General features: G+C 44.7%; 104 protein-coding genes, 1 pseudogene and 1 riboswitch (1 of these 106 running past the window's edge). Of the genes and pseudogenes, 12 read left to right on the plus strand and 93 right to left on the minus strand.

Translation table 11 applies throughout. The features are described 5' to 3' along the window. The 6 genes from murA to Dia5BBH33_RS05265 all read right to left on the minus strand — a co-directional run. A protein-coding gene (gene murA / locus Dia5BBH33_RS05240; RefSeq protein ID WP_143332525.1) for a UDP-N-acetylglucosamine 1-carboxyvinyltransferase crosses the window boundary here: on the minus strand, nucleotides 1–782 show its 5' portion. Its footprint begins 478 nt before the window's first position; only the first 782 of its 1,260 coding nucleotides appear in the window; it begins with the start codon at nucleotides 780–782; the stop codon falls past the left edge of the window. A gap of 199 nt (nucleotides 783–981) precedes the next feature. After that, nucleotides 982–1,644 (minus strand): potassium channel family protein, encoded by a 663-nt coding sequence (locus tag Dia5BBH33_RS05245; RefSeq protein ID WP_108849685.1) that lies wholly within the window; start codon nucleotides 1,642–1,644, stop codon nucleotides 982–984. Nucleotides 1,645–1,654: 10 nt separating this feature from the next. Further along, nucleotides 1,655–3,001, minus strand: a complete 1,347-nt coding sequence (locus tag Dia5BBH33_RS05250; RefSeq protein ID WP_108849684.1) for a TrkH family potassium uptake protein — start codon at nucleotides 2,999–3,001, stop codon at nucleotides 1,655–1,657. Nucleotides 3,002–3,161: 160 nt separating this feature from the next. Continuing rightward, on the minus strand, nucleotides 3,162–3,752 hold the full coding sequence (locus Dia5BBH33_RS05255) for a CBS domain-containing protein (RefSeq protein ID WP_143332526.1): 591 nt from the start codon (nucleotides 3,750–3,752) through the stop codon (nucleotides 3,162–3,164). Between the two features lie 114 nt (nucleotides 3,753–3,866). Then, nucleotides 3,867–4,346: a 23S rRNA (pseudouridine(1915)-N(3))-methyltransferase RlmH gene (gene rlmH / locus Dia5BBH33_RS05260; RefSeq protein WP_108849682.1), complete on the minus strand. Its 480-nt coding sequence runs from the start codon at nucleotides 4,344–4,346 to the stop codon at nucleotides 3,867–3,869. Beyond that, on the minus strand, nucleotides 4,343–5,530 hold the full coding sequence (locus Dia5BBH33_RS05265; RefSeq protein WP_143332527.1) for a S1C family serine protease: 1,188 nt from the start codon (nucleotides 5,528–5,530) through the stop codon (nucleotides 4,343–4,345). Before Dia5BBH33_RS05265 ends, rlmH begins: the two co-directional genes overlap by 4 nt. A gap of 223 nt (nucleotides 5,531–5,753) precedes the next feature. On the opposite strand from Dia5BBH33_RS05265, the pseudogene Dia5BBH33_RS05270 reads away from it, so the two are divergent. Continuing rightward, nucleotides 5,754–6,811: pseudogene (locus Dia5BBH33_RS05270) on the plus strand (IS30 family transposase). Between the two features lie 130 nt (nucleotides 6,812–6,941). Here Dia5BBH33_RS05270 and rny read toward each other — a convergent pair. The 3 genes from rny to Dia5BBH33_RS05285 form a co-directional block, all read right to left on the minus strand. Then, nucleotides 6,942–8,516: a ribonuclease Y gene (gene rny / locus Dia5BBH33_RS05275; RefSeq protein ID WP_143332528.1), complete on the minus strand. Its 1,575-nt coding sequence runs from the start codon at nucleotides 8,514–8,516 to the stop codon at nucleotides 6,942–6,944. Between the two features lie 337 nt (nucleotides 8,517–8,853). Further along, on the minus strand, nucleotides 8,854–9,156 hold the full coding sequence (locus Dia5BBH33_RS05280) for a hypothetical protein (RefSeq protein WP_022382982.1): 303 nt from the start codon (nucleotides 9,154–9,156) through the stop codon (nucleotides 8,854–8,856). A 2-nt stretch (nucleotides 9,157–9,158) separates the two neighbouring features. Further along, nucleotides 9,159–9,854, minus strand: a complete 696-nt coding sequence (locus Dia5BBH33_RS05285; RefSeq protein ID WP_143332529.1) for an MBL fold metallo-hydrolase — start codon at nucleotides 9,852–9,854, stop codon at nucleotides 9,159–9,161. A 214-nt stretch (nucleotides 9,855–10,068) separates the two neighbouring features. Here Dia5BBH33_RS05285 and Dia5BBH33_RS05290 point away from each other — a divergent pair, with 214 nt between their 5' ends. After that, a complete protein-coding gene (locus Dia5BBH33_RS05290) occupies nucleotides 10,069–10,329 on the plus strand; it encodes a GNAT family N-acetyltransferase (protein ID WP_022382980.1) in 261 nt (86 codons plus the stop codon). A gap of 166 nt (nucleotides 10,330–10,495) precedes the next feature. Here the strand turns inward: Dia5BBH33_RS05290 and Dia5BBH33_RS05295 are convergent, their stop codons facing one another. The 15 genes from Dia5BBH33_RS05295 to rpsB form a co-directional block, all read right to left on the minus strand. Then, complete coding sequence (locus Dia5BBH33_RS05295) at nucleotides 10,496–11,929, minus strand: glycosyl hydrolase family 18 protein (protein WP_143332530.1); 1,434 nt, start codon at nucleotides 11,927–11,929, stop codon at nucleotides 10,496–10,498. 11 nt (nucleotides 11,930–11,940) lie between these two features. Further along, the gene (locus Dia5BBH33_RS05300; RefSeq protein ID WP_143332531.1) at nucleotides 11,941–13,122 is read right to left on the minus strand and encodes an SAM-dependent methyltransferase; all 1,182 of its coding nucleotides are present in this window, start codon (nucleotides 13,120–13,122) and stop codon (nucleotides 11,941–11,943) included. 39 nt (nucleotides 13,123–13,161) lie between these two features. After that, nucleotides 13,162–13,815: a ComF family protein gene (locus Dia5BBH33_RS05305; RefSeq protein WP_108849675.1), complete on the minus strand. Its 654-nt coding sequence runs from the start codon at nucleotides 13,813–13,815 to the stop codon at nucleotides 13,162–13,164. Then, nucleotides 13,808–15,940 (minus strand): SF1B family DNA helicase RecD2, encoded by a 2,133-nt coding sequence (gene recD2 / locus Dia5BBH33_RS05310; RefSeq protein ID WP_108849674.1) that lies wholly within the window; start codon nucleotides 15,938–15,940, stop codon nucleotides 13,808–13,810. The genes Dia5BBH33_RS05305 and recD2 overlap by 8 nt, the downstream gene beginning before the upstream one ends. After that, complete coding sequence (locus Dia5BBH33_RS05315) at nucleotides 15,933–16,229, minus strand: chorismate mutase (protein ID WP_022382975.1); 297 nt, start codon at nucleotides 16,227–16,229, stop codon at nucleotides 15,933–15,935. Before Dia5BBH33_RS05315 ends, recD2 begins: the two co-directional genes overlap by 8 nt. Nucleotides 16,230–16,262: 33 nt before the next feature. Then, on the minus strand, nucleotides 16,263–17,987 hold the full coding sequence (locus Dia5BBH33_RS05320) for a proline--tRNA ligase (protein WP_143332532.1): 1,725 nt from the start codon (nucleotides 17,985–17,987) through the stop codon (nucleotides 16,263–16,265). Further along, on the minus strand, nucleotides 17,988–19,058 hold the full coding sequence (ispG, locus tag Dia5BBH33_RS05325; protein WP_108849672.1) for a flavodoxin-dependent (E)-4-hydroxy-3-methylbut-2-enyl-diphosphate synthase: 1,071 nt from the start codon (nucleotides 19,056–19,058) through the stop codon (nucleotides 17,988–17,990). A 17-nt stretch (nucleotides 19,059–19,075) separates the two neighbouring features. Next, the gene (locus Dia5BBH33_RS05330; RefSeq protein ID WP_108849671.1) at nucleotides 19,076–20,098 is read right to left on the minus strand and encodes a M50 family metallopeptidase; all 1,023 of its coding nucleotides are present in this window, start codon (nucleotides 20,096–20,098) and stop codon (nucleotides 19,076–19,078) included. Beyond that, nucleotides 20,092–21,252 (minus strand): 1-deoxy-D-xylulose-5-phosphate reductoisomerase, encoded by a 1,161-nt coding sequence (locus Dia5BBH33_RS05335; protein ID WP_108849670.1) that lies wholly within the window; start codon nucleotides 21,250–21,252, stop codon nucleotides 20,092–20,094. The genes Dia5BBH33_RS05330 and Dia5BBH33_RS05335 overlap by 7 nt, the downstream gene beginning before the upstream one ends. A gap of 27 nt (nucleotides 21,253–21,279) precedes the next feature. Beyond that, nucleotides 21,280–22,092 (minus strand): phosphatidate cytidylyltransferase, encoded by an 813-nt coding sequence (locus Dia5BBH33_RS05340; protein ID WP_143332533.1) that lies wholly within the window; start codon nucleotides 22,090–22,092, stop codon nucleotides 21,280–21,282. Then, nucleotides 22,092–22,814, minus strand: coding sequence for an isoprenyl transferase (locus tag Dia5BBH33_RS05345; protein WP_022382969.1), 723 nt, complete (start codon nucleotides 22,812–22,814; stop codon nucleotides 22,092–22,094). Before Dia5BBH33_RS05345 ends, Dia5BBH33_RS05340 begins: the two co-directional genes overlap by 1 nt. Before the next feature lie 189 nt (nucleotides 22,815–23,003). After that, a complete protein-coding gene (gene frr / locus Dia5BBH33_RS05350; RefSeq protein ID WP_022382968.1) occupies nucleotides 23,004–23,561 on the minus strand; it encodes a ribosome recycling factor in 558 nt (185 codons plus the stop codon). Nucleotides 23,562–23,566: 5 nt separating this feature from the next. After that, complete coding sequence (pyrH, locus tag Dia5BBH33_RS05355; protein ID WP_231939302.1) at nucleotides 23,567–24,262, minus strand: UMP kinase; 696 nt, start codon at nucleotides 24,260–24,262, stop codon at nucleotides 23,567–23,569. Nucleotides 24,263–24,424: 162 nt separating this feature from the next. Beyond that, a complete protein-coding gene (gene tsf / locus Dia5BBH33_RS05360; RefSeq protein WP_108849667.1) occupies nucleotides 24,425–25,303 on the minus strand; it encodes a translation elongation factor Ts in 879 nt (292 codons plus the stop codon). A 96-nt stretch (nucleotides 25,304–25,399) separates the two neighbouring features. After that, entirely contained in the window at nucleotides 25,400–26,149 is a 750-nt protein-coding gene (rpsB, locus tag Dia5BBH33_RS05365; protein ID WP_022382965.1) for a 30S ribosomal protein S2, read from the minus strand. Nucleotides 26,150–26,629: 480 nt separating this feature from the next. On the opposite strand from rpsB, the gene Dia5BBH33_RS05370 reads away from it, so the two are divergent. After that, entirely contained in the window at nucleotides 26,630–27,646 is a 1,017-nt protein-coding gene (locus Dia5BBH33_RS05370) for an acyltransferase (RefSeq protein ID WP_231939301.1), read from the plus strand. A 42-nt stretch (nucleotides 27,647–27,688) separates the two neighbouring features. On the opposite strand, the gene Dia5BBH33_RS05375 is transcribed toward Dia5BBH33_RS05370, so the two are convergent. The 18 genes from Dia5BBH33_RS05375 to Dia5BBH33_RS05460 all read right to left on the minus strand — a co-directional run bounded on the left by Dia5BBH33_RS05375 (nucleotide 27,689) and on the right by Dia5BBH33_RS05460 (nucleotide 46,340). Then, nucleotides 27,689–30,688 (minus strand): ATP-binding protein, encoded by a 3,000-nt coding sequence (locus tag Dia5BBH33_RS05375; RefSeq protein ID WP_108849666.1) that lies wholly within the window; start codon nucleotides 30,686–30,688, stop codon nucleotides 27,689–27,691. After that, complete coding sequence (locus Dia5BBH33_RS05380) at nucleotides 30,675–31,919, minus strand: metallophosphoesterase family protein (protein WP_232518102.1); 1,245 nt, start codon at nucleotides 31,917–31,919, stop codon at nucleotides 30,675–30,677. Before Dia5BBH33_RS05380 ends, Dia5BBH33_RS05375 begins: the two co-directional genes overlap by 14 nt. 311 nt (nucleotides 31,920–32,230) lie before the next feature. Then, nucleotides 32,231–32,494, minus strand: a complete 264-nt coding sequence (locus Dia5BBH33_RS05385; RefSeq protein ID WP_022382961.1) for a DUF1292 domain-containing protein — start codon at nucleotides 32,492–32,494, stop codon at nucleotides 32,231–32,233. Between the two features lie 10 nt (nucleotides 32,495–32,504). Then, entirely contained in the window at nucleotides 32,505–32,936 is a 432-nt protein-coding gene (gene ruvX, locus Dia5BBH33_RS05390) for a Holliday junction resolvase RuvX (protein ID WP_022382960.1), read from the minus strand. 1 nt (nucleotide 32,937) lies between these two features. Beyond that, on the minus strand, nucleotides 32,938–33,204 hold the full coding sequence (locus Dia5BBH33_RS05395) for an IreB family regulatory phosphoprotein (protein ID WP_022382959.1): 267 nt from the start codon (nucleotides 33,202–33,204) through the stop codon (nucleotides 32,938–32,940). 12 nt (nucleotides 33,205–33,216) lie between these two features. Continuing rightward, on the minus strand, nucleotides 33,217–35,826 hold the full coding sequence (gene alaS, locus Dia5BBH33_RS05400) for an alanine--tRNA ligase (protein WP_143332534.1): 2,610 nt from the start codon (nucleotides 35,824–35,826) through the stop codon (nucleotides 33,217–33,219). 125 nt (nucleotides 35,827–35,951) lie between these two features. Further along, complete coding sequence (locus Dia5BBH33_RS05405; protein ID WP_232518103.1) at nucleotides 35,952–36,686, minus strand: nitrilase-related carbon-nitrogen hydrolase; 735 nt, start codon at nucleotides 36,684–36,686, stop codon at nucleotides 35,952–35,954. Nucleotides 36,687–36,872: 186 nt separating this feature from the next. After that, nucleotides 36,873–37,634, minus strand: a complete 762-nt coding sequence (locus Dia5BBH33_RS05410; RefSeq protein ID WP_108849662.1) for a C40 family peptidase — start codon at nucleotides 37,632–37,634, stop codon at nucleotides 36,873–36,875. A 208-nt stretch (nucleotides 37,635–37,842) separates the two neighbouring features. Next, nucleotides 37,843–39,000, minus strand: a complete 1,158-nt coding sequence (locus Dia5BBH33_RS05415; protein ID WP_108849661.1) for a cation diffusion facilitator family transporter — start codon at nucleotides 38,998–39,000, stop codon at nucleotides 37,843–37,845. 116 nt (nucleotides 39,001–39,116) lie between these two features. Next, nucleotides 39,117–39,350, minus strand: coding sequence for a YdbC family protein (locus tag Dia5BBH33_RS05420; protein WP_022382954.1), 234 nt, complete (start codon nucleotides 39,348–39,350; stop codon nucleotides 39,117–39,119). A gap of 97 nt (nucleotides 39,351–39,447) precedes the next feature. Beyond that, complete coding sequence (locus tag Dia5BBH33_RS05425) at nucleotides 39,448–39,942, minus strand: hypothetical protein (RefSeq protein ID WP_022382953.1); 495 nt, start codon at nucleotides 39,940–39,942, stop codon at nucleotides 39,448–39,450. A 37-nt stretch (nucleotides 39,943–39,979) separates the two neighbouring features. Next, the gene (locus Dia5BBH33_RS05430; protein ID WP_143332535.1) at nucleotides 39,980–40,609 is read right to left on the minus strand and encodes a hypothetical protein; all 630 of its coding nucleotides are present in this window, start codon (nucleotides 40,607–40,609) and stop codon (nucleotides 39,980–39,982) included. A gap of 116 nt (nucleotides 40,610–40,725) precedes the next feature. Beyond that, nucleotides 40,726–41,700, minus strand: coding sequence for a flotillin-like protein FloA (floA, locus tag Dia5BBH33_RS05435; protein ID WP_022382212.1), 975 nt, complete (start codon nucleotides 41,698–41,700; stop codon nucleotides 40,726–40,728). A gap of 38 nt (nucleotides 41,701–41,738) precedes the next feature. Beyond that, nucleotides 41,739–42,458 carry an NfeD family protein gene (locus Dia5BBH33_RS05440; protein WP_108849659.1) on the minus strand — a complete coding sequence of 240 codons (720 nt, stop codon included), beginning with the start codon at nucleotides 42,456–42,458 and terminating at the stop codon, nucleotides 41,739–41,741. A 169-nt stretch (nucleotides 42,459–42,627) separates the two neighbouring features. Continuing rightward, nucleotides 42,628–43,920: a serine--tRNA ligase gene (gene serS / locus Dia5BBH33_RS05445; protein ID WP_022382214.1), complete on the minus strand. Its 1,293-nt coding sequence runs from the start codon at nucleotides 43,918–43,920 to the stop codon at nucleotides 42,628–42,630. A 338-nt stretch (nucleotides 43,921–44,258) separates the two neighbouring features. Next, complete coding sequence (rsmA, locus tag Dia5BBH33_RS05450) at nucleotides 44,259–45,116, minus strand: 16S rRNA (adenine(1518)-N(6)/adenine(1519)-N(6))-dimethyltransferase RsmA (protein ID WP_108849658.1); 858 nt, start codon at nucleotides 45,114–45,116, stop codon at nucleotides 44,259–44,261. Continuing rightward, complete coding sequence (rnmV, locus tag Dia5BBH33_RS05455; protein ID WP_108849657.1) at nucleotides 45,110–45,658, minus strand: ribonuclease M5; 549 nt, start codon at nucleotides 45,656–45,658, stop codon at nucleotides 45,110–45,112. The genes rsmA and rnmV overlap by 7 nt, the downstream gene beginning before the upstream one ends. Nucleotide 45,659: 1 nt before the next feature. Next, nucleotides 45,660–46,340, minus strand: a complete 681-nt coding sequence (locus Dia5BBH33_RS05460) for a response regulator transcription factor (protein ID WP_108849656.1) — start codon at nucleotides 46,338–46,340, stop codon at nucleotides 45,660–45,662. A gap of 438 nt (nucleotides 46,341–46,778) precedes the next feature. Here Dia5BBH33_RS05460 and lgt point away from each other — a divergent pair, with 438 nt between their 5' ends. Then, nucleotides 46,779–47,570, plus strand: coding sequence for a prolipoprotein diacylglyceryl transferase (gene lgt, locus Dia5BBH33_RS05465; protein ID WP_022382410.1), 792 nt, complete (start codon nucleotides 46,779–46,781; stop codon nucleotides 47,568–47,570). A gap of 62 nt (nucleotides 47,571–47,632) precedes the next feature. Here lgt and ychF read toward each other — a convergent pair whose 3' ends face one another. The 3 genes from ychF to lepB form a co-directional block, all read right to left on the minus strand. Continuing rightward, nucleotides 47,633–48,739: a redox-regulated ATPase YchF gene (gene ychF, locus Dia5BBH33_RS05470; RefSeq protein WP_108849655.1), complete on the minus strand. Its 1,107-nt coding sequence runs from the start codon at nucleotides 48,737–48,739 to the stop codon at nucleotides 47,633–47,635. A gap of 60 nt (nucleotides 48,740–48,799) precedes the next feature. Then, nucleotides 48,800–50,035, minus strand: coding sequence for an LL-diaminopimelate aminotransferase (locus Dia5BBH33_RS05475; protein WP_143332536.1), 1,236 nt, complete (start codon nucleotides 50,033–50,035; stop codon nucleotides 48,800–48,802). A 137-nt stretch (nucleotides 50,036–50,172) separates the two neighbouring features. Then, complete coding sequence (lepB, locus tag Dia5BBH33_RS05480; protein WP_022382413.1) at nucleotides 50,173–50,727, minus strand: signal peptidase I; 555 nt, start codon at nucleotides 50,725–50,727, stop codon at nucleotides 50,173–50,175. 225 nt (nucleotides 50,728–50,952) lie between these two features. On the opposite strand from lepB, the gene Dia5BBH33_RS05485 reads away from it, so the two are divergent. Next, complete coding sequence (locus Dia5BBH33_RS05485) at nucleotides 50,953–52,005, plus strand: IS30 family transposase (RefSeq protein ID WP_143332537.1); 1,053 nt, start codon at nucleotides 50,953–50,955, stop codon at nucleotides 52,003–52,005. 172 nt (nucleotides 52,006–52,177) lie between these two features. Here the strand turns inward: Dia5BBH33_RS05485 and glpX are convergent, their stop codons facing one another. The 15 genes from glpX to Dia5BBH33_RS05560 form a co-directional block, all read right to left on the minus strand. Continuing rightward, nucleotides 52,178–53,143: a class II fructose-bisphosphatase gene (gene glpX / locus Dia5BBH33_RS05490; protein WP_108849653.1), complete on the minus strand. Its 966-nt coding sequence runs from the start codon at nucleotides 53,141–53,143 to the stop codon at nucleotides 52,178–52,180. Between the two features lie 189 nt (nucleotides 53,144–53,332). Further along, a complete protein-coding gene (locus tag Dia5BBH33_RS05495; protein WP_108849652.1) occupies nucleotides 53,333–54,958 on the minus strand; it encodes an FAD-dependent oxidoreductase in 1,626 nt (541 codons plus the stop codon). 15 nt (nucleotides 54,959–54,973) lie between these two features. Beyond that, complete coding sequence (ahpC, locus tag Dia5BBH33_RS05500; RefSeq protein WP_022382416.1) at nucleotides 54,974–55,537, minus strand: alkyl hydroperoxide reductase subunit C; 564 nt, start codon at nucleotides 55,535–55,537, stop codon at nucleotides 54,974–54,976. A gap of 205 nt (nucleotides 55,538–55,742) precedes the next feature. Further along, the gene (locus Dia5BBH33_RS05505) at nucleotides 55,743–56,006 is read right to left on the minus strand and encodes a hypothetical protein (protein ID WP_143332538.1); all 264 of its coding nucleotides are present in this window, start codon (nucleotides 56,004–56,006) and stop codon (nucleotides 55,743–55,745) included. 53 nt (nucleotides 56,007–56,059) lie between these two features. Then, nucleotides 56,060–57,505, minus strand: coding sequence for an Asp-tRNA(Asn)/Glu-tRNA(Gln) amidotransferase subunit GatB (gene gatB, locus Dia5BBH33_RS05510; protein WP_022382418.1), 1,446 nt, complete (start codon nucleotides 57,503–57,505; stop codon nucleotides 56,060–56,062). Beyond that, nucleotides 57,502–58,959: an Asp-tRNA(Asn)/Glu-tRNA(Gln) amidotransferase subunit GatA gene (gatA, locus tag Dia5BBH33_RS05515; RefSeq protein ID WP_108849651.1), complete on the minus strand. Its 1,458-nt coding sequence runs from the start codon at nucleotides 58,957–58,959 to the stop codon at nucleotides 57,502–57,504. Before gatA ends, gatB begins: the two co-directional genes overlap by 4 nt. A 15-nt stretch (nucleotides 58,960–58,974) precedes the next feature. Next, the gene (gatC, locus tag Dia5BBH33_RS05520; RefSeq protein ID WP_022382420.1) at nucleotides 58,975–59,259 is read right to left on the minus strand and encodes an Asp-tRNA(Asn)/Glu-tRNA(Gln) amidotransferase subunit GatC; all 285 of its coding nucleotides are present in this window, start codon (nucleotides 59,257–59,259) and stop codon (nucleotides 58,975–58,977) included. A gap of 155 nt (nucleotides 59,260–59,414) precedes the next feature. Continuing rightward, the gene (gene ligA / locus Dia5BBH33_RS05525) at nucleotides 59,415–61,415 is read right to left on the minus strand and encodes an NAD-dependent DNA ligase LigA (RefSeq protein ID WP_143332539.1); all 2,001 of its coding nucleotides are present in this window, start codon (nucleotides 61,413–61,415) and stop codon (nucleotides 59,415–59,417) included. Nucleotides 61,416–61,417: 2 nt separating this feature from the next. Continuing rightward, on the minus strand, nucleotides 61,418–63,628 hold the full coding sequence (gene pcrA, locus Dia5BBH33_RS05530; RefSeq protein WP_143332540.1) for a DNA helicase PcrA: 2,211 nt from the start codon (nucleotides 63,626–63,628) through the stop codon (nucleotides 61,418–61,420). Between the two features lie 87 nt (nucleotides 63,629–63,715). After that, nucleotides 63,716–64,660: a manganese-dependent inorganic pyrophosphatase gene (locus tag Dia5BBH33_RS05535; protein WP_022382424.1), complete on the minus strand. Its 945-nt coding sequence runs from the start codon at nucleotides 64,658–64,660 to the stop codon at nucleotides 63,716–63,718. A 167-nt stretch (nucleotides 64,661–64,827) separates the two neighbouring features. Beyond that, nucleotides 64,828–66,126, minus strand: a complete 1,299-nt coding sequence (gene eno / locus Dia5BBH33_RS05540; RefSeq protein ID WP_143332541.1) for a phosphopyruvate hydratase — start codon at nucleotides 66,124–66,126, stop codon at nucleotides 64,828–64,830. A gap of 52 nt (nucleotides 66,127–66,178) precedes the next feature. After that, complete coding sequence (gene tpiA / locus Dia5BBH33_RS05545; RefSeq protein WP_143332542.1) at nucleotides 66,179–66,925, minus strand: triose-phosphate isomerase; 747 nt, start codon at nucleotides 66,923–66,925, stop codon at nucleotides 66,179–66,181. 4 nt (nucleotides 66,926–66,929) lie between these two features. Beyond that, the gene (locus tag Dia5BBH33_RS05550) at nucleotides 66,930–68,117 is read right to left on the minus strand and encodes a phosphoglycerate kinase (protein WP_144269409.1); all 1,188 of its coding nucleotides are present in this window, start codon (nucleotides 68,115–68,117) and stop codon (nucleotides 66,930–66,932) included. 2 nt (nucleotides 68,118–68,119) lie between these two features. Then, nucleotides 68,120–69,130: a type I glyceraldehyde-3-phosphate dehydrogenase gene (gap, locus tag Dia5BBH33_RS05555; RefSeq protein WP_162849343.1), complete on the minus strand. Its 1,011-nt coding sequence runs from the start codon at nucleotides 69,128–69,130 to the stop codon at nucleotides 68,120–68,122. Next, nucleotides 69,120–70,160, minus strand: coding sequence for a sugar-binding transcriptional regulator (locus Dia5BBH33_RS05560; RefSeq protein WP_022382429.1), 1,041 nt, complete (start codon nucleotides 70,158–70,160; stop codon nucleotides 69,120–69,122). The genes gap and Dia5BBH33_RS05560 overlap by 11 nt, the downstream gene beginning before the upstream one ends. A gap of 551 nt (nucleotides 70,161–70,711) precedes the next feature. Between Dia5BBH33_RS05560 and Dia5BBH33_RS05565 the strand changes: the two genes are divergently transcribed. Then, the gene (locus Dia5BBH33_RS05565; RefSeq protein WP_022382430.1) at nucleotides 70,712–71,665 is read left to right on the plus strand and encodes a nitronate monooxygenase; all 954 of its coding nucleotides are present in this window, start codon (nucleotides 70,712–70,714) and stop codon (nucleotides 71,663–71,665) included. Nucleotides 71,666–71,774: 109 nt separating this feature from the next. Further along, complete coding sequence (locus tag Dia5BBH33_RS05570) at nucleotides 71,775–73,352, plus strand: IS1182 family transposase (protein WP_143332102.1); 1,578 nt, start codon at nucleotides 71,775–71,777, stop codon at nucleotides 73,350–73,352. A gap of 175 nt (nucleotides 73,353–73,527) precedes the next feature. Here Dia5BBH33_RS05570 and Dia5BBH33_RS05575 read toward each other — a convergent pair whose 3' ends face one another. From Dia5BBH33_RS05575 to Dia5BBH33_RS05655, 17 genes are all read right to left on the minus strand, one after another. After that, nucleotides 73,528–75,129, minus strand: a complete 1,602-nt coding sequence (locus Dia5BBH33_RS05575; RefSeq protein ID WP_108849644.1) for a putative polysaccharide biosynthesis protein — start codon at nucleotides 75,127–75,129, stop codon at nucleotides 73,528–73,530. A gap of 123 nt (nucleotides 75,130–75,252) precedes the next feature. Next, nucleotides 75,253–78,606, minus strand: a complete 3,354-nt coding sequence (gene mfd, locus Dia5BBH33_RS05580; protein WP_232518104.1) for a transcription-repair coupling factor — start codon at nucleotides 78,604–78,606, stop codon at nucleotides 75,253–75,255. A gap of 15 nt (nucleotides 78,607–78,621) precedes the next feature. Continuing rightward, nucleotides 78,622–79,077 (minus strand): 2-amino-4-hydroxy-6-hydroxymethyldihydropteridine diphosphokinase, encoded by a 456-nt coding sequence (folK, locus tag Dia5BBH33_RS05585; protein WP_231939210.1) that lies wholly within the window; start codon nucleotides 79,075–79,077, stop codon nucleotides 78,622–78,624. Nucleotides 79,078–79,145: 68 nt separating this feature from the next. Then, nucleotides 79,146–79,508 (minus strand): dihydroneopterin aldolase, encoded by a 363-nt coding sequence (gene folB, locus Dia5BBH33_RS05590; RefSeq protein WP_231939209.1) that lies wholly within the window; start codon nucleotides 79,506–79,508, stop codon nucleotides 79,146–79,148. A gap of 16 nt (nucleotides 79,509–79,524) precedes the next feature. Beyond that, entirely contained in the window at nucleotides 79,525–80,376 is an 852-nt protein-coding gene (gene folP / locus Dia5BBH33_RS05595) for a dihydropteroate synthase (protein WP_232518119.1), read from the minus strand. 353 nt (nucleotides 80,377–80,729) lie between these two features. Beyond that, complete coding sequence (locus Dia5BBH33_RS05600) at nucleotides 80,730–81,341, minus strand: hypothetical protein (RefSeq protein WP_143332545.1); 612 nt, start codon at nucleotides 81,339–81,341, stop codon at nucleotides 80,730–80,732. A gap of 111 nt (nucleotides 81,342–81,452) precedes the next feature. Continuing rightward, the gene (locus Dia5BBH33_RS05605; RefSeq protein WP_174182945.1) at nucleotides 81,453–82,118 is read right to left on the minus strand and encodes a metal-dependent hydrolase; all 666 of its coding nucleotides are present in this window, start codon (nucleotides 82,116–82,118) and stop codon (nucleotides 81,453–81,455) included. Between the two features lie 30 nt (nucleotides 82,119–82,148). Next, nucleotides 82,149–82,739, minus strand: a complete 591-nt coding sequence (locus tag Dia5BBH33_RS05610) for an ANTAR domain-containing response regulator (RefSeq protein WP_108849640.1) — start codon at nucleotides 82,737–82,739, stop codon at nucleotides 82,149–82,151. Nucleotides 82,740–82,743: 4 nt separating this feature from the next. Beyond that, on the minus strand, nucleotides 82,744–84,165 hold the full coding sequence (locus tag Dia5BBH33_RS05615) for a histidine kinase N-terminal domain-containing protein (protein ID WP_231939208.1): 1,422 nt from the start codon (nucleotides 84,163–84,165) through the stop codon (nucleotides 82,744–82,746). Nucleotides 84,166–84,200: 35 nt separating this feature from the next. Next, on the minus strand, nucleotides 84,201–85,223 hold the full coding sequence (tsaD, locus tag Dia5BBH33_RS05620; RefSeq protein WP_143332546.1) for a tRNA (adenosine(37)-N6)-threonylcarbamoyltransferase complex transferase subunit TsaD: 1,023 nt from the start codon (nucleotides 85,221–85,223) through the stop codon (nucleotides 84,201–84,203). Between the two features lie 9 nt (nucleotides 85,224–85,232). Beyond that, a complete protein-coding gene (rimI, locus tag Dia5BBH33_RS05625) occupies nucleotides 85,233–85,688 on the minus strand; it encodes a ribosomal protein S18-alanine N-acetyltransferase (RefSeq protein WP_143332547.1) in 456 nt (151 codons plus the stop codon). After that, nucleotides 85,661–86,353, minus strand: coding sequence for a tRNA (adenosine(37)-N6)-threonylcarbamoyltransferase complex dimerization subunit type 1 TsaB (gene tsaB / locus Dia5BBH33_RS05630; RefSeq protein WP_143332548.1), 693 nt, complete (start codon nucleotides 86,351–86,353; stop codon nucleotides 85,661–85,663). Before tsaB ends, rimI begins: the two co-directional genes overlap by 28 nt. Further along, nucleotides 86,337–86,816 (minus strand): tRNA (adenosine(37)-N6)-threonylcarbamoyltransferase complex ATPase subunit type 1 TsaE, encoded by a 480-nt coding sequence (gene tsaE, locus Dia5BBH33_RS05635; protein WP_232518105.1) that lies wholly within the window; start codon nucleotides 86,814–86,816, stop codon nucleotides 86,337–86,339. The genes tsaB and tsaE overlap by 17 nt, the downstream gene beginning before the upstream one ends. Continuing rightward, nucleotides 86,806–87,711, minus strand: coding sequence for a patatin-like phospholipase family protein (locus Dia5BBH33_RS05640; protein ID WP_022382444.1), 906 nt, complete (start codon nucleotides 87,709–87,711; stop codon nucleotides 86,806–86,808). The genes tsaE and Dia5BBH33_RS05640 overlap by 11 nt, the downstream gene beginning before the upstream one ends. A gap of 64 nt (nucleotides 87,712–87,775) precedes the next feature. Beyond that, on the minus strand, nucleotides 87,776–88,525 hold the full coding sequence (gene gpmA, locus Dia5BBH33_RS05645; RefSeq protein WP_022382445.1) for a 2,3-diphosphoglycerate-dependent phosphoglycerate mutase: 750 nt from the start codon (nucleotides 88,523–88,525) through the stop codon (nucleotides 87,776–87,778). 19 nt (nucleotides 88,526–88,544) lie between these two features. Next, the gene (gene thiL / locus Dia5BBH33_RS05650; RefSeq protein WP_022382446.1) at nucleotides 88,545–89,531 is read right to left on the minus strand and encodes a thiamine-phosphate kinase; all 987 of its coding nucleotides are present in this window, start codon (nucleotides 89,529–89,531) and stop codon (nucleotides 88,545–88,547) included. 42 nt (nucleotides 89,532–89,573) lie between these two features. Continuing rightward, on the minus strand, nucleotides 89,574–90,119 hold the full coding sequence (locus tag Dia5BBH33_RS05655) for an isochorismatase family protein (protein ID WP_022382447.1): 546 nt from the start codon (nucleotides 90,117–90,119) through the stop codon (nucleotides 89,574–89,576). A 301-nt stretch (nucleotides 90,120–90,420) separates the two neighbouring features. Here Dia5BBH33_RS05655 and Dia5BBH33_RS05660 point away from each other — a divergent pair, with 301 nt between their 5' ends. Continuing rightward, nucleotides 90,421–91,395 (plus strand): hypothetical protein, encoded by a 975-nt coding sequence (locus Dia5BBH33_RS05660; RefSeq protein ID WP_231939207.1) that lies wholly within the window; start codon nucleotides 90,421–90,423, stop codon nucleotides 91,393–91,395. Nucleotides 91,396–91,466: 71 nt separating this feature from the next. On the opposite strand, the gene nth is transcribed toward Dia5BBH33_RS05660, so the two are convergent. The 12 genes from nth to Dia5BBH33_RS05720 all read right to left on the minus strand — a co-directional run bounded on the left by nth (nucleotide 91,467) and on the right by Dia5BBH33_RS05720 (nucleotide 105,960). Further along, a complete protein-coding gene (nth, locus tag Dia5BBH33_RS05665; RefSeq protein WP_108849633.1) occupies nucleotides 91,467–92,120 on the minus strand; it encodes an endonuclease III in 654 nt (217 codons plus the stop codon). Further along, nucleotides 92,117–93,037 carry an NAD(P)/FAD-dependent oxidoreductase gene (locus tag Dia5BBH33_RS05670; protein WP_108849632.1) on the minus strand — a complete coding sequence of 307 codons (921 nt, stop codon included), beginning with the start codon at nucleotides 93,035–93,037 and terminating at the stop codon, nucleotides 92,117–92,119. Before Dia5BBH33_RS05670 ends, nth begins: the two co-directional genes overlap by 4 nt. Nucleotides 93,038–93,126: 89 nt before the next feature. Continuing rightward, nucleotides 93,127–94,776 (minus strand): nucleoside kinase, encoded by a 1,650-nt coding sequence (locus tag Dia5BBH33_RS05675; RefSeq protein ID WP_108849631.1) that lies wholly within the window; start codon nucleotides 94,774–94,776, stop codon nucleotides 93,127–93,129. A gap of 126 nt (nucleotides 94,777–94,902) precedes the next feature. After that, nucleotides 94,903–97,371, minus strand: coding sequence for a leucine--tRNA ligase (gene leuS / locus Dia5BBH33_RS05680; RefSeq protein ID WP_143332549.1), 2,469 nt, complete (start codon nucleotides 97,369–97,371; stop codon nucleotides 94,903–94,905). Nucleotides 97,372–97,580: 209 nt separating this feature from the next. After that, a complete protein-coding gene (locus tag Dia5BBH33_RS05685) occupies nucleotides 97,581–98,138 on the minus strand; it encodes a gamma carbonic anhydrase family protein (protein ID WP_108849629.1) in 558 nt (185 codons plus the stop codon). A gap of 137 nt (nucleotides 98,139–98,275) precedes the next feature. Further along, nucleotides 98,276–99,550 carry a diaminopimelate decarboxylase gene (locus Dia5BBH33_RS05690; RefSeq protein WP_108849628.1) on the minus strand — a complete coding sequence of 425 codons (1,275 nt, stop codon included), beginning with the start codon at nucleotides 99,548–99,550 and terminating at the stop codon, nucleotides 98,276–98,278. 203 nt (nucleotides 99,551–99,753) lie between these two features. Beyond that, nucleotides 99,754–100,611 carry a transporter substrate-binding domain-containing protein gene (locus Dia5BBH33_RS05695; protein ID WP_022382016.1) on the minus strand — a complete coding sequence of 286 codons (858 nt, stop codon included), beginning with the start codon at nucleotides 100,609–100,611 and terminating at the stop codon, nucleotides 99,754–99,756. Nucleotides 100,612–100,834: 223 nt separating this feature from the next. Then, nucleotides 100,835–101,674, minus strand: a complete 840-nt coding sequence (locus Dia5BBH33_RS05700) for a transporter substrate-binding domain-containing protein (RefSeq protein ID WP_022382015.1) — start codon at nucleotides 101,672–101,674, stop codon at nucleotides 100,835–100,837. A 139-nt stretch (nucleotides 101,675–101,813) separates the two neighbouring features. After that, the gene (locus tag Dia5BBH33_RS05705; RefSeq protein ID WP_022382014.1) at nucleotides 101,814–102,659 is read right to left on the minus strand and encodes a transporter substrate-binding domain-containing protein; all 846 of its coding nucleotides are present in this window, start codon (nucleotides 102,657–102,659) and stop codon (nucleotides 101,814–101,816) included. A 194-nt stretch (nucleotides 102,660–102,853) separates the two neighbouring features. Then, nucleotides 102,854–104,221 carry a phosphohexomutase domain-containing protein gene (locus tag Dia5BBH33_RS05710; protein ID WP_022382013.1) on the minus strand — a complete coding sequence of 456 codons (1,368 nt, stop codon included), beginning with the start codon at nucleotides 104,219–104,221 and terminating at the stop codon, nucleotides 102,854–102,856. After that, complete coding sequence (locus Dia5BBH33_RS05715) at nucleotides 104,221–104,532, minus strand: YerC/YecD family TrpR-related protein (protein ID WP_108849627.1); 312 nt, start codon at nucleotides 104,530–104,532, stop codon at nucleotides 104,221–104,223. The genes Dia5BBH33_RS05710 and Dia5BBH33_RS05715 overlap by 1 nt, the downstream gene beginning before the upstream one ends. 180 nt (nucleotides 104,533–104,712) lie before the next feature. Next, on the minus strand, nucleotides 104,713–105,960 hold the full coding sequence (locus tag Dia5BBH33_RS05720) for an IS256 family transposase (RefSeq protein ID WP_143332550.1): 1,248 nt from the start codon (nucleotides 105,958–105,960) through the stop codon (nucleotides 104,713–104,715). A 228-nt stretch (nucleotides 105,961–106,188) separates the two neighbouring features. Continuing rightward, nucleotides 106,189–106,290, plus strand: a riboswitch (SAM riboswitch). A gap of 53 nt (nucleotides 106,291–106,343) precedes the next feature. Here Dia5BBH33_RS05720 and Dia5BBH33_RS05725 point away from each other — a divergent pair. The 4 genes from Dia5BBH33_RS05725 to Dia5BBH33_RS05740 all read left to right on the plus strand — a co-directional run bounded on the left by Dia5BBH33_RS05725 (nucleotide 106,344) and on the right by Dia5BBH33_RS05740 (nucleotide 110,264). Further along, nucleotides 106,344–107,384 carry a methionine ABC transporter ATP-binding protein gene (locus tag Dia5BBH33_RS05725; protein ID WP_022382516.1) on the plus strand — a complete coding sequence of 347 codons (1,041 nt, stop codon included), beginning with the start codon at nucleotides 106,344–106,346 and terminating at the stop codon, nucleotides 107,382–107,384. Beyond that, entirely contained in the window at nucleotides 107,365–108,018 is a 654-nt protein-coding gene (locus tag Dia5BBH33_RS05730; protein ID WP_022382515.1) for a methionine ABC transporter permease, read from the plus strand. Before Dia5BBH33_RS05725 ends, Dia5BBH33_RS05730 begins: the two co-directional genes overlap by 20 nt. 77 nt (nucleotides 108,019–108,095) lie before the next feature. Continuing rightward, nucleotides 108,096–108,938 carry a MetQ/NlpA family ABC transporter substrate-binding protein gene (locus tag Dia5BBH33_RS05735; protein WP_022382514.1) on the plus strand — a complete coding sequence of 281 codons (843 nt, stop codon included), beginning with the start codon at nucleotides 108,096–108,098 and terminating at the stop codon, nucleotides 108,936–108,938. 123 nt (nucleotides 108,939–109,061) lie between these two features. Continuing rightward, the gene (locus Dia5BBH33_RS05740) at nucleotides 109,062–110,264 is read left to right on the plus strand and encodes an MFS transporter (protein WP_108849625.1); all 1,203 of its coding nucleotides are present in this window, start codon (nucleotides 109,062–109,064) and stop codon (nucleotides 110,262–110,264) included. 262 nt (nucleotides 110,265–110,526) lie between these two features. Here Dia5BBH33_RS05740 and Dia5BBH33_RS05745 read toward each other — a convergent pair whose 3' ends face one another. From Dia5BBH33_RS05745 to Dia5BBH33_RS05760, 4 genes are read right to left on the minus strand one after another with little or no spacing between them, the layout of a single operon-like run. Further along, nucleotides 110,527–111,600: a glycosyltransferase family 9 protein gene (locus Dia5BBH33_RS05745; RefSeq protein WP_022381738.1), complete on the minus strand. Its 1,074-nt coding sequence runs from the start codon at nucleotides 111,598–111,600 to the stop codon at nucleotides 110,527–110,529. Beyond that, nucleotides 111,597–113,057: a D-glycero-beta-D-manno-heptose 1-phosphate adenylyltransferase gene (rfaE2, locus tag Dia5BBH33_RS05750; protein WP_022381737.1), complete on the minus strand. Its 1,461-nt coding sequence runs from the start codon at nucleotides 113,055–113,057 to the stop codon at nucleotides 111,597–111,599. Before rfaE2 ends, Dia5BBH33_RS05745 begins: the two co-directional genes overlap by 4 nt. A gap of 46 nt (nucleotides 113,058–113,103) precedes the next feature. After that, nucleotides 113,104–114,282 carry a glycosyltransferase gene (locus Dia5BBH33_RS05755; RefSeq protein WP_162501765.1) on the minus strand — a complete coding sequence of 393 codons (1,179 nt, stop codon included), beginning with the start codon at nucleotides 114,280–114,282 and terminating at the stop codon, nucleotides 113,104–113,106. A gap of 24 nt (nucleotides 114,283–114,306) precedes the next feature. Beyond that, nucleotides 114,307–115,290 (minus strand): SDR family NAD(P)-dependent oxidoreductase, encoded by a 984-nt coding sequence (locus Dia5BBH33_RS05760; RefSeq protein WP_022381735.1) that lies wholly within the window; start codon nucleotides 115,288–115,290, stop codon nucleotides 114,307–114,309. Between the last annotated feature and the right edge of the window lie 53 nt (nucleotides 115,291–115,343).

Consider the following 115,343-nt stretch of genomic DNA (forward strand, 5'->3'; position numbering starts at 1 on the left):
TTCAAATGTTCCGTCAGGACATTTTCTATGACAACATCGCCGCCTGCCATAGCAGCAGCGATCATGAATGTACCGGCCTCGATGCGGTCAGGAATCACTGTATGGGAAACGCCCTCCAGTTTCTTGACGCCTTCAATACGGATGATATTAGTCCCCGCACCTTTGATGTTGGCACCCATGGAATTGAGGAATGTAACAAGATCGACGATTTCCGGTTCTTCTGCTGCATTTTCAATGACAGTCCGCCCCTCAGCTGTTGCTGCGGCCATCAGGATATTTTCAGTAGCACCAACGCTTGGGAAATCCAGGTAAATCGTAGTCCCCTTCAGACCATGCGGTGCATAGCTTTCTACAAAGCCGTTTCCAATATTGATTTCAGCACCCATAGCTTCAAACGCTTTAAGATGCAGGTCAATCGGCCGGCTTCCAATCATGCATCCGCCAGGAAGAGCGATTTTTGCATGTCCCATCTTTGCTAAAAGTGGTCCCATGATCAGGAAGGACGCTCTCATTTTGCTCATCAGTTCATAGGAAGCTTCTGTCTTATTTAATAAGGAGGAATCAAATGTCAGGACATTGTCTTCTTTTTTGACTTTTACTCCCAGCGATTCCAAAACGCTGCAAATGGTAAAAACATCATCCAAATTGGGCGCATCTACGATCGATGCAGGTGTTTCCGGCAGAAGCGTTGCAACAATAATAGGTAAAACTGCGTTTTTAGCACTCGAAACGCGTACATTCCCATGAAGGGTCTTTCCCCCATGAATCACTAATTTTTCCAAGCGGAATCACTCCTGTACTTTAAATACGAACTTATTAACCATAATTTCAATCAGTTTTAGACAAATCTGCCTTTTATACCACCCGCAAAACATTCTCCTTTAAAAACAGGTGCGTATTGCCAGTGGAGCAGAGTTCATATATGTTTTTAGATTACACGTATCATAGCATAGCAAATATTATATGTGATTTCAAGAAAATCTATTGCCCCAATGTTGCTGTTACGCGTTTAACACTCTCGGAATCACCTAAAATGACAAGCATATCCACTACATCCATTTTCATATCCGGATGAGGATTGACGAACATTTCCCCTTTCCTCTTGATTGCAACAACTGTTATATTATATTTCTTTCTTACATCTATATCTATTAAACTCTTTCCAATCCAGTCCTGAGGGACATGAATGGAAAGAATCGTGATATTGTCTTCCATTTCAATATAATCGACGATGCCTGGCGAAATCAGATTGTGTGCTACCCTGACACCCATTTCTTTTTCAGAATATATGACTTTGTCTGCACCGATCTTCTGGAGCATCTTGCCATGCAATGGGTCCAACGCTTTTACAACGATTTTCTTGACACCCATATCCTTCAGAAGAAGCGTCGTCATAAGGCTTGCAGATAGTTCCCCTACTGCTACAACTGCTACATCTGCATTCCCTGCTCCTATAGCAGTCAGGTTTTTCTCGTCTGAGCAGTCGGCACAAACTACATAACCCAATGTGTCAGATAAATCCTGCACTACATCTTCTGCAATATCCATGGCCATTACATCATAGCCCATTTTTTCCAGTGTTACAGCGACACTCTCTCCAAAGCGGCCAAGTCCTGCAACAAAAAACTGTAATTTGCGTCCCATATCTTAATCCTCATCCCACAATTATATTTTCTTTAGGATATTTAAGCTGGCGGCTGTGATGGCTGGCAAATGTAATTGCCAGTGTCATGACGCCAATTCTGCCTATATACATGGCTATCATCAGTACAATCTTGCACGGTGTGTTCCACTCGCCAGTAAGCCCCATGCTGAAACCCACAGTACTGAAAGCCGAGACAGCTTCAAACATGACATCTTCAAAGTCAAAGCTCATCGGCTCAAAAACAAATACGAGAAAAGCAGTAATAAACGTGATCACCACTGCAAGAGTAAAGACATTCGATGCTTTGACGAGACAGTCCGGATCTACATGCTTATGAAAAATAACAACATCTTTTTTGCCTCTTATCCAGGCATAAAGTGATAAGAAAAGCAGTCCGATCGTTGTCGTACGTATGCCGCCTCCCGTCGATACGGGAGCTGCCCCGATAAACATGAACATCATAACCAGAAGGACGGTTTGATCAAGCATGGAATGTATATCAAAAACAGCAAATCCGCCCAATCTGGATGAAACTGACATTAATACTGCGCTCTGCCATTTCTCCATGGTAGAAAGTCCGCCAAGGGTCTCCGGATTATTTCCTTCCAGATTATAAAATATAATCGTTCCAAGCGGAATCAGGATTGCTTCCATCAGGAAAATAAGCTTGCTGTTCAAGGACAGCCCGGACCAGCTCCTGTGTCTAAGGAAGTCATCCGCCGCCATGAATCCGACGCCTCCAAGGAACATCGTTACGACAATAACTGTACTGACAAAGGGATCCGCAGCCATTTTGGCAAATCCTGCATTGGCTCCCATAATATCCAGCCCGCAGTTGGTAAATGCAGATACGGCATGCCAGTATCCAAGATAGATACCCATGGGCCCAAATTTGAAATAAAAATAGACTGCCAGAAGTGTCCCCGAGATAAACTCAACCAGGAGTGTCATGAATATGATTTTACGCACGAGCATAACCATCCCTGACGGTGTTTGCAGGTTGAACGAATCTCTGATGAGCAAACGTTCCTGAAGGCGGATCTTGCGTCCCGTCGATATCCCTACCATCGCCATGATAGTCATGATGCCAAGGCCGCCGACCTGCATAAGGAATAATATCACAAGTTGTCCGAATATAGTGAAATCTGTCCGTACATCAAACATGGACATTCCCGTAACGCTGACAACGCTTACAGACATGAACAGCGCATCAACAAAGCTGACCTCAGCATTTCCCGTTGTAGAAAAGGGGAGCATCAGCAAAAGCGCGCCGAAAACCATGAACAAGGCAAAGCCGCCGCAGATCAGTACGCCCCTGTGCAATTGGCTCAAAGCCGAAACAATGTATCTGAACATTATAGAATTCCCCTTTATCCCCCATATGTTCTTTCCCAAGCAATTTATTTTATCATATAAACGCTTCTTTTATTATACTATTTATTAGGAAACTCGGAAATCCTCAATAAAGAAATAAAGACCGCAGATCATAAATCTGCAGCCTTCATTTCATTGCTTGTTATTTTTCCTTATCATTGGCATTGCTGCCGTTATCTGATTTCTCAGCGCCCTTGTCTTTGCCTATTTCCTTCAGGGCTTCTTCTGCCTCAATAGCGGCTATAGCGCCAAGTATATCATGTCTGGTTATAATGCCGACCAGTCTAACCGGCACTTTGGCTCCTTTGACCTTGATATCTTTCTTAGGTTTTTCCACAACCGGCACAGTCTTCAACTGTTCATCGACCATGAGCGTCGTAATGGTATCCATGTCGGTGTCAGGTGTTACACAACGCACATCTCTTGTCATGATTTCAGATGCAGTCGTTGCGAGCAGTTTCCTGAAGGATTTTTCATACCGCCCGAAACCATAGTAATAAAGATTTCCGCCCAGTACATCTACATACTGAGGAATCTGTGGACGAACCTTCTTGTAAAGAAGATCTCCTTCTGAAACGATTCCCAACAATTCATTATCTTCCCCAACTACTGGAATCGCACTGACCGGATGTGTAATAAAAAGCCCGACCAGTTCGTGTACAGTTATGTCAGGAGAGACGGTAAATACATAATTGGTCATAAAATCCTTTGCTTTTAGTGACCTGGCCATCATAACCCCTTCCTTTCAAAATAAAGTCTAAATCTATTATTACTTCCCTTCTATATTATTTTATCCAATTTTAAATAAAGCCGCAATTAATTTTATCTTTTGTTTTCAGATTATCGATTACAAATGATAATGCTGGTTGTGAATAATTTTCATGGCTCTGTAAATCTGCTCGGAGAGTATCAGTCTTGCCATCTGATGCGTCAATGTCATTTTGCCAAATGATATGCGCAGATTTGCACGCTTCCGTATATTTTCTCCATTCCCGCAGGGACCGCCGATCATAAAATAGAAGTGATTGGTCCCCGTGAGCATCTTATCATTCAGGCAGCCCGCAAATTCCTCGGAAGTCATTTCTTTTCCTTTTAAATCAAGAAGGATCAGGTAATCTTCATCACGAATGTGTTTAAGAAGGCTTTCTCCTTCTTCCATCAATATTTTTTCTTTCATGACGGGAGAGCAGTTATCAGGCATCTTCACTTCATTCTGCTCTAATTCCTCCCATTTTGAAAATGGTGTCAGGCGCTTCACATATTCCTGAATGCCTGCCCGCATCCATTTCTCCTTGATTTTTCCTACAGCAAGTATCGTTATTTTCATGAGTTGTTCCCCGGAGCAGAGGAAAGAAGCACGTCTGTATTCGTCTCCCTTCCATTATGTGAATACGTAAGGCTGATGCGGTCCCCGGGCTGATGTCCGTCAAGAATATCCCTCATTTCCTTTACTGAACTGATCTTCTTGCCATCGATTGCCAGGATGTAATCTCCCGGTTTTACGTTCGTAAGGCTCAATGGGCTGTTTTCGGCAACTTTCATAACAAGGACGCCGTTTTCATTGTTCCATGTATATCCATACCTCATAGCTATGTCTTTATCAGCAGCATAAACGCCAAGATAAGCACGAATAACCTTCCCGTGTTCAATCAGCTGCTGCACGATGCCCTTTACCTGGTTAATCGGAATGGCAAATCCCATTCCCTCGATTCCCTCCTTGGAAATCTTCGCACTATTGATTCCCACTACCTTGCCGTCTGCCGTCACTAAAGCGCCTCCGGAATTGCCCGGATTGATTGCGGCATCCGTCTGAATCAATTTAAATCTCTGGTCAACATCATCAAGGCTCCTGTTCAGGGCACTGATTACGCCAACGGTTACCGTCCCCTGGAATTCAAGTCCTAAAGGATTGCCTATGGCAATAGCGGTTTCACCAACCTGCAGATTATCTGAATCGCCAAAACTTGCAACGGGAAGATCATCGCTGCCATCAATCTTCACGACGGCAAGATCCGTGGCCGGATCGGTGCCTATAACAGTTCCTGATACCGTCTTGCCATTAGAAAGCGATACGTTTACATCCTTGCTTCCCGAAACGACATGGTTGTTGGTAACAATATATCCCTTTTTATCAAAAATAACTCCGGAACCGACACTTGTTCCTACCTCGACGCGGCGGTTGAATATATCCCTGTCATACACTTTTGTCGTAATCCCGACAACTGCCGGGCCAACTTCTTTGACAGCCTGAACAATTGCAGTATTCCTGACCGCCGGCAGTTCCTTGTTCTTATCAGGAGTTTGCTGGAACATCTGGCTGGAGGATGCCGCAGTACTTCCCTTGGGCACAATGCTGAAATTCCCCATGAAGTAACCACCGGCTCCGCCTATGATCAATAAAGCTGCCGCCAGGGCAAACAGTTTCTTTCTTCCTGAACCTTTGTCATCTTTATTCAACTGAATTTTTCTGCCGTTCTGTTCGAGCTGCTTATCAAGTTCTTCTCTATCCATATGAATCCCTCATATCTGTCCATAGACGACTAATTAATACAAGCAAAACAAACTAAAGTTCAATCTTCAGGCTATATCGATTGTTTTATGTATTATAACATGGTAAAAATATAAACGTAAATTGTAGAATGAAATTGAACACTAAAACTAAATAAAAAGATCCATAGGATTGCATCAATGGTAAAATTAAGTTACGACACAAAATTAACCGGAGGCAATCACTATGGACTACCTAAATAATACCATTAATACCCTACCTCGCGAAAGAGGACAACACTTAAGATTTGAAGATCGATGCGAAATCAAAGCGCTCCATAAGCAAGGTTACTCTTATCGCCAGATTGCAAAAGCACTTAATTGCTCACCTAGTACTGTGGGCTACGAATTAAAACGTGGCACTGCAACTAAGACGACACATCGAGGCAGACCAACAGAGTATGTACCTAGTCGATGTCAAGCCGTTTACTATGAAAACAGAAAACGTTCTGGTCGTAAACAGCGCATTACGTCTGAAAGTCCATTTGATATTTGGGTTGCAGCGCAAGTTAAAAAAGCTAACTGGTCATTAGACGTATGTGCTGGCTATGCTAAGAAGCATAATCTGTTTACTGAAGAGGAACTTGTATGTGCTAAAACGCTGTATAACGCCCTTAATCAATCACGCCTACCATTATCCCTATTCGATGTACCAGAACTGCTTAGTCGTAAAAAGTCAAAGCCTAAACAAGCAAAGAACGTACGCATCTTTGGCCGAAGTATTGATGAACGACCAGATATCGTTAAGCTACATCTTGAGATTGGTCATTGGGAAATAGATACTATCGTTGGTAAGCGTAAAGGTAAAGAGGCTGTGGTACTAACTTTAGTAGAGAAAGTAACGCATAAATTCATTGCTATTAAGATTCGACGTAAAGATGTAGCATCTGTAAAAGCTGCTTTACGTAGTCTCAAAATATATTATGGATCACAATTTGCTACTGTATTTAAAACAATTACAGCAGACAACGGAACTGAGTTTGCGGAATTATCTCAGTTAGAACGATATGGTATAATGGTATATCTTGCTCATCCATATAGCTCTTATGAGAGAGCTATATGGATGAGCGTCACAATCGCATTTTCAGAAAGTACGTACCTAAAGGAAAGTCTATCGAAAACTACTCTGCTGAGCAGATTCTCTGGTTTGCAGAGGATATGAATTCATTACCTAGAAAGTCCCTTGGGTATGATACGCCTGATGATTTATTTGAAGCTTATTTAGATACCGTCTATGCAGCTTAAATTATTTGGTTAAAGGTGTTCAATTTGAACTTGCAATTTTAGGTAAAAATATAAATCTTTATTCCTGAAATTAAACAAATTATAAAAAGACAGCAGGTTTATGCTCCTGCTGTCTCTTATATAGCTTAAATTACTTGGCGAAGTCTGTAGCTCTTGTTTCACGAATCACTACGACTTTGACCTGACCAGGATATTGCAGTTCCTTTTCGACACGCTGTGAAATATCATGTGCCAGAATAGTAGCCTGATCTTCACTTACCTTTTCTGGTTTTACAATGACTCTCAATTCACGGCCGGCCTGGATTGCATAGCAGTTGGAAACACCGGAGAACGATTTTGCGATATCTTCAAGCTTTGTCAGTCTCTTGATATAGTTTTCCAGGGTTTCTCTTCTTGCTCCAGGGCGGGCAGCGGAAATTGCATCAGCTGCGGCAACCAGAACAGATTCAATACAGGTTGGTTCCGTATCTCCATGATGTGAAGCTATTGCGTTAATGACCTGCGGCGGTTCATGGAACTTCTGTGCCAATTCAACACCCAGTTCAACATGGGTGCCTTCCTGTTCCCTGTCCACTGCCTTACCAATATCGTGAAGCAGGCCCGCGCGCTTGGCGAGATCCACATCTGCTCCGATATCTGCCGCCATGATACCTGCAAAATAGGAGGTATCTATACAATGCTGCAGCACATTCTGTCCATAGGAAGTACGATACTTCAGACGGCCAAGAATCTTAATCAGATCCGGATTCATTCCGCGGATGCCGCACTGCATAACTGCCTGCTCGCCTGCTTCCCGGATTTCCTTTTCAACGTCTTTCTTTGTTTTTGCAACCACTTCTTCGATTCTTGCAGGATGGATGCGTCCGTCTTTTACAAGGCTCTCAAGAGCAAGACGGGCAATTTCCCTGCGGATTGGATCGAAGCAGGAAAGGATAACAGCCTCAGGCGTATCATCAATAATAAGATCTACGCCGGTAAGAGTTTCTATTGCACGTATATTTCTTCCTTCGCGGCCTATGATACGGCCTTTCATTTCTTCATTCGGAAGCGCCACTACAGAAACGGTTGTCTCCGAAACCGTATCAGCTGCATTTCTCTGAATAGCACCGGCTATGATTTCTCTGGCCTTTGTATCAGCAGTTGCCTGGGCTTCTTCAATGGCATCTCTGATTCTGACTGCCTTTTCGTGCGTCAATTCTTCATCTACACGGGCAATAATCATATCCTTTGCCTGTGCACGTGATAACTGGGATATTTCTTCCAGTTTCGCTTCCTGCTGGCTATATAAAGCTTCAAGCTTGTCTTTCTGCACTTTAACCTGGACTTCTTTCTTATCCAGCTGTGCTTCACGCTGTTCGAGATTCCCGCTTCTCCAGTCAAGATTATTTTCCTTCTGGACAAGTCTCTGCTCGTACTTCTGAAGCTCGTCACGACGCTGCTTGCTTTCCTGCTCAACGTCTTCACGCAGCTTGTGAATTTCTTCCTTTGTCTGAACAAGGGTCTCTTTCTTTAAAGTTTCTGCTTCCCTTGATGCAGATTCAAGCATTTTCTTTGCATCATCAGCAATCTGTTTTGCTTTTTCTTCAGCGGATCCAATGCGCGCTTCTGCAATTCTCTTTCTCAGGAGATATCCTACACCGATACCGACAACTGCAGCAACAATACAACCCAAAATCACATAAAGTAAAACTTCATCTAGTGTCAAATACTTCACCTCTTTCTTTCCAATATTTTTTCATTAGACATTCCGAAACACTGCCTTTATCTTGTCATATCCGTCATTTGCATAGTAAGCTCCAGACCAGATCATCTGGATAGTTATATTAAAATTATCATCTGATAATAAAACAAAAACGATCCATCCTGATAAAAGGCAAACAAATTAAAATAATCTTGCCAATTTGACACATATTAATTCTAAATTCTTTAGTTTTCATTGTCAAGGCGGGCATCTGTAAACACCGCTGTTTTACGGGCAGTTCTTCCCCCCCAAAAATACCGTACCGTATTTGAAACATATGGCATCCTAAGCGCTTTTCCCCTCAGTCTCCTCTTCCGCCGCCTAGAAGTGACCAGAGCAGAAGCGCACCAAAGGCCACCCAGGACATAAAATAACTCATTATGCCTAAATCTGTCAGGATATTGATGACGGTCAGTCCCAGCATGAAGAGCATATTCTCCCTCATATTCAGGAGGGGATCCCTTCTGAACAGGAAGTAAGAAGCTGCAAGTACTCCGCAATTTACAATTAAAACTACCGAAAGATAAAACATAAGAGGAACAAGCTGAAGAATATAGCTCCCGAAGAGCATGATGCACATCACATAAATCCATGTAGATGCCATATTTATTCCTCCCTGAACATATCTCCGTCCTTTTGAGGTATCCATATTTTCTGATCGGGAAAGAGCCATCTGAATTCATAGGATGGTGCCCAGACATTTCCAAAAGCATGCATGGGAATGAGCAAACCGGATTCAACCTTGCTCAGGAACTTTTTAACGCCCCACTCCCTTGCCACCTGGAGTCTAGCATCCACCGGGAACATGGCGATATCCACTTTTCCCCCGGACAGTTTTTCCAATTCTGCAAAATAATTATTTCTGGCATCCAGATTGGCAGCATCAGAGTCGCCTGCCCAATGCCACCAGTTTAAATCACCTGCATGGAAGATGGTGATTCCATGACAATGGATCAGGAACGATCCGCCGGCATCCGTCGAACCATACATTTTAACGGTGAAATCCTCATTCGAATAAGAATCTCCCACGTCCATCAGATGCATCTTCCCTGCATCTCTCAAATAGAGATCACAATCCCTATGCAGGATGTATCCATCAGCATATTCCTCAAACCGGCTGATGGATGGATTGAAATGATCCCCATGGAAGTGACTAACAAAGAAGTAAATTTTATTTCTGCCATCTGTAATCATTTTTTCCACATGTTGCAAGGGATCCTTATAATAGTCAAAAACGAGAACTATGTCGTTGATTTTCAGAATGAATCCGCTGTGATTCAGAAAATAAATATCTGCGGGCATATGAATCTCCTTTCGCGGATGTAAAAGCAGCCATAGTTACACATCCGGCAAAATAAATTGAATATTTTCTATTAATTATAAAATTTCAATAAATCTATGTAATTACTGTATTTATCTAGTATAATAATTATAGCATAGTCTAATTCTCATTAGCGAGAACCATCGATATATTTTAATTTCAAACTTTGGTTTATAACGACAGGAGGTTCATAATATGGTAGTCATTCATGATATGCAGGAACATCGTTTTAAAATAGAGGATCTAAAAGGTTTATGCTATTTGGAATACTCTGAGGACGGAAATAACCAGTTTACCGTTCTTCATACTATAGTTCCCGATGAACTTTCCGGCCGGGGACTGGCTGCGCAGCTGGCTCAGGCTTTTTATGACTGGATCAGAAGCAACAACTATTCAATGAAATCAGAATGCACCTACATGGATGCATGGCTCAAGCGCAAAAAGATTGAAATCTGATATTCAGGGATTCATCTTCGGTTTCCTTTTTAGAACTATGTCATTGAAAGGAATAATATGTTTTATAAATTCATTAAACGCTAATGGGAGCTCCCACATTCTTCTTAAATATATTGCTTGAGATAACACAATGAAAAAACACCGGGCTGGTTTTGCCCGGTGTTTTTTACTGTTCCTGCATTTCCTGCAGTTTCTGTTTTTTCTCCGCCAAATAGTCATGCAGGGAGAAATTATCAATATCGATTTTACCGTTTTTCTCCTGATTCTCTTTTACATTCAGAAGCTCAGAGAATGTATTTTCAGCTTCAAAGCCATACCGCCAGAATGCTGTACCGCCAAGCCCGTATTTGCCAACCAGGCTCATTTTGTCTTCGAGTGATTTTGCATCTTCTAACCATGTTTTATAGGCAGTTCCTTTTTCTTTCCAGGAGGAAGTATACTGCTTCTCTTCGTCATTCCATACAGGCCTTAATTTATGCCGGCTTATGAACTGGTCTGTGTATTTCAGGGTCAGCACCCTTGATTTCCACCTGCCGGATTCATTAACCCAGACTCTTGTATAAAGCGGAAGCCCCAGAATCATTTTTTCGCCCGGTACGCTCTTTTTTAAAACCTTGATGCTGTCATCAAGCCATGAATAAGATGCAACAGATCCGGGAACTGTGCTGTTCCCAGGCGTCTCGTCATAACCCATAATGACTAAATAATCTGCTGCCTTTGCAAGATTTTCTCTGTCATAGCACAAGCTCCATGTAGGAGACCATTCATTGTACACAGTAACATCTACTGTTACCATTTTCCCCTGCTCATGCATAGCGCCGGAAAGCTTCTTGATTAAATCAGTATAGAGGTTCTTGTCCTCCTGCTTCATATTTTCAAAATCAATATTATATCCGCCCAGATCATATACCTCGGAAATCGCATCTATGCGGGAAATCAGTTTTTCCTGCATTTTGGAATCATGCATAAAGGCAGATGTTCCGGGAATATCAAAATCATTATGGATCAAAGGCAGTACATTAAATCCGTTATCCTTTATCCCCTTCAAATACACCAGATCGGGAACAAAATCATTTTGAGAAACATCTTTATAAGATCCCCAGGTCGGCGAAATTATGATTGCATTGTCTTTACCTGCGTCTTTTATACTGCTGGTGCTGAATTCATGTTCCGGATCCCATATGATGACCTGCCGGGACTTCTTTTCTTCTTTCTTCCCGGAATCACGGCTTTCCTTTTTCAACGTGATTTTCTTGTGTTTTTCATCATATTTATAAGTGATTCCAGACTGCCCGGCAAAGTATCCAAAATCGACATATGGTTTGCCTGAAATTATCTTGGATGGAATCTGGACGGATTCCTGCCTGCCTGCACCTGATTTCAGCTTGACGTATATTTTATTTTTTTCTTCTGAAACATCCCACTTCTTCCCTAGTTCAAACGTATTCGGAGAAGCATATAATACGCCTTCATTAAGCAGTACTGTTACATTTTTGGCTCCGCTGACTTTTATTTTCGTATTCGGGTCATCAGCCCATGAATGAACCGGCAGCATCAGAAGAAGCATGCCTGCCGCTAATACCTTTAGACTTAAATTCACCTTGGTCCCCTTTATCGATAATAATGCATGACAAATTCACGAACTAATTGAACCACATTTGGCGTCTTGAAAATGTCTTCAAACTGCTTTGCCGAATTTAATTCGATTTCCTTGTCATATAAGAATTTCTCAAATTGTCTCTGAATTTGCTTTATACGGTGCTGATTTTCCCAAAGAGCCTCATCTCTGCCAAAAATCTCACGCATGAAGAAATGCATAAGAACCGGCCGGAAATAATATTCCGCAAAGCAGGACTCAATCCAATAATCAAATCTGGTCTTTCTGATCCTTTCTGTTTTCTTAAGGAATTTCAGATAGAATTCAAGCCCTTCTTCAACACCGGACCAGAAATCGCCAAAAGCAATATCATATTCACCGTCTGCCTGATGGTCTGCGTAGTCGAATGCATCTGCCTGTACTATGTGGATTTTTTCTTTATGCGGGAATTGCGGAAGCAAAACATCATTGAATATTTTGATGATGGAAGGATTCATTTCAACGATGGTGACTGAACCGACTGTTTCCTTTTGCGCTGCCATGAATGCATAGTACCCAAGACCCAATCCATATGTGATTACCTTTCCCCTCGCCAGACGGAGAGGCTCTTCCATAGACTCTATTTCACTCATTACGAGGCTCATCCAGACTTCTCCGTTTTCCAGAAGAACCGGGAAATTGACTTTATCGTCAAAGAATCCGGCCTCAGCATGCATGAACACATTATCCGAATGCTGTTTATCATGATACGTCTGGATAAACTCTCCCGGCAGGTAATCATTCATCGTCAAAAGGATATGATCTTTTTCAACGGTAGGAATCTTGATGCACTGGTAATAGGGATTATCCGTGATGACTGACGAGGAAAAGCAATGCGTATGCCCTGATATCATATGAAACAGCGCTCGCTTGAGTTCTTTTTCGCTTAAGAGTTCAGTGATATCAGAATACGGTTCCAGCTCTTTTTTATAGAAGCTGAGACGTTCTGTCGCATCATCGATCAAATCAAGGAAACCGGTTTCCACCGCATCCCTTACGACTTTATCCTTGGACCTGCCTTTAAAGTCCAGATCTTCCACATACAGATGATCCTGCACTTCGCCAAGCATGATCTCTCCTGCAATTTCAGAAATCAGAAACTGCCTCCACAGCCCGCCGGTCACTCTTTCAGCTTCTGGTCCTTTAACCAACTTCATATGGCTTTACTCCTTTTAGATAAACTATTTGCATTGATTCTATATGGCTCCGCTGGCAATTGTCATTCCGACTACCTTCTCTGCACCGCCCAGTTTGAGCTCGTGAGCAGCCGCTTCCATGGTAGCGCCGGTTGTATAGACATCATCAACTAAAAGAATCTTCCTGCCTTTCACGTCCATCCCTTTATTGATATGAAAAGCTCCTTTTATGTTTTTGTACCTTTCCACGCGTGTAAGGAGTGACTGTGTCTCACCCCTGCGCAGACGTACGAGCCCCTGCGGGAAATATTCTTTCCCTGCACTTTCCATCCATTTCTGGAACATTTTATCGACCTGGTTGTATCCTCTTTCCTTCATCTTCCTTGATGCAAGAGGCACCGGAATGACAATCTTAAAGTCTTCCATCCGGTCCCACCAGGGAAATCTATCAAGCAGGGGCGGAAAGGCTTTTGAAAGTTCTGATTTTCCGTTGTACTTGAGCTGCAGTATGCATTTTCTCATCCCGCTGTGATAATCGCAAAGCGTATAGCAGCCGTCTAAATGGTCCGTTACTGATGAATTGATCAGACGGGGATTCCATGTATCATTGATGCAGCTGCCGCACCAGATTGTCTTATAGCTGGTAAGCTTTCCGCAGCCGGGACAGCACCAGGGATACAGAAGCTCGGCTGCCATTTCTATAAACCTATTCATGGTTCATCCCTTTGATCAAGGGCAGAAGCAGGCTGTATCTATGCTGCGTGCGTGTCGAGCTGATTGCCTGGGAAAGTGCGCTTTCCGTCGTCACTAAAATAGTTTTCTTTCTCGCCCTCGTAATTCCGGTATAAAGCAAATTGCGCTGAAGCATGATTCTCTGCTCCGGAAGCAATGCAAAAATGATGGTATCATATTCGCTTCCCTGGCTCTTATGCACGGTCGATGCATAGGCAAGCTGGAGGTCTCCCCACTCAGCGCGGGTGTATTCTATTTCCTTCTCATAATATCTTACAAAAAGTTTGTTTTCATTGACCGCCCAGACAATCCCGACATCTCCGTTGTACACTTTTTTCTCATAATCATTTCTGCGCTGCATGACCTTATCACCTACAGCAAATGGAAATGGAAGATGATCACTGCCCTGCACCACTTTCTGAATGGATGCATTCAGATGATCGACTCCGCATGCACCCTTGTACATGGGAGAAAGTACCTGCATTTTCAGCTTATTATCTTCATCGGCATAGTGGAAGTGCCAGCACAGGGTCATTATTTTATGGAAAGCATCATCCTCAGAATCTGTATATAAGATCTGGAAATCGCCATTTTCATCCGGGCAGCAGTATTTCCCCTCTCTGATCAGGACAGCATTCTCAATGATTCCGCTTCCTTCCTCCTGGCGGAATATATGATTCAATCTCACGACCGGCGCCATTTCACTTTCAATAATTGCCTTAAGAGGATTTCCCGGCCCTACCGGAGGGAGCTGATCCACATCTCCCACAAGAATCAGATGCGTGCCCTCTTTCAAAGCGCTCAGCAAGGAATGGAATAAGACGACATCCATCATGGATGCTTCATCAACTATAATAATATCCTCGGATAAGGTATCTGACTGGTTCTTGTTGAAGTATGCCTCTCCGTTTTCGTGAAGCTCGGCTTCAAGAGCTTTATGAATGGTTTCGGCTTCCCGTCCGCTGGATGAGGACAGCCTTTTTGCCGCGCGTCCGGTCGGCGCCATTAATTTGACCTTGAGGCCGCACTGTTCAGCCGCATATACAATTGCTTTCACAAGTGTCGTCTTTCCTGTTCCGGGTCCTCCGGTAATGACAACCAGCCCGAAATCCAGCGATTTTTTTACAGCATCCTTCTGTTCATCTTCCAAAGTAATAAAGTTCGATTTTTCAAACCTTTCCAAAGATAAATTAACGGATCTGCCTTCAGGCTCCATATCCAGAAGTTTTCTGATCCGCCTTGCTGAATCTGTTTCTGCTTCATAAAGGAAAGGCAGGTAAAAGTAAGATATGCCTTCATGTATCAGCTCATCAGGCTTATCTCTTCCCGTAAAATCAGCAGCAATCGTACTTACGGAATCATATGAAAGTCCAAGCATGGCCGCTGCTTCCTGATAGACCTGATCCTTGGGAGCACAGGAATTTCCCCGGCTGTATTCATACCACAGGGCATTTTTGATGCCATGAGAAATCCTGTCAGCAGACAGTTCGGATACGCCCATTGCCAGAGCAATCTTATCCACGTCCTGGAAATGCATATCCGGTATGTCGTGAAGGAGCTGGTATGGATCTTCTTTCAAAATGATATCCAGATCTTCTCCATGCAGAGTCTGCAGATCTGCTGCGAATTTTTCTGAAACATTGACAGACTGCAGGAACAGAATGATATCCTGCAGCCCTGCCACCTCATCATAGGCTTCTTTGATTTTCTTCAAGCTTTTCGGTCCGATTCCGGGCACATCCAGCAATGCATCGATATTATTTTCAAAGATCTTAAGTGTTTTATCTCCAAAAAAGTCAACGATCTTATCGGCCATAGCCGGACCAATTCCTGCTATAACGCCTGAAGAAAGATACTTTCTGATTTCTTCTGATTTCTCCGGGACAAATGCTTGCATCTGCTGCGCTTTGAACTGCAACCCAAAACGGGGGTGCTTGAACCAGCACCCCCGCAGCAATACATGTTGACCGATATAGGGTAATTCAGAATTTAAAGAGACAGTAACAGTCTTGCCGCTTTCTTTTTCTTCAATCAGAAAAACACAAAAACGGCCGTCCTTACTGGAAAAAATTGTCTTTTTTACAATCCCCTGAATCTCTTCAGTCATCTTTCTCTCCTAGAATCAACTTTTTCTGTATATCTTTACTGATATCCATCAACAACGTGTACCATCTGATAAAATTCTGCTTTTCCGATACATGTTGAAGCAATTCTGAAACTTCCCTTATATTTTTTTCTTCCCGTGCTTCATCGAAAATCGGCTTCTCTGCTTTCAGCTTATAAGCTGCTACTGCCTTTGAGAGGGTAAGTCTTTTTTCAAATAAGCTGACCAGATCCTTATCAATTTCACGAATATTATTCCTCAGATCATTAAGTTCTGACTCATTTAAATCCATAAAATCCCCTCCTCTGCTCGGGCAGTTCAATGCTTACAGATTATTTTCACGCAGGTAATTAAGCAGTTCTTCTACTTTTTCTACGCAGTTTTCATACGGAACTTCAAATACTTCACCAGTACGGCGGAGCTTGATTTCTACGCATCCGGATTCCTGCCACTTCTTTCCGATAGTGACGCGCAGCGGGTATCCGATCAGATCCGCATCCTTGAATTTGATTCCGGCTCTTTCTGCCCTGTCATCAAATACGATTTCATCCTGACTGCTTTCAAGTGCATTATAGAGGCCTTCAGCAGCCTTCATTACGTCTTCTGACTTGTTATTGGCAGGTACGATAACCACTTCGTAAGGAGCAATGGCTACTGGCCAGATTATACCATTTTCATCATGGTTCTGCTCAATAGAAGCTGCAACCGTACGTGTTACGCCAATGCCATAGCATCCCATGAACATGGGGCGGGACTTGCCGTTGTTGTCAAGGAATGTCGCATCCAGTTTTTCACTGTACTTTGTTCCAAGCTTGAAAACCTGGCCTACTTCAATGCCCTTGGTCAGTACGATCTTTCCTCCGCAGTGCGGGCAGACATCACCTGCATCAATCTGACGGATCGTATCCACCTTCACATTGCCAAAGTCTCTAGCTGGATTGACATGAATGTAATGTTCATCTTTAACATTTGCGCCGCAGCATGCATCCTGCATTTCCATAACGGAAGCATCGCAGATAATATCAAAGTGCTCAGAGGTTTTTAAACCAATCGGGCTGATGTATCCGGCAGTCAGTCCGCATGCCTTGAGGTCTTCATCAGATGCCATGTCTACATTGATTGCATTATAAATGCTCTGCAGGCGTACTTCGTTGACTTCATGATCTCCTCTTACCATAGCGAGAACTACTGTGTCATCCAGTTTATAAACAACTGCTTTTACGGAAGATTTCACAGGCAGATGGAGGTAATTGCATACCTTTTCAATTGTATGCTGGCCTGGAGTCTGAACGATTTCTTTTTCTTTGTCATTTTTGACGTCCGATGTTAATGTATTAGGCTTGACGGCTTCGATATTGGCTGCAAAATCACAATCTTTGCAGTAAACAATATCTGCTTCGCCGGAATCTGCCAGAACTTCAAATTCATGGGATGCATTGCCGCCGATTGCACCGGAATCTGCAATAACCGGACGGAATTTCAGTCCGCAGCGTGTGAAGATTCTGGTATAAGCATCATACATCAGCTCATACTGCTTATTCATGCCTTCCTCATCGGCATCAAATGTATAGCCGTCCTTCATAATGAATTCGCGGCTTCTCATAAGACCGAAACGGGGACGTTTTTCATCTCTGTACTTATTCTGAATCTGGTAAACGGATACCGGAAGCTTTTTGTAAGAGTTGGTATCCATCTGGATCAGTGTGGTAACCATTTCTTCATGTGTCGGAGCAAGACAGTAATCGCGTCCATGCCGGTCTTTCAATTTGAACATCTCTTCGCCATAAACATTCCAGCGTCCTGTAGCCTGCCAGATTTCTGCCGGCTGAATAATGGGCATTAAGATTTCCTGCGCACCGGTTTTATTGATTTCGGTACGGATGATGTTTTCAATCTTCTGGATTGAGCGGAATGCCAGCGGCAGATAAGCATAAGTGCCGTTTGCGATTTTTCTCATCATACCTGCCTTAAGCATGTACTTATGGCTCATAACTACGGCGTCAGATGGTAATTCTCTTAATGTAGGACTGTACAGTTTAGATGCTAACATTTAATTTTCCCCTTCGGTTTCAAATTTTTCAATTTCTTCCATAAGCGCATCAATCAATTCATTTTCCGGTACGCTTCTGATGACCTTGCCTTTTCTAAATACCAGGCCACTTCCTACGCCGCCTGCAATTCCGAAATCAGCTTCTCTTGCTTCTCCCGGGCCGTTGACGGCACATCCCATGACTGCGACTTTAATAGGTTTTTTGAATCTTTTGATCTTTTCTTCCACTTCTTTGGCCATATCGATCAAATTGACCTGTGTACGGCCGCAAGTCGGGCAGGAAATGAGAACCGGCCCGTACTGCTGGATTCCGACAGAGCTCAATATTTCTTTGGCAGCTCTTACTTCTTTCAGCGGATCATCTGTCAAAGATATGCGTACGGTGTCTCCAATGCCGTCCAGAAGAAGCGAACCGATACCGATTGCGGATTTGACCGTGCCGCGATAAAGTGTCCCTGCTTCTGTGACGCCTAAATGAAGCGGATATTCTACCTTATCTGCCAGTATCCTGTTCGCTTTGACCATCATCGGAACATCGCTGGATTTCACAGAAATGACGATATCCCTGAAACCTTCCTGCTCAAGGATACGTACATGTGTCAATGCGCCTTCTACCATGCCTTCTGCGGTTGGATGCCCGCCGAATTCGTCGAGTATCTTTTCCGGAAGGGACCCTGCATTGATGCCGACACGGATAGGAATATGGACCTTCTTTGCCATATCGACTACCTTTATGACATTTTCCATTTTTCCTATATTTCCGGGATTGATTCTCAGCGCATCAATGCCGGATTCCATTGCCGTAATGGCAAGCCTGTAATCAAAATGGATATCTGCAACAAGAGGTACAGAAACTTTCTCTCTAAGAGCTTTTAAAGCTTCAGCCGCTTTTTTATCCGGAACTGCCACCCGGACAATATCAGCGCCTGCTTCATGCAGGGCATTGATCTGCGCTGCGGCATATTCAGTATTTACAGGATTGAATGTGCTCATAGACTGAATGGCAACAGGAGCGCCGCCGCCGATAAGCACGTTTCCCACTTTTACCTGCCGAGTATTTTCATGGGTCATTTAATCACCTGATTCGTTTAAAAATTTGAAACATCATTCGCCAACGCGAAAATAAATATCATCAATATTATGGATAGTCCCAGCGTCTGGATATAGTAGCCGGTCTTTTGTGACACTTTGTGTCCGATGACCGATTCTGCAAGGATCTGGACAAACAGTCCCCCATCCAGGATCGGTATAGGCAGAAGATTCAGCAATCCTATATTCAAACTTAAAACCGCTGTAAACAGGAGAAGTGCACCGAAACCTGCACTGGCAGCCGCGCCGGACATTTTTGCAATGCCAATCGGCCCTGCAATGCCTTCCGTACTGCCGCCGATCATTGCATAAATCCCCTGACCGGTCATTTTCAAGACATTGATGCAGTACTTTGAAGCCATGGATACTGCATCTGACAACGAGGCCGTATGCTTTTCAATGGACGGAGCAATTCCAAGCAGAAGTCTTCCGTCATCACTTCTCTGTAGCATTATATCATATTCTTCAGATTTGCCCGCTCTTGAAACAATGACACGGGCCGCTTCTCCTTCTCCTAAATCCGAAGTCGAACGGCTTACATCTGTCCACGCTTCTACAGGATTTCCATTTACAGATATGATTCTGTCCCCTGCCTGCAGTCCTGCCTGCTCAGCAGGCATGCCGGAAATCACATTTCCAATAACAGGACTGCTGGATACGGTACTATATCCGGAGACAAAAATAACACCGGCAAAAATGAAAAATGCCAGTAAAACGTTGAATGAAGCGCCTGCCAGAACAACCGCTGACCTGGCCCAAACTGATTTGCTCGAAAATGATTTGGGATTTCCCTGATTATCATCATTCATTCCGGCTATGCGGTTGAAGCCTCCGATAGGAATCGCTCTAAGAGAATATACCGTGTCATGCCATTTTATCTTAGCAATACGCGGTCCCATTCCCACCGAAAATTCGTCCACCTGCATTCCCGTCCACTTGGCCAAGATAAAATGGCCAAATTCATGGCAAAGAATAACGACAGTCAGTGCAAAGATAGGCGCAAGAATATAGTGAATCAGCATTTGAACCTCTGGATGGCAGATGCGGAGGCGATTCGTGCATTTTTGTCTGCGCTTATTACATCTTCAATGGAATGAATATCATGAACATCCCAATTGTCCAGAACTTCTTCTACAACGTCGAAAATAGAAAGGAATTTTATTTCACTTCTGATAAAGGCTTTGATTGCTTCTTCATTGGCTGCATTGAAGACAGTGGTCATATCACCGCCTGCCTTGCCAGCCTGATAGGCCAGCTTAAGTGATCTGAACACCTTATAATCAGGCTGCAAAATTTTGATGGCAGATAATTTCTTCCAATCCATGAATTCATGGGAAGGTGTTTCCATTCGTTTCGGATACGTAAATGCGAACTGGATAGGAAGTCTCATATCCGGATTTCCCATCTGCGCGATAATCGATCCGTCGATATACTCTACCATCGAATGAATGATGCTTTGCGGTTGAATGACAACATCGATATCGTCATAATCAACACCAAAAAGCCAATGAGCCTCTATCACTTCCAGCCCTTTGTTAAACATGGTGGCTGAATCAAGCGTAACCTTCTGGCCCATATGCCAGGTAGGATGTTTTAATGCATCAGACAGCGATACATTTTCCAGATCCTCTCTGGTCTTTCCCAGGAAAGGACCCCCGGAAGATGTCAATATGAGCTTATGAATCTTTTTTATGTCCTGTCCGAGGAGGCACTGGAATATAGCACTATGTTCACTGTCAACAGGTCTGATCAATGTATGGTGCTTTTTCGCTTCTTCTATGACCAGCGCGCCTCCGGCCACTAAAGTTTCCTTATTGGCTAAGGCAATTTCTTTACCCGCACGGATTGCTTCCAGAGTCGGAAGAAGGCCATTGATACCGACGACTGAAACAAGGACTATGTCGACGTCATCGCGTACGGCGGCTTTTTCCAGCGTCCCATCGCCGATATAGACTTCAGCGCTGCCATTATATGATGATTTGAATTTTTCTCCTGCGTCCTTATCTGTTATTACAATAGCAGAAGGGTTGAATTCATGTGCCTGCTTTAGAAGCAGCTCAACATTTCCATGCGCAGCCAAAACCTGTGCATGGAAAAGGTCCGGATGGAGTCTGATCACTTCAAGTGCCTGTGTTCCAATAGAACCTGTACTTCCTAAGATTGCTATTTCCTTCATACGGTCTCCCTTATTTAGAAATTCATTTTAATGAGCAAAGAGTATTAATGTGGAGACAAATACGGGGGCTACAAAAAGAATACTGTCGAAACGATCCATCATACCACCATGCCCCGGCAGAATCTGTCCCGAATCCTTAACGTCACAAGCTCTTTTCATGTAGGATTCAAACAAATCTCCTATCGGTGCCATGACTGAAGCCATCAATGACATGATAAACCCGTAGAAAACATTGTACCCAAAGGCCCATGCAACAATAGTCCCCAGGATGATACATCCGGCAACTCCGCCCAAAAGTCCTTCCACTGTTTTATTCGGGCTGATATGCGGTGCCATTTTATGCCTGCCAAAGCGGCGGCCGACGAGATAAGCAAAAGAGTCGCTTGCCCATGTATCAACAAGAGCAAACATGACAAGAAAAATTCCCGGTTCCATCCATAAAGAAGACTGCGTAATCAGATCAGCATTGCGGCGCAGCAGAATGAGCGCGCCAAAGCCTATCCCAAAATAAAATGATCCAAATACTGTATAAATCAATGATGTCATTTTATCCTGGTTGAGCTTCAGGATAGGACAGAGCAAAAGAACCAGGCAAAGCGGAATCATTCCGAGAAAGACCTTCAGTGATCCAAAAGACGCAGCCCCGATCAGAACCAGCTGTGCGGCTGCAATCAGAGGTACCACCACATGAACATTGATATTTTTCAGCATCTTATTGTATTCATGTACGGCAAGAAGGGCAACAGCCAGAACTGCGCCTGAGAAGAGCACTCCTCCCAGCCAAACAAGCAATAATACAGCAATAATCCCGATAACTGCAGTAATAACCCTTACTTTCATCAGGTTTCCTCCGTCAGCCCGCCAAAGCGGCGATCTCTACCTTCAAACCAGTCAACAGCTTTCTTAAGCTCTTCCTCAGTGAAATCAGGCCATAAAACAGGTGTGAAATAAAGCTCGCTGTAGGAAGCCTGCCAAAGAAGGAAGTTCGATATTCTGTACTCTCCTCCCGTTCTGATGAGAAGATCGACATCCATTTGATCAGAAGGGTATAACGCACTGGAAACATCTTCCTCCGTAATTTGTTCAGGAAGAAGTTCCCCATTTCTTACCTTTTCGGCTATTGATTTGACAGCATGGACAATTTCCATCCTGCCGCCATAATTGATGGCCACATTCAGTATCAAACCATCATTTTTGGCCGTATCTTTCTCGCATTCTTCAATTTCCCTTCTCAAAGAATCCGAAAGCACGCTGGTATCTCCTACAATGTGAACCTGTACATTATCATCAATCAATTCGCGCAGCTGGCTGATCAGATAGTTTTTAAAAAGTTTCATGAGAAACCGGACCTCGATAGAAGGCCGTTTCCAGTTTTCTGTCGAAAAAGCATAAAGAGTGAGTATTTTTATTCCCATATTTCCAGCAGAACGGACAATCCTCTTCACATTGGCAGCGCCAATCTGATGTCCATAGGTTCTCTCCCGTCCTCTTTTCTGGGCCCAGCGTCCATTTCCATCCAAAATAATCGCAACGTGTTCTGGAAATGACTTTTTTTCACTCATACACTAACTCCTTATCAATAAAGCTGTAATCAGACTTTAGCACTGCGGCAGTACTGATGCTTCATGATTTGTAAATGAAGCTTTCCTGCCGCGCCCGCTAAAAATCCATATCAGTTAAAGAAATCGTACCATGAAGATACGATTTCCTTAGAATCTGTTTTATTTGGTTTTTAATCAATGGAATGCTGATTAAACAGACATGATTTCCTTGATTTTCTTTTCTGTAACGGTTTCCAGTTCCTTGATCTTATTGTCAGTCAATTTCTGGACTTTTTCTTCCATTCCCTTAATGACATCCTTGGAAACATCACTGTTCTTTTCTTCCTTCTTCAGGAAATCATTGCCGTCACGTCTGATATTGCGGATTGCAACTTTAGCTTCTTCAGATTTTTTATTAACGATCTTGACCAGTTCTTTGCGGCGTTCTTCTGTCAGCTGCGGGATGGCCATGCGGATCAGATTGCCATCATTCATGGGAACCAGCCCGAGATCGGACTGAAGGATTGCTTTTTCAATATCTTTCAGCAAAGTTTTATCCCAAGGCTGCACTACGAGGAGTCTTGCTTCCGGAACAGTCACAGATGCAACCTGTGTAACCGGTGTGCGGCTGCCATAATATTCCACGAAAACCCTGTCGAGGAGGCTGGCATTAGCCTGGCCGGTACGGATTGTTGTAAATTCGTTTTTCAATGCAGTAATGGACTTGTCCATCTTTTCGGAAAGCTGATTCATTTCCTGTTCATACATAGTAATTATTCCCCCTCAATTAAAGTGCCCAAGGTTTCACCCTTGCATGCTTTGACTATATTTCCTGGTACATCAATATTGAATACAACGATCGGTATAGAATTGTTCATGCACAGAGTGATGGCTGTGTTATCCATAACAGCCAGCTGTTTCTGCAAAACATCATTATAGGTGAGATGCGTGAACATCTTTGCTTCCGGATGGAATTTCGGATCTGCATCATATACGCCGTCGGTCTGCTTCTTAGCCATGAGCATAACATCTGCTTCGATTTCTGCACTGCGGAGTGCTGCTGTCGTATCTGTTGTGAAGTACGGGTTGCCGGTACCTGCACCGAAGATAACAACTCTTCCCTTTTCCAGATGACGGATAGCTTTTCTGCGGATATACGGTTCAGCAATCTGTCTCATTTCAATGGCGGTCTGTACGCGGGTGCTGACGCCAAGCTTTTCAAGAGCATCCTGAAGAGCCACTGAGTTGATAACGGTAGCAAGCATGCCCATGTAATCAGCTGATGCTCTGTCCATGCCGCCCTGGCTGCCTTTCAGTCCGCGCCAGATATTACCGCCGCCGACTACTACAGCAACCTCGATTCCTGTTTCGCATGCTTCTTTAATTTCACCAGCTAAACGATAAACTACTTCCGGATCAATACCAAAACCTTTGTCATTGGCGAGAGATTCACCAGATAATTTAAGCATTACTCTTTTATAATTTCTTTTTTCCGTAGCCAATCCTATTGTCCTCCTAAGCAAAACGAGTCAACCATCAAGTTAACCATACTATTCTATTATATAATATTTTGTTCATTTACAAAATAAGAGAACACCAAAAAATTCAGTGTTCTCTCATCGTTTACTTTATTACTGGTTCAGCTGTTTTGCTACTTCTGCAGCCAGATCATCCTGCTTCTTTTCAATGCCTTCACCGAGCTGGTATCTAGCGAAACGTACTACGGAAGCATTCTTGGATTTCAGGAGTTTGGAAATGGTCAGATCGCCATCTTTAATGAATTCCTGATCTACAAGGCAGACTTCCTTGTAGTATTTATTAATTCTGCCGATAACCATTTTTTCAATGATGTTTTCCGGCTTGCCTTCGTTTCTAGCTTCTACAGCAAGAACTTCCTTTTCATGGTCGATTTCAGCCTGGGAAACCTGGGTTCTGTCCAGATAGGACGGATTAGCAGCAGCTACCTGCATTGCAATATCCTTGCCAAGTTCATCATCAGCACCGATCATCTCAACGAGAACGCCGATCTTGCCGCCGCCATGGATATAGCTGTATACCTTGCCTTCAGCACTTTCATAACGAACGAAACGGCGAACGGAAATGTTTTCACCAATCTTTGCAACTGCTTCAGTAACAAGATCGCGTACTTTCTTTCCGTCGATTTCAGAATCCAGAAGTGCTTCAACATCAGCTGGGTTAACTGCCAGGATCTGGTCTGCAATGGATGCAGCGAGATTTCTGAAGTCTTCGTTGGTTCCCACGAAGTCAGTTTCGCAGTTGACTTCCAGAATGGTTCCTGTTTTTCCGTCTTCGGAAACAGCAGAACCAACAGCGCCTTCAGCAGCAACACGGCTTGCCTTCTTAGCAGCCTGGGATAATCCCTTTTCGCGAAGAATGTCGACAGCCTTTGCGATATCGCCTTCAGCTTCAACAAGTGCCTTCTTGCAGTCCATCATGCCGGCCCCGGTCTGGGTACGTAAATCTTTGACCATGCTAGCTGTAATGTTCATCGTATGACCTCCATCATAAAATAAGGTGTTTGTCTTAATGAAAAAAAGGACAGGGCGGATCCTGATCAGCAGGATCCGCAGAGCCTTAATAAATAATTATTCCTTGTCTTCTGCTTCTGCTTCTTCAACAGCAGCTTCTTCAGCCGGTGCAGCTTCTTCCTGCTGGCCCTGACGTCCTTCAAGAACAGCATCAGCAATCTTGCTGGTGAGCAGTCTTACTGCGCGGATAGCATCATCGTTTGCCGGAATCGGGAAATCGATAACGTCCGGATCGCAGTTGGTATCAACGGTTGCAACAACCGGAATGTGCAGCTTATGAGCTTCTGCAACAGCGATTTCTTCTTTCTTGGAGTCAATGATGAAAATTGTTCCCGGAAGACGTTTCATATCTTTAATGCCGCCAAGGTTCTTTTCGAGCTTTTCAAGTTCGCGCTGCATCAGGATAACTTCCTTCTTCGGATACTGAGCAGTGGCGCCTTCTTCAAACATCTTTTCCAGTTCTTTCAGACGTGCAATACGGGTCTGGATTGTGCGGAAGTTGGTCAGCATGCCGCCGAGCCAGCGTTCATTGACATAGAACTGGTTGCAGCGTGTAGCTTCTTCCTTTACAGAGTTCTGAGCCTGTTTCTTTGTTCCTACGAAGAGAACCGGTTCGCCCTTTGCTGCAACATCGCGAATGAAAGCATAAGCTTCTTCAACTTTCTTTACAGTCTTCTGCAGGTCGATAATGTAGATTCCGTTGCGTTCTGTGAAGATGAATCTTGCCATCTTCGGATTCCAACGACGGGTCTGATGACCAAAATGAACGCCTGCTTCAAGTAACTGTTTCATGGATACAACTGCCATAATATAACCTCCTGTTATTAACCTCTGCCTGCTTCTTCTTTCACAGCCACCCTTAGGCACAGATGTGAAATCCACAGACATGCGTATTCATGCCTGTATAGTTTAACAAATAACTGTTATAATTGCAAGCCTCAAAAACAATTCATTTGATACGGAATCCGCCCCGGCATAATAGCTTTTTTTGGAATTTTATCAGCCGGGAATTTTATTACTTTCCGCACATAGGTATAATAGTTTATGGTATATTAAAATGTATATGCAGCACAAGCTGATTTTTAAAGCAGTTTGACGGGTGCGGCATTATGCCTTTGGCATAAGCAGGTTTATATTCGTCAATTGAATGGTTTTGCTGATTTTACAGCGGAGAATAATCACATGAACTCACAAAGCGTAAATAACGTAAAAGATACTATGGCAGGTGCAGCCAAAAAGAAAAAGATCCATATTGAATTTTTAAGAGCGCTTTGCATCTGGCTCGTTATGTTTACACATACTTCCACCTCAGGCTTCTCTTTATATCTAGAAAGACCTGCATCATTTTTCTTTCCCCTCTATATCGCAGTACCATTTTGGGTAAAAACGGCAGTCCCTATATTTTTCATGATTTCCGGTGCCTTATTGCTGGAAAAAGAAGAATCCATTTCGCGGATATTCAAAAAAAGAGTCTGGCGTTTTATTCAGGTTATTTTTGTTTTTTCATTGATCAACTATGTCTGGTTTTATCATAACCTGCCTCTTTCCATCACAGGACATATTGCCAAATTTTTCACCATGACTTACTCCTCTACCATGGCAACGGCCTATTATTTCCTGTATATTTATGTTTCCTTCCTTCTCATGCTCCCAATCTGGCGAAAGCTGGTCCGCGCAATGACGCAGGAACTTTATTTGTACCTGATCCTTTTGAATTTGGTCTTCGTCGGGTGCATCCCAGTTATTTCCATGCTGATTTTCAAGGGAACAGCAGAAATCAATTATTTCCTGAACCCCCTTCTTGCGGTCAGTGAACCGACATTTTATTTCCTGATCGGATACTGGATCGAGCATGTACTCCCGGATTCCTGGATCACACCCAGAAATCTTTTCAAATTGGGATTAGCCGCCCTCCTTGGCAGCGTAATAGCTGCCGGAATGACTTACTATCATGGAATTATCGCAGGCGGCCTTACAGAAGCGATTTCCGAAAGATTTTATGACAGCTTCCTTTTCCTGAATACCGCTTTTGTATTCTGCTTTTCAAAATGGTGGTTCTCTACCCATACCATTTCTGATGCCTGGAGAAACAGGCTGATTTTCCTTGGCAGTGTTTCTTTTGGTGTCATGCTGTTTGAGGAAATAACACGCAATCTGACACATCCCATATTCGGAAAAATGCTTGCATACCTGCCCCGCATCCCGTTCATAGATGCTGTTATCTGGATATGCCTCGCTTATGCGCTGGGAATCATCATCACTTACTTCATAAAAAAAATACCGTACTTCAATAAACTTATCTAGTCTACCAAGTACGGTATTCAACAGCACAGATATTAAACGATCTTATGCCTGGGCAAGTTCAAATATCTCACCTGATTTGAGATAGATGAACTTGCCCGTATTTTTTTCTTCCCCGATGCGCTTTGCAATCTTCATCGTCTGTGCATGACAGGTGAAAAGGAAGATCTGCTGTGTCTTTCCGAGATCCATCAGGAAACGCAGGGTATCTTCCTGACGCTTCTCGTCAAATCTGACGAAAATATCATCCAGGACAATGGGAAGCGGTTCAATCTGCTCACCAAATGACAACGCCATGGCAAGACGGATCGCCAGATAAACCTGGTCTCCTGTTCCTGAGGACCAGATTTTAGGATCCCTCACCTGATTATCCTTGTCAATAATCCCAATGTCTTTTCCATCACTGGAAACCGTCAATGTATATCTGCCGTGAGTCATTTCACGCAGGAAACCATTCGCCTTTTCAATGATCTTCGGCTGCTTGCCGGACTCATACGCTGACTGCGTTTTTTCCAGAACCTTCTCTAGATACATATAGACAAGCCATTCCTCGAGTGCTGATTTAAGTTCAGCCTCGATTTTTTCTTTCTTCTGAAGAGTTTCAGTGATGGTATTGTCATCGGCCAGCCTGAAGATTTCATTCTCAACTGCGCCCTGATTCTTGCGGAGTTCACCGAGTTCGCTGTCTTCCTCGGCAATGCATTTGGAAAGCTTCTGATGCTCGCTCATCCAGTCATCATACTGCCCGGTCTTCAGGGAATCCCATAACTGAGTGAAGCTCTCTTCGCTTCCGGCATACAGGCGAAGATCCTGCTGAACCGTTTTCCACTCCTTCAATATCTGGTCATGGTGTTCATATGCTTCAACCTTTTCAGCAAACTCTTCCGCATTCTTTGCATTGACCAGGTCCATCAGCACTTTCGCTTCATTCTGGCAGGAATTCCAGGAATCATTCAGCTTTGCCATTTCCTTCTGATATGCTTCATGCTGGCGGTTTTTCTCAAGAATCCCCTGCCATTCAAGCATTCTTCTCTGATTCTCTTCATAAATATCGGCAATGCTGTCCGGTGTCACAGGATAATCAATACCGGAGGACCGGATGATAGATACCGCCCTCTTGGCAAAAGCATCGAGCTTTGCATCAATATGTTCCAGACGAAGTGCAAGGATCTTTCCTTTCCCCTCTTCAGAGAAAATTCTCTGCCACTGTTCCTGGAGCAGGGACAAATTTTCAGCATCCGTTTCCGGAAGTTTATTGGCTTTCAGCCATTTGCTCCACTCCGTATTGATCTGCTGTGCTTTTTCATTGAGCTCTTTGCCCTCTGTAACCCACTTTTCATGCTGGGCCTGCTGCTTGCGCACGGTCTCCCTTTTCCATGAAACAGCCTGCCGCCGGGCCTGGTCCTTATAGAAATCAGTCCGCTTCTGCTGGACCAGATTCTGGAAAGCCTGGAGATCCTCTACGGATTCAGGAACCTGGCCGGGGAAATGGGATGCAATGTCTTTCCGCTTCGCTTCAAGATCGGCCAGCTCATCATTATACTTCTGCAGGAGATGTGCTTTTTTATTCACAATATGGCTGTTGACCATAAGCGCAACCGCTCCAAGAACGATTCCTGCTGCCGCTCCGTAAAGAGCTGCATAACCAATCATGGCCATATAGAAAGCAACAACGGAAGCCGCAGAGGCTGCAATAAGGCATATGCCGATCCAGAACCAGACAGTGTATTTTCTGTCTTTTCTGCTTTGCGCTTCTTCTATCGAATGATTGATATCCGTTCTCTGATGCAGGATTCCTTCAAGGCTCTTGGCCATTTCCTCAAAGTTCTTCCACTCGTTTTCGCTCTGTTCCGTATCGGAATTTTCCGGCTTATCTTCCAGCTGTTCAACTTCAGGCTCTCTCTGCTGCCAAAAATACAGCTCGTTTTTCCTGACGCCTACACTTTGTGCTAAACGGCGGCCTTCTTCCCAATTGACATTGACACAGGGTTCCTTTAAATCCAGCGGATGATCCCAGAGCGGCAGCTGGTAACCCATGTTGACGAAATCAATTTCCCAGTTCTTATGCTCTTTTTCAAGACGATCTGCATCTTCTATTGTCTGACGCCACTGTCCGATATCTACATAGAGCTTTTCAAGTTCGTCTGCCATGCCCGCCCAGGGAATGACTTTCTCTTTTTCAATCGGTGTATATTCATCAAGCTTTGCCTGCAGGGACTCTTTTTGGTCATGAATGCTCTTCATACGGTTCATGATCTCGTTCCACTTGTCTTTTCCGTTCGTCGGGAACATTTTGACCTGCATGGATAAATCCAGCTGTCTTTTAATCTCGCAGGCCCTTTTATAATATTCCCAGGCGCCCAGCCTTTTCTCTAATGTTCTATCTTTCTCTTTATCCGCATTCAGTTTTTGCTGAAGTTCTTCAATCTGTTTCTTCAGCAGATCCTGCTTTTTCTGCAGATCGGAAAAGTCTTTTTCCTGATTGGCCAAAGCATCGAGCTGCTGGCTGACATCATCGAGCTCCCCGATCAGCAAATTAATCTTTCTCTTTCCCTGCGGGGAAGAAACCAGCAGTTTTTCCTTATTGTCATGAGCCAGTTTCTTCACTGTAGAAATTTTATCTCCGCCCTGCAGCATGAAAAAACGGCTTCTTACAGAATCATTGGACAAGAAGGACAAGCCCTGCAGATCTTCAAGACCTATGGCAAAAATTTTTTCATACATGAAACGGTTCAGGCCATGCCACCACAGGGCAGGAAGTTCTTCCTCAAATTTTACATGGTCTGAATTTTCAAACCAGCGTTCCTTTTCATCGCGGATGACTTTATATTCCTGTCCATCCGATCTGACAAATTCAATACTTCCTGTCTTGCCCTGCCACTTTCCTCTGCCGTAACCAAATATCATGTCACGGATAAAACGGAGCATGGTGGTCTTGCCGCTCTCATTTTCTCCCATAATGACATTGAGCGAATTTTGAGAGGGCTTCCAGGATGCTTTCCTGTATATGCCATAATGATCCAACCGCAAATCAATGATCTTCATTATTTGCTTCCTCCTCAGTCAGCATCTCAGCGCCTAAGAGCTCTGCCTTTCGAAAAGCACGGACAAGAATATCATCATTGAGTGATTTGACCAACTTGCTGTACCTCATGATTTCGGGCTGTTCTTCAACGATTTTTCTTAATGCTTTTTTCTTTTCCTCGGCGGGGAGATCATTCCAGATATCATACGTACGAAGGTATGTGCCAACAATATCTGGTATCTGTCTTCTTTCTTTCAGGTTGATATCCGGGCGTGTATTATCATCGATTTTAATGAAATATGCAAAAAGGAATCTGAATTGCTCTTTTTCATTCAATGTCTGGAGAATATATTCCTGCCCATCATCGCTTGATACCATCTCATGGAGAGGACCGCTTCCTGTAAGCACAATGCGCACCATGCTGGGTCTGCCTGTAAGTTCCTTAAGGCCGGCTCTCCTTCTGGATATTTCGGTAATAAGCTCTCCAATCTGCTTTAAATTGGATATATCTATGACCATATCCATCCATCGTATAACGTCTGATTCAATGAATTTCAGCGTTACAGTTCCATAGGCGCCCACATCGACCAGGTAACAGCCCCTCGGCCCTATTTCACTTATGTTAAGTCCCTGGATATTGCCGGGATACACGACATACGGTTTTACTGACAAAGTTTTTCTTGTGTGTATATGACCCAGTGCCCAGTAATCAATCCCGGAATTCTTAAGTTCTTCAATCGTGCAGGGCGCATAATTCCCTGATGCCGATCCAACATCTGTATGGAGCATGCCGATTGCAAATCCGTCTTCCGGATTATGATGAAATCCTTGAGCGAGATCAGTCCCCACATGTCTTGTCTTGTAGCTGATTCCATAAATAGTTGCAGCTTTTTCTCCATCTTTCATCAATGGCAGAGCCTGCACTTCGCTGGAGGAAAAAATATGCACCATATCCGGCAGCGGGATATCGGCACGCCAGGCCTCTTCCGGATCGTGATTTCCATGTACTATAAAAGTTTCAATGCCATTTTCAGCCGCACGGTACAATTCACGGGCAAAGGCCATTTGCGCTGCCAGACTATGATGATCACTATTATATACATCACCGGAAATCAAAATAGCATCTACCCGGTTATCGATCGCAGCATCCACAACCTTCTCAAATGCCTTAAAGGTCGATTTGCTGATCTGTTCATTCCATGGACCACTGCCGCCAAGGCGTACATCTCCAAATGGTTCGCCTAAGTGCAAGTCGGCACAATGTATAAAAGAAAAGTGCTTTCCCATGATTCCTCCTGATAAAACACAAATTTTCTTTATTCTAACACAAATCTAAGCCGCAACATTTAAAAGTTGCTTTGATTTATCTAGAATTTGAACTTTCTCCGAAACCAGGACGCTTATTTTCAGATACGTACCCAAAAGCGCCTGTCATTCTTCCTGAAGAAAAGTGACTGGGGCCAGGTACAGTTCCTGGTATTGAAAAAAACTGACCTCTGCCTGTCAGAACAAAATCTAACATTCAGTGATCAGCCATTTCAATTTATGCCATTTAATGATAATTACATGGCATTATAGATTTCAGCGACAGCGTCATATTCTTCATCAGTTGGAGATACGTAAACGACTTCTCCGTCCTGATCCTTGTCAATTCTGGCTAATATGATATCGGGTTCTTCTTCAGAATCCATGCTTTCAGGAATCGATACCAGAACGGCAAACTCCTTGCCGTCAAACGGTATTACCATATCCTGCACAAAATCTCTGGAATTCCCTTCCGTATCGTCGATTGTCACGATGATTGATTCTTCGGTTTTATTTTCCATAATGCATCCTTTACTTTTTCCCGCCATTCAGAGCGAGATAATGCAGGTAATCCTCGAGAATAACTACTGCTGCCATTTTATCAATAACTTTCTTCCGCTTCTTCCTGCTCACATTCGCAGCAATCAGCTCTTTTTGCGCCATAACAGTTGTAAGCCTTTCATCCCAGAATCTCCAGGGAATGTCAGGAAAAGCCTCTTCCAGCTCATGGGCAAATTCTTCAGTACGCTCAGCGCGCATACCTTTAGTACCGTTCATGTTTAAAGGCAGGCCCAATACGAACTCTTCCACTTTATACTGATCCGTGAGCTCCCAAAGTCTTGCGAAATCCTTTTCTCTCGTAGTATGCCGGATGGTTTCAACTCCCTGAGCCGTCCAGCCAAAAAGGTCACTTACAGCAACGCCGATCGTTTGAGAACCAACATCAAGACTCATAATACGCATATCAGAGACCCTTATGCTTTATATAGAATCTGACTAATTCTTCTACAAGTTCATCTCTTTCAATGCCTGAGATAAGCTTTCTTGCATCATGCCTGCTGGTAATATATGTCGGTTCTCCAGATACCAAATATCCGACAAGCTGAACGGTTGGATTATGCCCGGCTTCCTTAAGAGCAGCATACACTTCCTGCAAAATCATAGATGCCTGTGTGTTTTCACCTTCGTCGGCATTTTTATTAAATAAAATTGTTTCATCAGAGACTGACATATATATCCCTCCTTAATCAAGCATTCCAGAAATAATTTTAACGCCCTGGGCTACAGCATCAGCAAGCTTGGATACATCCTTGCCGCCTGCCTGCGCATTAGCTGGCTTTCCGCCGCCGCCACCGCCGCAGATCTTGGCAGCCTGGGAAATAACCTTGCCCATATGGATGCCTGCCTTGACTGCATCCGGTGAAGCCATGCCTACCAGATTGACCTTATCACCTACAGCTGTGCCGAGTATGACTGCAGAAACAGGAAGCTTGGCCTTTACAAAATCTGCAGCTTCACGCAATTCATTTATATTATCAACATGAACAACTGCACCCAGTATGGAAACACCATTTTTAACTTCAGCATTCTGAATCAATTCTTTCAGCTCGTCCTGGACCTTGTTTTTCTTAAGGGCGGATAATTCATGTTCAGCGTCTTTCAGTTCTGCCTGCAGTTTTTCAATGCGTTCCAGAATCCCTGTGCTGTTTGATTTCAATGCATCTGCAGCAGAATTGATAAGCTTTCTGTCTTCCTGCATCATTTCATAAGCAGCCCAGCCTGTGACAGCTTCAATTCTTCTGACACCGGATCCGATACCGGACTCTCCGATAATTCTGAAGGATCCTAATTCTCCGGTATTGGATACGTGCGTACCACCGCATAATTCCTTGCTGAATTCACCAACGGAAACGACACGGACGATATCGCCGTATTTTTCTCCGAACAGAGCCATCGCTCCCAGATTTTTAGCTTCATCAATCGGCATTTCATTAATGGACACTGATGTGTTCTTGATGATTTCAGCATTGACGATATCTTCAACTTCCCTGATCTGCTTTGCAGATAATGCTTCCGGCCAGGTGAAGTCGAATCTCAGTCTGTCAGGAAGTACCAGGGAACCTGCCTGATTGACCTGATCGCCGAGTACTCTTCTAAGTGCAGCCTGCAGCATATGCGTGCCCGTATGGTTTCTGGCCAGTTTTTCACGTCTGTCGCGGTCTACAACTACATTGACCTCTTCGCCTGCGCGAATGATGCCTTCTTTAACTTCACCGATAATGTAAGTGATTCCATCAGGAAGCTTCTTGGTATTTTCAACAATAATGGAACCTTCAGCTCCGGTAATGATGCCTGTATCACCAATCTGTCCGCCGCCTTCAGCGTGGAAAGGAGTATTGAGAAGGATTGCTGTGATTTCTGTACCATCTGCGGCAGAAGCAAGTTCTTTGCCATCTTTGCCTACGAGAAGGAGTTTCGTTGTCCCGTCTTCATCAATGGTTGATAAAGAAGAAATATCCAGTTTTGTCGTATCAGGCGTTGCCACCTTGGCAGAAACCTTAGCGCGGGCTGCTCTTGCTCTTTCCTTCTGTTCAGCCATTGCAGCTTCAAAACCGGCCTTATCAACAGAAAGTCCCTTTTCAGCGGCGATTTCCTGTGTTAGTTCCCATGGGAATCCATAGGTATCATATAATTTGAAAACGCGTTCCCCGGAAATATTTTTTTCATTATGTTTCTGGGTATCTTCTATCATTTCGGAAAGAAGATCAATACCCGCATTCAATGTTGTCTGGAATCTTTCTTCTTCCATTCCAGCTACTTTCTTAATGTATGCCTGTTTATCCAGCAATTCCGGATAGGCAGGTTTCATCATATCGATGACTACATCGATCATATGACCCATGAATGGATCCTGAATGCCAAGCAGTTTTCCGAAACGTACAGCACGTCTGAGGATTCTGCGGAGTACATAACCTCTTCCTTCATTGGAAGGCAGAATGCCGTCAGCAATCATATTGGTAATGGCTCTGGCATGATCCGAAATAACTTTCAATGCAACATCGCCCTGTGCACTCTTTCCATAGGAAACACCGGAGAGAGTAGATGCTTCTTCAATAATCGGGAAGAACAGGTCTGTTTCGAAATTGTTTTTCTTGTGCTGCAGTACGGCTGCAAGACGTTCCAGACCTGCACCGGTATCAATGTTTTTCTTTGCCAGAGGAAGATAGGAGCCATCCTTCTGACGGTCATACTGGCTGAATACCAGGTTCCAGATTTCAAGGAAACGATCACCGTCTCCGCCCATCTGATTTTCCGGGTCTGTTCCGAATTCTTCTCCCTGATCGAAGAAAATTTCAGAATCAGGGCCGCACGGGCCTTCACCGATTTCCCAGAAATTATCGGCAAGAGGATAAATATGATTTTCCGGCAGTCCGATCATCGTATGCCAGTAATCATAAGCTTCCTTATCATCCGGATAGATTGTAACATACAAGCGGGAGCTGTCAAGTTTGATTACTTCAGTAAGGAATTCCCATGCCCAGGAAATAGCTTCCTTCTTGAAATAATCGCCAAAGGAGAAGTTTCCCAGCATTTCGAAAAATGTATGGTGTCTTGCAGTATATCCTACATTTCCGATATCACCAGTGCGGATGCACTTCTGGCTTGTTGTGATTCTATGTCTCGGCGGTTCAACCTTGCCTGTGAAAAACGGTTTTAATGGTGCCATTCCGGCGCCGATCAGCAAAAGACTCGGGTCATCCTTAGGAATCAAGGAAAAACTCTTTAATCTAAGATGATCTTTTTTATTTTCAAAAAACGAAAGATACGACTCGCGAATATCATTGCCCTTCATGATAGACCCCCTTAATTAATTGCCCCTTCATTATATATGACTTGCCTAATCCATGCAAATATGGATTAGCATACTTCACGTGATTAAGCCCAATCTCTTTGAGAAACGGAATGATAAGATCATTCTTATAAGCGTATGACCGCCAATTGCTTTCCTAAATCCCTGTACCGGATTTCATCATACTCTCCATAAAGGATTTCCTCGCCATCTCCTGCTTCCGCTTCTACCTTCCCTGTCGGGTCAATAAAGAGAGAATGCCCGCCAAGCTTGAGCCCGTGGTACTCTCCTGCCATATTGACCGCGCAGACGCAGATCCCGTTTTCTATAGCCCTGGCTCTTGTAAGGACTTCCCATTGAGGAATATGGACGGCAGGCCATGAAGCCGGAGCCAGCACTAATGTCACTCCGCTCTTTGCCATTTTTCTCCACATTCTCGGAAAATAGAACTCATAACAGACAGCCATTCCGGTTTTGACACCGTTGATTTCAGTATTCATCAAACTGTTTCCGGGAACCATCAATTTTGATTCCTCATATCCGTAAAACAGATGACGCTTGCTGTACTGTGCCTGGATTTCCCCATTCGGGCCGAACACGATCCCCATGTTGCTGATCTTGCCATTGACTTCTACAGGAAGCGTCCCCGCCTCCAAAGTAACATGATGATAATTGGCAAATGAGGATAATCCAGAGATCAAACTGTCCCCAAGCCTTGTTGCATTTTTATCTAAATTGTGAAAATCATATCCGATTGTCCACAATTCCGGCAGCACCAGAACGTCACTGTTTGGAACTGCTTGTTCCAAGAGCTGGAATGCATGCCGTATATTTCTGTCCTTCTGCCCTGAGTCAACTTCCATTTGGATCATGGCTATTTTCATAAGAGCTGCACCATCCATTAATATTCATAAATTTAGTATTCATCTATCATTGTAAAAAGGCTGTAGCAAAACAAAAAATCTACAGCCTTATTTCAACATTACTTTATTTTCCGCTTCTTGATTCAGTTATTTCATGACGATTGCCAGCTAAAATGCGCGATCCCGTTACAGAACCCTGTTTGCGCCGACATATCTGTCATGCCAGTAGCCGCTTTTCATCGTTGCTACAGCCACGCCCTTGCTCGAGGTCGCGCTGATGAAATATCCGTCCCCTAAGTACAATCCGGAATGCGAGATTCCCTGATCATACGTTTTAAAGAAAACAAGATCGCCGGGTTCGAGTGCGTTCACTGAAATCTTTCTCCCGGAAGTATACTGCTCGTCAGCTGACCGGGGAAGGACAATCCCTTTCCGGTTGAAAACATACTGAATAAAACCTGAGCAGTCAAATCCCTTCGGCGTCGTACCGCCGAACTGGTACGGAACTCCAATGTACTTCTGCGCTTCTTCTGTAATCGCCTTAACAGTGCTGTTTGTTATCACCGAGCTGTGCCACTGTACCAGGAAATCATTGATTCCCGTACTCTGGATTTGGGCACTGCTGCTTTTCTTTACGGCAGCGGGAGCATCTGAGCCGGTTTTTGAAGCCGTTTTCATAGAATAGCCGGTCAATGCTTTATAAGTGGCAGGACCGATGATTCCATCCGCTGTCAGATGCCTTTTCTTCTGGAACTTCACGACAGCCTTGTATGTTGCCTTGTCATAGGTGCCGTTTGCTTTTACATTCAGTCCATAGAGAGCAAGACGTCTTTGAAGGATCCTGACATCATTCCCATGGGAACCCATCATGTAATCAGCATAAGATACGTTGAAAGTTCCAAAAACCAACAGGCAGGCCGCTAAAACTGTGTACTTTTTTATTTTCATACACACACTTCCTTAAATATTTACATATTTACGATGACTTTTCATAAAACATAGTTTCATTGATACGTGTATAGACTCTCCTTTTGCTAAAAGAATCTGCATGCATCATCGATTCAGCGATGCATATATTCGTTAGATTTCCATTATGTATTTTATCATAAAATCATCAGCAAGTGTTATTCAGCATCCGATCAATTTTGATAATTTATCAATCATTTCCATAGATTTTTCCGCTGATAAAGTTTCTGTCAATCATCGTTTCGATATGATAGGCCGGGTTGATTTTCCTTAATTCATCAGATATTGCATGATAAATTTCCCCATCATTCAATTTACAGTAGCCTGTCAGCGCCAGTTCAAAGGAAAGATCGATTTCTCCTTCTTTTTCCTGAACAAAAAAGTCATGATAGGAAAGCGGTAGTCCCGATCGGTAAATGGCAGCTTCCAGATCTCTTTGATATTCTGCCTCCCTTGGATTGGATACCGCTTTAGGATCGGCATGGATCACCGCCTGGATATTCAGTTTTTCACGCAGAACAGTCGTGACATTTTCTGAAAGCTCATGGCTTTGCATAAAGGTCAATGAGCTGTCCAGCTCTACATGCGCTGTAGCAAAATGATTTTCAGGACCGTAATCATGCACAATCAGGTCATGCACACCATACACGCCCTTGCATCCAAGGATGCAGTTTTTTATGCTTTCATAAATCTCGGGATCCGGCGTAGAACCCATAATTGAATTCACCGCTTTTTTCATAATCGTATATCCTGTCCATAGGATGACCAGCGACATCAATACGCCCATGTATCCGTCAATATGGTAATGAAAGAAAGACTCGACTAAAGTTGCCGCCAAGACGCTTGAGGTGGACAGGAGGTCTGACAAAGAATCCGCGCTGTAAGCATTGAATGATTCAGAATTGATCTCCTTCCCTGTCTTCTTATACTGCCATGCCAGAAATAATTTTCCGATGATGCCCAGTGTTAAGCTGATAATGATCAAAGGAGAATATTCCGTATCTGTCGGATTGGAAATCTTATGCGCTGATTCTATGAAAAGCGTAATGCCGACATATAGGATAATGGCAGCCATAACGGTAGCATTGATGTATTCCAGGCGCCCGTGGCCAAATGGATGCTCTTTATCCGAGGGTTTTGCAGCGTAATAGAAGGTCATCATCAATAAAATGATTGATCCCATATCTGTTAAATTGTTAAACCCGTCTCCCATAACAGATAAGAAACCGCTCGACCAGCCGGCAAAGATTTTGGCGGAGGCTAATATAAAGTTAACTGCAAGACCAATAGCGCAAGTAAGCATTGCCTTACTGCTTCTTGGATTATCTTTTAGAAATCCCAGTTCCATAATATGACCCTTTGCGAAGAAATGTAGAAAGCATACCTTAATTTATATTTAAATGCATAATATGCCAAGCAGGCCGCTCCTTACGGAATACCTGCTTGGCATATTGTTAGGTTTCATCATAATTCATCGAAATCAATTTCGTTCAGTATATCACGCAGCTTAAGGGCTTCTTCCTTAGTCAGCGTAATTCCCTTTGTCATAGCTGTATGATCTTCATTCCAAGAACGCAGATCAAATTTCTCTTCCCGGTTATTCCAGCTTGTGTAAGTCAATTGCTTTTTCCATCCATTAGGCGCAATTGACAAATCGCCCAATTCCTTTTGTATCGTGTATGTAATTTTAGCAGCCATTCAACTTCACCTCTTAAAATCATGAATATGCTTTATATGGTATCATAAGGTCTTTTGTAAATCAACAGACCCGCCTGAGTCTCTGCCCTATCCATGATTAAAAGGTCAGTCTGGATACATGCCTGTTTTCCTCCTGCTTTTTGCTGATCCAGAATTTAAATTTTTTCTTATCCTTCCTGGAAACGCATGACATCTGAACAGGCAGGCCCACGATTCCTCCTGCTACTCTGGCACCTATATAAAGATGATCCCAGCAATTGGAAACACCCGTAATCTCTGAATATTCTATAGGCATGTATAAAGATTTGAAAGAAAAGTCGAAGTCCGAATTTAAAAATGACCATGGAACCGATACGAGGAGCTTCTTCTCGCATACGAGTGCTACCGGTGTGTGCAGCCTGTTGATTCTCCATACAGAAAAGCAAAATACACAGGCTGCCACTACATATAAAATATTTCCATATTCCATGGCATATGTAATAATCGTTGCGCAGATTAAAACATAAAACAAGGACATAGCTACTATATAAATCTTCGCACGGCAGCATTCCCACTGGATTTTGCCATATACCTCTTCTTTGAAAGTATCCATAAACCTCCCCAAAATGCACGGCAGCAAGGCCGATCAATTATCTGCGGTATTTCCATCCTGCCCTTCCCCTGGGAGGCCCGAAAACTGCATCGTATACCATCCATCGCTGTGCATCTTTTTCCGACCAGCGTCTAGGTATCAAGCCTTCACTGTCCGGGTTGCTGCTGGCCTCCATCTGAGCTGGTTCAGCAATCTTTTTCTTCACATGTGCCTTTGCCTTGTCAGGCATCTTTCTCTCCGGCAGCGGCGTTTTTATCTCTGGAACTGTTTTTACGCGGGCGGGCTCATATTCACGTTTTGGAGCCGGAGCTGTTTCAGGCTCAGATACGTTCCTTCTCTTAACAGGCTCAGGATCTTGAACAGGCGCTTCATTTTGAGAGGACTCATCCTGGGCTTTCCGGCCGATGGAACTATCCGGAGACGTTGTATCAGGAGAAGTGTTATCTTCCTCTCCATTTCCCTCAGGCGTGCTCTGTCCCCATGTTTCAAGGATCTTTTTCCTGAGCGCCTTGTAATCATAATCCTCATCCGGTGTCCCCAGGCCGTCCTCTGCACCGGAAGATCCGTGCTTGAAGTAGCTTACATGGACGGTATGATCTATATGGCTTTCTCCTTCCCTCTTCCTGAAAGAGCCCAGACCGGATGAATTTCCATTTTCTAAGAACACCGCGGACAGTCGCGCAAAAGGGTACCGCCGGATCAGCCAGACCATTATGGCGAGGATGCACATTAGCTCAATCAAGTATTCATTCACTTGCAGTGTACCTCCTTATAATGGCAGAATCAGTTTTTCTTCTCACTGCTGCCTGCAATATTTTCTCTCATTTCAGTATCGGCCACAATGTTCTTCATATTGTAATAATCCATGACTCCAAGATTTCCGGCTCTAAGAGCATCGGCAAGTGCAAGCGGCACCTTTGCCTGCGCTTCTACGACCTTTGCCTGCATTTCCTGCGTATACGCACGCATTTCCTGCTCTTTGGCAACTGCCATCGCTCTTCTTTCCTCTGCTCTTGCCTGTGCAATCTGCTTGTCAGCTTCAGCCTGATCAGTCTGGAGCTGTGCGCCGATATTTCTTCCGACATCCACATCAGCTATATCAATGGAGAGAATTTCAAAAGCCGTGCCGGAGTCGAGGCCTTTTCCAAGCACTGTCCTGGATATATGATCCGGATTCTCAAGAACGTCGGTATGCTTTTCAGAAGAGCCTACCGTTGTAACGATGCCTTCACCGACACGGGCAATAATCGTTGCTTCACCTGCACCGCCGACGAGACGATCGATATTGGCACGAACAGTGACCCTTGCTCTTACCTTAAGTTCGATGCCATTTTTTGCAACAGCAGAAATCGTCGGTGTTTCAATGACCTTCGGATTAACGCTCATCTGCACGGCTTCCAGTACATTTCTGCCGGCAAGATCGATAGCTGCTGCCTGTTCAAAGGACAAAGCAATCTGTGCTCTGTGTGCTGCAATCAATGCATCCACCACATTATCAACATTACCGCCAGCCAGATAATGAGCTTCCAGCTGATTGCTGTTTAAGGACAATCCCGCCTTGATTCCTTTGATCAAGGGAAGAACTATCATCCTTGGCTCAACGCGGCGGATCCGCATCCCTACCAAATTGAACAGGGATATATTTACATCGGCAGCCAGGGCAGAAATCCACAGCCCGACCGGGACGAAATGCAAGAAGATGGAACCGGCCAGCACAGCCAGAATTAAAACTCCCACAGGGAAAACGAAAGGATCCATAAGTACCTCCTAATGGAATACAAGCAAGGCCAGCCTTGCTATGCTTTTCTTACAATCAAGTAATTGTTTTCAACTTTCACTACACGGACTTCGCAATTCTTCTCAATGTACCCGTTCTCGGAAATTGCATCTTTAATATCCCCGTCAATTGAAATTTTTCCGGTGGGCCTCAATGTTGAGACGCTGATCCCGGACTTTCCTTCAAATGAGCTGAGGTCCTTTGAGGAAGATAAGTAACCTTCTTTATTCGTCTGTCTGGCATGAAGTGTAATCTTCTGCCAGATGTGGTTGTCGGGAAGGTATTTGAAAAGGAAATAAGCCCCGACACAGGAAGCCAGTACTGCAAACAGAAGAATATAAAGAGCCGTCATGTTTCCGCCAAAAGTAAAAAAGAGACCTGCCATAACTGCGATGAAACCGGCGCCTATGAATATGCCCGTATACATCACGAGAATATCCAGAATAATCAATGCGATGCCGCCGAAATAAAGCGCAAATTCAAGAGACTGCCCGCCTTCATAGTACCAGTTCGTTCCTATGAGGATAAGGCCCGCCAGAATGGCTATAAGGCTTCCTCCGGAAAAACCTGCCGTCTTTATCTCGATCACGATGGATAAAATGATGATGATTGAAAATAAAGTATCCACAACCGGATCTTTAATAATCGACGCCGCCACTCCTCCATCACTGGCAAGAACCGTGCAGGGAAGCATGAATGCAGAGATAAAAAAAGCAAGAAGAACTTTAAGATTTTTCAACTCAAATCACCTCCTCTTAAGATTAATTATACATAAAAATCAATATGGTAACTAGGCCTGCCGCGATTTCATTTACACATTCACGAAAAATTCCTCAGCGGAACCAGTCAGGAGAGCAGAAAAATCAGCGGAAGATTGCATCCCGCTGATTTTTCTGCTCTTTTACTTTTTATTTGCCAGAATTCTTTCTCTGACCAATAACTTTGACCCCGTTCATATATGGAACCAATGCATCCGGTACTCTGATTGTTCCATCAGCCTGCTGATAGTTTTCCATAATGGCAACTACAGTACGTCCGACAGCCAGTCCGGAACCATTCAATGTATGAACAAATTCAGGTTTTTCTCCGGTCTTTCTGCGGAATCTGATATTAGCGCGTCTGGCCTGGAAATCCAGACAGTTGGAGCAGGAGGAGATTTCCCTGTACTTATTCTGCGCTGGCATCCAGACTTCGATATCGTAAGTCTTAGCCGAGGAGAATCCAATGTCTCCCGTGCACAGGCAGACGACATGATACGGCAATTTTAAGAGCTGCAGGATCTTCTCAGCTTCTTTTGTCAGGGATTCCAGTTCGTCCCAGCTGTCTTCCGGTTTGCAGTATTTAACCATTTCCACTTTATGGAACTGATGCTGTCTGATCAGGCCGCGTGTATCCTTGCCTGCTGATCCTGCTTCCTTTCTGAAGCATGGTGTCAGTGCTGTAAAATGCACCGGAAGTTTATCTCCATCGATGATTTCTCCAGCAAAGAAGTTGGTCAGCGGAACTTCAGCGGTCGGTGTCATGTACATGTTTTCGCCTTCGACTTTGTACATGTCATCAGCAAATTTAGGAAGCTGGCCAGTTCCCTGCATGGAGTTTCCGTTGATGATGTATGGAGGAATGACTTCGATGAAATCATTTTCCTGTGTGTGGACATCCAGCATGAAATTATAAACAGCTCTTTCAAGACGTGCAGCACCATCCAGATAGAAATAGAAGCGAGCTCCGGAAACCTTTCCTGCTCTTTCAGAATCCAGGATTCCAAGGGTATCGCCTAATTCATAATGGGCTTTAACAGGGAAATCAAAGGTCGGGATTTCTCCCCAGCGTCTGACTTCCGGATTTTCAGAATCATCTTTGCCCACAGGAACAGACTTATCGGCCATATTAGGAATATGAAGCAGCAGTTCTTTCAGTTCAGCTTCAATAGATGCCAGTTCGCTGTCAATGGCAGAAATCTTTTTTCCTACTTCGCGCATATCCTCAATATCCTTGGAAGCATCCCTGCCTTCCTTTTTTGCCTGGGCAATCATCTTGGATGCAGCGTTTTTCTGGCTCTTCAATACTTCTGTCTGCTGAAGCAGTTCTCTTCTCTTCTGATCCAGATCAAGAACGTGATCCAAATCAAAGGGATTATGTCTATTAACCAGGTTTTCCTTTACTTCCTCAGCATGCTCCCTAATGAACTTCATATCCAACATAGTTAACACTCTCCAATGCAATAAAATTTTAAATTGGCATATACGGCAAATGATGATCAAATAAAAAAACTTCATCCCAACATGGGACGAAGTTCATCGCGGTACCACCCAATTTGCATAAAAGCCAGCTTATGGTTTTTATCGGTCACCAGCCGTCCGATTCATCACCGGCCACTCCGAAGTGGAAGCTTCTTTCTCCGCCCTGACTCACACCAGCCGCCAGGTCTCTGATCAGCATCAAAAGAAACCATTCTTCATCATCATGTCATATTTGATATTTATTATATTCCTTAAGAACTTATTTGTAAATAGAACCAAATGTTCAATAAGCGAAACGATTAATCATGAATCAGGTCATACCAGGCATCAGCAAGGGCTGCATATTCTTCAAGCGAGAATGTTTCCCCTCTTCTTGAGCCATCGATCCCCGTCACCTCGAAAATCTTCCTGCTGATTTCATTAGGTATGCCGCCAAACTTAACGGCATTCGTAAAGACCTTTCTTCTCTGCGCAAATCCCATCTTGATCAAGCTGAAGAGAAGCTTGCTGTCTTTGACGGAAACGGCAGGCTCGCTTCTTCTTCTGAGCCTTAAGACAGTGGAAGTAACCTGAGGACGCGGGATGAATGCTGTCGGAGGGATATCCAGGACCCTCTCCGCCGTGCAGTAATACTGTACAGCCAGTGTAAGCGCACCATAGTCCTTTGTTCCCGGATCTGCCAGAATCCTGTCGGCTACTTCTTTTTGCGTCATAAATACAAAAAGGGAAATGGGAAGATCTGAATGAATCAGAGATAAGAGTATAGGCGTTGTTATATAGTACGGAAGATTTGCCGCACAGTGCCATTCTTTATCCCCTAAAATTCCCTTGAGATCAGCCTTCAGAACATCCTCATAAATAATTGTGACATTCTTATATTTTTCCAGTGTCGAATCAAGGACACGTTTCAAACTCTGATCCACTTCAAAGGCAATGACGTCAGATCCTCTTTCTGCCAAAGCCTGTGTAAGCGTACCAATGCCTGCACCTATTTCCATAACAGAAACGTCCGGTGTTATTTCAGCCGCATCCGCTATAGCAGCTACAATATCCGGGCGGACGAGAAAATTCTGTCCCAATCTATGCTTTGCGTGAATCCCGAAACGATTTATGACATACTGAACCACTTTCCGGTCAGCTAAGTTTGCATCTAGCATGAACTCTCCTTCTGGCACACCTGCAAAGCATTTTCCCACTCTTCACGTGTAACACCATAATGATTTAATCTTTTTAAAAACTGCTTTGCGTTGCCATACCCTATACCAAGAACAGCACCAACTGCTTCCCTTTTTGCTGAAGAATCGGCCTTTCCGATAAGTCCGCCCTTAAATAAGTCTTCTTCTGAGAATAAGCGGGAGTCTTCCAGACTGCTGATACGGAGTTTGTACAATGCTTTCCTGATCGATTCAGGAGAAGCATCCTCGATTCCCACATCATCCTTTGTGGATGCTTCATCTTTTGGTACAAAAGCATTCAATGCCTTTGGAAAGAGCTTAATCAAACGTTTCCTTATTCTTTCCCCGGGGCCATCCGGATCCGTCAGGATAATAATTCCCCGCTTTTCATGAGCCAGGCGGATCCTCTCAATTACCTCCGGACGAAGCGTAAAACCTTCTGTTGCAATCATGTCCGCATCTACAGCCATGCTTACTCTTGCTATATCTGATTTTCCTTCAACTACGATTACTTGTTTTATCATATCAATCTCTTGCTACATAGCCGATTCCGCGAACGGTATGTATGTACTTCTTTCCTATCTTTTCATCAATCTTGCTGCGCAGGTACCTGATGTAAACATCAACAATATTTGTCTTCCCTGCATAACCATAGCCCCAGACCTTTTCCAGTATTTCTTCTCTCTTCAGGACTCTGTTCTTATTCTTTGCCAAAAACAGAAGCAAATCAAATTCTTTCTTTGTCAGATCCACTGCTTCCCCGGCAACGCGGACTTCATGACGATCCGGGTAAATGGAAAGATCGCCGATAGTAAAGGACGGATCCGTTACAACTTTTGGCTCTTCATGGCGTCTTAAGGCAGAACGAATTCTTGCAACCAGTTCTTTCGTTGCATATGGCTTTGTAATATAATCATCTGCCCCTGCATTCAAAACAGCGACTTTAGTATCAACGCTGCTGTCTGAAGACAAGTATATGATCGGTATGGAACTGATTTCGCGAACTTTGCCAAGAAGTTCCATTCCGTTTCTTGGCGCTGAATCCGGATCAAGCAGAATAATATCGACCTGGCGCTGGCCTGCCAGATCTACAGCAGAATCCCCGGTATTATCAGTCAGGCAGTTGAACCCTTCTTCTTCCAGTTTTAACTGCATGAACCGGCTCACACCTGCATCTGGTTCAAGAATCAATACACAGTTTCTCATTTTAGGTTCCTCCAAATAACAAAAAAGCCGAGAGACATCTTCGCAGCGGGACTGATTCATCCCGGTTATTATTAGTAGTTATTATTATTTTTATTTTCTGCGAAAAAGATGAATATGTTATTAATGAATTCTATTTTTTCTCTCATATTCATCATACCATAGCTTTAATCAAATTCAAGTTTTAATCGTTAAGAAACACATCGTCAGTTAAAAATTTAAAGAAATCTTAAAGAATAATTGGACAGATGCCCTCATTTGATTAATATCTCTGCCTGACTCATTAAGTGTTATATTTCAAAAGCGGGATAATCATCCAGCCGCTGTTCATTATCAGTCATTCATTAAAGAATCACGGTTTATATTTATGGAATGAGCATAGTATAATATTTCTATAGTCCATCAAAGCAATTTCAAAATAGATTAAGAAGGAGCATATTCATGCATCAATATTTAACTTTCATCGGGGGATTCCCCATACGGTTTTATGGCATTTTCTTTTCACTCGCCATCATCTTTGGCTGCATCATGGCTTATTTCTTATTGAAAAAGAGCAGAACCGGATGGGAGGAGTGCATTTTTGATTTAGGCCTGACCATCGCTTTCTTCGGCATTATAGGAGGCAGGCTCTGGGATGTATTCTTCTTTGACTGGGATTACTATCATGATCATCTGACGGAAATTCCTTATGTCTGGCAGGGCGGCATGGCTATACAAGGCGGTGTCATTTTCGCCTGCGTTGCTGCGTACTTTTTCTTAAAGAAGAAAAATATACCGATCCTTCCATTTGCAGATATAGTTACGCCTGCCATCATCCTTGGCCAGTCGGTTGGCAGGATCGCCAATTTTATGAACGGGGACGCATTCGGCCATCCCACGGGGCTTGGATACGGAATCCTGTACCCGGCGACCACTCTGGCGTACAAGACGTATGGCCCTCAGCCCCTTTGGCCGGCTGAAGTATGGGAATGTCAGGGAGACCTGATCATTTTCTGCCTTTTGATCTGGTACTCCTGCTTCAAGCACCCCAAAGGCACGACGTTCTGCCTTTATATTATGCTTTATTCCCTCCTGCGATTCTTTCTTGAATTTTTCCGCGGAGATTACGGAACCTATGCATTGGATCTCAAGAGTGCGCAAATCACTGCTCTTATCGGATTCGTCATTGCAGCAGCCTTTTTCATTTACTTCTATTTCAAAAACAGTATCTTTGAAGAACCTAAGGCCGATTGATTATATAAAAAACAGCTCTGCGTCAGTCATGCAACGCAGAGCTGTTTTTTTATGCCTGAATGTCAGACATTGAATCTGAAATAAGCGACATCCCCATCCTGGATGATATAATCTTTTCCTTCTACCCTGAGCAGTCCTTTTTCACGGACATTCGCATACGAGCCGTACCACATTAAATCATTATAAGAAACGATTTCTGCTCTGATAAAGCCTCGTTCAATGTCACTATGAATCTTTCCTGCAGCCTTAGGAGCTTTCGTTCCTGCTCTTACTGTCCAGGCACGGCATTCATCGGGTCCGACGGTAAAGAAGTTGATAAGGCCCAGCATGGAATAGGCAGCGCGGATCAAGTGGTTGACACCTGGTTCATCTTCGCCCAAATCGGCCAGGAACATCTTGGCTTCTTCCGGATCGAGTTCTGAAACTTCTTCTTCGATCTCAGCCGAAATAGGAATCCACTTAGCGCCTTCCTTCTCGGCTTCCTCTGAAGCTTTCTTGACATACTCATTCTTCATAGGATCGGCAATGTCATCTTCTGAAATGTTCAGGACATAAAGCACCGGCTTCAATGTGATTAAATTCAGTTCCCTGATGACAGCAAGATCATCTTCAGAAAGATCGAGCGTTCTTGCAGGAATGCCTTCCTGCAGTGTATCAAATACTTTATTCAGGACAGGAAGTTCAGCTTTTGCTTCCTTGATCCCCGCCTGAGCAAGTTTTGCTACTTTCGTTTTCTTCTTTTCGACGCTTTCAAGATCTGCCAGGCAGAGTTCTGTATTGATAATACCCATATCACGCACAGGATCCACAGTACCTTCGACATGTGTGATATCCCCGCTTTCAAAGCAGCGTACGACATGAGCGACCGCATCGGTTTCCCTGATGTGGCTGAGGAACTGGTTTCCAAGGCCTTCACCTTTAGATGCCCCTGCGACGAGCCCTGCAATATCGACAAAACGGGTAAAAGCAGGTGTAATCTTTTTAGGATTGAACATTTTTGCCAGATCGTAAATACGATGATCTGGTACTTCTACTATACCTACGTTTGGTTCAATCGTACAGAACGGGAAGTTTGCAGCTTCTGCTCCGGCTTTCGTGATCGCATTAAATAATGTACTCTTGCCGACATTAGGCAAGCCGACAATACCAATTTGAAGATTTGTACTCATTTTCAACCCACTTTCAAACAAACTAAAATACTTTCCCAATCCACCCGGGCAAAATCATTTTTATAATTCTTTCAGGGCTTTCTTCATTCTTTCAGCTGCTGCTTTTGTAAGTTCCGGAGTATTGAAAGATGTCAGTCTGATAAAGCCTTCACCGCACAGGCCTAATCCGGATCCCGGAGAACAGATCACCTGTGCCTTATCAAGCAGAAAATCGAAAAATTCCCAGCTTGTCATTCCTTCCGGAACAGCTGCCCAGATATACGGGCTGTTGATACCGCCATATGCATTGAGACCGGATTCTTCACAGGCATCCATGATGATCTTTGCATTTTCGCGATAAGCAGCAAGTGCAGCCTGAATCTGCTTTTTACCCTCTTCCGTATAGGATGCTTCTGCCCCGCGCTGAACAATATAGGAACAACCTTTGAACTTTGCACGCTGATGGCATTTCCACAGTTCATTGGCTGAAACCTTGTCATCTTTCTTTGTTTCAAGCATCAATTCCTTCGGAACGACACAGTAACCGCAGCGAAGACCTGTGAGTCCTGCCGTTTCGGAATAAGAGCGGAATTCAATCGCAACGTCCTTAGCTCCTTCGATTTCATAAATGCTGTGCGGAATATTTGGCTCAGTAATAAAGGCCTCATAAGCAGCATCAAAGAAAATGACAGCTCCAGTCTGCTTTGCGTATTTCACCCACATCGTAAGATTGCTCTTGTTCAAAGCGGTTCCTGTCGGGTTATTTGGCGAGCATAAGTAAATGATCATCGGATCATGCTGCGGAAGATTTGCCTTAAAATCACATTCTTCATAGCAGGGAAGATATTCAAGCTTCGAGTATGCGCCGTTGATGAATTTCCCGCCGCGGCCGGCCAGGACATTGCTGTCAACATAGGGAGAATATACAGGGTCTGTTATTGCAGCGATATCACTTTCAGCAAAAATTTCCTGCATATTCCCAATGTCATATTTTTCACCATCGCTGACAAAAATTTCATCTGGTGAAATATCGCAGCCTCTGGACTGGAAATCATTTTTTGCAATAGCTTCGCGCAGGAAAAGATATCCCTGCTCCGGGCCGCAGCCGGGGAACGTCCCGCCGCGGGACATCTCGTCTACAGCCTTTTTCATGGCTTCAGCAGCAGATGGAGCAAGCGGCTGTGTTCCATCCTCAATATCCAGCGAAATAATATCTGCATCAGGATGAGATTCCTTGTATGCATTCTGTTTTTCATTGATTTCATCAAAAAGACAAGCGCTCTGCAAGTTTAAATATTTTTCATTGCAATGTGCCATAACAAACTTCCCTTCTTATTATCCTTAGAATCTTCCATCTGTACAACTTATCATTGAAACCGCCCGATGATTGCAATCATCTTATCACAGGGAATTTCATGAATCAAAAACGCATGGAGGCAGTATGCCTGACCGGGTTACAGCTGCAGGCATACCTTGCCAAGGACATGATCGATCGGAACCGGCCCGATGAAACGGCTGTCAGAGCTGTGGTTCCTGTTGTCCCCCATGACGAATACATCGCCTTCAGGAACAGTATAAGATCCGTCCATAGAAAATTCCATTGGTTCATTGATATATGGTTCATCCAGCTTTTCACCATTTCTATATACGTGTCCGTCATGGAATTCCAGCTTGTCTCCCGGTTTTCCGATAACGCGTTTGACCCAGATATTATGACCCTGAGTACTATGCTCGAAAATGGCAATGTAATTATCAAGCGGTTCTGTGAGATCATCCATCCAGGATCTTTCCCTGTGGGTCCGGCTGTCTATGATGACGATATCCCCGTAATTCGGAGTTTCTCTAAGTACGTGGCTGATTTTTGAAACAATGAGATACTCTCCATTTGTCAAAGTCGGATACATGGACGACCCTGATACCTTTGTCGGTACGAAGAGAAAAATATGAATCAGCATTGCCAGGAACAATGCCACTACGATTGAGTAGATCCAGTCTAAAATTTCATGCATATATGTTGAAACCCCTTTTCATTTCCATAGTAAGCGATCTGCTTAAATACCCTTTTAGTAAATCGTATCTTTTATTTTACAACATAAAGCAATCTTATGCCATTAAATAAAAGATAAAGAAGGAAAGGCGGATTGTATAATTAAGTTGAACACTTAAAAATCCATAGCGAACCCTTGTGGTAAAATGTAGTTGCACAAAAAACACAACCACAAAGGAGAATCGCTATGGATCAAAATCATTTTACCACGGATACGTTACGCAAAAAAGGGGCTCATTTAACTTTTGAGGAACGAGTCATTATCCAAACGCGTCTCCGCGACAAGCAATCGTATCGGAGCATAGCCCGTGAGATTGGGTGCTGTGTCAATACGGTACGCAACGAGGTGAAGCGTGGCAAGGTTCTTTGCTATAACGGCAAGGTGGAACGCTATCGCGCAGCAGACGGGCAAAGCACCTATGAGGCGCATCGCGAAAACTGTGGTCGCAAATGCGACGCCATAGCAAAGGGAGCATTCCTCGACTATGTGCAGAAGAGACTTCAGGAACATCACTGGTCGCTCGATGCCTGCTTTGGCAGGGCACTGGTTACGGGAGAATTTCAACGTGGCGAGATGGTCTGTACGAAAACCCTGTACAACTATGTCACGCTGGGGCTCCTAGGAAAAATCAAGAGTATTGACCTGCCCTTGCGCGTCAAGCGAAAAAACGCCAGGAAGCGGGTTCGTGAGCGTAAGAAGAAGTTCGGCCGCAGTATAGATGAGCGCGATCCTTCTGTGGATGAGCGTCAGGATTTCGGGCATTGGGAGTGTGACCTTGTACTGGGATCTCGCTCAAAGGACGAAGTACTGCTGACTCTGGTTGAGCGCAAGACACGCTGTTCCCTCATCAGAAAACTGCCCAACAAGGAAAGTGCCTCTGTAATAGCAGCCTTCAGAAAATTGAAGGATGGAATGTTCCGCGGCTGTTTCAGCCGAGTGTTCCTCAGCATTACGACAGACAATGGCAGTGAGTTTTCTAGCCTGTCGGAGCTAGAGAAACTAAGTCACACACGGATCTATTATGCGCATCCGTACTGCTCCAGCGACAAAGGTACGAATGAGAATCACAACGGCTTATTCCGTCGATTTCTTCCCAAAGGGAAGAAAATCCAGGATTACCCAGTGGAATACATTTCCAGAGTAGAGTGCTGGGCCAACACCCTGCCAAGAAAAATACTCGGCTATAAGACACCCGAGGAGTGCTTTAGGGAAGAAATGCTTGCAGCACTTACTGCATAAAGGTTCGCCGGGTGTTCAACTTATTATTGCAATTCGGGATAAAGAAGGAAATCAGTCTGATCAGAAGATTTCAATCTGCAGAAAAGGGCGCTCTACGTAAAACAGGAAAGCGGCTTTCATGGCTGCTTTCCTGTTTAGCTTAATCTATTAAATTAATAAATCCGGATGATTATTACCACAGGCGGACTGCCGGTTTCTTATCACCGAAACGATGGATGGTATCAACGAAACGAACAGTTCCGGTCTTATAACGGAGAACGAGGGTACTTGTTCTTGCACCATCTCCGAAATATCTTACACCTTTCAGGAGTGCGCAGTCTGTAATGGCAGTTTCAGAGAAAATGCAGTCATCGCCCCTTACCAGATCATCCAGGGTCAGCACCTTGTTCGGATCATCGATTCCCATTTTCTTCATTCTTGTCAGTTCTTCTTCTGTATGCGGCAGAAGTTTTGCCTGCATGTCGCCGCCAAGGCATTTAAGTCCTACAGCTGCAAGAACGCCTTCCGGTGCTCCGCCGGAGCCCAGTACCATATGAATGCCGCTTCCCTGAATACCGCAGTCTACAGAAGGAACTACATCACCATCTGTGATCAAACGGATTCTTGCGCCTGCTTCTCTGGCTTCTCCGATAATGCTTTCATGACGTTCCCTGTCAAGAATAACAACTGTCAGGTCAGAAATCTCTCTGTTCATTGCATCAGCAACGTTCTTCAGATTTTCTGTTACGGAAGCATTGATGTCGATACGGCCTTTTGCTCTTGGTCCGACGCAGATTTTCTGCATATACATATCCGGAGCATGAAGCAGACATCCTTTAGGAGCAATAGCCAGTACTGCAATGGCTCCATCCTGTCCTTTGGCAACCAGATTCGTTCCTTCTACCGGATCGACAGCAATATCAACTTCTTCTCCGCCTGCACCTACATGTTCCCCGATATAAAGCATCGGGGCTTCATCAATTTCGCCTTCCCCGATAACAACAGTACCGGAAACCGGTGTCTTTGCGAACTGTTCATGCATTCCGTCGACAGCAGCCTGGTCAGCCCCTTCCTTGTCGCCGGTTCCCATCAGCCGTCCGCTCTTCAATGCAGCTTGTTCGGTAATCCTTACGAATTCCATTGAAAGTTGTCTGTTCATTTCATGCCTCCAAAACAGTATACATAATATTAATATTTAAACTTATTGTATCATATTTTGGCTAAAAGTGTAGTATATATTTCAATTTATATCAGGAAACTGATCAATTGAAGCTAAAAGGGTAGATACTAAATTAAAAAGCAGCCTGACGAATATACGTCAGACTGCCTTCAATTGCAAGATTCCATCTTAAGCGTGGAGTATATCAAGAAGTTCCGTTACATTCTTCTTGCCGAAATGCACATCATCGTCATTAACGATCATGCAGGGAACACTCATGATGTTATATTTCTGCTGCATGTCAGGATAATGAGCCAGATCATAGACATCAACTGTGATGTTCTTATTTCCTGCAGCAATACGTTCGGCTGCGGCAACAAGATCCGGGCACATCGTGCAGGAGAGAGAAACTGCAATATTCAGATGCTTCTTTTCATTGATGGCTGCAACTCTTGCCTCTGCATCTTTTCCGATATCCTGTCCAGGTCCTGCGGCATTATACATGGCAAGAATGAAGGAATTGAATTCATGTCCGCCAGGAACTCCGTGGAAATGCAGGCCAAGATCTTCGCCTTCTGCATTGCAGATGGCAATCGTATGCTCCATTCCCTCAGATGCCTGAATAATCTCAAACTTAACCTTGTCCGAGATTACAGAAAGTTCGCGAACCATCTTTTCATCTTCCTGGGACAGATGCGAATCATCTTTATAGAGTCTCAGCAGTATCGGATTCGTAAAACGGTTCAGGACAGGAGCAAGAGCCTGTCTTGTCTGATCATCAAGGAAGGCTTCCGGCTTCGCTTTTGCAACAGCAGCAGCTTCCTGCTTCTTTTCTTTCGGAGCCAGATTCTTTACATAAGTACGCTTCAGATTCAGTTTTCTGAACTGGCTTCCCAGGTATTTCTCCAGAGAAGTTGCAGCCACTGCACCGTCAGATACAGCTGTTACAACCTGTCTGAGGTTCTTGACACAGATATCACCAGCTGCGTAAACGCCGTCAACATTTGTTTTCTGGTCACGGTCGGTAATAACGTATCCCTTTTCATCGAGATCGATTTTCCCTTTGAGAAGGGCATTCTCAGGAGCATATCCTACAAATACGAATACACCATAGAAATCACTGGGATCCGCTTCATATACTGTTTCTTCTCCGGTCTGTCTGTCTTTAAGGACAACCTTGCGGATAGCACTATCGCCCTTTACTTCCTCAATCTGTGTATGGTAAAGGATCTTTGTATTCTTATTATCTTTCAGCTCTTCCACAGCTGCAGATTCTATACTGAAATCATTTCCTCTTACGACAACAATCAGATTCTTGGCATACTTTGTAAGGAACAGCCCTTCTTCGACAGCCGCATAACCGCCGCCTACAACGAAAATGGTCTTTCCTGTAAAGAATTCGCCATCGCAGGTTGCACAGTATGCCACGCCATGGCCGCGGAAATCATTTTCTCCCTTGAAACCGGCAAGACGCGGATGTGCGCCGCCGGCAAAGATGATTCCCAGTGTTTTGAAATCACCGTTGGAGGTATGAACGACTTTGTAATCATCATCTACATCCATTCCGGTCACTTCTGCATTCAGGAACTCTGCTCCGAATGCTCTTGCCTGACGAGCCATTTCAGCAGTAAGTTTTTCGCCATTCGTGGAGAATATCCCCGGATAGTTGACAACTTCTGCGGTAATTGTAATCTGCCCGCCAACTTTTTCCTTTTCTATTACAAGGACTCTGAAACGCGCTCTCGCCATATAAATAGCGGCGGAGAGCCCAGCTGGCCCCCCGCCTACTACTATGGCATCATAAAATTTTTCCATGATGCCTCCGTTTTATTATAATTTGCCGACTAAGTCAAAGGATGGTTTCAGGGTTTCTTCACCTGGATGCCATTTTGCCGGGCAAACTTCATCGCCGTGTTCGTAAACGAACTGAGCAGCTTCAACCTTGCGGAGCAGTTCATCAGCATTACGTCCGATGTTGCCTGCGCTTACTTCATAGAGTACAACTTCTCCGTCCGGGTTGATGACGAAGGTTCCTCTTTCTGCCTGGCCAGCATCTTCGATGTATACATCAAGATCCTTAGCAAGCTTGCCGGTCGGATCGCCGATCATCGGATATTCAACCTTGCCGATTCTGTCAGAAGATTCATGCCAAGCTTTGTGGACGAAATGGGTATCGCAGGAAACAGAATAGATTTCGCAGCCGATCTTCTTGAAATCAGCATATTTGTTTTCCAGGTCTTCCAGTTCGGTCGGGCATACAAATGTGAAGTCTGCCGGGTAGAAAAACAGGACGCTCCATTTGCCGAGCAGATCCTTATCGGTTACTTCGATGAAATCTTCATTCTGATAAGCCTGAAGCTTGAATTCGCTAATCTTCTTTCCATTTAAAGACATAGTACAATTCCTCCTTGATCATATAATTACTAGAATAATTCTAAATAAAATACTTTTGACGTTCTGGAAGTATTATAACATGCATATCTGATTTTTTCAATATAGATGGTTTATTTTATTTTCTAAATGTTTGAATATATTTGACGAATCCTCAAAACCGTACCCTTTTAACCTAAAAAGCTGCCCGCCGGCAGGCAGCTTTTTATCAGAATATGTACTTTTTCAGCAAATAAATAATAAGACCTAAAGCAAAGACAGCTGCGCCGCCGAGCATAAAGAACCATGCCATCACGAGAGCAATGGCAACAAAAATGACAAAGGCGGCACCAAAAAGGATTTTCTTCCATAAAGGAATCTTCTTTATATCCACAAAGTGAATACGGATTTCCGTATCCTCCTCGGGATCATCCCGTCTCCCATCTTCATTTAATGTCAGCCCATGAAAATTGTCTCTTTCCTGATCAGACATCACTTTCGGTTCTTCCTGATTAGGCTCAACATTCTCGCTTTTTCTATCATCTATCATAACTTTTTAAGTTCGTCATTCAGCAACTCATTGATTACTTTTGGATTTGCCTTGCCCTTTGTTTCTTTCATGATCTGTCCGACCAGAGCACCGACAGCTTTCTTCTTTCCGGCTTTGAAGTCTTCTACTGCCTTTGGATTATTGGCAATGACTTTTACAACCAGTTCCTTGAGTGCGCCTGTATCGCTGATCTGTACAAGGCCCTGTGCCTTGACGATTTCTTCCGGATCTGCTCCGTCTTTCCACATTTCAGCAAAAACTTTCTTGGCAATTTTTCCGGAAATGGTTCCCTTAGCAATCAGAGCCAGAAGTTTGGCGAGATTTTCCGGTGTAACCGGGGCTTTGGCAATTTCTATGCCTGCATTGGAAAGCTGGCTTGCAAATTCGCCCATGATCCAGTTTACGGAAGCCTTGGGATCTGCGCCTGCTGCGACCACCTTTTCAAAGTAATCGGAGGTATCCTTGTCGTTTGTCATATACTGGGCATCCGTAGAGGACAGGCCGAAGTTTGCGATGTAACGTTCGCGTCTTTCATCCGGAAGTTCTGGAAGAGTTTTGCGGATGTCTTCAATGTATTCTTCAGAAACTGTGAAAGGTGCAAGGTCAGGTTCCGGGAAGTAGCGGTAATCGTTCGCTTCTTCCTTTGTACGCATGCTCTTTGTGACGCCTTCCTTTTCATCCCAGGTTCTTGTTTCCTGAATGATCTTTCCGCCGTCTTCAAGAATTTCTGCCTGACGCAGCGCTTCGTATTCAATTGCCTTTTCTACGCCCTTGAAGGAATTGATATTCTTGATTTCCGTCTTGGTGCCAAGTTCTTTCTGACCGACAGGTCTGACAGAAACGTTCGCATCACAGCGAAGGCTTCCTTCTTCCATGCGGCAGTCGGAAATACCGATGTACTGCAGGATAGCGCGCATTTTTTCAAGGTATGCAACAGCTTCCTTGGCAGAACGCATATCAGGTTCAGTAACGATTTCAAGAAGCGGTGTACCTGTACGGTTATAGTCGACAAGGGAATAGTCGGAATCGGTAATGGATGTTCCATGATGAACAAGCTTGCCGGCATCTTCTTCCATATGTGCTCTTGTAATGCGGATCTGTTTCTTTTCTCCGTTTACTTCGATATCAAGATGGCCTCTTTCGCAGATTGGAAGATCGAACTGCGATGTCTGGAAGTTCTTCGGAAGATCCGGATAATAATAATTCTTGCGGTCAAACTTGCTGAAGCGGGAAATCTCGCAATTCAGGGCAAGGCCTGCACGTACTGCAAATTCCAGTACTCTTTTATTCAGGACAGGAAGTACGCCTGGAAGCCCTAAGCAAACCGGGCATACATTTGTATTTGGTTCAGCGCCGAATGATGTTTTGCAGCCGCAGAAGATTTTCGTTGTTGTCTGGAGTTCTGTATGAACCTCCAAGCCAATCACTGCTTCATATTTCATGCCTTAATCTCTCCTTTCGGTGCAATTTGGGTAAATTCAGGATGAGACTGTTCAAAAGTATATGCAGCCTGAATAATTGTTTCTTCGCCAAGCGGCTTGCCGATCAGCTGCATGCCAAGAGGCATTCCTTCATGGAATCCGACCGGGATGCTGATGGACGGAGCACCGATCAGGTTGACCGGAACCGTGCAGATATCTTCCATGTACAGGGAGAGCGGATCAGAGAATGCGCCGAACTTGAATGATGTCCCGGATGCAGAAGGAGCTGCAATCACATCACAGGACTTGTATACTTCATCAAATTCCTGTTTGAGGAGAGTGCGTACCTTCAGCGCTTTCAGATAATATGCATCATAATATCCTGCTGACAGAACATAGTTGCCAAGCATGATTCTGCGCTTTACTTCTTCGCCAAAGCCCGTGCTTCTTGTCTTGATATACATATCAATGATATCTTTGCCTTCTGCACGATATCCGAAGCCTACGCCGTCATAACGGGCAAGGTTGGAACTTGCTTCTGCAGGAGCAATGATATAGTAAACAGAAACACCGCTGTTAATATGCGGGATGGAGACATCGACAAGCTCAGCGCCTTCCTTCTCATAGAAGGCCAGTGCCTTTTTAACAGCCTCTTTGGTCTCAGGCTTAATCCCTTCGCCAAAGAATTCTCTCGGGACACCGATCTTCATTCCCTTCACGTTATTCACAAGAGCTTTCTTGTAATCTTTTTTATCCTGAGGAATGGAGGTGGAATCCTTTGCATCATACCCGGCAATCGCATTTAAAAGAATGGCAGCATCGGTTACGTCTTTCGTCAAACCGCCAATCTGATCGAGTGAAGATGCAAAAGCCAGAAGGCCATATCTGGAAACAAGCCCATAGGTAGGTTTGAGACCTACGATGCCATTGAAGGAAGCTGGCTGGCGGATGGATCCGCCCGTATCAGAACCAAGGGCCCAGACTGCTTCTATTGCAGCTACTGCTGCAGCAGAGCCGCCGGAGGAGCCGCCAGGAACATAATCCAGATTCCATGGGTTCCTTGTCGGTCCGAAAGCGGAATTTTCTGTAGAAGAGCCCATTGCGAATTCATCCATGTTCGTCTTTCCGATAGAGATGAAATCCTGCTGCTTAAGTTTTTCAATGACAGTGGCATCATAGGGAGCAACCCAGTGTTCCAACATCCTGGATGCAGCTGTGCAGGTTTCTCCGCTGATGCAGATATTATCCTTAATGGCTCCCGGAATGCCCGCCAGATCAGAGATTTCTTCTCCTGCTGCAATCTTGGCGTCAACTTCAGCCGCTTTTTCCAGAGCTTTTGCATCGCTAAGCGAGAGATATGCATGAACATCCTTCTCGACGGAGTCACGATGCGCAATAACTTTCTTTGTTAATTCAACAGCTGATATTTCCTTATTGACCAGCTGTGCATGCAAGTCATGAATTGTGAAATTCAAAGCCGCACCTCCCGCTTAAATAATTTTTGGTACTTTAAAATATCCATCTTCACTTTCAGGCGCATTCATAAGTGCCTGTTCATTTGTGAAGGATTGATGTGGTTTATCTTCACGCATAACGTTATACTGTTCTACTGCATGTACCGTTGGCGCAACATCTGTCGTATCATACTGGCTGAGTTCTTCCATATGAGTCAGAATGCTGTTCATTGATTCACGCATTTTTTCCAGATCCTCCGGAGAAAACTCTAATCTGGAAAGAAGCGCAATCTTCTTGGCTTCCTCAATTGTGATTTTCATAGTACACTTCCTTATCTTGTATTTTAACCAGAAAAAACCTTTTTCAATTATATCACAGATACGGAAAAACCGTATAAATAAGGCTTTGATCTGTTATAGAAGAGCATTGCTGCATCCTTTTTCCCTCTTATGCATCAAGAATGCGGAAACATTCATTACGCTCTTCCAAGTCTTGCCAGAAATTCTTCTTCACTAAGGACAGGGATTCCTTTTTCTCTGGCCTTGTCCAGTTTGCTTCCTGCGTCTTCCCCTGCTACGACAAGGGTCGTATGGTTCGTGATGGAACTTTGGACAGAGCCGCCCTGGCTTTTGATGAGATCTCTTGCCTCGCGCCGCCCCATGCTGGATAATTTTCCTGTCAGCACGACCATTTCACCTTCAAAGGCGCTTCCTGTTTCCTCTTCGACGGCTGCTTCCATCATGACGCCTGCGCTTTTAAGCTTATCCAGTACCTTCATATTTTCCATATCATGCAGGTAGCTGTACAAACTTTCAGCCGTTGCCTTGCCGATTCCGTCAATACTCTGGATATCATCTGTGCCGGCATTTTCCAGCTCCTCCATGGTATGGTACTTTCCGGCTACGAGCTCAGCACCTTTTGCACCAAGGAAACGGATGCCCAGGCCAAAGAGCAGTTTTGCCAATCCGCTTTCCTTGCTCTTTTCTATTGCTGCAATCAGGTTTCCGGCACGCTTTTCTCCCATCCGTTCAATCTGTTCAAGCTCATCCTGAGTAAGCCTGTAGAAATCACCGGGATCAGAAACAAGCCTGTATGCCAGAAGGCTATCGACCACTGACGGCCCCATTCCCTCGATGTTCATGGCATCTCTGGAGGCAAAATGCACCAGCTTTTCGCGGACTATGCCGCCGCAGTTCGGATTTGTACACCTGTAAGCGACTTCGCCGGCAGGACGTCCCACAGGGCTTCCGCATACCGGACAGACTTCCGGAATTTCAAATGGCTTTTCAGAACCATTTCGTTTTTCCTTCAGCACGCGGTCTATTTCCGGAATGATTTCCCCGGCTTTGTAGATCTTTACGTAATCCCCTTCGCGGATATCCTTTTCTTTAATGAAATCCATATTATGGAGGGTTGCTCTTTTTACGACTGTCCCTGCCAGATGGACCGGTTCAAGATCGGCAGATGGTGTCAGGACTCCTGTCCTTCCAAGAGTTACGACAATTTTTTCAACTTTAGTCTCGGCCTCTTCCGGCGGGTACTTGTAAGCCATGGCCCAGCGCGGATCCTTGACGGTTGCGCCAAGCTTTTCCTGCTGCGCAAAGTCATTGACTTTTATAACCATTCCGTCAGTGTCGTATCCAAGATCATGCCTGCGGACTTCCCAGTCATTGACGCCCTGGATGACTCCTTCAATGGAATCCCATTTCTTATAATTCGGGTTTACCTGGAAATGGAATTCGGAAAGTTTCATCAGAAGCTCTTCCTGCGAGGAAATTTCAAGGCCTTCAATGTCGCCTAATGCATACGCGAAAAAAGCCAGATTGCGGGCAGCCGTGACATGCGGATCAAGCTGGCGCAGGGAACCTGCTGCTGCATTCCTGCAGTTTGCAAACGGCATGAGTCCGGCTTCATCCCTTTCCTCATTGAGCATGATGAAGCTTTTTCTCGGCATGTAAACTTCACCGCGGACTTCCATATATGGCGGAGCGTTTTCTATGTAAAGCGGAATCGTATGAATCGTTTTTACATTGCTTGTAACATCTTCGCCGACTCTTCCGTCGCCTCTTGTCAGCCCCTGCGTCAAAACGCCGTTTTTATAGATCAGGTTCATTGAGAGCCCGTCGATTTTGAGCTCCGTAATATACTGGACGTGGTCTGTTTCAAGCCCTTCCTTGACCCTGCGGTCAAAATCCCGGAGCTCATCGGCGCTGAACGCATTGGCAAGGCTCAGCATAGGCTTCCTGAATCTTACCTTCTGGAAATCATCCGTTGCCTTTCCCCCGACTCTCTGTGTCGGAGAATCCGGAGTAACAAGCTCAGGATACTTTGCCTCTATGTCTACAAGCTTTCTGTACATATGGTCAAATTCATAATCTGAAATTTCAGGCTTGTCCAATACATAGTACAAGTAGCTGTGATGACGAAGCTCCTTTTTCAGTTTTTCGGCTTCTTCTCGCACATCTTCAGGAACCATAATCATTCTCCTTTCGTTATTGGAGCAAATGCAACCATGACCTGACGAATCTTATTTCCCGGGAATTCAATCTTCAGCATCATTTTGCTGTCCGATCCCATAACTGCAACGACTTTCCCCTTCCCCCAGAGGTTATGTACAGCCGTATCTCCTACCTTCCAGTCATAGCGTTTCGGCTCTTTCTGCGGTTTTGGCTTATTCACAACGGATACTTCCGACATTGCATAATCGACTCTGCTGGCCGTCTCCCGCCTTCTTGCCTGGAAAGCCCTGTCCTGCCGTTCATCAGACTCGACATGCGTCAGGAGGTCCTGAGGAATTTCATCAATAAAACGGCTGGGAAGGTACGGCTTGATCTGACCATACATCGTGCGCATATGGGCATTGGATAAATACAGCTTTTCCTTTGCTCTGGTCAAAGCCACGTAGCAGAGACGGCGTTCCTCTTCTAGTTTGGACTCATCCATCAGAGAACGGACGCCGGGGAATATGCCTTCATCCATTCCGGCCAGGAATACAATCGGGAATTCCAGTCCCTTGGCACTGTGGATCGTCATCAGTGTCACTCTGTCATTTTCATTCTCATACGTATCCACATCGTTGACAAGAGCAACCTTTTCAAGGAAATCTGATACTCCGCCTTCCGGATTATCATTATTGAAATCCTTGGCAACAGAGAGAAGTTCACCAAGGTTTTCCTCACGGCTCTGTACCTGCGGATCCTTGCTTTCCTGCAGCTGTTCCAGATACTTCGTATCCGTCATTATTTTCTGAAGCAGGCCAAAGACATTCGTCTCGGTAGATGCATTCAGGAACTCAAACATCATGGCTATGAAGTTCTGGAGCTTTGTCTTCGTAGATGAAGAGACATCAAGCCCGTCCAGATCCATCATTGCTTCGAACATGGATGTATTTCTTTCGTTGGCGTAATCGGAAAGCTTCTGTACGGTTGCCGCCCCTATTCCGCGCTTGGGGACATTGATGATACGCATAAGGCTGACATTATCTTTAAGATTGGATACCAGCTTGAGGTATGCAAGCATATCACGGATTTCTGCGCGGTCATAGAATCTCGTCCCTCCGACCATCGTATATCCGATTCCGCTTTTTACGAGCGCTTCTTCAATGACTCGCGACTGCGCATTCATACGGTACAAGACAGCCATATTTCCATACAGCTGATGCTCCTCATTGTGTTCTTTTCTCATCGTATTTACGATGAAATCAGCTTCACTGTGCTCATCGGAAGCTGTATAGAGGATAAGAGGCTTGCCCTGGTTGTTTTCTGTCCATAACCGCTTGGACGGTCTTCCGGAGTTATTTTGAATGACTGCGTTTGCCGCATCCAGAATCGTCTGCGTCGAGCGGTAGTTCTGTTCAAGTTTGATCACCTTGGCAGACGGATAATCCTGCTGGAAATCAATGATATTCCTGAGATCGGCGCCGCGCCAGGAATAAATACTCTGGTCAGCATCACCGACTGCACAGATATTCTGATTCTTTCCTGCAATAAGTTTTGCCATCAGGTACTGTGCATGGTTCGTATCCTGATATTCATCGATCAAAATATAGTGGAATCTGTCCTGCCAGCGTCTCCGGATTGATTCAATCGATAAGAGCTTTGTCGTCATGAAAAGCAGGTCGTCGAAGTCAAGCGCATTGTTCTGCTTCAGATGCTTGTCATAAGATTCATATACATCGGCAACCTTCTGTGCAAAGAAGTTCGATCCAACCTGCGCGCGGAATGCTTTCGGCTCAAGCAGCTGGCCCTTTGCTGAAGATATATGCGCCTGAATGATATTGGGCTGGAACTGCTTGTCATCCAGATTCAGTTCCTTAAGTATATTTTTTATGAGTGTTTTGGAATCATCCGAATCATAAATCGTAAATTTATCATTATATGGAGGATAATTGCTGATTTCACGTCTGAGGAATCTTGCGCCGAAGGAATGAAATGTATACATCCAGATTTTGTCAGCAGAAGGCCCCACAAGAGCATGAATACGTTCCCTCATTTCCTGGGCAGCCTTGTTTGTGAAAGTGATTGCCAGAATTTCAGACGGACTGATTCCCGATTCCATCATGTAGGCAATCCTGCAGGTCAATGACTTCGTCTTGCCTGAACCGGCCCCTGCCAGGATCAGGACTGGTCCGTCTATCTGCTTTACCGCTCTCAACTGCTGGTCGTTTAATGTGTTTAAATAATTAGACAAATCCTCAAATCTCCTTAGTGTAAAAAGAAGAACCCATAAATGACTGTACCTGTCAAAAATGAGTTCTTCCTACATTCATCGAATCAATTATTTTCCGTATACTTTTAACAGGAACGGAGCTACCTGTTTCTTACGGGACATGACCTTAGGAAGATATACACATCTATCTTCCGCTTTCTTGCCGAAAGCTTCTTCAGCTGCAGCTTCAGCGCCGCTGGTAAACCAGAGATATGTATCTTCTGTCAGAATATTGGTAACCATCAGGTAGGAAGCTTCATACTGTTTTTCTGCCTTGGTTTCCTCAAGAACTTTCATGATATCTGCGCGCTTGGCTTCGATCGGTTCAAGATCCATAACAGAAATCTGACCGCAGCTGAAAACTTTTCCGCCTGCTTCAAATTCCTTGGTATCATTGTGAGCAAGCTTTTCTGCCGGGTAATCAGAAATGTCAGCGCCTGCCTTAAGCATTTCCATGCCGTAAGCTTCATAATCGACGCCTGCAATTTCTGCCAGTTCCTTGACTGCAGCCTTGTCTTCATCTGTTGTAGTCGGGGATCTGAACAGAACTGTATCAGAGATGATCGCAGAAAGCATCATTCCGGCAACTTCTTTGGACGGTTTTACTCCATTTGCCTTGTAAAGGCCGTAAATAACGGTGTTTACGCATCCTACCGGGCGGATCAGGATGAAAATCGGATTTTCGGTTTCAAAATCACCCAGTCTGTGATGATCGATCAGTTCAAGGACTTCTGCATCCTTTGCGCCGTCTACGCACTGCTTGGATTCATTGTGATCGACAAGAATCAGTTTTGTCTTTTCATCATCCGGATTCTTTCTTGCAGTGCTTTCCAGTAAAACAGGTGCTTCTACCTTGAAATAATCAAGTGCGAACTTTGTTTCTTTGTTTGGTTCCCCTGCTCTGGCTGCTACGGCATCAACGCCAAGCTGTCTTTTCAAATAGGAATAGGAAACGGCAGCAGCTATACTGTCTGTGTCCGGTGATTTATGACCGATAACAAATACTTTACTCATGTTGTCTCTCCTTTGTAATTTATGGTCCAAATAATTTTAACGTTTTATACCGTCTTATTGTATCATTTCTTCATAATGATTGCACTAATTTATTGACATGCTGTATATGATGCATAAAAAAAGGGCTGTGGCAAAATGATTGCGCATTTTGTCACAGCTCCGTTTTTTTATTTTTCAAATATACGCAGCTTGCCGGCAAGCCCTTCGCTTCCATAGCAGGCATCTGCATCAAGTCCTTCTTCAATGCGGAGGAGCTGGTTGTATTTTGCAACTCGTTCAGATCTGCACGGCGCTCCTGTCTTGATCTGTCCTGCATTCAAAGCAACTGCCAGATCAGCAATTGTCGTATCTGCCGTTTCGCCCGAGCGATGGGAAATAACAGCTGTGTAACCGGCTCTCTGTGCCATCTGTACGGCTTCAAATGTTTCAGTCAGCGTGCCGATCTGATTCAGTTTAATCAGAATGGAGTTGGCAACGCCTTCTGCAATTCCTCTGGAAAGACGTTCTGTATTGGTAACGAAAAGGTCGTCCCCAACAAGCTGTACTTTGTCTCCCAGTGAATCTGTCAGAAGTTTCCATCCTTCCCAGTCTTCTTCTCCAAGCCCGTCTTCAATGGAAACAATCGGGTACTCGGAAATCAGGTGATCGTAGAATTCAATCATCTGTTCAGCGGTCTTTGCTGCATGATCTCCGGATAAATGGTATAAGCCGTCGTCGCCAAGGAGTTCAGATGCAGCAACGTCAGTAGCAAGGACAATATCGCTTCCTGCAGTATAGCCTGCTTTTTCGATAGCTTCGCAGAGAAGTTCCATAGCTGCTTCATTGGACGGAAGATCCGGAGCAAATCCGCCTTCGTCTCCAACTGCAGTAGAAAGTCCTCTATCCTTAAGAACAGCTTTTAAAGTGTGGTATACCTCAGCGCACATGCGAAGGCCGTCCCTGAAGCTGGAAGCTCCGACAGGCATGATCATGCTTTCCTGGATATCAACATTGTTGTCTGCATGAGCGCCGCCATTAAGTACGTTCATCATCGGAACAGGCAGTACGTGTGCATTCACTCCGCCAAGGTACTGGTAGAGCGGAAGTCCAAATGAGTTGGCTGCAGCATGAGCAGCAGCAAGGGATACGCCAAGAATGGCATTTGCACCGAGTCTGCTCTTGTTTTCGGTTCCATCAAGGTTGATCAGAATATGATCCAGCCCTCTCTGATCACTTGCGTCCCAACCGATAACGGCATCTGCAATTTCACCATTTACGTTATCTACGGCTTTAAGAACACCCTTTCCGCCATACCTTGTCTCATCTCCATCACGAAGTTCGGTGGCTTCAAAGATACCGGTAGAAGCACCGGACGGAACTCCGGCGCGGGCAAATGTCCCATCCTCCAGTGACATATCGACTTCCAAAGTAGGATTTCCACGTGAATCTAAAATTTCTCTTGCATGAAGATCCGTAATGACTGCCATAATCTAACTCCACCTATACCCTTTCATCTGTCCCTTTAATAAAAATGATTTCTCAAGCTTTCTGATAAATAGAAATGAATTCTTCTGGTTTTAAGCTGGCCCCACCGACCAAAGCGCCGTCAATATCTTTTTCTCCAGTAAAATCGTTGATATTTCCGGCATTGACAGAACCGCCATAGAGAATCCGCACCTGATCTGAAACTTTTTTCCCGGCAATATTTTTAACAATCTGCCGAATCAGCTTTGCAACCGCTTCTGCTTCATCTGCAGTTGCCGCTGCGCCCGAGCCGATCGCCCAGATAGGTTCATAAGCGATAACAACATTTGAAACCTTATCAGTGGGGATTTTCTCAAGAGCTGCCCTTACCTGTGTTTCTATTTTCTCCTCTGTTTTCCCTGCATCATGTTCATCCTTTGTTTCACCGACGCAAAGAATCGGAGTTATATCGTGATCCAGTGCACATTTTACTTTCCTGGCAATAAATTCATCGCTCTCTCCCAGGATCTCTCTTCTTTCAGAATGTCCGCAAATGACATACGTGCATCCAAGATCCTTGAGCATAAGAGGTGAAATCTCTCCGGTAAAAGCTCCGCTTTCCGCCGGATACATATTCTGTGCGCCAAGACCGATTGATGATCTGCTTATAAAAAATTTGGCAACTGGAATATCGGTAAAAGGAAGAATGAAAACCAAATCTACATCTTCCCTGGCTTTTACTTTAAACTTTTCAAAATAGTGACCTGCCTCCGTCACCGTCTGATTCATCTTCCAATTTCCTGCAATTAACTTTTTCCTCAAATTATCACTCCTTGTCAGCAAGGATTGCAACGCCCGGAAGAATCATTCCTTCAAGCATTTCCAGCGAAGCGCCGCCGCCTGTCGATACATGAGAGAATTTGTCTCCGATTCCAAGCAGATCAACAACCGATGCGGATTCTCCTCCGCCGATGACAGTCGTCGCATTGAGGGATGCCATAGCCTTAGCTATTGCATAGGTTCCCTTTGAGAATGGTTCCATTTCGAAAACGCCCATCGGGCCATTCCAAACGACAGTCTTCATTTTCTGCAAAGTTTCAACATAAAGATCAATGGTCTTAGGACCGATATCAAGCGCCATCCACGGGCTGGAGAATTCTTCTGCCGAAAGAACCTTTGTCTTTGCTTCAGCGGAGAATGAATCACCTGCCATGAAATCAACCGGCAGCATGATGCTTGATCCAAGATCATTTGCCTTCTTCATAAGGTTTCTTGCCAAATCAAAGCGGTCTTTGTCCTGCAAGGATTCGCCCATGTCATAACCCTGGGCTGCAACGAATGTATTCGCCATGCCGCCGCCAATCAGGATGACATCTGCCTTTTCCATCAGGTTTGCAATAACCTGGATCTTGTCACTAATTTTTGCTCCGCCTATAATCGCAGCAAATGGCCTTTCCGGATGTTCAATGACGCCGTCAAGGAAATCAATTTCCTTTTTAAGAAGAAGGCCGGATACCATAGGCAAAAGTCTGCCAACGCCTACGATGGATGCATGTGTACGGTGGGATACGCCGAAAGCATCGTTAACAGCCAGATCGCATCCTTTGACAAGTGCTTTGGCAAAATCCGGATCATTCTTTTCTTCTTCCTTATGGAATCTTAAGTTTTCAAGAAGAATAATCTCGCCCGGCTTCAGTTCTTCTTTGGCCTGATCAGCTTCGGGTCCAATGCAGTCCGGAATGAATTTGACTTCTTTTTGTAAAAGTTCTGCCAGACGGGCTGCAGCAGGACGGAGAGATAATTCTGCTTTATATTCGCCCTTCGGCCTTCCCATATGACTGGCCAGGACAATGGCTGCGCCCTGATTCAGAAGATACTGAATTGTTGGAATTGTAGCCCGGATTCTGCGGTCATCCAGAATATTCCCCTCTTTATCATGGGGAACATTATAATCGACACGGATGTATACAACCTTTCCTTCAGGCTTAAGATCATACACTGTCTGCTTGTTCATCATTACAGTCCTTTCGATGCAACATAAGCTACAAGATCAATAATACGCATTGAATAACCCCATTCGTTATCGTACCATGCAATAACTTTGACAAGATTGCCGTCCATAACCATGGTGAGCAGGCTGTCAACGGTAGAGCTTACATTTGTTGTGCGGAAATCGCTGGATACAAGGGGTTCATCCGTATAAGCAAGGATTCCTTTCAATTCGTCTTCAGCGGCTTTCTTCAATGCTTCGTTGACTTCTTCCTTTGTAACTGTCTTTTCCAGTTCAACAACCAGATCGACCAGGGATACGTCCGGGGTCGGAACGCGGATAGCCAGTCCGTTCAGTTTGCCTTTCATTTCAGGAATGACAATGCCGATTGCCTTTGCTGCGCCTGTGGAAGTCGGAATAATGTTTTCTGCAGCAGCACGGCCTCTTCTTGGATCCTTCTTGTGTGCTTTTTCAAGAATAGCCTGGTCATTCGTATAGGAATGAACGGTTGTCATAAGTCCGCGTACAATGTGGAACTGTTCATGCAGTACTTTTACAATCGGAGCGAGGCAGTTTGTCGTGCAGGAAGCGTTGGAAATAATATTGTCTGCCTTCGGGTCATATGTTTCTTCATTGACGCCCATAACAATCGTTGCGTCATCATCTTTGCCCGGTGCTGTGATAATAACCTTTTTCACAGTTCCCTTGATATGCTTTCCGGCGCTGACTTTATCTTTCAGCTTGCCTGTGGATTCTACAACGATTTCAACACCATACTTGCTCCAGTCCAGATGCTCCGGATCACGATTCTGGAAAACATGAACACGTTTGCCTTCAATGATCAAATCGTCGCCGTCAATTTCTACCTTTTCATCAAGTCTTCCGTGAACAGTATCGTATTTAAGAAGGTAAGCAGCTGTTTCAACCCCGCTTGGATTGTTAATAGCAACGACTTCCAGATCGTCCCTCTTCAGCATGCCGCGAAATACGAGTCTTCCAATTCTGCCAAATCCATTAATTCCGACTTTAACCATGATCTTTGCAACCTCCTGTTGTCGCTTTTTCACCTGAAACTAGTTGAAGTATTTTTCTGCCGGCCCCTTCATCAGTAATGAGGACTCCGCGTATTCCTGCTCTTGCCACAGCAAGGATCGCTTCCCCATTATGACTTCCGCCTGCAGTAATTAATATATGTGGTATTGCTGGTATATCGTCCCTGGAAATGCCGACATTGTACAGGCGATATAAGATTTTCCCTTCCGCATTGACATATAGTCCCAAAGCTTCGCTGGATACATTTTCCTTTTCCAGCCGCCTCGTTACATCTGATGGAAGTTCGTGATACTTCTTAATATCCTCTGCACTGTCTATACCAGTAACCAATATACCCGCTTTTGAAAACAATTCTTCTGTCTGATTGATCTGCGGCAATTCTTTTTTCAGCTTGTAGAAAAACTCGGGACTCAATCCATCCGGTATTTGAAGGATGTGATACTTCCCTCCTAATTTTTCAGCCATATGAGCTGCCACATTATTTGGTAAAAAATCTATTCTCCTGCCAAATCCTCTTCTGATCGGTAAAACATCCACATTCATGTGAAGCTTTGGGAGCATTTCCGCCAGTTCAGCCATCAATGCTCCGCCGCTCACTGCCACTATGTCATCATCTCTTATAAGACGAATCAGGGCCAAGGCGGCCTCCTGGGCTATATCACCTCTTACTGACTCCTTCTCATCAGAATCTCCCCGCACCAGTATGACCTTTTTCATCGATAAGATTTTCTGCAAAGATGCTGCCATCTTATCGGAAAAAGGACTTTTCCGGAAATAATGGGAAAGCGGCTCCAGGAGTGATTCACCCTTGCTGGTCAAACTGATCCCGGAGGGCCTGTAAACCAAAAGCCCGGTCCGCTCCATTTCTTCAATGTGTTTCCGAATAATGCTGTCTGACAATTCCGTCTGTACGGTTAAAAGATGTCTTCCGACCGGTTGTGCTGCATGGATCTGTCTGAGGATTTCATACCGCTCCTGTGCTTCAATCATCATCTCCGGCACAAGAAGCATCATTAAGGAGTCCCCTTCCACCTTTATCACTTCCGTATCATATATTTATGAAATTAGGGATAGAGAAAAGCCTGAACTCTACCCTTACAGTATATCACGCAGTTAATAATACTACAACAACTGCCGTTAATTCTATAATTAAGTATACATTATTTAACCATAATGTGCATTAAAATTATGTAATATATACTTATTCCTATATTTTACGTGCAGGAAAGGCTGATATTTCCACATTGACTCTCTTCTAAAATCAAAGCCTTTATCCGTTTTTATATCATTTCCTCATCATGGTTCATTTCAGGCAGATATTTTCCTATGTTTTCTCATTACATGAAATTTGCGCATTGCATAGCAGCCAAAGGGTTACTTTCATGCATTCATTATGCATTTGTCTTCCGGTAATCCGCATGATAGGGCTTAAAACTTACCTATTCCACATAAAGCAGGTATAATGGGAAAAGAATAATAAACCGGTCTTCATAAGGCATCAAGCAAAGTCCATTATGAAATTTCACTTTAATCCGGTATTTTCATATCGCAAGGAGATGGATATTATGTCATGGAACACAAAGTTAACGAAGCTCCTCAGTATTGATTACCCCATTATTCAGGGTGCAATGGCCTATATTTCAGACGGAGTGCTGGCGGCTGCAATGAATCATGCAGGCTGCGCAGGCGTCATAGGCTCGGGCGGATTCTCTGCAGATGAAGTCAGGGACAGTATCAGGACAGCCAAAGACATTCTGGGAAACGGGAAATGCTACGGCGTCAATTTAATGCTGCAGGCGCCAAACGTCGATGATGTTGCTCAGGTGATCTGTGATGAGAAAGTCCCCTTCGTAACCATTGGTGCAGGCAATCCCCTCCCATGGTTTGAACCTCTTCATCATGCAGGCATCAAATGCATTCCGGTTGTTCCAAATGCAAAGCTTGCCAAGCGTGTGCAGGATGCCGGAGCTGATGCCATCATCGTCGAAGGCATGGAAGCAGGCGGACATGACGGTAAAGTGACACTCATGGCTCTCCTGGAAAACATTCTTCCCGACATCGAGATTCCACTGGTTGCAGCCGGAGGCATCGTGGACGGAAGAGGTGTTGCGGCATCTCTGATCATGGGCGCTTCAGGTGTCCAGATGGGTACACGCTTCCTTCTTGCTGAGGAATGCCACCTGCTTCACCCCAATGCCAAGCAGGCCATCATCAATGCCAACGATACGGATTCTGTCGTCTGCGGCTTCACTACCGGAGACAGTGTCAGAGGATTAAGAAATAAGTTCTCTGATAAGTATCTGCAGGAAGAATACAGCGGTGCTCCTTTGAGCACCTTGACTGCACTTTCCAGAGGGACAAACAGAAAAGGTGCCATTGAAGGCGACACAGAAAACGGCTTTATCCTCGCCGGCATGTCACTGACCCATTTGACAAAGATTCAGCCCGTACAGGAAATCGTTGAAGATATCGTATCCGAAACAGAACGCTGCCTGGCAAATGCCAGCCGCGTCATTTAAATCAGCTGCATAGTAAAAAGGGGATGTGACAAAATTCATCCCAACAAAAAGGGCTCTGCCCCGGATCATTTGGTCCGGGGCAGAGCCTTTCGTGTTATAATTTTTTACAATGAAAAATAACAACACTAGCAATCATTTTACCGCAGAACAAGGCATTTTGCCAATGTTTCCCTCTGAGATTCTCAATGTCGATGATCCTGTTTTAATGTATGACAGATTTATGGAGGAAATCGATCTTAAAAAGTACCTTCGTTACATACCGACGCGTGGCGCTGGCAGACCCAGGTATAATCCCGTCAACATGCTGAAAACGATCATCTATGGTTTCGCAGAAGAAGGATATTGCTCTTTTAGAAAACTTGAAGATAATTGCAGGGTTAATATCAGATATATGTACCTGATGAATTATGAAGCCCCATCCTATCGGACATTCTGTCATTTCGTGAAGGGCTTTCTTAAGTATTCTCTCAAGGATATCTTTTATTCAATTACGAAAGAACTCTGCGGCAAACTCAACGTGGATTTGCAGCATATATATATTGACGGTTCCAAGTTTGAAGCGAACGCAAATAAATACAGCTGGGTATGGAAGAAATCCGCTGAAAAATCCCGCTACAAGCTTTTTGCCAAGATTACCAGCCTTTTTGAGTTACTCAATGATGATCTTAAGTATGACCATATGAGTGTAAACATCAATACAGAATACGCTCCGGACTATCTGCGTCTGGTATTGGATAAATTAAAAGAAATCTGGCAGATTGATGAGACGGCCTTTGTTCATGGAAGCGGGCATCGCAAGTCCGATCATCAACGCAAGTATGAGCAGCTTAAGGCATATACATCAAAACTTGAAGAATATGTTGAGAAGATACAGATATGCGGTACTTCCAGAAACAGTTATTCGAAGACCGATACGGATGCAACATTCATGCGAATCAAGTCGGACTACATGGGAAATGATCAGCTTCTGCCTGCATACAATGTCCAAATAGGTGTTGCCGATGAATTTATTGCCGTAATTGATGTTAACCAGTATCGTTCAGATATGGATTGCTTCGTACCGCTGATGGAGGAATTCCACGAAGTCTATGGGGCTTATCCTAAGTATCCTGTGGCAGATGCAGGATATGGATCTTTCAACAATTACATCTATTGCGAGCAGCACGGTATGGAAAAGTATATGAAATTCCCCATGTACAAGAAAGAAACGAAAGACAAGAAATACCATACCAATCCGTTTCGGCCAATAAACTTTAGAGTTGATGAGAATGGAACCATCCGTTGTCCAAATGACAGGGCTTTCAAATTTATCTATAGACATCTGGTCAGAGGGAACTTATACGGCAGGCAGGAGGAAGTATTTGAATGCGAAGACTGCCAAGGATGCCCGCTGGCAGAGCAATGTAAAAAGACCCCGAAGAACAAAAGAATCTCATTGAGCAGAGAACGGAATAACATGTACCAGGAGGTTCAGGATAATCTGGAAAGCATCCATGGAGCCCTGCTAAGAATGAACCGGTCAATCCAGGCTGAAGGAACTTTTGGAATCATGAAACATGACAGATGGTACAAAAGAATCGTCAGAAAAGGGATAGATTCTGTAAAAGCCGAGTTATACCTGGTAGCACTTGGCTATAATTTAAGGAAATACATCACAAAAATAATGCGTATAAGGATTGCCGCCTAAGACAATATAATTAAAAGTCTTATGGGGGTAAGGGGGCTTACGCGCATTTTTACGTAAAAGGCTTACAGCAGAGCTAAAAATGATGAAATAAAGACGCAAAAAAGAGGCTGCAACAAAATGATTAACCATTTTGTCACAGCCCCTTTTTACTATGCTTTCATTCCTAAGCAATATATTACTTTTTGAAACTCATCTTTTCCACAATAGCGGCCAGACGTGTGCCGATCTTTGGGATTTCCCTGACATCATCAGGAGTTACAGCACGAATCAGCACGATACCGACAAGGTAGACAACTCCGCCCAGGGCAATTGCAATCAGGGTAGAAAGCGTATTGCTGTGAATCAGGCTGTAAAGAGCGTGATAAGAGCCATAAGCAACCACGCCCATAACGGCTGCTGCAATGAAGAGCTTGACCGTATGCTTTATGTCCATCGTGTAATGTCTGTATTTATAAAGGAAAATCAAATTGAGAATGGCTGCAACGCCAAAGTCTGCATTTGTTGCCCATGCCGCACCTAAAACGCCCCAGCTTGGGAGAGCCGTGAGGTTCCATGAAAGGAACATCTTGCAGCACGCGCTGGCAACCATGTTCAGGAAAGGTATGGCAGTCTTGCCCATCCCCTGCAGAACGCCCGTTGTTACCTGCTGCACGCCAAGAAGGAAAATGCCAAAGCTCATGATTGCAATGCACGGACCAGCATCCGGAGTTGCATAAAGCATGGCAGAAATTGGTGTGGCAATCACACACATTCCGACAAAGGAAGGAATGGTAATCAGATTGGCCAAGCGCATCGCGGTATCTGTTCTTTTGAGTACCATGTCGCCGCGTTTCTGCGCGATAGCTTCCGAAACGAAAGGAACAAGACTTGCTGCCAGAGATGCCGTAACGATGGTAGGCATGTTGACAAGAGCCGTTGCCATGCCGGTCAGATAGCCGAAGAATGTTGTTGACTGTTCAATCGTAAAACCAGCAACTTCAAGTCTTCTTGGAACAATGAAAAGATCGATCAATGAAACGATCGGAAGCATGATATTTGCCAGCGATACAGGAATGGCAAGAACAAGCAGTCTTTTGATAATTGTCTTTACACTCTGCGGCTTGATAGATGGATCCTGCTCAGATGCCAGTTCATTTCTCCATCCGCGGGTCATGTAGTAGAAAACAAGAAGTGTCAGTATGCCGACAAAAGCACCCGGTGCTGCACCAAGGGTTGCGCCGGCAGCTCCGTATTCCAGTCCATAAGGAAGAAGGACGACGGCGAAAAGAATCATGGCAACAACACGGACGACCTGTTCAAGTATCTGTGAAACAGCTGTCGGTGTCATCAGCTGAAGACCCTGGAAGTAACCTCTTAGCGTCGCAAGAAGCGTTGCACAGAAAACAGCCGGGGACAAAGCAAGGAGTGACCAATAGGCTCTCTGGTCGCGGACAATTTCACTGTCGACCAGCCACTGGGCCCCGAAGAAAAGCAGGAGACTGAAAAAGAGTCCTGTCAAAACCAATGTCACGAGCGATATACGGAATACCTTCTGCCCGCCAAAGTAATCGTTGACTGCGTTTCTTTCTGCAACCATGATTGAAATAGCCACAGGAAGACCTGCTGACGATACCGAAAGGCAAAGCAGGTAGATCGGATAAGCCATCTGGTAGAGCCCAATCCCTTCGCCGCCAAGAAGTCTTGACAGATAGATACGACTGAATGCCCCAATGAACTTGACGATAATCCCTGCTACCGTCAAGATCAACGCACCCTGGATAAACGAATTTTTACGCATTTTTCACCTGATTAAAAAATATGGAAAAGCCCCTCAAAAAAACATAACTTATATAGTCATAACAGATTTGCTAATAAATGTAAAGCAGAATCCCGTAAATGCAGAGTTCTATGCACTGCAAATCTAATGGGAAGAATGATGGATCTCGCTCATCAGCTCATCCAGGAAACCGCCAAGCCATTTCATGGGGCTGCCCTTGATTCCTGCCTTCCTGATTCTCAGCCTTGCCGGATTTCCCGGAAGGAAATGCAGGTATGGAACAAGCGCTTTTGGCAGAAGGTTGGGATTCCATCCACGCATGAAATCCTCATCCGCCCATGTAAGAAGCATGGAATCCCCTTCGTCAATGACACTCCCTATTCCAAGTTTCCTGGCTTTTATTCTGACCAGGGAAATGGAAAACAGTTTTTCGGCCGGTTCTGTCGGGGTTCCATAGCGGTCGACTGCCTCATCGATCAAATCCGCCAGCTCTTTCTCATCTTCCACGGATGCCAGTCTTCTGTAAATTTCCATCTTCTGCTCTTCATTGCTGATGTACTTGGAATCCAGGTACGCATCCTGACGAAATTCGATAGTGGTATTCGGCAGTTTCTTCGGAAGGGGCTTATGCTCTCTTTCTGCCATCAGACGCTGCACAGCCTCCTCAAGCATGGAGCAGTACGCTGCAAACCCGACGCTTGCGATATTGCCATGCTGGGCAGATCCCAGAAGATTGCCTGCCCCGCGGATTTCCAGATCGCGCATGGCGACTTTAAAGCCGCTCCCGAGTTCAGTAAATTCTCTTATGGTGTTCAGACGCTTTTCTGCAACTTCGCTAAGCACTTTATCCTTATTATAGAAGAACCAGGCACGTGCAATTTTATCGGAACGCCCTACCCTTCCGCGCATCTGATAAATCTGGGAAAGTCCAAGCTTGTCTGCATCATAGACCAGCATCGTATTGGCATTTGGCTGATCCAGCCCGTTTTCGATCAAGGTTGTGCAAAGCAGGACATCATGCTTTCCCTGATAGAAATCAAGCATCACTTTTTCAAGGACTGCACCATCCATCCGGCCATAGGCAACTCCAATCGATATCGTATCCGGCAGTATGCTCTTCAGATGATCCAGCATGGCAGGCATCGTCTCAATCCTGTTGTAGACAAAGAATGACTGGCCGCCGCGTTCCTTTTCCCTAAGAATCGCGTCAATGACAATGGAATCATCGTACTCGCTAACATAGGTCTGGATTGCATGTCTTCCAGGAGGCGGCGTTGTGATCGTGACCATATCACGAAGTCCTGTCAAACTCATATGGAGCGTTCTTGGTATCGGTGTTGCCGAAAGAGTCAATACATCGATTCCCTCTGCCAGTGATTTTCTTCTTTCTTTCTGTACGACACCGAAGCGCTGCTCCTCATCTACGACCAGCAGTCCCAGTCTCCTGCACTTAATCTTTTTGTTCAGGACAGAATGAGTCCCAATGACAACATCCAGTTCGCCGGATTCAAGCTGATGGAGGATCTTTGTCCTTTCAGAAGCCTTTGTGAATCTGTTCAGCACCGCAATATTGACGCCAAAGGAATCCATGCGGGACTTGAAGTTTTTATAATGCTGCTCTGACAAAACCGTCGTAGGACACAGAACCATAGCCTGATAGCCGCTCATGACACATTTAAAAACGGCTCTCATCGCCACTTCCGTCTTTCCAAATCCAACGTCCCCGCAAAGAAGCATGTCCATCGGTGTGGGCTTTTCCATAGCCTTCTTGATGACGGAAATAGCATTCTCCTGATTTTCTGTTTCAACATAAGGGAATGAATCTTCAAATTCAACCTGTTCTGCCGTATCCGGCGCAAAGGCAATACCCTTTGCCAGTTCACGCTTCGCGTACACGTCCAAAAGCTTTTCAGCCAGTTCCTGAATGGATTTTTTCGCCTTTGAGCGGATTTTTTTCCAGTTGGCTCCGCCCATGGTATGAAGGCGCGGCGTTTCTCCTTCCGGACCGATATACTTCTCCAAAGTACCAATCTGGTCTACAGGAAGATAAAGCTTATCCGATCCTGCATACTGGATGGTAATGTAATCCCTGTGGACACCGGATAATTCAATCGTGCGTATGCCAAGGTACCTGCCGATTCCATGTACCTGCTGAACAACATAGTCCCCCGGATTCAGATCGGAAAAGTAACGGATCTGCTTTCTTGATCCGCTTGTACTGTACTTTCTGAGTTTCTGCCTGCCAAGAATATCGCCGGCTGTAATCAGGGCCAGATTAAAATCGGAAAGTTCAAACCCCTCTGTCAGGACGCCATCAAGGAGAACCACTTTCCCCTCTTCTATATCAAGAGACATGGGTATCTGATGGTCCGTTAATATTCCCTCGATTTCGCGCTTCTCGGAGGCCCTCGGGATGACGATTGCAGTTTTCCAGTTCTTATTCAGAAGGGATTTCAAATCGGCCGTAAAAATGGGAATCTGCCTCTGATAATTCGTCATCTCCTGCCCGTTCCAATTGTGGTATACCGAAGGCTTGAACTCCTCCAGTTCCCTCTTGAGAAGCGAGAATACCATTTCCTGATTCGTTTGTTTCCGGGCTGTATGAATGAGCTCGCTCCAGAGGAAAGCCTTGCCCGCATTGGCTTTTTCTTCCTTAAAGAACTGCTTTAAGGATTCCTCACCCCTTTGCGGTTCATCATAAAAGACGATCCCATGATCCAGGTAAGAGAGAACGGATGAATTCTTGCTGCCCTTTACGGCAACAGGAAATACGCTTTGACTTTCCAGTGTTTCGATGGAGCGCTGGCTGTCTACATCAAACAAACGTATGCTGTCAATTTCATCACCGAAGAATTCAATTCTCACCGGATGAATTTCATTGATCGGATAAATATCGACGATATCGCCCCTGACAGAAAAATGTCCGGACCGCTCAACCTGATCGACTCTTTCGTACCCCAGATCCTGCAGTACTTCCAGGACTTCTCTTCTTTCGATTTCACTGCCTAACTCAAATTTATATAAATGATCCTTGATAGAAGAAGGAGCTGAAATTTTCTGCGCAGCTTCTACTGCGGCCGCAATAATGATGCTCTTTTCACCATTGATCATTGCAGACAAGGAGCGCATGCGCTCCCTTAACCTTTCCGTACTGGAAAAAGTGCCTTCAAAACCTGCCTCTTCCACGACAGGAAATGAAAATATTCTGGCATCGGGAACAAAAAACTTTAGATTTTCTTCCCACCGGAAAATATCTTTCTGCGTAGGAACCACAATAACAGCCGTATTATATTTCGCCAGGAGAGACGCAGCCGCCAGAGATTTCTGAGACCCGCTGATCCCGTTGATGATTACAGATTTTCCCGGATGGTTCTGGTCGATTAAGGATGTCAGCCTGTCTCCAATCATCTGAACCAGCTCAGGCCCCTTTGTGTTCAAATCTGAAGTTTCCTCTTTTGCATTTTCTTTTCCATCAATCATCTTATTTTTTTCTGCCATCATTTCACCTCCTGCCTACCATGCAATGTCCGTTTTCTCTACATCCTTATATCCATCCAGTTCCAGAATCCTCTGGTGGATTCCTTCACCATTAAAGACGAAATCAGGATATATTTCTTCCAAAGGGACCAACACAAAGGGCCGCTCCCAGAAAAATGGGTGCGGCAATTTCAGAAAATCTGTATTGCTTTCTATTTCACTGTTATAAATCATATCCAGATCCAGCGTCCTTGGTCCCCAGTGCCTGATGCGGATACGGCCGAATGATTTTTCCACCTGCAGCAGAAATTCCATCAGTTCTTCAGGTTCCCCTGTCCATGAAACTTCAATTACGGCATTCAGGAAAACGGCCTGCTCCGTCAACCCCCATGGCTTGGTCTTGTAAAGGGATGATTTCTTCAGGACCCTGAGTCTTTCATCCTGATTCAGCGTCCTGACGGATCCAGAGAGAATCTCAGCTGAATTTCCCATATTAGATCCCAGCGAGATAATATAAGAATTCCTTTTCAATGAATTCAACATTTGATAAACCGTCAAACCTATCTTTCTTTTTTTATCGTAACGGATACATCATCCAGGATGCCGGGAATGGGAGAACCCGGCTTATGGACAGTAGTCACGATTTCTTCAACCTGAGGAAATTTTTCCATGACATCTTCATTGATCACGCCTGCCAGTTTTTCCAAAAGCTTATAGGGGCCTCCTTCGGCCGCGCGCTTCACAATCTGGAAAACTTCCACGTAATTTACGGAATCATTCAAGTCATCGGTCCGGCTGACTTTGGACAGATCTGTGCCGATCACGACATCAATATAAAATCGCTGTCCCAATGTCTTCTCTTCCGGCTCATCGCCATGATAACCGAAAAATGCCATATTTTTGAGTTTAATATAATCCATCATTCACACCCTGCCATCGTCAATTTTCCTGATTGAAATGATTTAAAGCATCCCATACCTTGATTTCACGGGCGCTTATTTTAACGTTATGAACACGGAATATAGAGCATCCTTTTCCAATCCCCCAGAGATTGACCGCAGCGGTTCCTTCATCTCTTTCAGGTGCCGGAAGATCCAGGATTGCACCGATGAAGCGTTTTCTGCTTACTCCTAAAAGCCAGGGGAAAGGAAATTCCCTCGTCAGTTCATCCAGACGTGTCAGGACTTCCATGTTCTGCTCTGCCGTTTTGCCAAAACCGATTCCCGGATCCAGAATGATCTTATCCTGCTCTACGCCGGCCCTTACAGCAATATCAATGGAACGGTCAAAGAATTTTTTCATACTCTCCAGGATATCTTCATCATATGTTTCTCCATCCTGGTTATGCATGAGGACTGCCGGCACTTTATATTCAGCAGTTACCCTTGCCATGCTGCCGTCATCATACTGGAATCCCCAGATATCATTGACGATATGCGCCCCGGCCCGAAGTGCTGCGTCCATTGTCTCATAATGGTATGAATCGACAGATACAGGAACCGGAGAGCACGCTAAAATGGATGGAAGAATCTTCATCAATTTGTCTGTCTCATCCTTTGCCGAAAGGGACGTGAATCCCGGTCTTGTTGATTCTGCCCCTATGTCTACAATTGCTGCCCCATCTTCAACCATATCCTTCGCATGCTTCATGGCAGTTTCCAGCGTATTCCATTTCCCGCCGTCCGAAAATGAATCATCCGTTATATTTAAAACTCCCATGACAAGAGAGTCTCTGCCAATATGAAGTTCTTTGCCATCGTTCCATGCATATGATCTCATCTGTCTTGCTATCAACAAAACCCTCTCCTCTTCTATAAACAATCGTTTTTCAAAATTCTGAATTTACTAAATATCCAATATTATAACACGATTGGACTCTTCCACAAAAATCAGGAAACGTTATAAAAAGGATGAAGCTCCGTTTCAGGCAAACAAAAAAAGCGGTATCAACCGCTTTTCTTGTGCAAGACTATCATTGAGGAGTATGCATAGTCCGCAGCCCAATTGATAATCAGGGAAATAATCATCAATTTGACCAGATAGAAATTCTATCTCATGGCATTTCCTCCATGTATTTATATTATACCCAAAATGATCAGAAAATCCAACACCCTGATTGTAAATTATTAAAAATGCATTCCATCCTATTCCATGGCAAGGAGTTTCTGCAGGCAGATTGTGAATTGATCGATATCAGACAAGAAGCCGTTCATTTCCTTTAATACGTCTTTCCAGTAAATGATGTCTATACTGTTATTCATCCCATAAACTGCCTCAAGTGAATCCCTGACAGCTTCGTCTCCCCTGCTCTTGAAATTATGAATTTTAAGGCATCTGGCTTCGGCCTTCAAATTATTTTCTTCAAATCCTTTGGTATATTCAAGAACTTTTGAAACTTCCAATGCACCTGCTTTGCAAAGATCCCAGACAAGATTCATTTCATCAGGCATTTTCTCATCCTGATAGGATGAGAATTCATTGAAGAGATTTGTTAAATGGTCATGCATGGATTTCATTAATCCAAATGCTCTGACACCATATCCATAGCCGGCTGCATCTTTATATGCTTTGACGATCCGATTAAATACGGCTTCCATATCACTGTCCGTATTTCCTAAAGCATGCTGAAATAGTCTTTTCCCCTGAAAAGCATCCATATCATTAGAAATAAACTGGTCGATCACTTTCTCTGCCTCAATGTATGAATTAAGCTGCACTGAGAGCGACTCGAAAAATTTTTGTTTTTTATTATTCATGTAGCACCCTTTTCCATTCAAAGCATCCAGCTTCCTAATCCGTCTTAAGATTCACCGGAAATGATGAAAGAGGGCGGCATCCTGCAGACGCAGTCCTCTTTTATCAAAAAATTACGGCTCCAGGCTTTCTCCAGGTTTTACGATTTTTACTGCAATCCCCTGTTTCTGTGCTTCTTCCTTGAAATCAGCCGGATTCTGTTCGATGACTGGCCAGGTGCTGTAATGAACAGGAATTACGCATTTTGCCTTCAGAAATTTGGCAGCAATCAATGCATCGTCTGGTCCCATCGTATAGTTGTCTCCGATTGGAAGGACTGCATAGTCAATATCAAACAGTTCGCCAAACAGCTTCATATCTCCAAAGAGAGCCGTGTCTCCTGAATAATAAACAGTCTTCCCGTTGTTAAACTGTATGATGAACCCGCAGGGCGTGCCTCCGGGAGCTCCGCAGCTGTGGAAAGCCTGCACCATTTTTACCTTTCCAAAGTCCGCCTTAAAAGATCCTCCCAGATTCATCGGCTGGAAATTGGAGACATTCTTTGAAAAGAGTGAAATCACCTCAGGAATCGCTATGACGCATGCGCCCGTGCGGCTGGCAATCTTATCTGCATCGCCGAAATGATCTCCGTGAGCATGAGAAAGAAGGATATAATCGCATTCAACCTTGTCAGCAGAAACAGCAGCCTGCGAATTTCCGCTCAGGAACGGATCAAAAAGAAGCGACTCCTTTCCTGTATCGATTTTAAAGCATGCATGTCCATAAAATGTGAATTCCATAATAAGAATCTCCTTTCTACAACTTACAGCCTATTTGTTCTTTCTGGCCATGATTTCCTTCACAACCTTCTGTGCGACTTCGGAGAGTGCAATGCCTCTTTTCATGCTTGTCTGCTGCATTCTCCTGTAAGCCTCATCTTCAGAAATATGATAGAAGTCCATGAGAAGGCCTTTAGCGCGGTCTATGATCTTCCGGGCAGCCATTTCGCGTTCCATGTCCTTGATCCGGTGAACGATCTCGTTTTTCTGGCGGAACTGGCTTACTGCAATCTGGATGGCCGGAAAGAGAGACCGCTCGCTGACCGGTTTCATTACATATCCGAAAACCATGGATTTTTTTGCCTTTTCGATGATGTCTTCATCGCCAAAAGCTGTCAGGAGTACAACGGGTGCCAGATTGTCATGGGCAATCATTTTAGCTGCCTGGATACCGTCAAGCCTGGGCATCTTAACATCAAGGATTACAAGATCCGGATTGAGCTTCTTTGTCAGTTCCAAAGCTTCAACCCCGTCGGATCCTACACCGACGACTTCATGGCCTGCTTCTTCCATCATTTCCTTAAGATCCATGCAGATGAGTGCTTCATCATCTGCGATTACGATTTTATACACTTCTGCCATTCTGCTATGCTCCCATCAATGCCCTCGAGCAATAAATATCAGCTGTTACGAACTCTCCATCATTCCTCAGTTCGAAGCTTCCCTTTAATTCTATTTCTACTAAATTCCTTACAATCTGAAGTCCTAGGCCGGATGAATTCATGTCTTTGACTTCAGGCGATAAGGGATGCCCATTATTTTTAATATAAACATGAAGTTTCTCTTCATCCAGAGATGTTCCGACGATAAGAATCCCCTTGTCCATACCATTAAAACCATGATCAATCGCATTATGGATGAGTTCATTGGCTGCAATCGCCAGCGGAACTGCTTTTTCAGAATCTACAATCAGCGGATCACTGCCCTTTTCGCGGACTACCCGCACCGGGCAGAACGTCAGGCTGTCCACAGACAATTTGCAGATACGGTCAAGCAGCACATCCATATCGATCTGTCCGCCGCTCTGGCTTGCCAGGATATCATGAATTTGTGAAATGCCAAGAATCCTGTTTACTGAACGCTTCAAGGCGTCCTTCGTATCCGGATCTTTGGCGCGTCTTGCCTGCATGCGAAGCATTCCTGCTATCGTATTGAGGCTGTTCTTGACGCGGTGATGGATTTCTTTGATGACAGAATCCTTGACAAGTATCTGCTTTTCTTTTTCACGAATCGCAGTAACATCCGTGAGGATCAGTACAGTCCTTGTCACCTTGCCGCCAGAAATAATGGGAAGCCCCCAGGCCGAAAGCGTCATGTTTTCGGAAACTTCATCGCCGAAAACAGGCCGTCCCGTTTTCATGACTTCATCGACAAGCGGAAACCGTACGATCGTGTGCCCGATAATTTCCTGGCTTTCGACAGCCTCTTTATCAAGAACCATGTATAAATCATTAGCCATATCATTGGAATAAATGATGCGGCCTAATGAATCCAGTATGATGACACCGTCCTGCGGGCGTATGCCATAATAGTCCTTCCCGTCAAAGGGTACCTGTAGCGCAAGACTTCCTGTATCTGTCAGGACCTGCTGCTGATCAAGCGAGCTGGATACGAAACAGACGACGGCAAATGGAACGCCTGCATTATCAACGATAGGATATCCTGTAACTGCGACTTTCCTTCCCTGATCGAGCTCCATGCGGCCTGCGACTTTTCTTCCCGTACTGAAAACATTTTCGACGATGGATAATTCATCCCTCAAAAACGTATCTCCCGCCTTGAAGAAAGTCTGGCTGTGCGTATAGGAAGGCCGGACAGCGAGCAGGATGACTGAAATATCAGAATTCTTTCCCTTGGCGCATAAGTACACCTGATTCTTTGAAATATCGGCTGCAAACTGAAGGGCAACCTGTTCATGATCCAGAATTTTAGCCTGCACTTCAGTCAGATTCGTCGAATCACGAATCAATGTGTAAAGCTGACTCATTTCTATGCCGCGTGTCTGCATATTATTCTCCCATCCTGAATGTATAAATCTGTACTTTACATTTTGATCTGTTCTGCATTAAAAGGCAGGCGCGGATCCGCATTTAAAGACATATCGGCAAATTCGCCGGCTTTGGCCATGTAATAGGCACGGCAGCCGATCATAGCCCCGTTGTCGGTGCAAAGGGTCAGGCTCGGACGGCACATGCGTATGCCGCGTTTACTGCACTCCTCTTCAAGCCTGGTCCTTAATTCGCTGTTTGCTGCGACTCCGCCTGCGAGGGCAATCGTCTTCATACCCGTCACTTTGACGGCTTCCATCGCTTTTTCAATCAGGACATCCACAACGGCCTTCTGGAAGGAAGCTGCCACATCCTCTGCCACGATTTCTTCTTTCTTCATTTTCATCGTATTGATGTAGTTGATGACGGATGATTTCAATCCGCTGAAGGAGAAATCAAAGTTGTGACCCTTGCTGAGTCCCATCGGGAAGTGGATAGCGCTGCTGTTCCCTTCCTTTGCCAGACGGTCAATGTGCGGTCCGCCCGGATATGGATAACCAAGTACACGTGCGACTTTATCGAAAGCTTCTCCTGCAGCATCATCTCTTGTCTGTCCGAGAATTTCAAAGTGATTGTAATCTCTGACTACAACGAGCATGGTATGACCGCCGGAAACAACCAGTGATAAAAAAGGAGGTTCCAGATCGGGATACTGTACCAGGTTGGCAAAGATATGCCCTTCTATATGGTTGACTGCAATAAGAGGCTTGTCAATAGCCCAGGCTACCGCCTTTGCGGCTGCTACTCCAACAAGAAGCGCCCCGACCAGACCCGGCCCCTGCGTGACCGCGATGGCATCCATATCAGACCAGCTGCATCCTGCCTGCTCCAATGCTTCAATGGCAACGGGAAGCACATCCTCTATATGATGGCGTGATGCAATTTCAGGAACTACACCGCCAAACTTCTTATGAATCGGAACCTGTGTTGAAATGATGTCAGACAAGACTTGTCTGCCGTCCTCCACTACTGCGCAGGACGTTTCATCACAACTTGATTCGAATGCTAATATCTTCATTTTATCTCCTTATAACTTTCGGGACATGATATACCCGTCTTCGACAGGAAGTTCATACACCGATTTCCTTAGACCGTCAACGTGGAACCCAAAATTCTTATATAAATTCTGTGCCCCATGATTGCTCACACGGACTTCAAGAAACATTGTCTTCATATCGTTTTCGAGAGCTTTATCAATCCCGGCCTCCAGAATGGCTTTTGCCGCCCCCTGCTTTCGAAACTCAGGAAGAACCCCGATATTGACCAGCTGCGCTTCATCAAGCACGTACCAGAAACAGGCATAGCCTATGACTTTTTCCGAAGTCCTTGCAACGAGGTAATGGCTGTGCGTTCCCTGAAAATCATGATTGACAGTCTCTTTTCTCCATGCATCGGAAAAACAAATCCTGCCAATTTCATATATGGCCAGAATATCAGAGGCAAGCGCTTCTTCTATTACGAATCGGCATGCTGCTTTTCCCATAAGACTTCTGCCTCGCTCCTGCGGATATAATTTGGCAAAAGCGTCAATGGATCATCTGCCATGCCGTTTTTCAATTTAGAGATTGCTGCCATGGCGAGACTTCCCGCGCGGCTGCATCTGCTATGGGGCGGAGCCAGCAGAATACCTGCAGAAACCAGCTTATCCTTATATTTATCAGCACATTCACCGACTGCAATGACCGGCCCGCCATGTTTTACAGCTGATTCTATGACAGAATCAATGGAAGCTGCCACTTCAGGCTTTTCCTGCCACATTTCATTAAATGCCCCGTAAAGGGCTGCATACACATTATTCTTCTGCGCATCGAGAAGCGGAAGAATAAATGCCTGCGCGCCGTACATATTCCATGTAAGAGCTTCCAGGGTGTCAACACCGACCAACGGGACGTTCCAGATATAGGATGTCATCTTGGCTGTAGCAAGGCCGATTCTAAGACCCGTAAATGAGCCAGGGCCCTTGGCGACGGCAATCCCTGTTATTTCCTTTTTGCTGACGCCCACTTCTTTCAGCATAAGGTCCATGCATGGAATCAGCTGTTCTGAATGTGTCAGTTTTTTCTGCTGTGTCCATTCAGTGACAAGCTTTCCCTCCTCTGCTAAAGCGCAGCTTAAAACTAAAGATGATGTATCAATGGCAAGAAGCATATTTCTCTATCTCCTTTGTTATGGCATCAGGAGCTTCTTCTCCCCAGATAACCTTGACTTCTCTTTCCGTTGTTCCTTTATTTGACAAATATATGTATATGGCTCTCTCTGGAATCAGTCCCGGGAACATGTCTGCCCATTCTGCAACGGTGACACCGCCTTCGCTGTATTCCTCCCAGCCGATATTGTATAAATTCTCTTCTGTATCAAGACGATAGAAATCAAAATGCTTTAACGGAATCTCACCTTCATAATAATTCATGATTGTAAAGGTGGGGCTGCTCACCACATCATTGATTCCCAGTCCCTTGGCAAGTCCCTGGACAAAATGGGTTTTACCTGTTCCAAGATCTCCAATCAAGGCAATGAACAGTCCGTTTTCAGCATGTTCCCCTATGAAACGGCCGAATTCCATCGTCATTTCTTCACTCGTGCTTATAAATACTGCTTCATTATTTTTCACTCATCCACCTCATCATCTCATCAAACCGCTTCATGCCGATCTGATAGCCTTCTTCGTAAAGTGCACGAAGTTTTTTCGTGTCTTTTTCCACGCGGGACACTTTGACGGGAGATTCCGGGCGCAGTACGAAAACTTTTCCCTCTTTCTCCATCTGTATGATCTTTTCTACCTTTTCATTATACCGCTCCGGGATAGAGCACATGCCCTCCACCACAGCGGGATACGTCCTGCCGTAGGCAGCACGCATGAGGGATTTAAACCCATGCGGCACCTTTTTCTTGCGATACGTAATATCCCTTGTCAGAATGTATACGGGTTTTGTGCACGGAAATGGCAGGTCTTCAGGGAAAGGCACAAGCGGCATCCCCACGCCGCCATCCACGTATTCCTTTCCCTCAAGTTTTACCGGCTTTGAGAGAAGCGGAATCGAGCAGCTTGCGACGCATACCCCCATAAATTCGGAAAGAGGGCAGCTTTTACTCGATACAAAAACAGGTTTCCCCGTAAGGCAGTCAGTAATGCCCACATATAACGTTTCCGAAGCCTTTTCAAACTTGTCATAATTAAAAGGCACATATTCATGAGCAAGCTTGCCAAACATAAAGCGGAAGTTAAAATAACTGCCGTCGCGCACCAAATGACGAAGCCCCATATATCTTTTATCCGGAGCAAACCTGATATTGACGGATACGTTTCTTCCCGGCTGTCTGGAAATATAGCTGAGTCCCTGCAGGGCACCTGCAGAAATCCCAACGACTTTTGGGAAGTAGAATCCCCTTTCCATAAAAGCATCAAGTATCCCGGCCGTAAAGAGTCCCCGCATCGCTCCGCCTTCAAGGACAAGAGCGGAATTCATCGTATTTGTTTTATGCAAACCTTCGGTTATGATTGACATTTCCACACTTCCCTTGTGGCAATCAATTTTACGTGATCACCGATTCTCACATCATATTACATCTTTATTTGGACTTGGCAGACTGATTTTTGACTGCTGTAATTTTCTTCTGAATGGCTTCCTGGTCACCAAGATAAGAAACATCATGCACCGTGAAATCTTCATTCAGATGATAAACGAGCGGGATTCCTGTAGGAATGTTCATCCCGGCAATTTCGTCACTGGAAATTCCTTCAAGATGCTTCCTGAGTGCGCGGATGGAATTGCCATGCGCTGCAATCAGGACTTTTTCTCCATTCTGAATTTCCGGTTTGATGACGCTTTCAAAGTAAGGTGCTACCCTTGCTACCGTATCTTTCAGGCATTCCGTCAATGGGAGCTTCACATCGCCAAGTTTCTGGTAAGGAGGCTGGTTTTTCGGGTTTCTGGGATCATCTTCAGAAAGTGCCGGCGGGCATACATCATAAGAACGGCGCCATAAATGGACCTGTTCTTCCCCATACTTATCTGTTGTTTCCGTCTTGTTCAATCCCTGAAGAGCACCGTAGTGTCTTTCGTTGAGATGGTAGTTCTTGATGACCGGAATCCAGACAAGATCCATTTCATCAAGAACAGAATAAGCGGTATGGATAGCTCTCTTGAGAACAGATGTATAGCATTTATCAAAAGTAAAGCCTTCTGCTTTTAAGAGTTTCCCGGCTTCTTTCGCTTCGCGGAATCCGTTTTCTGTCAGGTCTACATCTGTCCAGCCGCAAAACAGATTCTTTTTATTCCATTCACTTTCACCATGACGAATGACTACTAATGTGTACATAAATAATCCTCCCTAATTTTCACTTTTCAAAATGATCATAACCATGCACTTCAAGCAATTCCAGATGCCCTTCCTGTTTCAGGAATACGCCTTTCCCGGGCTTATCTGTCACAACTCCTATTTCTTTTATGCCAGGACGATTTTTTACCTTTTCAAAATCTTCTTTTGAAATCGTACCTATAAGTTCATAATCTTCCCCGCCGTCCAAGGCCCAGGAAAGAGGATCGATTCCCGCTTTTCTGCCATATTCCAAAGCTTCAGCAGAAACGGGTATGGATGATTTATCGATTTTGATGGAAACGCCGCTTGCTTCTGCAATTTCATTGACTTCTCTGGATATTCCGTCAGAAATATCATTCAGGGAAGAGGCTCCTGCTTCCCGCAAAAGAGTTCCCCATTCAATCTGAGGCCGCGGATGCTTATGCTTTTCTATAAGCCCGCTGTATTCTTTGTTTTCATGAAGCAGGGCATAGAGCCCGCCCGCTGAATCACCGGGATGTCCGGTTACAAAAACAACATCTCCCCTGCGCGCACCGCTTCGCCGGACGGCTGTATCCTTTGGAACTATGCCTACCACAGTTCCTGTCATGATAATACCTGAAACAGATCCGGTCATGTCTCCGCCAAGCAAATTGACCCGGTATTCTTTGCAGCAGTCCCGGATTCCTTCATAGCATCGCTCAACCCATGAAGTGTAAAGCTTTTCAGGAAATGCGGCTGAAATGACAAACCCTATCGGATCGGCGCCCATAGCGGCCATATCGCTGAAATTTGAGGCACAGAGCTTCCAGCCAACATCATAGGCACTCATCGTCACACTGGTGAAATGAATACCTTCCACCATGGTATCCGTTGATATGACCTGATCAAATCCGTCTGGTATAGAATAGACCGCTCCGTCATCCCCTGGCCCAATCTTAACAAACTCCGGCCTGTAAATCAGGTCATGCGATATTAATTTGATAAGACCAAATTCACCTATATCTGAAATTGTTTTTTCTGTCATGCCAATACTCCGAATGATTAGTATTCTGGTAAATCCTGTAAATTAAAGTACTTCTGCTCCTTTTTCCTTCATAGCAGCAAGGCTTTTCCTATAGTCATCTTCAGAAACATAGCCAAGGCAGTCCTTAAGAACGGTTACTTTAATCCCCTTTTCAAGAAGGCCGAGAACCGTTTCCTTGACACAGTACTCGGCTGCAATCCCCGTGACGTAGACATGAGGCGAAACGCATTCGGATAATACCTTTCCGCTGCTGTTTGCAGCAAGGCATGCCGAATACTCCTCAACATCATCATTTTTGCCTTTATAGAAAATATTATCTTTGCCAGGGCGATTGCCTTCATTCATTTGATTAAATTCATCTGATACTTCAGCGCCCCTGCTTCCTGCAACGCAGTGTACCGGCCAGATACCGCCGTTAATTTTAAAAGATTTATTTGTCTTGCTGTGCCAGTCCGATGTGTACATGCATTCCACATCATTTGCATTGGCAAAAGCTATAATATTTCTGACGGCTTCCCGGCTGTGGCTGCATGCCAGGGAACCGTCGATAAAATCATACTGACAATCTACGATAATCAAATGGTCCATGCCTTCATTCCCCTCCCTGTTTTCATTTCTATGCTTTTATAAGGTTTTTCTATGCTTTTTATTCTAACAGTTTTCACAAGGCAAGTAAAAGTGCAATATTTGCAGTTTTCTTCCCGCTTCTATACCGGATAAAGATAATCCTGAAACAGGCTGGATTTTTCTCTTTCTAATGCACTATACATACGGCTGTATTATTACCTTATAAAATATATCTTTATATTTATACAATATAGCAGCCTGCTCTCTTGCGCCAATTCTTCCCAACAGTTATACTAATATGAAATTGTTAATTTTGAAGGAGATGGATGCGTTGAATTTTGTTGATGCAATAGTGGCGTTTTTAAATATCGGGCTCTTCAGTTCCCTGATCAGTCGTTTCACAGGTGCCAATACCGCCATACTGGTTTTCTGCAGCTTATTGTACTTAGGCTGTGAACCTCTGGAAACGATCGGCATTATGCTGACTTACCTGGTATTTTTAAGACTAACCATATATACACAGAACCAGAAGCTGAACTTTAAAAAGCTGAAGGTCTTCAGGGGATTCAGAGTATTTTTCCCGATACTTCTGATCGTCATTTCGCTTTTCCTTTATCCGTTCGCTGCTTTAGCTATTTTCCTGTTCTTATTCATGACGGAAATTCTGGCTAAGATGAAGGAAGAAGTACCAGATGACCGTCAGATGACGACTTCACAGCTGATTCCTTATATTGCCATCGGATCTGTACTCATCACTGTATCCATGATCTGCGTAAAATTCATTCCTGCTGCTTATTACTACATTTTTGGCGGCGCTGCAGGTCTTCTTCTTTGTTTCTTCTTCTGGTGGCTGGGACAGGACAGAGACCGTCTTTCTTCCATCTGGGACAAGGTCATTATCCTATCATTCATTCTCCTTGGTCTTTTTGGATTTGATATAGCAGACTGGCTCGATGATATGCGCCGCAATATCAATCCGACACCGATTGCCTACAACCTGCCGTTCATTTTCCTGCCGGTTCTCTACGTAGGTTTCCTGATGGCAAATATCCTTTTCGGCATCTTCTCTCTTTCCGGTATGGTCATTGTTTTCTTTGGCGCACTTGGACTCCGCCTCTTCGGTTACTATGAAGTATCCAGAAAAGGCAAGGCAAACCTGCTCTCCATTGGAATTACAGTTCTCGCTTTATTCCTCCTGTTCCTCACAGCTCCGGAACCGACTGGGGTTTCCAAACTCGTAGATGCTTTCCTCCCGACGAACTATTACCACTTCCAGGGAATACTGAATATGTTTTAAAATTCACTAATAAAAAAGAAAAGCCATGCGGCATTCCGCATGGCTTTTGTATTGCTTGTAATATATCCGGATCAGCCTTTCCACGGCGGGACGCTGACTGTGCAGGAGGGACATACATCCTGCAGGATACAGGTTTCGCAGTCAGGCTTTCTGGCATGGCATACGCGCCTTCCGTGCCATATCAGCCAGTGATGCGCTGCTGACCAGTCCTTTTTGGGGATGGCCTTCTGAAGGCCTTCCTCTACTTCAAGCGGCGTTGTGCCCGTTGCAAGTTTCAGACGGTTGGCTACTCTGAAAACGTGTGTATCGACTGCAATGGCAGGATATCCCCATACAACACTTCTTACAACATTGGCCGTCTTTCTGCCGACGCCTGGAAGTTTTACGAGCTTATCAAAGTCCTCCGGGACTTTTCCATCATATTCCTCAGAGAGCATATGACACATTCCCAAAAGGTTCTTTGCCTTGGATTTATAAAGGCCGCAGTCATGGATTTCCCGTTCAAGCTCCGCCTGCGTCAAGGCTCCCATCTTTTCCGGAGTATCAAGGCGCGGAAAAATCCTGTCAGTAATAATATTGACGCGCTTATCCGTACACTGGGCAGAAAGTATGACTGCCACGAGCAGTGTAAAAGGACTTGTGTATTTAAGCATTGTCCCTTCCCCCGCATAAGCAATGCTGAGACGCCTCAGCTGCTCTGCCTTTATTTTCTTCGTGACCCTCATTTACCGCTTCGCAGCAAGTAGTCGTGAGCGGCTAATGCTGCGGCAGCCCCCTCTCCTACAGCAATAATGATCTGCTTGTTCTTGCAGTCTGTGACATCACCAGCTGCATAAAGGCCGGGAATGTTTGTCTCTCCGTCCTTATTGGTTATGATTTCTCCCATGCTGTTAGTCTTCACGTCTTCTGGAAGATAGGAATTATTCGGAATGCCGCCTGCTTCTACAAAGACACCATCGACGGCAAGTTCACGCTCTTCTCCATCACTCTTGCGTTTTACGACAAGGGCATTCACCTTCTTGTCACCCTTGACTTCTTCAGGAACATAACCGATAAGAGCTTCTACATTAGGCAGTTCTTCCATGCGTTTGACCATGATTTCAGCTGCTTTGATGCGGCTTCTGACCACCAGGTACACCTTCGGGCAAAGATGTCCTAATTCTACAGCAGCCTGTACAGCGCTGTCCCCGCCGCCGACAATGGCAACAGTCTTATTGCGGTAGAACGGAGCATCACAGGTGGCACAATAAGATACGCCGCGGCCTGTAAATTTGGCTTCTCCCGGTATATCCAGCGTGCGGCTGTGCTTTCCTGCTGTAATAATGCAGACCTTTCCGACGACGGTATTTCCATCATCCAGATGAAGGACGAAATTTCCATCTTCATTCTTTTCAAGATTCATGACGGCCGCGGTGATAAATTCAACCGGGTATTTCCTTACATGTGCTTCCATCTTGTCTGCCAGATCAAAACCGGAAATTGATTCGAATCCGAGATAATTTTCAATTTCACTGGTCAGAAGCATCTGTCCGCCGATATCATTTGAAATAATTTTTACGCTGAGCTCCTTGCGGGAAGCGTATAAAGCAGCATTCAGACCTGCAGGACCAGCACCAATCACAATAACGTCAGTAATATCCATAAATATACCCCTTTCAGACATATCGAAAATTTTCATTATTACAATTTCTATTATATCCGTTTGCTTCGATTTATGCAAACTCCAGCGTCTTAATGATTCAGGAAAGATTTCCCCAGTCCCTTATATCCTACGAATTCTCTCAGCAGTGAATTATCCGGAACGACCGATACATCCAGCTCCCGGAATGGCCGCAGGAACTCCAGAAGCCTCTGCGCCTCCGCATAAGCTCCGCTTTCAGTCCTGATATCGTGAAGAAGCGGTTCGGCCATTTTCTTAAGAACCGGTATTTCGTAAAGCAAAGCTGAATTGAATACGACATCCGCCCTGTTCTGGTAATGGAAGATATTTTTTCCCTCTCCCTGCCTTACGCTGTCCCAGACCTCAAGCGTATGCTCCGCCCCGTTTCCCCTGAATTGGACGTCCCTCACGAGTCTTCTTAAAAGTCTTGTATCGGAGGTGGAAATACGGTTGTGATCATTAATTGTGAGCTGCGTCAGAGCACTGACATAGACTCTCATGCATTGATAACCTGGAACGAAGTATGTAAGCGCAGGATTAAGCGCATGAAGTCCTTCCACTAAAATGGGCTGTCCTTTTCCAAGACTTACTGTTTCCTCACTCATTTCCTTTTTCCCGGTAATGAAGTTGAAATGAGGAAGATGCACTTCTCCGCCTTCAAGAAGTGCGGATACCGTATTTTCAAATAAAGAAATATCGAGTGCCTTCGGACTTTCCCAGTCTTCCTTATTCATCTCGTCACGGTTCCGGAAATAGTCATCCAGAGAGAGCATGACTGGCTTTACGCCATTGACTCTCAAATGGACAATCAGCCGTTTCATGAACGTCGTCTTGCCCGAGGAAGAAGGCCCTGCTATGCACACGAGCCGTATATTGGGTTTCTGCTCGCAGATCGTATCTGCCAGTTCAGCCAGCCTTTTTTCATGAAGCGCTTCGGCAATGGCAATAAAATCATAGATTTTTCCCGTATCTATGGCATGATTAAGTTCCGCCAGATTATGGCATCCAATTAATTCACTCCAGTTCTGGGATTCAAGAAAGACACGTGCAAACAACGGATCTTCCTCACCGAATTTCAATTCCTCCTCTCCAGGCTGCGGAATCCTCAGCAGGAATCCGGGCGCATAGGAACGAAGGATGAACTGCCTGACAAAGCTCATATCCGGAAGCATCGGCCCGAAGAAGTAATCAATGACCTTTCCGCACTGATCCACATCCAGATGATCAATATCGAGCTGGGAAAGAAGCTCGGCATCCTCCTGGAGCCCCTTCATTCGAAGAAAGGCAATGGCTCTGCTTTTTCCTACTATGATTTTGGTAATGTCCCTTCCTTCTTTGACGATATCCCGCATTCTTTCTGAAAGGATATCCAGCTCTTTCTGGAGCGGCGTATGTCCGTCTTTGAATTCGCAGTAAATGGATTTCCCCAAAGAATGCTTGATCTTGACATCCGCTTTTGCACCGTAGACTTCTTTTACCGCACACACCAGAAGCATAATGGCACTCCTGAGGTAAGCCTGGTGGGCCTTCGGGGATTCCAGAGATATCCACTTGACGGCTCCATCACTTGGAAATGGCGTCTGGAAATCTATAATATCTCCGTTAAAATCAGCCACTACTGCATCGGTGCGCTTTCTTGCGCCGCGTACGATATTCCATAAGTTCTGCGGAGTAGCGCCATCAAAGAAATGGTACTCCTTCCCTTCACATGTAATATTCATGATTGCCACCCTCTAAGATTTATCTTATTTCATTCTAGCATAATATAAATCAGGCCGTAACATGTATATGCAGGCAAAACAAAAGAGAGACCAGGAACAGTCTCTGATCTCTCTAAATTTGCTATTTTATTTAACTACGATATTAACGATTCTTCCAGGAACCACAATCGTTTTCACGATTGTCTTGCCTTCGATGAATTTCTGCACTTCAGCAAGTCCCTTTGCCAGATCCGCAATCTCGTCCTTTTCCATGCTGACTGCCACTTTGATGGTACCACGGACTTTGCCATTGACCTGAACAGCTAATTCCACTTCGTCAACAACGAGGGCTGATTCATCGCATACCGGCCATTCTGCATCATGGACACTGTTTTCCTTCTCACCGATCTGCTGCCAGAGTTCTTCAGTGATATGCGGAACAAATGGAGCGAGCAGAATCAGCAGGTTGCGGACAAGTTCTTTTGCCAGCTTGTCTTCGATGACGGAATGTGTCTCGCTGAAGCGGTACATTTCATTGGCCAGTTCCATAACAGCGGAGATTGCCGTATTGAAAGCAAATTTGCCGTCAAGGTCTTCCGTAACCTTGGAAATCGTCTGATGAAGCTTTCTTCTGAGTGCAAATTCATCTTCAGAAAGATCACCTTTTGATTCCTTGACGAAATCCTGATACTTTTCTACGATAGCCCATACTCTCTTTAGGAAGCGGTAAGAGCCTTCAACGCCCTGATCGGACCATTCGAGATCCCTTTCCGGAGGAGCTGCAAAGAGGATAAAGAGTCTTGCTGTATCAGCGCCGTATTTTCCGACGATTTCTTCAGGAGAAACAACGTTGCCGACAGATTTACTCATTTTGCCGCCGTCTTTGAGAACCATGCCCTGGCAGAGAAGGTTTGTAAATGGTTCCGGATAATCTACCATGCCTTCATCCTGCAGCACTTTCATAAAGAAGCGGGAATACAGCAGGTGAAGGATAGCATGTTCAATGCCGCCGATATACTGATCGACCGGCATCCAGTAGTTAGCCTTTTCTTTGCTGAATGGTTCTTCTGTATTGTGCGGATCGCAGTAGCGCAGGAAGTACCAGGATGAATCGATGAATGTATCCATTGTATCGGTTTCTCTGGTTGCATCAGCACCGCACTGCGGGCACTTGCAGTGGAGGAATGTTTCACTTGTCTCAAGCGGAGAGGTAGCTCCGGCTACGAAGTTGACATCTTCCGGAAGAACTACAGGAAGATCCTTTTCCGGCACCAGAACATTGCCGCAATGCGGGCAGTGGATGATCGGAATCGGGCAGCCCCAGTATCTCTGGCGGGAAATCAGCCAGTCTCTCAAACGGTAGTTGCCCTTGCCGTTTCCGATTCCCATTTCCTCGATTTTCTTCGTAATAGCTTCGCGGGCTTCTCCAGAGGTCAGTCCGTCGAATTTGCCGGAATTGACAAGGAATCCGTCTGTATCGTATGCCTTATCCATGTCTTCCAGCTTAAGGTCATGTTCCTTGTTCTGGATAACCAGCTTGACCGGAAGATTGTACTTTTTAGCGAATTCCCAGTCTCTCTGGTCGCCCTGCGGTACAGCCATGACAGCGCCTGTGCCGTATTCATAAAGAACGTAGTTTGCAATCCAGATCGGAATTCTTTCTCCTGTCAGCGGATGAATTGCATAACTTCCGGTGAACATTCCTTCCTTAGGAGCATCTTCGGCAGTACGGACAATATCATTTTCATTTCTCATTCTTTCAATGAAAGTTTCAAGAGATGCCTTATCAGGATTACTCTCAATCAATTTCGGAACAAGCGGATGTTCAGGAGCAAGCACCATGTAAGTAACACCATAAACGGTATCTACTCTTGTTGTGTAGACCGGAATCTGTTCATCCATGCCTTCTACAGTAAAGGAAAACTGCGTGCCGGTTGATCTGCCAATCCAGTTTCTCTGCATCGTCTTGACACGTTCCGGCCATCCAGGCATGTGATCAAGGTCTGCCAGAAGGCGGTCTGCATAAGCTGTAATTTTCAGGAACCACTGGGAAAAATCTTTCTTTACGACAGGGTTCTTGCAGCGCCAGCATTTCCCTTCTTCAACCTGTTCATTGGCAAGAACGGTATGGCAGCTGTTGCACCAGTTGACCTTGGCTTCCTTCTTGTAAGCCAGTCCTTTTTTGTAGAAGATTTCAAAAAGTTTCTGTGTATGCTTGTAGTAATCTTCGCTGCAGGTCAGAACTTTGCGGTCCCAGTCATAAGAAAGACCGAGTTCCTTCTGCTGTCTTGTCATGTTGTCAATATTGGAATAAGTCCATTTTGCCGGAGCAATTCCGTGCTGGATTGCTGCATTTTCAGCCGGCATGCCAAACGCATCGAATCCCATCGGATGGATGACATTAAATCCTTGCATTTTCTTGAAACGGGCAACAACATCGCCGATAGAATAGTTTCTTACATGGCCCATATGGAGGTTTCCTGAAGGATAAGGAAACATTTCCAGTACATAATATTTTTTCTTGTTTGGATCATAGTGAGTTTCAAACGCCTTGTTATCCTCCCAAATCTTCTGCCATTTTTTCTCGATTTGCTGAGGAATATACTTTTCTCGCATAATGTCACCTTCCGTTTATTCTGATAATTAGATAATTATCCGTTTTATATAGTTGTCATATATTATATAGCCCGCACTATCCTCTAGTCAAATCATCTGCCTGCCGCATAAACGATAAAATAAGGGAAAACAGAAAGATGGCAGTGCGTTTTCCGCATTGCCATCTTTCTTATCATTTATGAAACGACTTCCAGTCCAATCACTGCCTGTTAAACAATAGGTTCGTTGTGATAGAGTTCGCCATCGATATCCGGTTTTACACCATATCCAATAGCCCATTCGCATTTATACTTCAATGCCTGTGCATGGATGTTGTCCATCTTGTTAATGGTCTTGATAACCTTTGCCGGGACACCGACAACGAGCGAGTTCGGAGGAATGACCTGATTCTGCAGAACCAAAGCTCCGGCTGCAATGATAGAGCCTCTGCCGATTTTTGCTCCTGTCAGAATGGTGGAATGCATGCCGATCAGTACATGGTCTTCAATTTCGCATCCATGAATGCAGGCACTATGTCCGATTGTAACATAGTCCCCGATGATGCACGGATTATTATCTGCTACATGCAGGCAGCAGAGATCCTGTACATTGGAGCATTCGCCAACGGAAATGTAGTTGACATCGCCTCTTGCAACAACGCCTGGCCAGATGCTGGAATATTTTCCGATTCTTACATCACCGGACAGAAATACACTCGGTGCAACGAAAGCATTCGGATCAATCTGTGGAACTTTACCTTTGAACTGCTGATTTGATAACGTATACATAATTTAAAGCCCCCTTACGTTTCAATATAAACGTTTGCTTACGTCCAGATTATACTCTTATATTCTTCGATTTTCTATAATCAATCCCTTAAAAGAGACAAAAGAGATGCCTCCAAAAAGAGACATCTCTTAAAAAATTATTTTTCAACTTTGGCTGTATTTTCTTTCAGGGACGGGAAATCAAGTGTAGCAAAAAGATCAAACAATGTTTCATTTCTTCTGATTTGCTGCACGCTTCCATCTTCATAAACCATAATTTCCTGATGGCGGAGTCTGCCGTTATAGTTGTACCCCATGCTGTGGCCATGAGCTCCGGTATCATGGATAACAATCAAATCGCCCATGTCGATTTCCGGCAGCTTGCGCTGGATGGCAAATTTATCGCAGTTTTCGCAAAGAGAACCAACTACGTCATATACATGGTCTTTGGGTGCATCTGCCTTCCCAAGAACAGTAATGTGATGGTAAGCCCCGTACATGCCCGGACGCATAAGATCAGCCATGCATGCATCTACTCCGATATAGTTCCTGTAAATATTCTTGTAGTGGATAGCCTTTGTCACAAGGAAGCCATACGGACCGGTAATGGCCCTGCCGCATTCAAAGCAGATTCTTGTCTTTTCAAATCCTGCCATCTTTTCTTCGAAGAGTTTCCTTGCGCCTTCTCCCAATCCTTCAATGTCGACTGCTTCCTGTTCAGGAAGATAAGGGATGCCGATTCCGCCGCCAAAATCAATGAAATCGACAGTAATGCCCTTTTTGTCTCTGATATCATTGGCAAGATCGCACATCATTGAAATCGTGCCTAAAAGACCGGGAAGCTCAAGTTCTGCGGAAATGACCATCGTATGGATTCCGATATAGGAAATGCCCTTCTTCTTAGCCCAGTCGACACAGGTCATGAGCTGGTCATAAGTCATTCCGTACTTTGCTTCTTCCGGCGTCCCGATAATTGCATTGCCTCTGGTCAGTTCCGGACCCGGATTGTAGCGGAAGCAAATCCTTTCCGGCACAATCTGAAGTCTTTCCAGATCATCCAGATTTGAAACATCATCCAGATTAATGATGGCACCCAGCTCATGTGCCTTAATGAATTCTTCATCAGGCGTATCATTGGCAGAAAATACGATTTCCTCCCCTTTGATTCCAACCGATTCAGCAAGGACAAGTTCAGCCATAGAGCTGCAGTCTGATCCGACGTCCAGCGTTTTCAGGCTCTTCATGATCCAGGGATTCGGAGTCGCTTTTACAGCAAAATATTCATGGAAGTTGGGATTCCAGGAAAAGGCTTTCTGAAAGCGCTTGACATTATCTAACATGCCCTTTTCGTCGTAGATATGAAAAGGTGTACCGTATTTGGCAGCAATATTCTGAATTAATTCATCACTAAATGGAACTGTTTTAACGCTCATTAGCCTTCCCTCTTTCTATTGATTTTCCCTGTATCAGGATAATTGACTCATTATAACATACGTTTTAAAACTTGACTACATTCAGTATTATCCGTGCATGCCGCAGTCAGTAATGATATACCATTTTTGCGACTTATAAAAGGTCACCACACATCTGGTGCATGGTGACCTTTCCTATTGATTCATACGTTATTCACAGCCGATTATTTCTTATCTGCGTTTTCTACTGCTTTCTTGCTGTATTCTTCTGTCCACTTCTTGAAGTTTCCGTTGTCCGTGTTTTCTTTGATTACCTGGTTGACAACAGCAGCTACATCTTCATTTCCTTTCGGAAGGGCTGCTGCAGAGTTCTTGACAGCATTCGGGAATTTAATGTCAGAGAACATGAGGTCATTGTTAAAAATGACATACTGTTCGCCGACGATGCCTTCTACAACCAGTGCATCGACTTTGCCCTGTTTCAGTTCAAGGACAACTTCAGGAACATGTGCGAGGCCTACAATATTGGCATCCTTAATCTGGTCTTTAGCAAGAGCTTCCTGTGTAGTGGATTTCTGTACGCCGATGGTCTTGCCGTAAAGGTCTTCTACCTTCTTGAACTTGTCAGCATCAGCCTTGCGGATGATTACCTTCTGTTCTGTCGGAAGATAGTTATCAGAGAAATCCATGGATTTCTTACGTTCATCTGTCGGGTTGATGCCTGCGATAGCCATATCAACCTTACCGCCTGTCAGGGAAGAAAGAAGAGCCTGGAAATTCATGTCCTGCACTTCAAGCTTGACGCCCAGCTTGTCAGCAATCTTCTGTGCCAGTTCCATATCAATCCCGATGACCTTCTTTTCACCGGCACTTGTGTCTACGAATTCATATGGAGGATAACCGGAAGCTGTTCCCACAACGAGCTTGCCGCTGCTCTTGATCTTATGCATAAGCGGGCTTTCAGCCTGAGCCGGCTTGCTTGCTGCCTTATTATCGCTTCCACCGCAGCCTGTGATAGCAAAAGCTGCTACAGCTGCTGCTCCGAGCATTGCCAATTTCATTGCATTTATCTTTTTCATCATTTTAAGCACCTCTCTGATAATTCTGATCCCAAACCGGATACATCTTTGTGATGGATAGATAGTAGCATAAATATACACGTATGTCAATAATTATTCGTATAAATAATGAAATTTTCTTGTCTTTTATGCATTTACTTGCACAATGATGAATAAATCATTACGGTTCCATACAAATGAAAAAGAGGAATGCGCTTTTGCATTCCTCTCTGTCAGGTCCAGCTTATTATTTCTTGGCTTTTTCCACTGCAATTTTACTGTATTCATCAACCCATTTATCAAACTGTCCGGATTCCGTATCCTGTTTGATAATGCCGTTAATGACTTTCAATACATCATCACTTCCCTTTGGCAGTGCAACAGCAGAGACTTTCTTAGCTCCCTGGAACTGTACATCCGCCAAAGCAAGGTCATCATTGAATACAAGGTACTGCTTGGCAACGACGCCTTCCACGACAATTCCGTCAAGTTTGCCATTCTTCAGCTGCAGGATAGCATCCGGGACACTGGAAAGTCCGATGACGTTTGCTCCTTTGATTGACTGAGCCGTCGTTTCCTGTGTCGTAGATTTCTCTGCACCGATTGTCTTGCCATCAAGATCAGCCATGTCCTTGTAAAGATGTTCGTTTTTCTTGAGAACCAGAAGCTTCTGTTCCGTTGGCAGATAAATATCAGAGAATGCCATCGCCTTTTCTCTTTCCGGTGTCGGGTTGACGCCTCCGACTGCAATATCTACCTTGCCGGAAGTCACTGATGAAAGAAGCGCAGAGAATCCCATATCCTGTACTTCCATCTGGACACCGAGTTTGTCAGCAATCTGCTTGCACAATTCAATATCGAGCCCAATGACCTTCTTGTCAGGGGAATCAGCATCTACAAAAACGTAAGGCGGATATCCCGAAGAAGTGCCAACAATTAATTTGCCTCTCTGCTTAATTGTCTGCATCAGTTTGCTTTCCTGTGTACTAGACGCGCCAGAAGGTTTGGAATTATCTCCACAGCCGGCAATTGCCAGCGAACCTAAAATTGCCGCACCGATCAATGCCAGCTTTAAAGATTTTCTCATGTATACATCCCTCCATTCCTATGTGCATATTACCATTTTCCGCCTTTATTGTATAGATATGAAATAAAGTGTTTATGCATATCTATACTTTTATGCAGTATTCTGCTCTCCTTATATGTGAATAAATATTATATCCACATTATTTCTTGGCATTCTCAACGGCTTTCTTTGTCATTTCATCAACCCATTTATCGATATTTCCATTGGCTTTGTTTTCTGCAATGACCTCATTAATCACTTTAATGACATCAGCACTTTCCTTCGGCACGGCAACGGCAGCGCCGCCGCTGTAATTGCTGAAGTAAATATTTGTTGCCGAAAGATCACTATTTGTCAGAAGATACTGGCCTCCAACGATATTCTGCACAGGTACCGCATCCACTTTCCCCGTCTTCAGCTCAAGAAGTGCATCTGCGACCTTGGGAAGTGCCACGATCTGCGCATTCTTGATCTGCTCATTAGCAAGCTTTTCCTGAATCGTAGATTTCTGTACACCGATACGTTTTCCGTCAAAATCACTCAGCGCCTTATACTTCCCTGCATCCTCTTTTCTGACAAGAAGCGTCTGTTTCCCTTCAAGATAACTGTCAGAAAAATCTACTGTCTTTTTACGTTCCTCAGTCGGATTGATTGCAGAGACAGCAATATCCACTTTTCCCGTGGTAAGAGAGGATAAAAGCGACTGGAATGTCATATCCTGTATTTCCAATTTGACTCCCAGCTTTTTGGCAACAGCTTCAGCCAGTTTGATATCTATCCCGTCAATCTTTTTGCCATCTGATGCTGAAGTATCTAAAAACTCATAAGGAGGAAATCCGGATGCTGTACCTACAGTCAGTTTCCCGCTTGATTTGATTTTCTGCATCAAAGCGCTCTCATTGGTTTTTGGCGATGAACTGCCAGAAGAACTATTGTTGCACCCTCCTGCCATAAACATGCCTGCAATGACGGCTCCGGTCAGAATTGCCTTTGTAATTTTTTTCATAATGATCTCCTCTTTTCTGTATCTAAATGGGTCTTTGACTAATTATACTTATAAATATACGCTTTTATGTAATAAAATGCAATATAATGCATAAATTATTTTCAGATTCTCCATATCCTCCTTTCGAGAAAAATAAAAAAGCAGGACCTTCGTCTTGCCAGAAAGGTCCTGCTTTTTTATATCGTCACGGCGAATCAGTTAAGAGACTTGACTAATTCAATGACTTCATTTTCTTTTTCTTTAAGGAGTTCTTTGTCCCCACGGGTTTCCATGTTGAATCTGATCAAAGGTTCCGTATTGGACGGGCGGAGATTGAATCTCCAGTTTTTGAAATCAACTCCGATGCCATCGATCTTATCAATTCTTTCAGCATCAGGTGTATATTTCTTTTCAATTGCTTCCAGGATAGCATTCACATGGTTGGCAGGAAGATTGATTTCGCCGCTGCATGGGAATTCAGCTTCCATTTCAGCAACAAGTTCTCCCAAGCCTTTCCCCTTTTCACTCATGATCTGAGCAACAATCAGCCAGGGAATCATGCCGGAATCGCAATAGGAGAATTCACGGAAGAAGTGATGAGCACTGTTTTCTGCGCCGTAAATTCCCTTCACTTTGCGCATGGTCTCTTTCATAAAGGCATGGCCGCCTTTGGATTCGACGGCTTTTCCGCCCAGTTCTTCGCAGATCTTCTGTGTGCACCAGAAGACGCGCGGATCATGGACAATGGTTTCTCCTTTATGGAGCTGAAGGAAGTATTCAGCCAGAAGGCCTACCATGTAGTAGCCTTCGACAAATTTGCCATTTTCATCAATGAAGAAGCAGCGGTCAAAGTCTCCATCCCATGCAATTCCAAGGTCTGCCTTTTCTTTCAATACGGTATCGACCAGTTTCTTGCGGCATTCTTCAAGCATCGGGTTAGGCACGCCGTTCGGGAAAAGTCCGTCCGGCTGCATGTCAATATAGCTGAATTTGAACGGGAGATATTTTTCAAGAGGTGCAAATGCAACATTGGCACAGCCGTTTCCTGCATCAACAACAATATGAAGCGGTTTCATCTTCTTCATATCGACAAATGTCAGGATATGCTTTACATAATCATCGATGATTTCTTTCTTATAAACAGTTCCCTTTTTCTCGGACTCTTTGAAGTCTCCGGAAAAAGCAAGTTCTTCAATATCCTTAAGGCCTGTATCCTCGCTGACAGGGATGCCTTCCTGTCTGACGATTTTTATTCCATTATAGTTGGAAGGATTATGGCTGGCCGTGATCATGAATCCGCCATCCATTTTATAGAAGAATGTGCCGAAGTACATCATTTCTGTACCGCAGCGTCCGATGTTATACACATCAGCACCGCCGTCAGTCAATCCGCGGCTTGCAGCTTCGCAGATCTTCTGGGAGCTCGGGCGCACGTCATAGCCGATGCACATGGTTTTTGGATAATACAGGTCTGCATAGGCACGTCCTACTCTGTAAGCAAGTTCTTCGTTTACTTCATCCGGCACAATGCCGCGAATATCATATGCTTTAAACCCTGCATGAGAAAGATTCAGTTTATCCATTATTTCTTGTTTCCCCCTAATTCATTCAATCTTGAAAGTACTGTCAGATATCCGTCAGCCCCGTACTTAAGGCATCTTTTGACTCTTGAGATTGTTGCAGTACTTGCCCCCGTCTCCTTCTCGATCTGATCATACTTTTCCCCAGCCTCAAGCATCCTTGCTACTTCCAGGCGCTGTGACATATCCCGGATTTCATTGATCGTGCAAAGATCCTCAAAAAATTCATAACATTCATTCCTGGTTTTAAGCTGAAGGATGCCGTCAAATAAATTATCAGTCAGTTTATTAACCAATCTTTGATTTACGCTCATCTATCTTTCATCCTCCTTCCCCATGTGCCCTTAGGCCATGGGTATATTTCTTTTATGCTTTAATATATTATAACATTTGATATTATACAGCGTAAAGAATAGATGATTTAAATTATACTGTTAAAAACTTTTTGGCCTTTCTTTTCTTTTGGGTGTGTCAAGAGTTTTGTGTAAATCGATTCAATAAGCAACATCGTATTGCTGCATAAGCTGAGACATCCTGTCGTCCATGAGCAGCTGGTTCCGGACCATCGCCCAGTTTGCGACGTGACGACCCTTCCATTTTTTATAGAGCTCTTGGATGCGTAGGTAGAAAATCTTGAAGACTGCATCCTCGTTGGGGAAAGCGCCTTTCTTGGTCACCTTGCGGAAGCTAGAGTTGACGCTCTCGATGGCATTGGTCGTGTACATGATCTTGCACACGGCACTGCCATAGTTATAGAGCTGCTCGACGTGTGAGAAATTGTTTTCCCATACGCTGACCGCGCCTGGATAAGCCTGCCAGTCGGTCTTGAACTTCTCGAATTCCTGACGGGCCTGCTTGACGTTGATGGCACCATAGATGAGCTTCAGCTGCTTCGTGAATGCACTCCACTGCTTGCGTGGGATGTAGCGGATGGAATTGCGGATGAGGTGTACGATGCAGCGCTGAACCGTGGCATGCGGGAATACAGCCTTGGCGCCTTCCTCCAATCCGCTCACGCCATCCATGGACAGGATGCCAAGATCCTTAACGCCGCGAGCCCGCAGCTCGTCGGAGATCTGCATCCAGGCATGCTTGCTCTCCGTCTCGTTGATCCAGAGGCCAAGGACATCCTTGCAGCCGTTGACGTCATAGGCAAGCATGACATAGACGGCCACCTGCTGGACGCCATACTCCGTGCGCAGCGATACGTAGATGCAGTCGACGAAAGCAAATGGATAGAACGACTGGAGCGGACGATTCCGCCATGCCTCGACCTCTTCCATGACGCAGCCTGTGATGGTGGAGATCTGTTCATGTGACATCTGGAAGCCGTAGATGTCTTCGATGGTTGCAGCGATGTCGCGTTGGCTCATGCCACGGGCATACATCGCCAGTACCTTGCCCTCGATGTACGAAACGTCGCGCTGGTGCTTCTTGATGATCTGCGGTTCAAACGTACTCTGGCGATCCCTAGGGACGCGGATAGGAACCTCGCCCAGAGAGGTCTTGAGCGTCTTGGATGAATAGCCGTTCCGGACATTGTCACCGTCTTCGGAGCGCTCATGCTTCTTATGGCCGAGATGATTTTCCATCTCACCTTTGAGCATGGACTCAAAAATGGGGCCAAAAATCTGCTTCAGGACGTCCTGTACGTCTTCCGCGCTCTTGATGTCGTAGTTGTTGAGGATTTGCTGAGCAATCTGCTCGCCTGGGGTAGTTGGTGGAGTTTTACACTTTGCCATTCTGTTACCGTCCTTATCTTTGTTTACCCCAGTATGGGGCATAAAGTAGATTCATGCAATACCGATTTACACAAACTATTTTACACTCCCTTTCTTTTATGCCGAAAAGCTTTATTTACCGTGCATCTTATTTTAATAAATACTATTGACAAGGAAATCTATACAGAGTACTATAAACACAATCGATTAAAGTCAAACTAGTTTACCATCTAGTTAATTTAATAATCTTATTCATCATGAGTGACGGAGGGACTGGCCCATTGAAGTCACGGCAACCATTCTTAATGAAACGGTGCCAATTCCAGCGAGTAAAATCTCGAAAGATGATGTCACAAGCTTTCATCTTTCGATGAAAGTTTTTTAATTTCAGGGAGGAGACCCCCATGATTGAACTGAAACATATAACTAAAGTATATGACAATAATTACAGGGCACTCGATGATATCAATCTCACTATCAGAGACGGCGAAATTTTTGGAATCATAGGACAGTCCGGTGCCGGAAAATCAACACTCGTCCGCTGCATCAATATGCTTGAACCTCCGTCTTCCGGAGAGGTCATCATCAACGGGAAGGATATGACAAAGCTCAGCAGTTCCGAGCTGCGCAAAGAACGCAAAAACATCGGAATGATCTTCCAGCATTTCAACCTTCTCTCCAACAGAACCGTTGCCCAGAATGTTGCTTTCCCGCTTGAACTTGCCAATGTGCCGAAAGCGGAACAGAAAAAAAGGATTGATGACATCCTTGAACTTGTAGGGCTTACCAGCTACAAGGACAAGTATCCGTCCCAGCTTTCCGGCGGACAGAAGCAGAGAGTCGGCATTGCAAGAGCCGTCGTATCCAACCCCTCTGTACTGCTTTCGGATGAAGCGACAAGCGCACTTGATCCGGAAACTGTAAAATCCATCCTCGAGCTTCTGAAAGACATCAATAAGAAGCTGAATATCACAATCATCATGATTGCTCATCAGATGGAAGTCATCAAGGAAATCTGCGAACGCGTCGCAGTCATCGAACATGGAAAAATCATTGAACAGGGTTCGACTGTCGATCTCTTCACGAATCCCCAGACTGAAACGCTGAAGAAATTTATCGGAACCGTCATGTCCACGGAAGTTCCGGAGCAGTTGTCCCATATGAATATCCATAAAGACAAAGAAAAGGAAGACGATCAGACAATCATCAGCCTTTCCTTCCGCGGGGACGTCACAAACGAGCCGATCATTGCAAACCTGATCCGCAAGTACAACCTGGATGTCAGCATCCTTTATGGATCGATCGATTATATTCAGGACGTATCCTTCGGACGTCTGATCATCATGATCGACGGCCATGAAGATGACATGATCAATGCATTAAGCCATTTGAAATCATTACCAATCACAAGCGAGGTGTTAGGCTATGTCTCCAGTAATCACTAATTTGCTTTTCAAAAGTCTGGCGGAAACATTGTACATGCTTTCCGTTTCAGCCATTATCGCAGCCATTATCGGAATACCGCTTGGCATCCTGCTCGTAGTCACTGAGAAGAACGGAATTCTCGTTTGCCCGGTACTCAATAAGCCGCTGGCATTTGCCATCAACATGGTCCGTTCCATTCCATTCATCATTTTGATGGTTGCCATCATTCCTTTTACAAGAATGGTAGCCGGTACCTCCATCGGTACTACAGCAGCTATTGTTCCTCTGACAATTGCCGCTATTCCATATACGGCAAGAATGGTGGAAACTTCCATCCGTGAAATTCCCTTCGGCCTTATTGAAGCAGCTGAATCCATGGGAGCCTCCCCCTATCAGATCATAAAGAAGGTCCTGATTCCTGAAGCTCTTCCATCGATTATAGAAAACATGACAGTTGTCATCGTATCCCTGATCGGTTCCTCCGCTATGGCAGGCACCATTGGCGGCGGCGGTCTCGGCGACCTTGCCATCCGCTACGGTTATCAGAGATTCCAGGCTGATGTCATGATTGCAACAATCATTGTATTGATCATCATCGTACAGCTTATCCAGTTCATCGGAAGCACATGGTCAAGAAAGACCGACAAACGTTAATCACCGGAATGGATGGAATTATCCGTCAAATCCCATTTCCGGAATTATAAATTCAAAAGAGAAAGGAAGTTTTGCTTATGTTAAAGAAACTGATTATCACCGGCCTTTGCGCACTCTCCGCAGCAGCAGTCATCACCGGCTGCGGTTCCGACGCTAAGCCGGCAGCATCCTCTGCCCAGTCTGCTCCTGCAGAAAAGAAGGAAATTACGGTTGGTGCAACAGCCGGCCCGCACGCTGAGGTTGTTGAAGCAGCTGCCAAAGAAGCTGAAAAGAACGGCCTTAAGGTCAATGTAAAGGAATTCTCTGACTACATTACCCCGGATCAGGCACTTGCTGACGGAGATCTTGATCTTGTAGTTTACCAGCATGAACCATTCCTGAACAACTTCAATAAGCAGCACAACACAAACCTCGTTCCGATTGGAAAAGCCATCCTGATGCGCATGGGCATTTACTCCAACAAGTACAAGGATGTCAAGGATATTCCTGACGGCGCTACCATTTCCATTCCTAACGATTCGACAAATGAAGGACGCGGACTCCAGCTTCTTGAAAAAGCCGGCCTGATCAAGCTCAAGGAAGGCGTAGGCATGAAAGCTACTCCTGCAGACGTTACGGAAAACCCGAAGCATCTGAAATTCAATGAGCTGGAAGCCGCTCAGCTCCCAAGAAGCCTTGACGATGTTGCTGCTTCTGTCATTACAATGAACTATGTCATGAGCGCAGGCCTGTCTCCAAAGGATCAGGGCATCTTCCTTGAATCCAAGGACACCCCGCTTGCTGTCATGATTATTGCTGCCAGAGATAAAGACAAGAATCAGCCTGCTTACAAGAAATTCGTACAGGCTTACCAGTCTGATGCAGTCAAGAAATTCATTGCAGAAAAATATAAAGGAACCATTGAACCAGCCTGGGATTAATGGGTTTACCTCAAAGGATGATGCGCCTGCATCATCCTTTTTTATTGCAGGTCTCCTTTTGCTGTCTTTGACCTATTCATTCATGATATAGTTAATACGTAGACATCTTGCAAGGAGCTCCTTATGAAAATTACAACCTTATTCCCTGCCCTGGGTGTAAAGAACTACAGAGTATTCTGGATTACGCAGTGGATTGCGCTCATCGGTTTCTGGCTGCAGCTGACGACACAGCAGTGGCTCGTATATAAGATGACCGATTCTGCCTTTCTTTTAGGCCTTTTATCTGCATGCCAGTTCACCCCCTCCCTTCTATTCACACTGGGAACGGGGCTTTGGATCGATCATCACAACAAGAGAAAAATACTGATGGGAACACAGTCCCTCTATATGCTGCAGGCACTTCTTTTAGGCCTGCTCCTTCTCTCCGGGCATGAAACGTATGGATGGCTTTTATTCTTTGCCTTTTTTCTGGGAACGATCGATGCCTTCGATATGCCTGCCCGCATGGCTTTCATGCCTGAATTGGTAGGAAAAGAAGCACTTCATAGTGCAGTCAGTTTGAACTCGACCAATTTCAATATCACCAGAATAGTGGGCCCGCTGCTTGCCGCTTTTCTTCTGAACTATCTCTCTTACAGTGATATTTTCTTCCTTAATGCGGTTTCTCTCATCCCTATACTCTTTGCCTATGCCAAAATGAACGTGAATACTCCCGTCATTCAGGAAACCAATAAAAAACCGCTTCATGAAATCCGCGAGGGTATTTCCGAGGCACGAAAGAATCCGATTATTTTCGGCAATCTTCTGGCAGCCGGAATCGTAAGCAGTCTGATCCTGAATATGGGTACTTACGGACCGCTCTTTGCAGACAGGGTACTTCACAAAGGACTTGATGGATTCGGATCCATTCTCTTTGCCGCAGGGGCCGGTTCCATGGCAAGCGGAATACTATCTGCCACATCCAGCACACATTATTCACAGCGGTTCATATTTACTGCAGCCGGCTTATGCGGCCTTCTCCTTATGGCCGTCAGCTACATTTTCTGGACAATCCCAGCGCTTTTCATGTTCGCCCTGCTCGGTTTTGCTACCATTCTCTTCATGGTAAACTGCAATACGGCAATCCAGATGGCATCTCCCCCTGAATACCTGGGAAGAATCATGGGCCTTTATACCTTTGTATTCCTTGGGAGCGCACCATTTGGTTCTCTCCTCGTCAGTGCAATCATTGAGTACATGGGAACCTCTTTAGGACTTGCCATCGTAGGTCTTTTTGAAATCATACTTATACTGCTCACAGCAAAAACTTATTCCAAGCAAAAATAAAAAGGGGCTGTGACAAAATCCACTAAAGTGCTGACTTCTTTTCTCGAACGAAGTTCGGTTTAAGGGTGTCGGAGCTCGCCCCGTAGGGGAGCTGGCGGCGGAGCCGACTGAGGAGGTTCATTTCCTTCGAGCGCAGCGAGGTTGTTTGGTATTCAGACCAAGTCAATGCTTATAAATGTTAGATAATCTTTTAACGGAATATCCCAATTGAAATAGGGCTGTGGCAAAATAATTAACCATTTTGTCACAGCCCTATTTCAATTTACAGATTTTCTGCTTTTTCTAATGCTTTCTCTCCTGCATCAATGACCCTATCCACACTGATTTCAGAAATAGGCACATAATTGCCTGATGCAATCGTTTTATTCACATGCTCGGGTCCCTCAGGCATATCCCATGAAGAAATTGCCTGTGAACAAGGTCCCAATGGATGATGGAACTTTGCATTGCTCGGTCCGAACATGGAAATAGTCGGGATACCGCGGCTGTCTGCTACATACATGGGTCCGCTGTCATTGGTAAAGAAAATGGAGCAATGACCGGCCGCTGCAATAAATTCGCCCATGCTCAGATGGCCTGCCGCAATAACCGCTTTATCCCCGTGTTTCATAGAGGAAATAGCCTTCTGGATCAGCCCCAGCTCTGACTTGACGCCAAAGAAAACCGGAATGAATCCCTTCTCAAAGAAATGATCAGCGACTTTCCCATAATTCTCAGCGGGCCAGTTCTTTTCCGGCGTAGAGCTTCCCACAGAAAATCCGGCCATTTTTGCATTCTGCGGCAATTTCTGCGACTGGAAAAATTCCCTGGCTTTGTCTTCCCAGTCACTGCAGGTATAGGTACGCATTCCGCTGTGAGAAACATCTTTTACACCCAAAAGCTGCAGCACTCTAAGGTATTTGTCGACAGCATGAGAATTATACGTCTCAATCACGATCGGCTGATCCATGAAGAAGTGATCGATACCTGTTCCCTCTTCTCCCGTCCAGTACTTGGGATGCATGGCAAGACCCATCAGCGTAGTCCTTGATGTCCCATGGAGAGCCATCAGGACGTCCGGCTTCAATTTTCCAATTTGCCGCCCGATATTCCAGGTAGCCATAAGCCCCTTATCTTTTCCATTCCTGTCGACAGGAATAATTTCATCGATGTTGGGGTTGTACTTCACGGATTCCTGGAATCTGGAGTCCATGACAAGGACGATCCTGGAGCCTTCTGCTTCTCTTCTCAGCACTTCAAGAAAAGGAGTAATGGAAACCATGTCTCCAAAATACAGCATATACATAATAACAATCGTCTTGTTTTTCAAATCGACACGGCGGGCAGAGTTTTTCATTGCTTTTCCCTTTTTATTTTCTTAATGACTCCTGTTGTTGAATAACCATCGACAAAGGGGAGAATTTCCACAGATCCTGCATATTGCCTTCCGGCAACTTCTTCTGCCTTATAATCCCCGCCTTTGACAAGGATATCCGGTTTCAGATGGGTCAGAAGTTTTTCAGGAGTTTCTTCTCCAAAGACAACGACATCATCAACGCAGCGAAGAGCGGCAAGCATAAAGCTCCTGTCATTTTCACGGTTAACCGGACGGTCTTCCCCTTTGAGCATTTTGACTGAGTCATCGGAATTCAATCCCACAATCAGGTGGTCGCCAAGGGAAGCCGCCTTCTGCAGATAGGTGACATGGCCTCTGTGAAGGATATCGAAACATCCATTGGTAAATACAACGGTCTCTCCTCTTGCTTTCCAGAGATTTACCTTGTTTTCCGCTTCCTTCCACGTCAGAGGGAGGTAATCAAGGCGGACCGGCTCATTATCACGCCATGCATCAAGGACTTCTTTCCTTTCGACCTGATAAGTTCCTACATGTGAAACAGCGATGCCCGCTGCGCGGTTTGCAAGTTCCAATGTCGTTTCCATATCAATGCCAGCGGCTGCACAGGCAGCTGTAACAGCCATGACAGTATCTCCTGCGCCCGAAACATCAAAGACATCCTGCGCAACGGATGCTCTATGAATAGCCCCGCCATCCATAATGCAGGTGATTCCGCGCTCGGATCTTGTTACGAAGAGATATTTCAAGTGGAATTTCTCCCTGATCCTCTTTCCTTCCGCCTCTATGGGAGCGCTTTCATTAGGGATGCTCTTTCCGGCGCAGTCAGAAAGCTCTTTCAGATTAGGCGTGATTCCATAAGCGCCGTCATACTTTTCCCAATCACTGCCCTTAGGATCGACAAGAACAGGAACATTGTATTCATTGGCTTTCTTTATGATTTTCTGAGACAGTATGTCGTCGATCATTCCCTTGCCGTAATCAGAAATGACGACACAGTCCAGTCCCGCTTTTAAAAGCCCGCAAAGCCATTCCATAACGCTTTCGCATTCATCGTCAGTGAGCTTTCTGGTTCTTTCATAATCAAGCCTCATCATCTGCTGGCCTGCGCCCAGAATGCGTATTTTAGCTGTCGTCTGGTAATCATCAGACACAAGAATCCCATTAGAGTCAATTCCTGCATTTTTTAAAAGGTCAAGAAGCATTTTCCCATTCTGGTCATTCCCAACTATGCCGGAAACGAAAACCTGACAACCAAGTGATGCCAGATTGGCCGCTGTATTGGCAGCCCCGCCCGGCACGTTTCTTTCCCCTTTGACCAGATTGACCGGTACAGGCGCTTCAGGAGAGATGCGGTTCACGCTCCCTGTCACGTACTGATCCATCATTACATCACCGATTACGGCTGCCTTTACTTTCAGAATATCTTCACTAAGAAATTTTTCTCCGTCTTGTCTCATGGTTCCCCTGCCAAAATCAAATACAAACTATGTTTCCTATATTATCTCATTGCTCTTTTATGCATTCTTTAATGAGCTTGTCCCAGGAATCCCACACCACTTCCGGTGCATATGGTTTCATTGATTCTCTCGCTCCCGTTCCCAGTTTCCTTCTAAGTTCGCTGTCCTTCATCAAGGATGCCAGTGCTTTTGAGAACGCTTCTGCCCCGTCAGGAACAAGAAATCCATTGACCTGATCCTTGATGAGTTCATTGACGGAAGAGCAGGATGCAAAGCCTACTGCCGGAATTCCAACGCCCATCGATTCAGAAAGCGCCAAAGGGAAACCTTCATGATGGCTTGGGAATGCAAATATATCTGCTTCCTGCCAGACTTTTCCCATATTCTTCGTAGTGCCGCGCAAGTGGACACGGTCCTGCAGTCCATTTTTGGATATGAGGCTTTTCACCATAGTTACATACGCTTTATCGTAAGTATCCCCACAGATGTCCACTTCCCAGTCGGGAAATTCCTGAGCAATTTTCGAAAAGGCTTCTATTAAAATATGCTGCCTCTTCGTCCTGCCTGTCACTCTTCCTACATTGACGATTTTGTGAACTTTCCTTTCCTGTCCGGGATCCACCTCCAAATGCGGGATATTTACAGAATTGGGAATATGCACAAAGCGATCGTAATCCAGGTATTTTTCTGCTTTTTCTATAAATGAAGGCATGAGTACCTGAATGAAGCGGCTTTTTTCAAGAGCCCTTTTTTCTTTCTCCGGTGAATGGAGGAATATTTCATCCGGATCATTGTGAAGCATGGAAATCACGGGAATTTCAGTATCCAGCCCTTCAAGAAGAAGACGGCCTGTCGGTTCCCTGAAGGAAACGATTACATGAGGTTTTGCCAGTTCAAGGACTCTTTTCATCTGAGGCTTTGCCTGGTTAAAAATACTGTAATTCCTGTTTCTTGCAGCTTCCTTGCTAAAAGCGCGGGCAATTTCCCTTGCTGCCTTGGAAAACAAGCCGGCATGAATTTCAGTCATTCCTTCCATTTTGAACAAGTTATAGAGTTTAACGCCCTCAGGAAGAGGATAGAAAGGATCCCCGCTCTTTTCATCAGCCATCACGACAGAAACCGTATATCCTCTGTCTTTCATTGCAGCTGCCATCCTCGATAAGACATGCTCGATGCCGCCGCTGTATCCTACAAATTTATGCAGATCCGCAAGTAAAAGATTCACGGACATACCTCCTCTATTAAGTGATTATTCCTTATGATAATAATTTTTATACCACTTGGCGAATGCGGCAAGTCCCTCCTCCAAGGTGGTCGACGGATGGAATCCGAAATCTTTTTCCAGATCATCAATATCAGCATACGTCTGATACACGTCTCCCATCTGCATGGGCAGGTACTCTTTTTCCGCTTTTCTCCCGATGGCATCTTCCAGAATTTCAATGAATTTCATCAGCCTGACCGGGTGATTGTTGCCGATATTATAAACCTTGAACGGGTCATGCTCTTCGTTGAGCTTCGGCGGATGGTTCAGCATATGGGAAATCCCTTCTACGATATCATCTACATAGGTGAAATCGCGAAGCATATCTCCGTTATTATAAACCTGAATCGTCTCGCCGTTGAAAATCTTATTGGCAAACTTGAAGTAAGCCATATCCGGCCTGCCAAAAGGTCCGTAAACCGTAAAGAAACGAAGCCCGGTAGCAGGAATCCTGTAGAGGTGGGAATACGTATATGCCATAAGCTCGTCAGACTTTTTCGTTGCCGCATAAAGGCTGATTGGGCGGTCCGTCGGGTCATTGACCGAGAATGGAACTTTTTCCTGATTTCCGTAAATCGAAGAACTCGATGCAAAAAGAAGATGCTTTACCGGATAGTGGCGGCAAGCTTCCAGGATGTTGAAGAAACCCACGATGTTGGACTGTATATACGAATCCGGATGATCGATGCTGTAGCGGACTCCGGCCTGTGCGGCAAGATTAACGACAATAGCAGGTTTTATCTCTTCGAAGAGGTGGAATACCATGTCCTTATCGGCCAGGTCTCCCTTTATGAAACGATAGTCCTGTCCTGATTCCTCAAGATCCCTGACACGATCTTCCTTAAGCTTTGGATCATAGTAATCATTCATGTTGTCATATCCGACAACATTGTATCCATCCTTAAGCAGACGTTTGCTTAAATGATATCCAATAAACCCGGCTCCGCCGGTCACAAGAATCGTATCCATAACAATCTCCTATCCTTTATCATTCTATGAACATGCATCGTCCATATTGTTTT

The sequence above is a fragment of the Dialister hominis genome (assembly GCF_007164725.1).
Lineage (GTDB): Bacteria > Bacillota > Negativicutes > Veillonellales > Dialisteraceae > Dialister > Dialister hominis.

Excerpts from the sequence above, each read along its gene's own strand:
- Dia5BBH33_RS05245 (WP_108849685.1), bottom strand. The coding sequence starts at position 1,644 with ATGGGACGCAAATTACAGTTTTTTGTTGCAGGACTTGGCCGCTTTGGA.
- Dia5BBH33_RS05250 (WP_108849684.1), bottom strand. The coding sequence starts at position 3,001 with ATGTTCAGATACATTGTTTCGGCTTTGAGCCAATTGCACAGGGGCGTA.
- Dia5BBH33_RS05255 (WP_143332526.1), bottom strand. The coding sequence starts at position 3,752 with ATGATGGCCAGGTCACTAAAAGCAAAGGATTTTATGACCAATTATGTA.
- rlmH (WP_108849682.1), bottom strand. The coding sequence starts at position 4,346 with ATGAAAATAACGATACTTGCTGTAGGAAAAATCAAGGAGAAATGGATG.
- Dia5BBH33_RS05265 (WP_143332527.1), bottom strand. The coding sequence starts at position 5,530 with ATGGATAGAGAAGAACTTGATAAGCAGCTCGAACAGAACGGCAGAAAA.
- Dia5BBH33_RS05280 (WP_022382982.1), bottom strand. The coding sequence starts at position 9,156 with ATGGCATCTACATGGATTTATGTGATGTGCATCATGCTCTTCGGGAGC.
- Dia5BBH33_RS05285 (WP_143332529.1), bottom strand. The coding sequence starts at position 9,854 with ATGCCCGCAGATATTTATTTTCTGAATCACAGCGGATTCATTCTGAAA.
- Dia5BBH33_RS05290 (WP_022382980.1), top strand. The coding sequence starts at position 10,069 with ATGGTAGTCATTCATGATATGCAGGAACATCGTTTTAAAATAGAGGAT.
- Dia5BBH33_RS05300 (WP_143332531.1), bottom strand. The coding sequence starts at position 13,122 with ATGAAGTTGGTTAAAGGACCAGAAGCTGAAAGAGTGACCGGCGGGCTG.
- Dia5BBH33_RS05305 (WP_108849675.1), bottom strand. The coding sequence starts at position 13,815 with ATGAATAGGTTTATAGAAATGGCAGCCGAGCTTCTGTATCCCTGGTGC.
- recD2 (WP_108849674.1), bottom strand. The coding sequence starts at position 15,940 with ATGACTGAAGAGATTCAGGGGATTGTAAAAAAGACAATTTTTTCCAGT.
- Dia5BBH33_RS05315 (WP_022382975.1), bottom strand. The coding sequence starts at position 16,229 with ATGGATTTAAATGAGTCAGAACTTAATGATCTGAGGAATAATATTCGT.
- Dia5BBH33_RS05320 (WP_143332532.1), bottom strand. The coding sequence starts at position 17,987 with ATGTTAGCATCTAAACTGTACAGTCCTACATTAAGAGAATTACCATCT.
- ispG (WP_108849672.1), bottom strand. The coding sequence starts at position 19,058 with ATGACCCATGAAAATACTCGGCAGGTAAAAGTGGGAAACGTGCTTATC.
- Dia5BBH33_RS05330 (WP_108849671.1), bottom strand. The coding sequence starts at position 20,098 with ATGCTGATTCACTATATTCTTGCGCCTATCTTTGCACTGACTGTCGTT.
- Dia5BBH33_RS05335 (WP_108849670.1), bottom strand. The coding sequence starts at position 21,252 with ATGAAGGAAATAGCAATCTTAGGAAGTACAGGTTCTATTGGAACACAG.
- Dia5BBH33_RS05340 (WP_143332533.1), bottom strand. The coding sequence starts at position 22,092 with ATGAAAGTAAGGGTTATTACTGCAGTTATCGGGATTATTGCTGTATTA.
- Dia5BBH33_RS05345 (WP_022382969.1), bottom strand. The coding sequence starts at position 22,814 with ATGAGTGAAAAAAAGTCATTTCCAGAACACGTTGCGATTATTTTGGAT.
- frr (WP_022382968.1), bottom strand. The coding sequence starts at position 23,561 with ATGTATGAACAGGAAATGAATCAGCTTTCCGAAAAGATGGACAAGTCC.
- pyrH (WP_231939302.1), bottom strand. The coding sequence starts at position 24,262 with ATGCTTAAATTATCTGGTGAATCTCTCGCCAATGACAAAGGTTTTGGT.
- tsf (WP_108849667.1), bottom strand. The coding sequence starts at position 25,303 with ATGAACATTACAGCTAGCATGGTCAAAGATTTACGTACCCAGACCGGG.
- rpsB (WP_022382965.1), bottom strand. The coding sequence starts at position 26,149 with ATGGCAGTTGTATCCATGAAACAGTTACTTGAAGCAGGCGTTCATTTT.
- Dia5BBH33_RS05370 (WP_231939301.1), top strand. The coding sequence starts at position 26,630 with ATGTTTACACATACTTCCACCTCAGGCTTCTCTTTATATCTAGAAAGA.
- Dia5BBH33_RS05375 (WP_108849666.1), bottom strand. The coding sequence starts at position 30,688 with ATGAAGATCATTGATTTGCGGTTGGATCATTATGGCATATACAGGAAA.
- Dia5BBH33_RS05385 (WP_022382961.1), bottom strand. The coding sequence starts at position 32,494 with ATGGAAAATAAAACCGAAGAATCAATCATCGTGACAATCGACGATACG.
- ruvX (WP_022382960.1), bottom strand. The coding sequence starts at position 32,936 with ATGCGTATTATGAGTCTTGATGTTGGTTCTCAAACGATCGGCGTTGCT.
- Dia5BBH33_RS05395 (WP_022382959.1), bottom strand. The coding sequence starts at position 33,204 with ATGTCAGTCTCTGATGAAACAATTTTATTTAATAAAAATGCCGACGAA.
- alaS (WP_143332534.1), bottom strand. The coding sequence starts at position 35,826 with ATGAAGGGCAATGATATTCGCGAGTCGTATCTTTCGTTTTTTGAAAAT.
- Dia5BBH33_RS05405 (WP_232518103.1), bottom strand. The coding sequence starts at position 36,686 with ATGGAAGTTGACTCAGGGCAGAAGGACAGAAATATACGGCATGCATTC.
- Dia5BBH33_RS05410 (WP_108849662.1), bottom strand. The coding sequence starts at position 37,634 with ATGAAAATAAAAAAGTACACAGTTTTAGCGGCCTGCCTGTTGGTTTTT.
- Dia5BBH33_RS05415 (WP_108849661.1), bottom strand. The coding sequence starts at position 39,000 with ATGGAACTGGGATTTCTAAAAGATAATCCAAGAAGCAGTAAGGCAATG.
- Dia5BBH33_RS05420 (WP_022382954.1), bottom strand. The coding sequence starts at position 39,350 with ATGGCTGCTAAAATTACATACACGATACAAAAGGAATTGGGCGATTTG.
- Dia5BBH33_RS05425 (WP_022382953.1), bottom strand. The coding sequence starts at position 39,942 with ATGGATACTTTCAAAGAAGAGGTATATGGCAAAATCCAGTGGGAATGC.
- floA (WP_022382212.1), bottom strand. The coding sequence starts at position 41,700 with ATGGATCCTTTCGTTTTCCCTGTGGGAGTTTTAATTCTGGCTGTGCTG.
- serS (WP_022382214.1), bottom strand. The coding sequence starts at position 43,920 with ATGTTGGATATGAAGTTCATTAGGGAGCATGCTGAGGAAGTAAAGGAA.
- rsmA (WP_108849658.1), bottom strand. The coding sequence starts at position 45,116 with ATGCTAGATGCAAACTTAGCTGACCGGAAAGTGGTTCAGTATGTCATA.
- rnmV (WP_108849657.1), bottom strand. The coding sequence starts at position 45,658 with ATGATAAAACAAGTAATCGTAGTTGAAGGAAAATCAGATATAGCAAGA.
- Dia5BBH33_RS05460 (WP_108849656.1), bottom strand. The coding sequence starts at position 46,340 with ATGAGAAACTGTGTATTGATTCTTGAACCAGATGCAGGTGTGAGCCGG.
- lgt (WP_022382410.1), top strand. The coding sequence starts at position 46,779 with ATGCATCAATATTTAACTTTCATCGGGGGATTCCCCATACGGTTTTAT.
- ychF (WP_108849655.1), bottom strand. The coding sequence starts at position 48,739 with ATGAGTACAAATCTTCAAATTGGTATTGTCGGCTTGCCTAATGTCGGC.
- Dia5BBH33_RS05475 (WP_143332536.1), bottom strand. The coding sequence starts at position 50,035 with ATGGCACATTGCAATGAAAAATATTTAAACTTGCAGAGCGCTTGTCTT.
- lepB (WP_022382413.1), bottom strand. The coding sequence starts at position 50,727 with ATGCATGAAATTTTAGACTGGATCTACTCAATCGTAGTGGCATTGTTC.
- Dia5BBH33_RS05485 (WP_143332537.1), top strand. The coding sequence starts at position 50,953 with ATGGATCAAAATCATTTTACCACGGATACGTTACGCAAAAAAGGGGCT.
- glpX (WP_108849653.1), bottom strand. The coding sequence starts at position 53,143 with ATGAACAGACAACTTTCAATGGAATTCGTAAGGATTACCGAACAAGCT.
- Dia5BBH33_RS05495 (WP_108849652.1), bottom strand. The coding sequence starts at position 54,958 with ATGGAAAAATTTTATGATGCCATAGTAGTAGGCGGGGGGCCAGCTGGG.
- ahpC (WP_022382416.1), bottom strand. The coding sequence starts at position 55,537 with ATGTCTTTAAATGGAAAGAAGATTAGCGAATTCAAGCTTCAGGCTTAT.
- Dia5BBH33_RS05505 (WP_143332538.1), bottom strand. The coding sequence starts at position 56,006 with ATGTCTGATCAGGAAAGAGACAATTTTCATGGGCTGACATTAAATGAA.
- gatB (WP_022382418.1), bottom strand. The coding sequence starts at position 57,505 with ATGAAATATGAAGCAGTGATTGGCTTGGAGGTTCATACAGAACTCCAG.
- gatC (WP_022382420.1), bottom strand. The coding sequence starts at position 59,259 with ATGAAAATCACAATTGAGGAAGCCAAGAAGATTGCGCTTCTTTCCAGA.
- ligA (WP_143332539.1), bottom strand. The coding sequence starts at position 61,415 with ATGGTTCCTGAAGATGTGCGAGAAGAAGCCGAAAAACTGAAAAAGGAG.
- Dia5BBH33_RS05535 (WP_022382424.1), bottom strand. The coding sequence starts at position 64,660 with ATGAGTAAAGTATTTGTTATCGGTCATAAATCACCGGACACAGACAGT.
- eno (WP_143332541.1), bottom strand. The coding sequence starts at position 66,126 with ATGGCAGTCATTACGGATCTTCATGCAAGAGAAATTTTAGATTCACGT.
- Dia5BBH33_RS05550 (WP_144269409.1), bottom strand. The coding sequence starts at position 68,117 with ATGAACAAGCAGACAGTGTATGATCTTAAGCCTGAAGGAAAGGTTGTA.
- Dia5BBH33_RS05560 (WP_022382429.1), bottom strand. The coding sequence starts at position 70,160 with ATGATGCTTCTTGTGCCGGAGATGATGATTGAAGCACAGGAGCGGTAT.
- Dia5BBH33_RS05565 (WP_022382430.1), top strand. The coding sequence starts at position 70,712 with ATGTCATGGAACACAAAGTTAACGAAGCTCCTCAGTATTGATTACCCC.
- Dia5BBH33_RS05570 (WP_143332102.1), top strand. The coding sequence starts at position 71,775 with ATGAAAAATAACAACACTAGCAATCATTTTACCGCAGAACAAGGCATT.
- Dia5BBH33_RS05575 (WP_108849644.1), bottom strand. The coding sequence starts at position 75,129 with ATGCGTAAAAATTCGTTTATCCAGGGTGCGTTGATCTTGACGGTAGCA.
- mfd (WP_232518104.1), bottom strand. The coding sequence starts at position 78,606 with ATGGCAGAAAAAAATAAGATGATTGATGGAAAAGAAAATGCAAAAGAG.
- folK (WP_231939210.1), bottom strand. The coding sequence starts at position 79,077 with ATGGGAAATTCAGCTGAGATTCTCTCTGGATCCGTCAGGACGCTGAAT.
- folB (WP_231939209.1), bottom strand. The coding sequence starts at position 79,508 with ATGATGGATTATATTAAACTCAAAAATATGGCATTTTTCGGTTATCAT.
- Dia5BBH33_RS05600 (WP_143332545.1), bottom strand. The coding sequence starts at position 81,341 with ATGAATAATAAAAAACAAAAATTTTTCGAGTCGCTCTCAGTGCAGCTT.
- Dia5BBH33_RS05605 (WP_174182945.1), bottom strand. The coding sequence starts at position 82,118 with ATGGAATTCACATTTTATGGACATGCATGCTTTAAAATCGATACAGGA.
- Dia5BBH33_RS05610 (WP_108849640.1), bottom strand. The coding sequence starts at position 82,739 with ATGGCAGAAGTGTATAAAATCGTAATCGCAGATGATGAAGCACTCATC.
- Dia5BBH33_RS05615 (WP_231939208.1), bottom strand. The coding sequence starts at position 84,165 with ATGCAGACACGCGGCATAGAAATGAGTCAGCTTTACACATTGATTCGT.
- tsaD (WP_143332546.1), bottom strand. The coding sequence starts at position 85,223 with ATGAAGATATTAGCATTCGAATCAAGTTGTGATGAAACGTCCTGCGCA.
- rimI (WP_143332547.1), bottom strand. The coding sequence starts at position 85,688 with ATGGGAAAAGCAGCATGCCGATTCGTAATAGAAGAAGCGCTTGCCTCT.
- tsaB (WP_143332548.1), bottom strand. The coding sequence starts at position 86,353 with ATGCTTCTTGCCATTGATACATCATCTTTAGTTTTAAGCTGCGCTTTA.
- Dia5BBH33_RS05640 (WP_022382444.1), bottom strand. The coding sequence starts at position 87,711 with ATGTCAATCATAACCGAAGGTTTGCATAAAACAAATACGATGAATTCC.
- gpmA (WP_022382445.1), bottom strand. The coding sequence starts at position 88,525 with ATGTACACATTAGTAGTCATTCGTCATGGTGAAAGTGAATGGAATAAA.
- thiL (WP_022382446.1), bottom strand. The coding sequence starts at position 89,531 with ATGACAGAAAAAACAATTTCAGATATAGGTGAATTTGGTCTTATCAAA.
- Dia5BBH33_RS05655 (WP_022382447.1), bottom strand. The coding sequence starts at position 90,119 with ATGGACCATTTGATTATCGTAGATTGTCAGTATGATTTTATCGACGGT.
- Dia5BBH33_RS05660 (WP_231939207.1), top strand. The coding sequence starts at position 90,421 with ATGGATGCGTTGAATTTTGTTGATGCAATAGTGGCGTTTTTAAATATC.
- nth (WP_108849633.1), bottom strand. The coding sequence starts at position 92,120 with ATGAGGGTCACGAAGAAAATAAAGGCAGAGCAGCTGAGGCGTCTCAGC.
- Dia5BBH33_RS05670 (WP_108849632.1), bottom strand. The coding sequence starts at position 93,037 with ATGGATATTACTGACGTTATTGTGATTGGTGCTGGTCCTGCAGGTCTG.
- Dia5BBH33_RS05675 (WP_108849631.1), bottom strand. The coding sequence starts at position 94,776 with ATGAATATTACATGTGAAGGGAAGGAGTACCATTTCTTTGATGGCGCT.
- leuS (WP_143332549.1), bottom strand. The coding sequence starts at position 97,371 with ATGCGAGAAAAGTATATTCCTCAGCAAATCGAGAAAAAATGGCAGAAG.
- Dia5BBH33_RS05685 (WP_108849629.1), bottom strand. The coding sequence starts at position 98,138 with ATGTATACGTTATCAAATCAGCAGTTCAAAGGTAAAGTTCCACAGATT.
- Dia5BBH33_RS05690 (WP_108849628.1), bottom strand. The coding sequence starts at position 99,550 with ATGAGCGTTAAAACAGTTCCATTTAGTGATGAATTAATTCAGAATATT.
- Dia5BBH33_RS05695 (WP_022382016.1), bottom strand. The coding sequence starts at position 100,611 with ATGATGAAAAAGATAAATGCAATGAAATTGGCAATGCTCGGAGCAGCA.
- Dia5BBH33_RS05700 (WP_022382015.1), bottom strand. The coding sequence starts at position 101,674 with ATGAGAAAATCTTTAAAGCTGGCATTGATCGGTGCGGCAATTTTAGGT.
- Dia5BBH33_RS05705 (WP_022382014.1), bottom strand. The coding sequence starts at position 102,659 with ATGAAAAAAATTACAAAGGCAATTCTGACCGGAGCCGTCATTGCAGGC.
- Dia5BBH33_RS05710 (WP_022382013.1), bottom strand. The coding sequence starts at position 104,221 with ATGGATAAACTGAATCTTTCTCATGCAGGGTTTAAAGCATATGATATT.
- Dia5BBH33_RS05715 (WP_108849627.1), bottom strand. The coding sequence starts at position 104,532 with ATGAGCGTAAATCAAAGATTGGTTAATAAACTGACTGATAATTTATTT.
- Dia5BBH33_RS05720 (WP_143332550.1), bottom strand. The coding sequence starts at position 105,960 with ATGGCAAAGTGTAAAACTCCACCAACTACCCCAGGCGAGCAGATTGCT.
- Dia5BBH33_RS05725 (WP_022382516.1), top strand. The coding sequence starts at position 106,344 with ATGATTGAACTGAAACATATAACTAAAGTATATGACAATAATTACAGG.
- Dia5BBH33_RS05730 (WP_022382515.1), top strand. The coding sequence starts at position 107,365 with ATGTCTCCAGTAATCACTAATTTGCTTTTCAAAAGTCTGGCGGAAACA.
- Dia5BBH33_RS05735 (WP_022382514.1), top strand. The coding sequence starts at position 108,096 with ATGTTAAAGAAACTGATTATCACCGGCCTTTGCGCACTCTCCGCAGCA.
- Dia5BBH33_RS05740 (WP_108849625.1), top strand. The coding sequence starts at position 109,062 with ATGAAAATTACAACCTTATTCCCTGCCCTGGGTGTAAAGAACTACAGA.
- Dia5BBH33_RS05745 (WP_022381738.1), bottom strand. The coding sequence starts at position 111,600 with ATGAAAAACTCTGCCCGCCGTGTCGATTTGAAAAACAAGACGATTGTT.
- rfaE2 (WP_022381737.1), bottom strand. The coding sequence starts at position 113,057 with ATGAGACAAGACGGAGAAAAATTTCTTAGTGAAGATATTCTGAAAGTA.
- Dia5BBH33_RS05760 (WP_022381735.1), bottom strand. The coding sequence starts at position 115,290 with ATGGATACGATTCTTGTGACCGGCGGAGCCGGGTTTATTGGATATCAT.